Below are 81,188 nucleotides of genomic sequence, written 5' to 3' on the forward strand. Positions count from 1 at the left end.
GAGGGCGGCGGGGGCGTGGTGGCGGCCGCAGGGGCCGGAGCCGCCGCGCGCGTGGTGATGTCCGCGGCGACCGCGCCGGGCAGCCACTCCTCGGGGCGGCGCAGGGCCGTCTGGTCGTTGGCGGCCTGGCACAGGGCCAGGATGTCGGCGACGGACGGGCGGGCGTCGGGGTCCTTGGTCAGGCAGCGGGTCACGAGTTCCCGGAGCCGCTCGGGGAGGCCGGACAGGTCCGGTTCCTCGTGCACGATCCGGTACAGCACGCCGTGCGAGGTGCCCTCGCCGAACGCGGGGCTGCCCATCGCCGCGTACGCGGCGACCTGGCCCAGCGCGAAGATGTCGGTGGCCGCCGTGACCTTGCGGCCCGCCGCCTGTTCCGGCGACATGAAGGACGGGGTGCCGATGGTGACGCCGCTGCCGGTGAGCGAGGTGGCGTCGGCGGCGCGCGCGATGCCGAAGTCGATGACGCGCGGCCCGTCCGCGGCGAGCAGGACGTTCGCGGGCTTGAGGTCGCGGTGCACGATGCCCGCGGCGTGGATGACCTGGAGCGCCTCGGCGATCCCCGCGACCAGCAGCAGGATGGTGTCGACGGGCAGCGAGCCGTGCTTCTGCACCGCGTCCGCGAGCGAGGGGCCCGGGACGTACGCCGTGGCGAGCCACGGCTGGCGCGCGTCGGTGTCGGCGTCGATCACCGGGGCGGTGTAGAGGCCCTGGACGCGCTGGGCGGCCTGCACCTCCTGCGCGAAACGGCGCCGGAACTCGGCGTCCTCGGCGAAGTCGGGCCGGATCACCTTGATGGCGACGGGCCTGCCGCCCGGGGTGTACGAGAGGTACACCTTGCCCATGCCGCCGGCTCCCAGCCGAGCGGCCAGCCGGTAACCGGCCACGGAACGAGGATCGTCGTCCTCAAGCGGCTGGAAGACCGTTCCCCCACGCGGGCCACCACTCATCAATCCATGTCTCCTGAACAGGAATTCGCACTGCACACGTCAATGCCGGAAAGCCGCACCCTATCCAAGCCGGGGCATGAGGTATGCACTCCCCATGGCAGAAACCACGCGTACGAGTCCGGAAGAACCCTTCATCGCAGGTCTTCTGCTGGCGGCGGGCGGCGGACGGCGGCTCGGCGGCCGCCCCAAGGCGCTGCTGGAACACCGCGGGCGCCCGCTGGTGGAGCACGCGGTGCGGGTGCTGCGCGAGGGGGGCTGCCCGGTGGTGCACATCGTGCTGGGCGCCGCCGCCGGGGCGGTACGGGAGCGGGCGTCGCTGGCCGGCTGCGTGCTGGTGGACAACCCGGACTGGGAGCGGGGCATGGGCTCGTCGCTGCGGGCGGGGCTGGCGTCGCTGGCCGGCTCGGGCGCGGACGCGGTGGTCGTGTCGCTGGTGGACCAGCCGGGGATCGGCGCGGAGGCGGTGGCGCGGGTGGTGGGCGCGTACCGCTCCCGGGAGTCGCTGGTGGCGGCCGCGTACGACGGGAAGCGGGGGCATCCGGTGCTCTTCGGGGCGGACCGCTGGGCGGGCGTGATGGCGAGTGCGGAAGGTGACCGCGGGGCACGTGCCTATCTGAAGGCGCACGAGGCGGCCGTCGCGCTGGTCGAGTGCGGCGACGTGGCGGAGCCGTACGACATCGACACGGAAGCGGATCTCGCGCGCCTGGAGTGAAACGCCGCGTGCATGGGGTGGCACTCAGCGCCACGTTGTGTCGACCCGGAGAATCTCGACATCAACAGACCGTTGAACTTCCACCATAAGGAAATTAGTATCCACTGATCAGAAGCACTCGATCGTCAGAAGGCGCCCGTGACCGTATCTCGGCTCCCACGGCACCCGGTGCCGCGCGCGTACGCCCGGCGGCCACGGCACGGCGCCGCGCCAAAGCCCCCGCTGAAGGAAGTGACAGCTCATGTCCGCACCAGCGCCGTCTCCGCTGGCCATCGTCGAAGCCGAGCCCCTGCCCCGGCAGGACGAGGTCCTGACCGACGCGGCCCTGGCCTTCGTGGCCGAGCTGGACCGCCGGTTCACGCCGCGGCGTGACGAGCTCCTCGCCCGACGGGCGGAGCGCCGCGCCGAGATCGCCCGCACCAGCACCCTGGACTTCCTCCCGGAGACCGCACAGCTCCGCGAGGACGACAGCTGGAAGGTCGCGCCGGCCCCGGCCGCGCTGGACGACCGCCGGGTCGAGATCACCGGTCCGACCGACCGCAAGATGACCATCAACGCCCTGAACTCGGGCGCGAGGGTCTGGCTCGCCGACTTCGAGGACGCCTCGGCCCCCACCTGGGAGAACGTGATCCTCGGCCAGCTCAACCTGATCGACGCCTACGAGCGCAGGATCGACTTCACCGACCCGCGCACGGGCAAGTCGTACGCGCTGCGGCCCGCCGAGGAGCTGGCGACGGTCGTCATGCGTCCCCGCGGCTGGCACCTGGAGGAGCGCCACCTGCGCCTCGACGGCCGCCCCGTCCCCGGCGCGCTGGTCGACTTCGGCCTGTACTTCTTCCACAACGCCCAGCGCCTCATCGACCTGGGCAAGGGGCCGTACTTCTACCTGCCCAAGACGGAGTCGCACCTGGAGGCCCGCCTCTGGAACGACATCTTCGTCTTCGCGCAGGACTACGTCGGCATCCCGCAGGGCACCGTCCGCGCGACCGTCCTGATCGAGACGATCACGGCCGCGTACGAGATGGAGGAGATCCTCTACGAGCTGCGCGACCACGCCTCGGGCCTGAACGCCGGCCGCTGGGACTACCTCTTCTCGATCGTCAAGAACTTCCGCGACGGCGGCGCCAAGTTCGTCCTCCCCGACCGCAACGCGGTGACCATGACCGCGCCCTTCATGCGGGCGTACACCGAACTCCTCGTCCGCACCTGCCACAAGCGCGGTGCGCACGCGATCGGCGGCATGGCGGCCTTCATCCCGTCCCGCAAGGACCCCGAGGTCAACAAGGTCGCCTTCGAGAAGGTCAAGGCGGACAAGGACCGCGAGGCGGGCGACGGCTTCGACGGCTCCTGGGTCGCCCACCCCGACCTGGTACCCATCGCGATGGCCTCGTTCGACGCGGTGCTGGGCGACAGGCCGAACCAGAAGGACCGCCTGCGCGAGGACGTCTCGGTGGCACCGGGCGACCTGATCGCCATCGACTCGCTCGACGCGAAGCCGACGTACGAGGGGCTGCGCAATGCCGTCCAGGTCGGGATCCGCTACATCGAGGCGTGGCTGCGCGGCCTCGGCGCCGTCGCCATCTTCAACCTGATGGAGGACGCGGCGACGGCCGAGATCTCGCGCTCGCAGATCTGGCAGTGGATCAACGCCGGTGTCGTCCTCGAGCGCGACGGCGCGCCGGTGACGGCAACCGCCGAGCTCGCCCGCGAGGTGGCGGCGGAGGAACTCGCCGCGATCCGGGCGGAGATCGGCGAGGAGGCCTTCACCTCCGGCCGGTGGCAGCAGGCCCACGACCTGCTGCTGAAGGTCGCGCTCGACGAGGACTACGCGGACTTCCTCACCCTCCCCGCGTACGAGCAGCTCGTCGGCTGACACCCGGCGACCCCGCACGGCTCCGCCCCCGGCACCGCACGGTGCCGGGGGCGGAGCCCGTTCAGCGGACGACGACCGTGCGCTGCGCGGAGAAGTCGCCCCACGTGCCGTCCGGGAGCCTGGCGCGGAGCTTGACGCTGTAGCGGGTGCCGGGCGGGTCCGTGACGGTGAAGGTGTACGTGGCCGTCCCGGCGGGCGGTGCGGTGCCCCAGACGATGGTCGTGGCGAACTTCCCGTCGAGGTACAGCTGGTGCTCCCGGACCGGTGCGCCGCCGCCGGTCCGTGGCGGGATCCAGGTCAGCCGGATGCCGCCCTTCAGGGCGGTGGCCTTCAGGCCGGTCGGGGCGGTGACGGGCCCGGCGCCCGGTGCGGGGGCGGTGGTGAGGTCCACCGCGTTGCTGTCGGGCGAGGAGTTCTCGGCCGCGTCGCGCGCCCGGACCGTGAAGGTGTAGACCGTGCCGGGGCGCAGGCCGGTGAGGCGGGCGGTGGTTCCGGTGCCGGCGACGCTGTGGATGCGGGAGTCCTCCTGGTAGACGTCGTACGCCGTGACCGCCCGGTCGTCCGTGGCGGCCCGCCAGCGCAGCGTGGCCGCGCGGCTGCCGTCGGCGGTCACGCGCAGGGCGGTGGGACGGCCCGGGGCGATGCGGTCGTCCGGGGTGGGCGCGGGGGTGGTGACGGGGATCGCGGCACCGGGCGCCGAGAGGTTCCCCGCGGCGTCGCGGGCGCGGACGGTGAAGCGGTACGCGGTCGAGGGCGTGAGCCGGTCGATGTCGGTCATGGTCCTGCCGGCGGGCAGGCTCTTGACCTTCCGGCCGCCCTGGAAGACCTCGTACGCGACGACCTCCGTGTTGTCGGAGGAGGGCTGCCACATCACATGCACGGAGGTGGCGCTGCCGGCCTGCGCCGTCACCCCGGTGGGCGCCGAGGGAGGTTCGGTGTCCTGGTCGGCGGCCGCCGTGCAGGCGCCCAGGAGGAGGGCGGCCGCACAGACGACGACCGGGGCGGCGGCGAGGTGAGGGGGGCGTCGCACGGTCGTGCCTCCAGGTCCGTCCGGAATATTGGTCCAGACCTATATGGCACAGGTACGGCCGGGCATCAAGACCCCGGCACCGCCGCCTCCTCGGCGTGCGCGGGCCTGAGGGGCGTGACCCGCGTGAAGATGGTCGAGGCGGAGTTGGCCCGCAGCGCGGCGTAGGCCCGTTCGACCTCCTCGGCCCGCACGGGCCGGGCCTCGGCGACCTCGGTCAGGTCGCCGGCGCACTGGAGCTCCCACCGGGGGAAGCGCCGGCGTACGCGTGCCGCCCGCGCGCTGGGCGCGAAGTACATCATGGTGGTGTTCTCGTGGGGGTTGTGCGCCGACCCCTCGTACACCATCTCCCCGACCGTCTCCAGCCGGTCGGCCAGGGCCGCGAGGGCTTCGGGCCGCGGCCGGTCCAGGAAGAGCCCGACGTGGTTCTCGAAGCCGTGGGCCCGCTCCTCGTCCGCGACCTCCGGGTGGTATCCGGGACTCGTCCGCGGAAAGAGGAATATTTCGACCTGGGGCGCGGGATTCTGCGTCGTCTCCAGACGCGTCACGAGTATTCGGGCGTCATCCGGCAGATCATGGCGCTCGACGAGCCGGCGCTTCACCAGAACACTCGGAATTGCTTCCGCCGCCTGCCAGCCATTTGCACGGAAGTACTCCATGGCCGATTCCTCGGAGGCGGGGAACAGCAGGGTCGCACAGTGCCCTACAATGCACTGGCTCTTGATTTCCCGTTTCAGTGCGCCGGGCATCCAGGACGGGAGGAGGGTCTCCACCGAGCTCCTGGACGCGTGGTGTGCGTAGTCAACAGCATGCTGGAGGCGCTGGATGTCGCACGCGTCGAATGCCACGTGATTCATGTCGCAGCCTTTCTGTTGCCGACTCTCAATTACAAGCACGTAACCCGTTAGGCGGCACTCGGGTATGGTCCGTTCGGGTGAACGCGACCGAATCTACGGCGATGCTCCGGCGCTTCCCGCGGCCTGCGTTTGTGTCTTTTCCGATCCGGCGGCATTTTTGTCGAGGGACGTCTCGGAAGGCTGTTGAAAATGACGCCAATTACGACGCCGTACAGCGGAAAGAATGCCCCTCGGATTCTGATCGCGGGAGCCGGTGTCGGCGGACTGACGACCGCGCTCAGCCTCCATGCCGCGGGCCTGGACGACGTCCTGGTCATGGAGTCCTGTCCACGGTTGCGGGCCGTCGGCGCGGGCATCAACCTCCAGCCCGCCGCCGTGCGCGAGCTGACCGAGCTGGGCCTGGGCGACGACCTCGCCGCCCACGCCGTGGCCACCGCCCGGCTGGAGTACCACCACCGGTACGGCGGGCTGATCTGGTCGGAGCCGCGCGGCCGGGCGGCCGGCTACCACTGGCCGCAGTACTCGGTGCACCGCGCCCGCCTCCAGGAGGTGCTGCTGCGGGAGGTCAACCGACGCCTGGGCCCCGGTACGGTCCGCACGGGCCGGCGCATCACCGGGTACGAGCAGGACCGGTCCGGGGACGGGCCGCGGCGCGTGCGGGCGTACGCGGCCGGCGATCCGGCCCCGTACACGTGCGACCTGCTCATCGGCGCCGACGGCATCAACTCGGCCGTACGGTCCGTGATGCACCCGGGCGAGGGGCCGCCGCTCTGGAACGGCATCTGCATGTGGCGCGGGGTGAGCCACGCGCCGCCGTTCCTGGACGGGCGCACGATGGTGATCGTGGGCTGCAACTCCCGCGTGAAGGCGGTCGTCTATCCCGTCTCCCCGCCGGACGCGTCCGGCCGCTGCACGCTGAACTGGGTCGTGGAGACCCGTACCGGCGCGGACGGCACCCCGGTGCCGCCCGCCGACTGGGACGCCGCCGTGGCCGCGGACGCCGTCCTGCCGCACCTGGCGGGCTGGCGGGTGCCGTTCCTGGACCTGCACGGGACGGTCGCGGCGGCGCCGCGCGTGCTGCGGTACCCGATGATCGACCGCGATCCACTGCCGAGCTGGACCGACGGCCGCGTCGTCCTCCTCGGTGACGCCGCCCATCCGCTCTACCCGACCGGCTCCAACGGCGCGTCGCAGGCCATCGTCGACGCCCGCGTGCTCGCGTACCTGGTCGCCCGCCACGACGACCTGGACGAGGCGCTGTCGCGGTACGACCGGATGCGCCGGCCGGAGACGGCGGTGCTGCTGGACGCGCACCGGCGGCTGGAGCCGGACCCGTTGCTCCATCAGGTGGAGTTGCTTGCCCCGGACGGCTTCTCCGACATTCGCGACGTCCTGCCCGAACACAAGCTGGCGGACATCAGGTCCTGCACGCGGAAGGTCACCGGCGTGGACGCGGCAGGGCTCAACGCACGCTCCTCGTGGAGCGTCCCGGCACGATCGGCTCCCGCATGCGCCTGGTCCACTCCCTCGGGCTGACGTCGGCCGCCCTGCTGCTGCTCACCCTCCTCCCCGCGGCGGGGGCGGCCACCCGTCCGGGCACGGGCCCCGCCCCGGACACGGGGACGGGCCCCGGCAGGGCGGCCGCCGCGGGGTCCGGCACGGGCGCGGTGGCGCGGGGCGTCTCGTACGGTCCGGCGGCGCGGCTCGGGAACGGCCGGATCCGCGTCTTCACGGATCACGCGGACGGCCGGCCGCGCTCGCTGGGCGTCGTCCTCACCGCGTCCGCCCTCACCGGCCTGCCCACCGCGCCGACGGACGGGGAGCACTGTGCGGACGCGGACGGCGACGGGCGCGTCCACCCGTCCCGCGAATGCGTCGGCGGTCACGGCCTGGAGCTGCCCCTGCCGGACGGGGCCGGCTCCGGGCTGCCCTTCCGCTGGGTCCTGTTCAACTGGAACCCCGAGGGGCACAAGCCCCACGGCCGGTACGACGTGCCCCACTTCGACGTGCACTTCTACCTCGTACCGCGCGAGACCCGCGACAGCATCCGCGTCGGCCGCTGCGCGCTGCTCATCGACTGCGCCCAGCTGCCGGCGGCCGCCGCGCCGGTCCCCGCGGCGCACCTGCCCGCCGGCTACCCGGCCTCCAGCCCGGAGACCTCGGAGGGCGCCATGGGCGAGCACCTCGACAGCCGCCCCCCGACCGCGGGCACCCTCGCCGGACACACCTTCATCTACGGCGCCTACGCGGGCGACATCATCTTCATGGAGCCGATGCTCACGAAGACGTTCCTGGAGCACCACCGCACCACTCCCCCGCACCGCACCTGCGCCCCGGTCCCCCAGCCCCGCAGCTGGCGCACGCCGGGCTGGTACCCGACCCGCTACTGCATGGCCTACCGGCCGGACCACGACGACTACACCGTCACGCTGACGGACTTCAGGCGCTGACGGGCGTCGGGCGGGCCCCAGATGCCGACCGGGTTCGGGCGGCCCTCGGGTGCCGACGGGCTTCGGGCGCAAACGGGCTCAGGCACCGACCGCCTCAGGCGCGGACGCGGGACGCGCCGCCGGCGCCGTGCCCGCCGCCCGTGCTCCTGGCCGCCCGGGCGGCCAGCCGGGCGACACGGCTGTCGGGGTGGCGGGCGCGCAGGTCGTCGAGGATGCCGTGGGCCCCGGGCCCGGTGGCGGCGAGGGCCTCGAGGAGGGCGGCCGGGCCGCCGGGCCAGGTGGCGGCGGCCCGGTCGAAGGCGTCGGTGAGCGCGGTGGGTGCCGGCTCGTCCTCGCGGTGGTCGGCCACGGCGGTGACGAAGGCGCGCATGTCCTCGCTCCAGTGCGCGTGCAGCTCGTCGACGATCAGGAACGCGCGGGCGCTCAGGGGCACCGCCTCCGGTGGGGCGTCCTCGCCGCGGTCGGACAGGAGGCGCTGGGCATGGGCGCCGACGACCGGGTCGGTGAGGGCGGCGCGCAGCGGGGCGGCCGGGATCTCGGCGAGGGCGAGGCGGGAGAAGATCCCGGCAGTGGGGTGGCCGGCCGCGGCGACGGCGGTGAGCAGCTCGCTCCAGGCCGCGTCGGTGCCGCCGCGGCCCGCGGTCCACGAGGTGAGCGCCGCGGCCGCGACGGCAGGGGGCCAGATCTCCGCGGCCTCGGCCATCTCGCCGGCGCTCCACGCCAGGACCGCCGCCCGGTCGGGCGCGGCGACATGGGCGACGGTCAGGACGTGGCGGACGACCGCCTCGCCGAGCGGAGTGAGGCCGTAGGCGTCGCCGGTGCGGAAGACGCAACCCGTGGCTGCCAGGCGGTCCACCACGGCGGCCAGGGCCTGGGCGTGGCTGTCCAGCGCCTCCCGGTCCGGGCCGGTGAGACCCGGGAGGCCGAGGAGGGACGACAGCTCCTGCGGTGACGGGGTGGTGTACGCGGGCGGTGCCGTGTCCGGGACGAGCACCGGGGCGTCCTCCAGTTCCGGGGGGAGCGTCCAGCCGGTGACATCGGCCGCCTTGCGCGCGACGGAATCGGGGGTGCCGCCGCGTTCGTAGAGCGAGTACAGGACGTGAGCCGCGTCGAGTGCGTACTCGTCCTCGTCCTCGTCGCTGTCACCGCCCTCCTCGTGGCGGTCCTCGTCGCTGTCCTCGCCACGGCGCTCGTGGCGGTCATCGCCCTGGTCCTCGTCGCGCACGCCGACGGCGGGAGCGGTGTCGGATGCGATGCGCTCCACCGTGGCGGCGAGGATGTCGGCGGCCAGCTCGGTGAGCTGCTGCGGGGTGCCCTCCGTCCACACGGAGGTGGCGGGGCCGGGGAAGCCGCACCGCTCGGCGAGTTCGCGCAGTTCGCCGTCGGCGCCCGCGGCGAGGGCGGCGGGCAGCGGCGCGGCATGCAGCAGGCCCCGGATGTCCTCGGGGGCGGGCAGCGCCGGTGGTGGGGGCAGCGGCAGGGCCGAGTTGCCGTAGTAGTCCAGGTGCTCGTCGAGGAACCGGTCCGCGAGGGCGATGTGCGGCAGGGCCTCGGGCCCCGGTGCGAGGTCCGCGTGCGGACCGGCGAGCGCCTCGCCGAGACCATCGGCCGTCCAGCGGTCGGACAGCTCGGTGGCGAGCCGCTCCAGTTCGTCGGGACCGGCCGTGAGAAGGGGCGGTCCGGGCAGCAGCGGGCCGGCCGCCGACGCGTGTCCGGCGTCGGAGGTCGAGGCCCCGAGGAGGGCTTCGGTGAGGAGTGCCCGGGCGGCGAAGGTGCGGCCGGCCACGTCGGCGCGCGTCACCGCCGCCGGCAGGGCGGGCCGCTCGGCGGGCGGTGCGCCCGCGAGGGCGTCCAGCCACCTGCGGACGGCCCCGGGGTCGCCCGGGTCGACGCCGTCCGCGCGGAGCAGCGAGGCGTACCAGCGCGGCCAGGTCAGGTTGTACGGGTCGTTCATGGCCCGCTCGAACTCCGGCAGGGCGTCCTGCACGGCGTCGAGCAGGCGCGCGTGGCGCTTGGCGTTCAGGCGGTTGACCGCGCGGACCCGGTCGGCCAGGGCGATGACCACGCGGGGCACCGCGGCGAGCTCGTCCGGGCTCGCCGGGAGCAGCACGGGCAGGTCCTCGTGCAGCACCTGTCGCACGAGCTGCGGCGTCGGTTCGGGCACGCCGGAGCGGCGGTCGGCGCCGCGGAGGGCCAGCAGCGTGAGGACGGCGTCGGCCGGGCGTAGAGGCAGGGTGACGCCCTGCTCCGTCTCCGCCCAGCTGAGGAAGTCGTCACGTCCGGTGTTCAGGGCAGTGGTACGGGTCACTCCGGGAGCGTATGGGGGCCCGGCGGGCCGGAGCGGCGTGCCACGAGTTCTTGGCACGAATGGGCGATGGGGGCCGCGCGCGCGAGGGGCGCCGGGGGCCGCCCCGTTCGTTCCGGACGTTTGTCAGTGGCGTGCGCTTCACTGGGTTCATCACTCTCCGTGACGATGGATGGGGGAAATCGTGCCGGACCGAATGACGTATGTGACCCACGCCGGACTGCGGCAGCGCGGCTGGACGGACGCGATGGTGCGGGAGCTGCTGGGCGAGCCGGACGTGCAGGGCCGCGACCCGCGCCGCTGGACGCCGGCGCCGGTGCGGCTCTACCTGCTGGCGCGGGTGGAGGCGGTCGAGCGGGCGCCGGAGTTCGCGGCGTACGCGGCGGCGGGCGGACGCGGCGCGGTGGCCGCGCGGGCGGCGGCGGAGAAGCGGCACCGGGCGGTTCTCGCGGCGATCCGTGCCGAGCCCATCCGGGTTCCGGTGCTCCCGCGGGCCGAGCTGGAGTTGCGGGCGGCGCGCCACCGGCGCCCGGGGGGCGGAGGCTCGCCGCCCGGCGCGGCGGCCCCCTCCCCGGCGGGTGCCGCACCCCGCGGGGCGTCCGGGGCGGGGCGGCGGGCTGTGCCCGGGCCTGCGGGGGCGCTGGTGCGGTGGCAGGTGGACTACCTGCGCCAGGCGCTGGGGCGGTACGACGCGCTGCTGGACGGACTGTTCGCGGCGACCGGGCGGTCCGAGGCCGAGCGCCTGCTGCGGCGGCGCGTGTACGAGGCGATCGCGCAGGCGTACCCGTGGCTGGCGGACGAGTGCCGGCGGCGGATCGGATGCGGGGAGTGACGGTGAGGGGGATGACGGTGAGGGGGATGACGGCGGGAGAGGGTGTCGATCACGGAGGGGCGGCGAGGGAGGTGCCGACAGGCCGAGCCGGACCCCCGGAGCCTCACGTGCCCACGGCGGCGAACGGATCCCGGAGCCGCACGGACCGGCGGCGCCGAACGGATCCCCGGCGCCGATCGTCCCCACGGCGCCGGACGGACCCGCGCAGCGGATGGAGTCCACGGCGCCGCGATGAGTTCCGGTGCCCGCGCCGGTCTGCCCTCACATGGACCCACACACGGAGAAGACCATGCTCGACCTCGCACCAGCGGCCCAGCGGGTGGCCGCGTTGCTGGACGCCGTCGGAGACGACCTCCTGGACGCGCCGACGCCCTGCCCCGACTACGCCGTGCAGCATCTGCTGGGTCACCTCTCGGGGCTCGCGCTCGCTTTCCGGGACGCCGCGAGGAAGGACTTCGGACCGACCACCGACACCGACCCGGGCGAAGCCCTGCCGGAACTCGAAGAGGACTGGCGCACCGTTCTGCCCCGCCGGCTCGGCGACCTGGCCGCCGCCTGGCGCGCCCCCGAGGCGTGGGAGGGCACTACGCGGGCGGGCGGCGTCACACTGCCGGGCGAGGTGGCGGGGCTCGTGGCCCTGAACGAAGTGCTGATCCACGGCTGGGACCTGGCCCGTGCGACCGGCCAGGAGTACACGGCGGACGAGGCCTCCCTCCAGGCGTCGTACGCCATGCTCGCGCCCACCGCCTTCAGCGCGCAGGACAGGGGCCCGTTCGGGCCGCCGGTGCCGGTGCCGGACGGAGCATCGCTGCTGGACCGGGTGATCGGGCTGAGCGGACGGCGGCCCGACTGGCGGCCCGGAAAGTGAGAGGCGCGGGCGGCGGGCGGTGTGCCATGCTCCCGGGCCATGACCCGCCGCCCGCGCCCCAGCCTGTACATCTCCGTCGACGTCGAGGCCGACGGGCCGATCCCGGGGCCGTACTCGATGCTGAGCATCGGCGCCGCGGTGGCGGGGCGTCAGGACGCCGGCGGGTACACCGCGGCGGACCCGGAGGCGCAGACCTTCTACCGCGAACTGCGTCCGATCAGCGACGCCTTCGTGCCGGAGGCGCTGGCCGTCAGCGGTCTCGACCGGGACCGGCTGGCGGTGGAGGGCGGTGAACCGGCCGCGGTGATGGGCGAGTTCGCGGCGTGGGCGGCGGAGGTCGCCGACGGCGCGCAACCGGTGATGTGCGGCTATCCCGCCTCGTACGACTGGACGTTCCTGTACTGGTACCTGGTGCGGTTCACGGGCGCGAGCCCGTTCGGCCACTCGGGATGCATGGACATGAAGACCCTGTACGCGACGAAGGCCCGCCTGCCGCTGCGGGCCGTGGCCAAGGGCACGATGCCGCGCGAGCTGCTGTCGCGGCGGCGGCACACGCACCACGCCCTGGACGACGCCATCGAGCAGGCGGAGCTGTTCAGCAACCTGATGGCGTGGCCGGGGGTGTGATGCCGGGGGCGCCCCGGAGCGCTCGGGGCTGTGCGGGCCGGCGCCGGGGACGCCGGGGTTGCGACCGTGCGCCGGCGACGCGTGCGGCACGAGGGGGAGCTGCCGTACGCGCCGCCGGGCGGCACGGGGTCAGTGCACCGGGGCCGTCCTGGGGGTGGCGCGGGTACCGGATATCTCCTCACCCGGTTCCATCGGGGCGGTGACCTCGTCGTCGTCGCGGTGCCGGCCCAGGTGGTTGAAGACCAGGTTCAGCAGGACGGCGGCGACACAGCCGGTGGAGATGCCGGAGTCCAGGATGATCTTCGCGGTCTCCGGGAAGGCGTGGTAGAACTCCGGCGCCGTGATCGGGATGATGCCGACGGCCAGGGAGACGGCCACGATCAGGACGTTGTTGTCCTTCTCCAGGCGGGCCTTGACCAGCGTCTGGATACCGCTCGCGGCGACCGAGCCGAACAGCACCACACCGGCACCGCCCAGCACCGGGCGGGGGACGACCGAGATGAGCGAGGCGGCGACCGGGGACAGACCCATCAGCAGCAGGAAGCCGCCACCGGCCGCGACCACGAAGCGGCTGCGGATGCGGGTCATCGCCACCAGGCCGATGTTCTGCGCGAAGGCGCTGCACATGAAGCCGTTGAACAAGGGGCTGATCGCCGAGCCGAGCGTGTCGGCGCGCAGGCCGGCGGCGATGGTCCTCTCGTCGGCGGGCTTCTCGACGATCTCCCCGAGCGCCAGCATGTCGGCGGTCGACTCGGTCATCGACACCAGCATCACCACGCACATGGAGACGATCGCGGCGAGGGCGAACTGCGGGGCGCCGAAGTGGAAGGGGGTGGGGAAGCCGACGATGTCGGCCTCGGTGACGGGGCTGAAGTCGGTGACGCCGAAGGGTATGGCGATGAGCGTGCCCAGCACGAGACCGATGAGCACGGCGATCTGTTTGACGAAGCCGTGGGTGAACCGGCGCAGTACCAGCACCAGGACGAGTGTGATCGCGGCGAGGGTGAGGTAGGTGGTCGAGCCGTAGTCGTCCGCCCGCGGGTCGGGTCCCTGGGCCCAGCCGAAGGCGACCGGGAGCAGGGAGACGCCTATCAGGGTGATCACGGTGCCGGTGACGACCGGCGGGAAGAAGCGGACGAGCTTGCTGAAGAAGGGCGCCGCGATGAAGCCGAGCAGTCCGGCGACGATGATCGCGCCGAAGATGACGGGGAGCGCGTCGGCCTTGTCGTCGGTGGTGTCGACGATCGCGAGCATCGGCGCGACACCGGCGAAGGTGACGCCGTTGACGAAGGGCAGCCGGGCGCCGATCTTCCAGACGCCGAGCGTCTGCAGGAAGGTGGCGAGGCCGGCGGTGAAGAGACTGGCGCCGGTGAGGAAGGTGAGTTCGGTGCCGGAGAGCCCGACGGCCGCTCCGACGATCAGGGGCGGGGCCACCACACCCGCGTACATGGCGGCCACGTGCTGCAGGCCGCTGGTGAACATCTTCAGGGGCGGGAGCGTCTCGTCGACCGGATGCTTCCGGTCGACGGTTCCCTCCGGGTCGGTGTCATCCGTGTCGGTGACAGCTGCTTCGTTGCGAAACCTGGGCTTTGCGGCCACGGGGGTTCCTCCGGTCGGTTACACATCGCGCGGACGTGGATTTCAGGGAGGTGGTGCGGTGTTGCAGGTGGTGCGCCCGGAAGCGTGTCGTGTGGGGAGGCCGACACGGATCACCGTTCCGGGGGGTGCGGTACCTCATTGCGGTGCGCACCCCCCGGCCCGGCTGCCATGAACCCCGCTCGGGTCCACGGCGACCGGCCGAGGGCCGTCCCCCTCGGCCGGACTTCGTGGATCGCCCCGCCCGGCGCCGGTGCGGCCGGAGGGCGATGTCCGCCCGGGTGTCAGGCCCCCGGGCGGCGATGTGCCAGGGGGTCAGCCCTGGGCGGCGATACGGGCGAGGCGCTGGGCCTCGTCCCGGGTGGTGCGCGCGACGGCGTCCTCGTCGACGGTCAGCAGACGGCTGTTCTCGACGATCTGCCTGCCGTTGACGAACGACGCGGTGACCGGGGCCGCCGCGCCGAAGACGAGGGCCGTGACCGGGTCGGCGATGGAGGCGTGCGCGAGGGTGTCCAGCTTCCACAGCACGAGGTCGGCGAGCTTGCCGGCCTCCAGGGAGCCGATCTGCGAGGCACGCCCGAGGACCTGGGCACCGCCGTACGTGCCGAGGCGCAGCGCCTGGCGGGCGTTGAGGGCGGCCTCGCGGTGCACGGTGCTGAGGCGGTTGATGAGGAGCGCGTTGCGCAGCTCGGTGTGGAGCTCCCCGGACTCGTTGGAGGCGGTGCCGTCGACGCCGAGGCCGACCGGGACGCCGGCCTTGAGCATGTCGGGTACGCGGGCGATGCCTGCGGCGAGGCGGGCGTTGGACGACGGGCAGTGCGCCACGCCGGTCTTCGTACGGGCGAAGGCCTCGATGTCGGAGTCGTTCATGTGGACGCAGTGCGCCATCCACACGTCCTCGCCGAGCCAGCCGGTGGACTCGAAGTAGTCGGTGGGTCCCATGCCGAACAGTTCCTTGCAGAACTGCTGCTCCTCGACGGTCTCCGAGCCGTGGGTGTGCAGGCGCACTCCGAGCCGGCGGGCCAGCTCGGCGCCCTGCTTGAGCAGTTCGGTGGAGACGGAGAAGGGGGAGCACGGCGCGACCGCGACCTGCGTCATGGCGTCGAACGAGGAGTCGTGGTGCTGCTTGACGGTCTCCTCGGTGGCGGCGAGGGCGCCTTCGAGGGTCTCGACGGCGAAGTCCGGCGGCAGGCCGCCGTCCTTCTCGCTGCGGTCCATGGAGCCGCGGGCGAGGGTGAAGCGGACGCCCATCTCGGCGGCGGCCCTGATGATGGCGCCGGACAGGTCGCCCGAGCCCCGCGGGTAGACGTAGTGGTGGTCCATGGCGGTGGTGACGCCGCCGCGGGCCATCATGGCGAGGGAGCCCTGGGCCGCCGTGTACCCCATCTGCTCGTCGATGCGCGCCCACGTCGGGTAGAGGGCGACGAGCCAGTTGAAGAGGTTGTGGTCGGTGGCCAGACCGCGGGTGATCCACTGGTAGAAGTGGTGGTGCGTGTTGATCAGACCCGGGGTGACGAGGTGGCCGGTGGCGTCGATGCGCCGGACCACGTCCTCCAGGCCCTCGGGGGCCTTGCCCGCCCCGAGCGACTCGATCCTGTTGTCCGCGATGACGAGGTGACCCGAGGCGTACTCGGTGTCGTTGGCGTCGACGGTCGCGATCGCGCAGTTCTCGATCACGATGCGCTGGGCTGCCGAAGGTGCCATGGTGCTTCCTTCTCGTTCTGGTGGCTGGGGGTCCCCCGGGCGGGAGTCCGGGGGGGTGGGCACGGCAGGACCCTAGGAGGATTTGAGTGCCGGGACCGTGTGAAGGCTCCGGGTGCCGAGATGGTGGAAGAACAGGATGAGCAGGACGGCGACGAGCCCGCCCGCGCTGATTCCGGAGCCGAGCACGGTCTGCGCCCAGGCGGGGAATCCGGCGTAGAAGGTGGGTGCGGCGAGCGGGATGATGCCCGCTCCGAGCGCGACGGCCACCAGGATGATGTGGGAGCTGTCGTCGAGCCCGGCCTCGGAGAGGGTACGGATGCCGCTGACCGCCATCGAACCGGACAGGACGATACCGGCGCCGCCGAGGAGAACGGTGGACGCGGAGCCGGTCGCCGCGGCGTGCTGCCGGGCCGGGGCTGCGGGGCCCGCGGCGGGGCGGGAAGCCGCGGGGGCGAGGTGCGGCGCGGGGACGGGGTGCGGCGCGGGGACGGGGTGCGGCGCGGCGGGGGTGTCCGGTGGGGTGGAGCACGGGCCTTCCGGTGCCGGGCCCGTTGCAGGCTGTGCCATGTGGTGGTCCCTCCGGTCCGGTGCCGCCCCGCCCGGTTCCGGGCGGTGGGCGGGGCGGTTCGGACTGGCGTCAGAGGTTGGTCATGTCGACCGGGATCCGCGGCTCGACGCCGTCCCGCAGGATGGTGGCCTCGATCAGGCCGTACGGACGGTCCGCGGCGAAGTAGACCTCGTTGTCGTTCTTGAGCCCGAACGGCTCGAGGTCGACCAGGAAGTGGTGCTTGTTCGGCAGGGAGAAGCGCACCTCGTCGATCTCCGACCGGTTGTTGATGATGCGCGCGCCCATCTGGTAGAGCGTCTGCTGCAGCGACAGCGAGTACGTCTCGGCGAAGGCCTGGAGCATGTGCTTCTTGACCTGCTCGTAGGACTTCTCCCAGTTGGGCATCCGCTGCTCGTCGTCGGTCCAGTTGAACCGCCAGCGGCTGGAGACCTGGGTGGCGAGGATGCGGTCGTACGCTTCCTTGAGGGTCGTGTACTTGTCCTTGACGTAGCCCCAGAACTCCGAGTTGGTGGAGTTCATGACGACCAGGTCCTTCAGACCGGATATGACCTGCCAGTTCTCACCGTCGTAGGTGATCTCCGTGACGCGGGTCTCCTGGCCCTTGCGGACGAAGGAGTGCTTGACCTCGTCCGCGCCGATGAACTTGGAGTTGGCGTCGGAGGTCTCGATGCGCTCCCAGGCGTACTCCTCGATGCGGATGCGCGCCTGGTGGATCGGCTCCTGCGACGTCACGAAGTGACGGGCGAGGTGGATGCCGAACTGCTCGGCGGACTCGATGCCGTACTCCTTGGCGAACGCGTACACCGTGTTCTTGGTGGTGTCGGTCGGCAGGACGTTGGCGTTCGAGCCGGAGTAGTGGACCTCGTCCATGTCGCCGGAGAGGGCGACCGAGACGTTCAGGTCCTTGATGTGGTGGGTGTCGCCGTCCCGCGTGATCTTGACGACGCGGTTCTCTGCTTTGCCGTACTGGTTCTGGCCGAGAATCGTGGGCATGTGTCTGCTAGCTCCCTCGGTAAACGGAGTAGCCGAACGGGTTGAGCAGCAGCGGTACGTGGTAGTGCTCGCCCGGTACGACGGCGAACGTGATCGCCACCTCCGGGAAGAACGCGCCGCTGTCCCTTACGCGGGGGGCGTCCTGCTGCGCCTCGGCTTGCTGATCGACGAACTTCGCGAAGTACGCCTCGGTCTCGAAGTCGAGACGTACGTGGGTGGTGCCTTCCGGCAGGGCCGGCAGGTCCTTGCAGCGCCCGTCCGCATCGGTCTTCGAGCCGCCGAGCGCCACCCACTCCGCGTCGCCGCCCGCGCGGGCGGCGAGGGAGATGGCGACGCCCTCGGCGGGCCGTCCGATGCTGGTGTCCAGGATGTGCGTGGACACCGAGGCGGTGGTTTCCGTGCTCATGCGGCGCTCTCTTCCTCGACGAGGCGGGTCAGGCGGATGCGGTTGATCCTGCCCAGTTCGGTGCGGACGATCTCCCGCTCCTCCTCGGGCGAGTGGTCGATCCGCTCGCGGACCGCGTCGCGCATCTGCTCGCCGGTCCTGCCGGTGGCGCAGATCAGGAAGACGTGTCCGAACTTCTCCTGGTAGGCCAGGTTCAGTTCGAGCATCTCCGCCTTGAGCGCCTCGGAGGCGCCGGCCATCCCGCTCTGCTCCCGGGAGGAGGTGGGGTCCCCGGGCTTGGGGCGGCCGATCGGCGGGTGCCCGGCCATCGCCTCGGCGAGGTCCTCCGCGGTCAGCTCGGCCATGGCGGCGTCACTGGCGAGGAGGAGGGCTTCGGTGGTGGCGTACGGGCGCTGGGCCAGCAGCTTGCCGCCCCAGGCCGAGCTGGCGCACACCTCGTGCAGGGCGGCGAGCGCGTCGCCCTCCGCGGAGGTGTTGAACCGGGTGAGGCCCGCGGGGGCTTCGGGGGACCGCTCCTCCGAAAGGCGCTGTGAACTCGACGTCACGGGAGCCTCCGTGGCTGTTTTTCGCTGTGCTTTGACGGGCTGCGGATAGCTAACGCCCTCCGTCGACGCCTCGTCAACACTTTGTTGAAACTTCGGTGGCACAAAGGCCGCCGTCCCGGCATCCGGACAGCGGCCTTCCACGCAGAGTGCTCAGTCACTCACCCTTCGCGGCATTCTCCCTGTTCAGGTAGTTGTAGACGGTGAAGCGGCTGACACCGAGCGCGCTCGCCACCGTCTCCACGCCGTGGCGTACCGAGAAGGCCCCGCGCGCCTCCAGGGTACGTACGACGGACTGCTTCACCTTGCGGTCCAGCGCGGACAGCGGCATTCCGTGGTGCCGCTCCATGGCGGCCAGGATGCGCTCCAGGGAGTCGGCGAGCTGCGGAAGCCGTACGGCGAGGACGTCCTCGCCCTCCCAGGCGAGCACGACATCGTCGGCCGCTGCCTCCTCGGGCCGCAGGATCTCTGCACCCATCGCGTCCACCAGCGGTTTCACCGCGGTGACCAGGGGGTGGTCTCCCGGCTCGGTCACTTGTCGTCCTCCCCGGTCTCCGGGGCTCCCCCGGGCTCGGTCTCGCCGATTACGTTGACCTGCAGCGATACCCGAGTGGCGCCCGCGCCCAGAGCCCGGCGGAGCAGCGCGTCGACCGCGGTGAGCACCGCGTCCGCGCCGCCCTCGGCGGTGTTGCCGAACGGCCCCACGTCCACGGCGTCGAGATCGGCCGCCTCGATGACCTCACGGGCCACCACCGCGTGCTCCGGGGCCTCCTCCAGGTCGAAGGGCTCTGTCGTGAACTCCACTCTCAGTCGCTGCATGCCCCCACGGTAAGGCGGGCCCTCCGCGGCCCGCCGCCCGGCCCGGAAAATGCCGCGACGGACGGCGGCCACCGCCCCGTAGAGCCGGTGACAGGGCCGTACGGAGCGGGAGGAGCGCGGCACATGGCAGGGAAGAGGGGCAGGACCGTCAGGGGAACGGCGCTCGCGGCGGCGGCGATGGCGGCGCTGTCCGCCTCGCAGGCGCCGGGGGCGGTGGCGTCGGCCCCGGCCGGTCCGGAGCGGGGTGCGTCCGCGGCCGGGCCGGGCGTGACGGGCGGCTCGCCGTATCGCACGGAACTCCCTCCGCTGAGGGTACGCGACGGAGTACCGGAGGGCGGCGGCACGGCACCGGCGGGACACGGGATGCGCGGGGCGCTGCCGGCCGCCGTTCTGGCCGCGTACCGGCAGGCGGAGACGGAGCTCGCGGGCAGCGCCCCGGGCTGCGGTCTGCGCTGGGAGCTGCTGGCGGCGATCGGCCAGGTGGAGTCGGGGCATGCGCGCGGAGGGCGGCTGACGGCGGACGGGACGACCGTGCGCCCCATCCTCGGGCCACGGCTGGACGGCAACGGCTTCGCGCTGATCAGGGACACGGACGGCGGGGCCCATGACGGGGACGCGGTGTACGACCGCGCCGTGGGCCCGATGCAGTTCATCCCGTCGACATGGGCGGCGTGGGGCGCCGACGGCAATGGCGACGGGCGGGCCGACCCCGGCAACATCCACGACGCGGCGACGGCCGCCGGGCGCTACCTGTGCGCGGGCGGGCGCGATCTGTCGGACCCGTACGACCTGGACCGGGCGATCCTGGGCTACAACCACTCCGCCGCGTACGTGCGAACGGTCAGGGCCTGGTACGGGTACTTCCTGGGCGGCGACCCCGTGGTGACGCCGGGGCCGGCTCCGGCCGGGGACACGGACGCCGCCTCCGGCGGGGGGCGGGATGCGGGGCCGGGCGGCGCACCCGCGCGTGCGGCTTCTCCGCACGGCACCGCCTCGGCGCGGCCCTCGCGGCCCCGGGACGACGAGCCGGCGCCGGCTCCGCCGGGGACGCGGGAGCCGGCGGAGCCGACCGGCCCACGAGCGACGGACGAGGCGCTCCCCCGCCCATCGGAGTCCAGTCTTCCGGTTCCGGATGCAAGCGTTGTCCTGCCGCGTCCGCCGCTCGGCAACGGTCAGGACTCAATGCCCGCGGCCCCCTCCACAATTCCGGATACCGGGCGGTAATGTCGCGCCCCGCCGGGCGGCAGGGACCGGCGGGCGAGCGCGAGGGGGCCCTCATGGCTACGGACAGGTCCGATGACCGCTGGCAGCGGGCGTGGAGCCACCGCGAGCAGCTGCTCAAGGTGGCCCGGCGCAGGTCCATGAGTCCGGAGGACGCCGAGGACGCCGTGCACGAGGCGATGCTCCGGGCCGCCGAGCGGCCGGACCTCGACGACGAGAGACTCGGCGCCTGGCTCACGACGGTCACCATCCGGCTGTGCGTCGACCGGTACCGCCAGGTCCACCGTGAGGCCGAGGTGCGCCGCAGCCCCACACTGCACGCACCCGGCCCCGCGCCGGTCGACGAGCAGGTGTGCGACCGGGCCGAGGCGACCTGGCTGGCCCGGCGGAGCGGGGAGCTGCCCGCGCGCCAGGCGGAGGCGCTGTGGCTGAAGTCCGCGGACCTGGACGTCGGGCAGGTCGCCCGCACGATGGGCCTGAGCTACCGCACGGTCGAATCGCTCCTGGCACGTGCCCGCCGGACGCTGCGCGACTCGCTGGCCGGCACGCTGGCCCTGGTGCTGTGGCTGTGCGGGCGGGGGCGCCCGCGCGGGGCGGGCAACGCCCATGCGGTGGTCGCGGCCTCCACGGCGGCCACCCTGGCGGTGGCCGGGTTCGTGGTGCCGTACGTCCACGACGGGACCCAGGGCCGGCCCTCCTCCACACCGGCCACCTCCCGGACGACGGAGGTCCGAACCGGGGAGGCGGGCTCGCGGATGCTGCCGCCGTCTCCGGAGCCGGCCGGGGCCGGGGAGCGCCCGGCCCCGGCCACGCGCCGGGCACCGGCTGCCGCTCCGCCGGCGCGTCCGCTGTTGCCGGAGCTGCCGGCGCCGGCCCCGGCACTCCCCCAGGTGCCGAAGGTGCCGGAGGTGCCCGCCGTGCCGGAGGTGGCCGTTCCCTCCGTACCGTCCCTGCCGTCGGGGAACCTCACCACGCTGAGCGTCCCGTCCGTGCCCGTCCCCGGCCCCCCGGTCCCCGGGGCGCTCCCCACGCCGTCGCCGTCGCTGCCCGCGGCGGGCGCACCGCACCCGGGGGAAGCCTCCGTCGCACTGCCGGCCGGCGGTCGCTGACCCCGGAGGAGCGGAGCAGCCGCGCGCCGCTCGATCGAATCGAACCGCCCGGGGACCAGCGGAAAAAAATTCGGTTTCCTCGCGACGGACGGTTCCCCCTTCCCCGTAGAGCAGGTGTCGGAGCTGCTCACGGGCTGAAGGGTGAACCGGATGGGTGTCGAGATCTGCGTGGAAGGGCTGACGAAGTCCTTCGGTCGCCAGGTCATCTGGCAGGACGTCTCGCTGACACTGCCCGCCGGGGAGATCTCGGTCATGCTCGGGCCCTCGGGCACGGGCAAGTCGGTCTTCCTCAAGACGCTCGTCGGGCTGCTCAAGCCCGACCGCGGGTCGATCCGGATCGGCGGCCAGGACATCACCACGCTCCGCGAGCACGATCTCTACGAGGTGCGCAAGCTCTTCGGGGTCCTGTTCCAGGACGGCGCCCTGTTCGGGTCGATGAACCTCTACGACAACATCGCCTTCCCCCTCCGGGAGCACACCCGCAAGGGGGAGAGCGAGATCAGGGCGATCGTCCTGGAGAAGATGGACATGGTCGGCCTGATCGGCGCGGAGGACAAGCTGCCCGGCGAGATATCCGGTGGCATGCGCAAACGCGCCGGGCTGGCCCGGGCCCTGGTCCTCGACCCGGAGATCATCCTCTTCGACGAGCCGGACTCCGGCCTCGACCCCGTCCGCGTGGCCTACCTCAACCAGCTGATCGTCGACCTCAACGCCCAGATCGACGCCACGTTCCTGATCGTCACGCACGACATCGCCTCGGCCCGCCAGGTTCCCGACAACATCGGCCTGCTGTTCCGGCGCGAGCTGGTCATGTTCGGCCCCCGCGACAAACTGCTGACCAGTGACGAACCGGTCGTACGGCAGTTCCTCAACGGCCGGATGCAGGGGCCGATCGGCATGGCGGAGGAGAAGGACGCCGCGCAGGTCGAGCAGGAGCTGGCCCAGATCGACGACGCGGCCGCCCTCCCCACCCCGATGACGCCCCGGCTGCTGCCGGGCGCCGGGATCACGCGGCCGCCCCGCTGGGAAGCCATCGCGCAGCGCGAGAAGCCCGAGAAGGGCGAGAAGAGCGAGAAGGGCGAGAAGCAGGCGACGGAGGCGACCGCCCAGTGAGCCTCTCCCCCATCGGCGCGCTGCGCCACTCCGGCAGTCTCTTCGCGATGGCGCTGGACGTCCTGCGGACGCTCCCGCGCCGCCCCTTCCAGGTACGGGAGTTCATCCAGCAGGCGTGGTTCATCGCGAGCGTGACGATCCTGCCCACCGCCCTGGTCTCGATCCCGTTCGGCGCGGTCATCGCCCTGCAGATCGGCAGTCTCACCCGCCAGCTGGGCGCCCAGTCGTTCTCGGGCGCCGCCTCCGTCCTCGCCGTCCTGCGCGAGGCGTCGCCGATCGTCACCGCGCTGCTGATCGCGGGCGCGGGCGGCACGGCGATCTGCGCGGACCTCGGGGCGCGGAAGATCCGGGAGGAGATCGACGCGATGCAGGTCCTGGGCATCGACCCGATCCACCGGCTGGTCGTCCCCCGCGTCCTGGCCTCCATGGTGGTGGCGGTCCTCCTCAACGGCCTGGTCTCCGTGGTAGGCGTCGCCGGCGGCTACTTCTTCAACGTCGTGCTGCAGAACGGCACACCGGGCGCGTATCTCGCCTCCTTCACTTCCCTCGCCCAGCTGTCCGACCTGTGGGCGGCCGAGCTCAAGGCGCTGGTCTTCGGCGCGATCTCGGCGATCGTCGCCTCGTACAAGGGGCTGACGGCCAAGGGCGGCCCGAAGGGCGTCGGCGACGCCGTGAACCAGTCCGTCGTGATCACTTTCATGTTGCTGTTCGTGACGAACTTCGTGCTGACCGCCGTGTACTTCCAGATCGTGCCGCAGAAGGGATGAGGACGACCATGGCGCTCATCACCCGCTTCTTCGCCCGCCCGTTGCCGCGCCCCCTGTCGCGCCCCCTCCTCGCCTTGGAGGAACTGGGCACCCAACTGGCCTTCTACGGACGCTCGCTGGCCTGGACCGGCCGTACCCTGCGCCGCTACAAGAAGGAGATCCTGCGGCTGCTGGCCGAGGTGACCTTCGGCCGCGGCGCGCTCGCCGTGGTCGGCGGCACCGTCGGCGTCATCGCGTTCCTCTCGTTCTTCACCGGCACCGAGGTGGGCCTTCAGGGGTACGCGGCGCTCAACCAGCTCGGCACCTCCAACTTCGTGGCGTTCCTCTCCGCCTACTTCAACACCCGTGAGATCGCGCCGCTGGTCGCCGGGCTCGCGCTCTCCGCGACCGTCGGCGCCGGGTTCACCGCGCAGCTCGGCGCGATGCGGATCAGCGAGGAGACGGACGCCCTGGAGGTGATGGGCGTCCCGTCGCTCCCCTTCCTCGTGACGACGCGCATGATCGCCGGGTTCATCGCCGTGATCCCGCTGTACGTGGTCGGGCTGCTGTCCTCGTACTTCGCCGCCCGCACCATCACCACCGGCTACTACGGCCAGTCGGCGGGCACGTACGACCACTACTTCCAGCAGTACCTGCCCCCGGTCGACGTGCTGTGGTCCTTCGGCAAGGTGATCGTCTTCGCTGTCGTGATCATCCTGGTGCACTGCTACTACGGCTACTACGCGCGCGGCGGCCCGGCGGGCGTCGGCGTCGCGGTCGGCCGCGCGGTCCGCACCTCGATCGTCGCGATCAACGTCCTGGACTTCTTCCTCAGCCTGGCGATCTGGGGCGCCAGCACCACCGTACGGATTGCGGGGTAAGGCCACGATGCGCACCCACGTCAAGCTCCGCCTCTACGGCGTCGTCTTCCTCACCGTCCTCGCCCTCCTCCTCTCCCTCTCCGTCGCCGTCTACCAGCAGGTGTTCACCCCGGTCGTGCGGATCACGCTGGAAGCCGGCACCCTCGGCAACCAGCTGGAACCGCGTGCCGACGTCAAGCTGCGCGGACTGCTGGTCGGCGAGGTGCGGGAGGTACGGGCCGACGGTGAGAAGGCCACGCTCGGCATCGCGCTGAAGCCCGAGCACACACCGCGCATCCCGGCGAACGTGCACGCCCGGCTGCTGCCCAAGACGCTGTTCGGCGAGAAGTACGTCGACCTCGTCGCGCCCCCCGGCGGGCCGGCGGACCGGCCCATCCGCGCGGGGGACGTCATCACGCAGGACCGCACCAGGGTGGGCATCGAGGTGCAGCAGCTGATGAACGACCTGCTGCCGCTGCTGCGCACCGTGCGGCCCGCCGAGCTCAACGCGACGCTCTCCGCGTTCGCGACCGCGCTCGAAGGCCGCGGCGACCGGATCGGCGACAACCTGGTCCGCGTCGAGGACTACCTGAGCCGGCTCAACCCGCACATGCCGTCCATCAAGGAGAACATCTCGCGGTTCGCCGACGTGGCCGAGGTCTACGGGGACGCCGCACCCGACCTGATGCGGATCCTGCGCAACACCATCACCACCAGCCGCACCCTCGTCGACAAGCAGGACCAGCTGGCCGCCCTGTTCACCTCCACGGCCACCGTGGCCCGCAGCGCCGACGGCTTCCTGGACGAGAACGGCGAACGGTTCATCACCCTGGGCCGCGTCTCCCGCCCCACCCTGGCGCTCTTCGCCCGTTACGCGCCGGAGTACCCCTGCCTCCTCGAGGGCCTGGTGAGGCAGGAGGCCGCGGCGGAAGAGACCTTCAGAGGCGGAGAGATGCGCATCACCCTGGAAATCGTCCGCCCCCGCCCGGGATACGAGCCGGGGGAGGAGCCGCGCTACCGCGAGCGGTCCGGCCCGGACTGCCGGGGGCTTCCCCGCCCCGAGGTCCCGGCCGGTCACACCAAGCTCGACGACGGCACCCGCGACGCCCATGCCGCCCCCGGCGGGTCCGGCACCCGGCAGTCGTCCGCCACGGCTGCCGAGCAGCGTGCCATCGGCGCGCTCGTCGCGCCCGTCATGGGCGTACCGGCCGACGAGGTGCCCGCGGTGGCGACGCTGCTGTTCGGCCCGATGGCCCGCGGAACGGCGGTGAGCGTCGCATGAGCCGGGTGCAGAACGCCAGGAGCACCGCAGCACCGCTGATCAAGTTCAGCCTCTTCGCAACCGTCACGATCCTCGCGACCACGCTCCTCGCGGCGACCATCGTCAGCATTTCCTTCACGCCCGAGCACACGTACAAGGCCGTGTTCAGCGATGTCACCAGCCTGGAGGAGGGCGACGACATCCGGGTGGCCGGCGTGCGCGTCGGTGAGGTCGAGTCCATAAGGATCAAACACAGCCGGATCAAGGACCGGACGCTCGCCGAGGTGACCTTCACGGTCACCGAGGACCGTCCGCTGCTCACCGGCACCGGTGCGGTCATCCGTTACCGCAGCCTGGTCGGCCAGCGGTACATCGCGCTGACGGAGGGCGCGGGCGACGGCACGAGGCTGCCGCCCGGCTCCACGATCCCGCTGCAGCGCACCCAGCCGGCGCTGGACCTCAACGCGCTCCTGAACGGCTTCAAGCCGCTCTTCGCGGCGCTCAGCCCGAAGGACGTCAACCAGCTCGCCACCGAGATCATCAAGACGCTCCAGGGCGAGGGCGGCACGGTGAACAGCCTGCTCGCGCACACGGCCTCGCTGACCACCACGCTCGCCGACCGCGACCAGCTGATCGGCTCGGTGATCGACAACCTCAACACCGTCCTGGCGACGCTGGACAAGCGCGGGGCCCGCTTCTCCGGACTGATCCAGCAGCTCCAGCGGGTGATCTCCGGCCTGTCCGCCGACCGCAAGCCCATCGGCGAGTCGCTGGTGAACATCGGCAACCTGACAGCGGCCACGTCCGGGCTGCTGGCGGACGCCCGGCCGCCGCTGAAGGACGACATCGCCGAGCTGACCGAGCTCACCGGAACGCTGAACAAGAACGAGAAGACCGTGGAGGGCGTGCTGAAGCGGCTGCCGAACAAGCTCGACAAGCTGACGAGGACCGCCTCGTACGGCTCATGGTTCAACTTCTACCTCTGTGACTTCGACGGCCGGATCGTGCTGCCGAGGACCGGGGAAGTCATCACCCCGGAGTTCCACGTGGCCCGTGCGAGGTGCGCATGAAGCTCCGGATACCGAGGCGCAGGCCCCGCACGGGCATGGTCCCGTTCCGCGACCGGAACCCGGTGACCATCGGCGCGGCCGGACTCACGGCCCTCGCGCTGCTGACCGTCGCCGCGTTCAACGCCGACGGCCTGCCGCTGATCGGCGACGGCGACACGTACAGCGCGGCCTTCTCCGAGGCGGGCGGTCTGAAGCCCGGTGACGAGGTGCGGATCGCCGGGGTGAAGGTGGGCAAGGTCGACGAGGTGGATCTGGACGGCGACCACGTGAAGGTGGTCTTCCGGGTCAAGGGCGACCCCGCCCTCGGTACCCGGACGGGCGCCGCCATCCGCATCAAGACGATCCTGGGCGCCAAGTACCTCGCCCTGGAGCCGAAGGGCCCCGGGCAGCTCGAGCCGGGCAGCGAGATCCCGCTGAACCGCACGACTCCGGCGTACGACGTGGTCACGGCTTTCAGCGAGCTCACCACGACCGCGGAGGAGGTGGACACCGAGCGGCTGGCGACGGCCCTGGACACCATCTCCACGACGTTCGAGGATTCGCCCGCCGAGGTGCGGGCCTCCATCCAGGGGCTGTCGAGGATCTCCCGGACGGTCGCCTCCCGCGACCAGGCGCTGCGCGAGCTGCTGCAGCACGCCAACGGGGTGAGCGGGGTGCTCGCCGAGCGCTCCGGCGAGTTCTCGAAGCTGGTCGAGGACGGCGACAAGCTGTTCACGGAGATCGCCGACCGGCGGGCCGCGATCCATGCGCTGCTCAAGACCTCGGCCGCCCTCGGCATACAGCTGTCCGGGCTGGTCCGGGACAACAAGAAGGAGATCGGTCCGGCGCTGAAGGGCCTCAACACGGTGGTGGCGATGCTCGAACGCAACCAGGCGAGCCTCGACCGCGCCATCAAGCTGATGGCGCCCTACGTCCGGGTCTTCACCAACACCCTCGGCAACGGCCGCTGGTTCGACAGCTACATCCAGAACATGGTCGCCGCTCCGGTGGTCCCGCGCTCGGGAGGTACCTCATGAAAGCGACCCGGCTGAAAGCGCCCCGGCTGAACCTGCGCAGGGTGAGCCTGCGCCGGGTGAACCCGCGCCGCGCGGTGACCCTGATCGTCGCGCTCGCGGTCGTCGCCGCGGCCGGCGTGGTGCTGTGGCCGCGGGCGGACCCGGTCCGGGTCACCGCGTACTTCCCGCGCACCGTCGGCATCCATCCGGGCTCCGACGTACGGGTGCTGGGCGTGCGGATCGGCGAGGTCGGGGACATCACCCCGCAGGGCGAGCGGGTGCGGGTGACGCTGGAGTACGACCCCGGGCGCAAGGTCCCGGCGGACGCCCGGGCGGCCATCATCAACTCCTCGGTGGTCAGCGACCGTTACGTACAGCTTCTGCCGGTGTACCGGGGCGGGCCGCAGATGCGTGACGGTGACGTCATCCCGGAGCAGCGCACGGCGGTGCCCGTGGAGCTGGACCGGGTCTTCGACAGCCTGCACACGACGGCGGAGGCGCTCGGCCCGCGCGGCGCCAACAAGGACGGCTCGCTGTCCCGGCTGCTGGGTGTGAGCGCGGACAACCTCGAAGGGCAGGGCGCCCAGCTGCACCGGACGGTGGAGGACCTGTCCCTGGCGGTGACGACACTGTCCGACGGCCGGCAGGACCTGTTCTCCACGGTCCGCAACCTCCAGGTGTTCACAGCGGCGCTGGCCGCCGACGACAAGAGCGTGCGGTCCTTCAACGACAGCCTGGCGACGGTCGCCGGCCAGCTCGCGGCCGAGCGCAAGGACCTCGCGGCCGCGCTGCGGCACCTGGGGGTGGCGCTGGCCGACGTGTCCGAGTTCGTACGGAACAACAAGAAGGCGCTGACGTCGAACGTGGAGGGTCTGAGCAAGGTCACCAAGGTGCTGGTCACGCAGCGTGCCGCGCTGGCGGAGCTGCTGGAGGTGGCTCCGACCGGGCTGTCGAACCTGCAGAACGCCTACAACCCGTCCTCAGGGACTCTCGACACCCGCAACAACCCCGACCACCCGCAGGACCCGGCCTCGCTGCTGTGCTCCCTGCTCAGCACGACGGGCGAGGCGAAGGCGGCGGACTGCAAGGAGCTGAAGGAGCTGTTCGACTCGCTGCCGGAGCCGGTGCCGTCCGCGGCGCCGGTCGCCGGGACCGGCTCGATCGACCGGACGCTGGGCGGAATCCTGGGGGCGGACGCATGAGCGGCGGACGCACGAGGGGCCTGCGGGTGACCGCGGTGGTGTGGTCGGCCGCCGGCTCGCTGCTGCTGTCGGGCTGCGAGTTCGACGGCCTGTACGACGTCGGGCTGCCGGGCGGCGCGGCCGCCGACGGCAACGCCTACCGGGTGACGGTCGAGTTCCGGGACGTGCTCGACCTGGTGCCGCAGTCCGCGGTGAAGGTGAACAACGTGACCGTGGGCGCGGTCGAGAAGGTGGAGCTGGACGGCTGGCACGCGCGGGTGCGGCTGCGGATCGCGGATTCGGTGAAGCTGCCGGGCAACGCGGTCGCCGAACTGCGCCAGACCAGCATGCTCGGCGAGAAGTACGTGGCGCTGTCGGCGCCGGTGAACGTGGCGCCGGCCGGACGGCTGGCGGACGGCGCGCGGATCCCGCTGTCGCGCTCCGGCCGCAACCCGGAGATCGAGGAGGTGCTCTCCGCCCTCTCCGCACTGCTCAACGGCGGAGGCGTCGCCCAGCTCAGGACGATCAGCACGGAACTCAACAAGGCCCTGGAAGGGCGGGAGAACCGGGTCAAGTCGCTGTTGAAGGAGCTGGACGTCTTCATCGGCGGGCTCGACTCGCAGCGCACGGAGATCGTCCGCGCCCTGAACGGCATCGACCGGCTCTCCAAGCGGCTCGCGGCGGAGAAGAAGACGATCGCGGCGGCCGTCGACACCATGCCGCCCGCGCTGAAGGTCCTGGCGGACCAGCGGCGCAAGCTGACGGCGATGCTCACGTCCCTGTCGGCGCTCAGCACCACGGGGACGAAGGTGATCAACGCGTCGCGCGCCGACGTGGTGGCCAATCTGCGAAGCCTGCGGCCGGTCCTGGAGCAGCTGAACAAGGCGGGCGACGACCTGCCGAACGCCCTGGAGCTGATGACGACGTATCCCTTCCCGCGCAATGCCGTGGACGCGATCAAGGGCGACTACGTCAATCTCAGGATCACCGCCGATCTGGATCTGGCGAGCATCTACGGAAACCTCGACGACGAGAAGCCGGCCGAGCCCGGCGTGCCGGGGGTGCCCGGGCTCCCCGACGCACCCGGCCTGCCCGGGGTGCCGGAGGTGCCCGGCGTGCCGGACGTACCGGGGGTGCCCGGTGCGCCGACGCCCACGGCGGCGCCACGGCCGCCCGGCGTCCCGGCTCCCTCGGCGCCCCCGGGGGGCGGGGAGGGGCTCTGCCCGCCGGTGTGCGCCGGTACGCAGGTGTCCCACGCGGGCCACGAGGGCGGGGACGGCGGCGGCTTCCCCGCCGGGATCGACATCGCGCTCGCGGAACTGATGCTGAAGGGGATGCAACCGTGATCACACGTACGGTCAAGGCCCAGCTCCTCGCCTTCGCCCTGGTGACCGCCGTCGGCGTCTCGTACGTCGGCGCCCGGTACACCGGGATCGTCGACGCCCTCCTCGACCGCGGCTACACCGTGCGTGCCGACTTCGCCGACTCCGGGGGCGTCTTCGCGGGCGCCGAGGTCACCTATCGCGGTGTGCCGGTGGGCCGGGTCGGCGAGCTGCGGCTGACCGGGGGCGACGGGGTGCAGGTCGTCCTGGACATCGAGGACGGGGCGCGGATCCCGGCGGACACCGTCGCGGTGGTGGCGAACCGTTCCGCGGTGGGCGAGCAGTACGTCGACCTCCAGCCGCGCGGCCCGGGCGGCCCGTACCTGCGGGAGGGCAGCACCATCCCCCGCCGGGACACGCGCGTACCGCTGCCGGCCACGGACCTCGTCCTCAGCCTGGACCGGCTGGTGAACTCCGTCGGCAAGGAGGACCTGCGGATCACGGTGGACGAACTGGGCAAGGCGTTCGCGGGCACCGGGCCGGAGCTGAGCAGGCTGGTGGACTCCGGCAACCGGCTGGTGGAGTCCGCGTCCGAATCGCTTCCGCAGACGGTCTCCCTGATCGAGGACTCGCGGACGGTCCTGAGGACCCAGGCCGACCAGGGCTCGGCCATCAAGGCCTTCTCCAGGGACCTGGCCGCGCTGACCGCGGAGCTGAAGTCGAGTGACGGTGACATCCGCCGGCTGATCGGCGCGGGCGCGCCCGCCGCGCAGGAGGTCGACTCGCTGCTGACGTCCACCCGGCCCCATGTGCCGGTCCTGCTCGGCAATCTCATCAGCGGCGGACAGGTCACGGTGGCGCGGCTGCCCGGTGTCGAGCAGGCGCTGGTCACCTTCCCCGTGGTGGTGGCCGGCAGCCACACCGTGATCCCCGGTGACGGCACCACCCACTTCGGGCTGGTCGTCGGCGCCGACGGTCCCCCCGCGTGCCGCCAGGGGTACGACACGCAGCGGCGCGACCCGTCCGACACGAGCGAGCGCCCGGCGAACACGGGCGCGCACTGCTCGGCGCCGCGTGGCGCGCAGACGTCCGTGCGCGGTGCGCAGAACGCGCCGGGGCCCTCGGGCCGTGCCCGTGCCGGCGGCGCGGGCACGGCCGCATTCGTCACCCCGTACGACCCCGCGACCGGCACGGCCGCCGGTCCGGGCGGATCGCTCGTCGAGATCGGCTCGACGGGCGGCGAACAGAGCGTGTTCGGAAAGGACTCTTGGCAATGGCTGCTGGTCGGACCGATGGCATGACAGGGGCAGGCGGCGGGCCGTTCGGGGACGCCCGGCGGTGGCTCGGCGGGGCCCGGGCCCTGCTGCGGGAGGCCGCGCGGCGCGGCAGGGCGCTGCCGGCCACGCTCGCGGTGGCGACGGTCGCGGTGACGGCCGCGTCCGGCTGGCTGACTTTTCAGGTGCACGAGCAGCGGACGGAGGAGCAGCGGCGCCACGACATCCTGGCCGCGGCGCGGCAGTCGGCGCTGAACTTCACCTCGCTCGACCACCGGCACTACAAGCGGGACAGCGACAACGTCCTGAAGGGCGCCACGGGCGAGTTCAAGGAGCAGTTCGCCGCGCAGACGGCGCAGCTGACGAAGCTGGTCGCCGCCAACAAGTCGGTGTCGGAAGGACAGGTGCTGGAGGCGGGCATCGTCCGCGCCGACGAGCGTTCGGCGCGCGTGCTGGTGGTCGCCGACAGCAAGGTGACCAACACCGCCGCCCCGCAGGGCCAGGCCCGTACGTACCGGCTCCAGCTCGATCTCGTACGCGAGGAGGGGCGCTGGCTGACGTCCGGCGTCGAGTTCGTCGGCTGACATGCGTCGGCCGGCACGCCGGCCGGTCCACCCCCTCGAAAGGAGAGATCCGTGGTGAACACCACCATCCGGGGCCGCGGTGCCGGCTCCCCCGCCCGCCGCTCCCTGTCCGCGGCCGCCCGGGCGGCGGCCAGGCGCGCCGACCGGGCCGAGAGCGCCGCGCCACGCCCGGACGAGGCGACAGCGGTGTCCGGGCGCACCTTGCGGGTCCAGGACGAGCCGGCGGCGGCCGAGGCGCCTTCTCCGGATCCGGACTGGGAGGCGCCGGGCCCGGACGATCCCGACGAGGCGGCGGCGTCCGGGGCGGCGGCCCCCGCCGGCAGGGCCCCGAGGGTGCGGCTGCGCACCCTGTGGCTCACCGCGCTGGCCGTGCTGCTCGTGGCGGGGCTGGTCGCTCTCGCCCTGCTGGTGCGGGCCCACGGCGACGGGCAGGGCGCCGAGCGGGCGCGGGTGCAGGCGGCGGAGGCGGCGCGCAAGGCGGCGCCCGTGGTCCTGTCGTACGACTACCGCCGCCTGGACCGGGACTTCACGGCGGCGCGGGCGCATCTGACCGGCACCTTCCGTGACGAGTACCGCAGGACCACCACGACCGTCGTGGCTCCGACGGCGAAGAAGTACCGGGGCGTGGTCAAGGCGTCGGTGGTGGAGCCGCCGGACGGCGGCGCTCCGGCGGTGTCGGTGGTCTCGGCCTCGCCGGAGCGGGCCGTCGTGCTGCTCTTCGTCAACCAGGTCACCACGAGCACCCAGGTGCCGGGTCCGCGGGTGGACCTGAACCGGGTGCGGATGACGCTGACGCTCACGCCGGGGGGCTGGAAGGTGAGCGCCGTCGACGCACTGTGACGGGTCGGTCCCGTAGGACCGCACAGGGATCCCAGGCGCCTTCCGGGCCATCGTCCGGAAGGCGCCCTTTTGTGTGCCCGTATCGCGAGCCGGTCTTGACAGCCCACCACCACCCCGGGCAATCTTCCGTTAAGCAGAAATGAACTTCCGCAATACGGAAGGAGCGCCGAACCCCTCATGGGATACACGGACCAGCGCTTCGATGTGAACCTGTCGATCCTCTTCACGGAACTCCCGCTCCTGGAGCGCCCCGCGGCCGCCGCCGCGGCGGGCTTCACCGCGGTCGAGCTGTGGTGGCCCTGGATCGAGACGCCCACGCCCGACCAGAGCGAGCTCGACGCCCTGAAGAAGGCGCTGGACGACGCCGGCACCCGGCTGGTGGGCCTGAACTTCTACGCCGGCGCCCTTCCGGGACCGGACCGCGGCGCCCTCTCCGTACCTGGTGAGGAGTCGGACCGCTTCCGCGCCAACATCGACGTGGCCGCGGACTTCGCCGCCTCGGTCGGCTGCAAGGCGCTCAACGCGCTGTACGGCAACCGCGTCGAGGGCGTCGACCCGGCCGCCCAGGACGAGCTCGCCCTGGCGAACCTGGTCACCGCGGCCCGCGCCGCCGACCGGGTCGGCGCCATCCTCCTGATCGAGACGCTGAACAAGCCGGAGTCGCCGCTCTACCCGCTGGTGAGCGCCCCGGCCGCGATCGAGGTCGTGGACAAGGTGAACGCGGCGACCGGCCTCGGGAACGCCAAGTTCCTCCTCGACATCTACCACCTGTCGATGAACGGCGAGGACGTCACCCAGGTCATCGAGGCGTACGCGGCGAAGACCGGCCACGTCCAGATCGCCGACAACCCGGGCCGCGGCGCGCCCGGCACCGGCTCGCTGCCGCTGGAGGAGCTGCTCGACCAGCTCGCGAAGGCCGGCTACGACGGCTGGGTCGGCCTGGAGTACAAGGCCGGCGACCGCCCGAGCGCCGAGTCCTTCGACTGGCTCCCCGCCGAGGCCCGCGCCGCCCGCTGACCTCCTTCCGCACCACCAGTTCTGAGAGGCACCCTCATGAGCAAGCTCGCTGATTCCTCCCGGTCCACCCGCCCGGCGATCGCGTGGATCGGCCTCGGCATCATGGGCTCCCCCATGTCCGAGAACCTGATCAAGGCCGGCTACAGCGTCACCGGCTTCACCCTGGAGCAGGACAAGCTGGACCGCCTGGCCGCGGCCGGCGGCACCGCCGCCGCCTCGATCGCCGAGGCCGTCGGGGGCGCCGACGTGATCATCACGATGGTGCCCGCCTCCCCGCAGGTCGAGGCCATCGCGTACGGCCCCGACGGCATCCTGGAGAACGCCAGGTCCGGCGCCCTGCTGATCGACATGTCGTCGATCACCCCGCAGACCTCCGTCGACCTGGCCAAGGCCGCCCGGGAGAAGGGGATCCGCGTTCTGGACGCCCCCGTCTCCGGCGGCGAGGCCGGCGCCATCGAGGCGGTGCTGTCGATCATGGTCGGTGGCGAGCAGGCCGACTTCGAGACGGCCAGGCCGATCCTCGAGGCCCTCGGCAAGACGATCGTGCTGTGCGGCCCGCACGGCTCCGGCCAGACGGTGAAGGCCGCCAACCAGCTCATCGTGGCGGTCAACATCCAGGCGTGCGCCGAGGCCGTGGTCTTCCTGGAGAAGTCCGGCGTGGACCTCACCGCCGCCCTGGACGTCCTCAACGGCGGCCTGGCCGGCTCCACGGTGCTGACCCGCAAGAAGGACAACTTCCTGAACCGCGACTTCAGGCCGGGCTTCCGCATCGACCTTCACCACAAGGACATGGGCATCGTCACCGACGCCGCCCGCAACGTGGGTGCGGCCCTTCCCGTCGGCGCCGTGGTCGCCCAGCTGGTCGCCTCCCTGCGCGCCCAGGGCGACGGCGGCCTGGACCACTCGGCCCTGCTGCGCGCCGTCGAGCGTCTCTCCGGCCGGCAGGTCGCCTGACCGGGCGGGTCCCCGCGGCTCACCCCGAGGGCCCGACGGCACCCGTGAGGACCTGACCCTCCGCCTCCCGACGGCTCTCCCCTCTGCATCCGGGCCGTGGCTGCGCCGACACCTGTCCTGTCGCGCCCAGGCGCAGCCGCGGCCCGGATCCCTCACCTACATTTCAACAAACTGTTGACGTTTGAATCGGAGCCAACCTACGCTCCTGACACCGCTCAGCAGCTCCCGCACGGAAGGTCACCATGTCGAAGCGCGTGCTTACGACCGAGTCCGGCGCCCCCGTCGCCGACAACCAGAACTCCGCCACCGCCGGCGTCGGTGGCCCGCTCCTCCTCCAGGACCAGCACCTGCTGGAGAAGCTCGCCCGCTTCAACCGGGAGCGCATCCCGGAGCGCGTGGTGCACGCCCGCGGCTCCGGCGCGTACGGCTACTTCGAGGTGACCGACGACGTCACCGCGTACACCAAGGCGGACTTCCTCTCCGAGGTCGGCAAGCGCACGGACCTGTTCATCCGCTTCTCGACCGTCGCCGACTCGCTGGGCGGTGCCGACGCGGTCCGCGACCCGCGCGGCTTCGCGGTGAAGTTCTACACCGAGGAGGGCAACTACGACCTCGTCGGCAACAACACCCCGGTGTTCTTCATCAAGGACCCGATCAAGTTCCCCGACTTCATCCACTCGCAGAAGCGCGACCCGTTCACGGGCAAGCAGGAGCCGGACAACGTCTGGGACTTCTGGGCACACGCCCCCGAGGCGACGCACCAGATCACCTGGCTCATGGGCGACCGCGGCATCCCGGCCTCGTACCGCCACATGAACGGCTACGGCTCGCACACCTACCAGTGGACGAACGCCGGGGGCGAGGCCTTCTTCGTCAAGTACCACTTCAAGACGAACCAGGGCATCCGCTGCCTGTCGTCCGAGCAGGCCGCCGAAGTGGTCGGCAAGGACGCCAACTCGCACCAGACCGACCTGCTCCAGGCCATCGAGCGCGGCGTGAACCCCTCCTGGACCCTGTACGTGCAGATCATGCCGGCGGCCGAGGCGGCGGACTACCGCTTCAACCCGTTCGACCTCACCAAGGTGTGGCCGCACGCCGACTACCCGCTGCAGCGGGTCGGCCGGATGGTCCTGGACCGCAACCCGGACAACGTCTTCGCCGAGGTCGAGCAGGCCGCGTTCTCGCCGAACAACTTCGTTCCCGGCATCGGCCCGTCCCCGGACAAGATGCTCCAGGGCCGCCTCTTCGCCTACGCGGACGCCCACCGCTACCGCCTCGGCGTCAACCACACCCAGCTGCCGGTCAACGCCCCGAAGGCGACCGTGGCCGACAACTACGGCCGCGACGGCTTCATGGCCACCCGCAACGGCTCGCGCCACGACAAGAACTACGAGCCCAACTCGTACTCGGGTCCGGCCCAGACCGACACCCCGCTCTCGGCCCCGCTGGCCGTCCACGGCCACACCGGCACGCACGCCGCGCCGCTGCACACCAAGGACGACGACTTCTTCCAGGCCGGTGAGCTCTACCGCCTGATGTCGGAGGAGGAGAAGCGGCGCCTCGTGGCGAACATCGCCGGCGGCCTGTCGCAGGTCTCCCGCGAGGACGTCATCGAGAAGAACCTCGCCCACTTCCACGCCGCGGACCCGGACTACGGCACGCGCGTCGAGGAGGCGGTCCGCGCCCTGCGCGAGGACTGAGCACCCGCGAGACGGCGTACGGCAACCGACGGGAGGTCTGCTGCCGTACGCGGTCCGGACCACCGGCCCGGATGAGGGGTGGTCGGTGGTACGGACAGGTCGTGGACCGTGGCGGCGCGCGAGCCAGTGCGGTGGTGGGGAAGCGCCGTCCCCCTTCTTGACCTGAAGGGAGGGCGGACGGCACTCCCGTCGCCCGCCGCCACGGTCCCGGCACCTCCCCCATGGATTCCGTCCGGCGGCGCGAACGTCCTGTCGCGCCAGCCTCGCACCGTCGGACGGTCACCAGCATCACCGCACAGGAAGAGCCAGGGCGCGGAGCCGGGGTTTACGGTCCCCCGGCTCCGCGCCCTTCCTCATGCCGCCGGCCAGGGCTTCGAGCCGCTCCAGGCAACGCCCGTCGCGATTGCGGGAACACGGCGGGAACCGATGGTGGAGATTCCGGCTGAAGCAGCGGACAACACGGTCGAGAGATCGTCACGCCCACATGTCCGGGCCGCCGCCCCGCCACTCGACCAGGCCCGTCGCCTCGACGTCCACCTCGTCGATGTTCTGCCGCCCAGGACCCACGCGCCGAACTGCGCGGCCCGGCCGCCGGCCACGTGTTCGCGGTGGTGGAGCAGGCTGCGGACGCCTTCGCCGAAGGACACGAACGGGCGCCGCAGCCATCCGTGGTCCTGGCGTGTGGTGGCCTTCGTACGGCCGCCCCGGCCCAGCAGCCGAGCCGCCATCGCCGGGGCCAGGTCGGGGAAGAGCTGCGCCGGCATCACCGGCTCCGGCACGCTCGGCTCGCGGTGGTCGAGGAGGATGTGGGCCGGCTCGTGGGCCGTCACGTCCGCCGGGGTCGAAGTGATCGGGGTCTCCGTGGCGCGGGACCGATGCGCCCGGTACCCCCCGGCCGGCGCCGGTGCGTCCACCAGGACCGGGGGCACCTCCGTCCCCGACGTCACCCGCCGGCGGCCAGCCGCTCGCGCCACCAGTCCACCGTCGCCGCGATCTGCTCGTCGACGGGCGTGGCGCGTACCGCGAGAGCGGTCGCGTAAGCGCTCGAATCGACGACGAAAGGCCGCTCGAACTGGTAACGGACCTCCTTGAGTTCGCGGATCAGTGGGGAGAAGAGCGACGCGACTCCCAGCACGGCCGGCGGCAGTGCTCGCACCGCGACCGGGCCGGTTCCCGCCCGGGCGGCGAGGCGGTCCACCATCTGCCGTGCGGACAGCGCGGGTTCCGTGGGAACGTGCCAGGCGCGCCCCCAGGCCCGTTCCTCCGCCGCAACCTCGGCCAGGGCCCGGGCCACGTCGGGGAGGTAGGTCCAGCTGTGCGGGGTGTCGGGATCACCGAGCATGGAGACCGGCTTGCCGCGCAGCAGCCGCGGCATCACCCGCGCGGCCAGGTGGCCGCCGTCGGTCACGCCGGGCCCGAAGAAGTCCGAGGCCCGGACCTCGACCGCCCTGATGCGGCCCTGCTCGTGGAGGGTCCGCGCCCGCTCCCAGACGGCGGCGCGCACCCGCCCCTTTGGGCCGGTCGCCGCGAGCGGCAGCTCCTCGGTCAGGGGACCGTCCACCGGCCCGTAGCCGTAGAGGTTGCCCAGCAGGACCAGGACGGCCCCGGTCGCCTCGGCGGCGGCACAAAGGGAAGCGGCCAGCGGCGGCCATGCACTCACCCACCGGTGGTAGGGCGGCGCGGCGCAACCGTGGATCGCGGCCGCGCCCCGCGCGGCGTCGATGAGCCGCGCGCTGTCCGCGGCGTCCAGCGCGATGTGCTCGATGCCGGGCTCGGGGCCGCGGCCCGACGTCGTGATGACGCGTACTGAATGTCCCTGGCCGGCCAGCAGCCGAGCAGTGGCCGCTCCGGCGGGCCCGAATCCTACGACGACATGAAGGCTCACCCATGCAGACTAACGCGGGCGCTTCCTGATGAAACGTCAACTCCGCGCGCCGGGGGCATGGAAGGGGCCCGACCGCATAGGACGCCGATTCCTTGGCGTGATCGGTCCCGAGCCTTGCATGGCGGATCCGGACAGGTCGCCCGCCCGTCCGGACGGCATCCGGATCCGGATGCGTCCGGCGGCGATGCGACCACCGGGATCGCGCGTCTCGAACGCGAGCCGACCGCCGCGCGGCATGAGACCGGTGCGGTTCGTGTGGAGCCGGGCCGCCAGGAGATCCGGGCGGCCCGGCTCACGCCGTCGGGCAAGCCTTCCTCATGCCCCTCGGTCTACGCCTTGCATGCGAGGAGCTGGACCTCCTGGAACTGCCGCCGGTCGGTGGGGACCGGCTCGATCACCAGGCGGGCCGACTCCGTCAATCCGTGATCGCGCAGGAGCCCGGCGAGGTGGTCGGGGCACCAGCGGTAGGCCGTCACCACCGTGTGGTCGTAGGCCTGTGTCTCGTGCCGGGGGCCGTCGGTGGCAGGGAACTCGATCAGAAGGTGCCCGCCGGGAGTCAGGACCCGGGCGATCTCGGCCAGGATCGCGGGCAGGTCCCGCGGCGGGGTGTGGATGACGGACCACCGCGAGAGCACGCCGCCCAGCGTGCCGTCCCCGATGTCCAGCGCGGCCATCGAGCCGACCTCGAACCGCAGCCCGGGATTGGCTGCGCGAGCGAGCTCGACCATCGCGGGGGAGGCGTCGACGCCGAAGGCGTCCAGGCCCAGCTCATGGAGGTGAGCCGTGATGTGGCCCGGTCCGCAGCCGAGGTCCGCGACCATGCCCCCGCCGTTCGTCCGCACCAGCTCCGCAAAGGCACTCAGGAGGGCGCGCTCCAGCGGGCGGTCGCGCAAGGAATCGTGGAACTGCTCCGCGTAGGTGGACGCGACGGCGTCGTACGCCTCGCGGGTGGCGTGCAAGGTGTCGAGTTCGGTCATCCGGAGACCGTAGCGGGAGGAGAGGATCCGTCCTGCCGCGACAGCGGCACCGGCCCACCGACCCACCGACCGCCCGCGCCCCTGCCCAGGGGCAGCAGCCACCCCGCTCCCGCAAGAGGTCCGCAATGGAGCGCCGGCCCGCACGACCGCGCGCCTCAAGGGCGCACGGCGGCACGGCGGTACGGCGGTACGGCCGCAAGCGATCTACGCTCCTGCGGCCGCACCACCGTGTACGCGCCGCTCAGTGGTGGGACGGGTCCACGATCACATCCAGGACCTCACGCACTACGCGGTACGTCTCCGCCGTGCCGTCGTCCGTCTTGCGTTCCTCCTGCTGTCGCGCCCAGTCCCGGGCGAGCCGGATCCTGCGGAGCAGTTCGTCCGAGTCCACAACACCATCGGTCATGGCCTCCGGGTACCCCGAATCCGCGGAAACGGGCCTCCCCGGGCCGACGAATCGGTATGCCGGGAAGTGCATGCCGTTACGACAGGGAGCGGGCCACCACCGAGGCGGCCTGCGCGATCAGCCGGTTGTCGTGCTCGGCGTCCTTCTCGCCGCGGTTCGACATGATCGCCATGACGATCGGGGCGCCGTCGGGGGGCCACACCACCGCGATGTCGTTGCGCGCGCCGTACCAGCTGCCCGTTCCCGTCTTGTCGCCGACGACCCAGCCCTTCGGCACCCCGGCCCGGATGAGCTCGTCCCCGGTGACGTTGGTCTTCAGCCACTCGGTCAGCCGTGCGCGCTCCGCCGGTCCGAGGACGTCGCCGAGGACGAAGGCACGCAGGTCCCGGGCCAGGGCCCGAGGGGTGGTCGTGTCGCGCGTGTCCCCCGGCACCCACCGGCTCAGCTCGGGCTCACGGCGCTCCATCCGGGTGACGTCGTCGCCGATGCCTTCGAGGACGGCGTCCAGGCCCTTCGGCCCGTCCAGCCGGTCCAGGAGCAGGTTGGCCGCGGTGTTGTCGCTGAAGCGGACGGCGGCCTCGCACAGCGCATCCAGTGTCATCCCGGTCGCCACATGCTTCTCCGTCACCGGAGACGGCTCGACCAGCTCGTCCCGGGAGTAGGTGACCCTCTCCCCCATCCCGCCCACGGTGTACTTCCGCAGCACCGCACCCGCGGCGAGCGCCTTGAACGTGGAGGCGTACGGGAAGCGCAGGCCGTCGTTGTAGGCCACCTCGCGTCCGGTGCCGGTGTCGACGGCGTGGACGCCGAGCCGGGCGCCGAACCTCCGCTCCAGTTCCCGGAGTTCGCGGACGTACGGCTCGGTCCGTGCGGCCGGGTCCGGGCGCGCCGCCATGGGGGACGCGGCCGGCGCGGCCGGGGCGTCACCCCGGCCGCAGGCCATGAGCGGGACGAGGGTCAGCGTGGCGAGGGCACCGGCCAGGGCGCGCCGGACGCGGGCGTGGTGCATGGTCCAAACCTCCGGATCCGCCCGCACCGAGAGGTACGGGCGCGGGGATCGTCAGTGTCGTGCCACCTTGGTCCTCCTGCCGCCATGCGGTCCAATACGGTTCCGCGCGGTTTCATGCGGAACTGGCATAGAGTCGGGGCCGTGGATCTCGTGGGGGCGTGTCGCGCGTTCGTCAGCGTCGGTGAACGCGGCAGTTTCACCGTCGGAGCCGCCGCCGCGCGGATGTCCCAGCCGGTGGCCAGCCGTCGCGTGGCCGCCCTGGAGGAGCGCTTCGGCGAGCAGCTCTTCGAGCGCACGTCGCGCCGGGCCGTGCTCACCCCCTTCGGGCGGGACATGCTCCCGGTGGCCCGGCACCTCGTGCAGGCGGCCGATGTGCTGCTGCACGAGGCGGAGGCCGCCCGGCGCAAGCCGTGGCGGCTGGCCGTGCCCGGCATCTGCTCCACCGCCGCGCTCGCCCGGCTCGTCGCCGAGGCGCGAGGGCTCGGCGTGACCCTCGACCTCCGCGTCGCGGAGCCCGCGCGGCGCACGGAGTTCGTCCAGGCGCAGCAGGTACGGGCCGCCCTCCTCGCGGTGCCGGCGGACGAGGCGAGGTGGTCCGTGCCGCTGGGCGTCGCCGCGGCCCGGGACCCCGGCGTGAAGCGCGTCTACCTGGAGACGCTGCGGGTGGGCCGGGCCTCGTCCGGCCCGGCCCGCCGTCTGTGGCTCCAGCCCGAGGACGACGTACCGCACGTCCGGGACCCGCTGACGCGGCTGCGTGACGCGCTCGGCCTGCGGCCCGCACAGCTCGTCGTCGCGGCGGACCTGACCACGGCGGCCGCGGAGGTGCTGTCCTCCCGCGACCTGCTGGTGTGCTCCCCCGCCCAGGCGGAGGAGCTCGGCCTGCACTGGCGACCCCTCGGCGAGGCCACGCTGCACCGCGGTTTCGCCCTCGTGGCCGCGGCGGACGGCAACGCACAGCGCCTCGAGGCGCGTCTGGGTGACGCCATCGCGCGCTGCCTGGGAACGGTCACGGTCACGGCGCAGGACGCGGGGGCCCGGGCCGGGCGCGCACCCGCACGGGGTGGCGTCCCACCGACCGCAGCCGGACTCCGGGCGCGCGGCGCGGAGGGCGGCGGAGCATGACCACCGAGGCGCTGCTGCGCGACCTGCGCCGGGAGCTGCACGACGGCGGCCTGCGGGGCTGCCTGCTCGTGCGGGATCTGCACACCGGCGAGGAGCTGGGGATCGACCCGGAGACCCCACTGCCGGCCGCGTCCCTGGTCAAGGTCCCGCTCGCGCTGGCGACGGCGGAGCGCATCCGCCGGGGCGAACTCGACGGGGGCACGGTGCTCGACGTGGAACCGGGACGGATCACCACGCCCGGGCCCACCGGGCTGAGCCGGTTCCGCCACCCCGCCCGGATCGCGATCGACGACCTGCTCTACCTGAGCACCTGCGTGAGCGACGGCACGGCCGCCGACGCGCTCTTCGACGTGACGCCACCGGCCCGGGTCGCCGCCGTCCTGCAGGAGTTGGGGCTCCGCGGGATGACCGTCCGGCACGGCATGCGGGAGTTGTCCGACACCCCCGTGGAGCGCTTCGACACCGACCAGGCCCACCTGGCCCACGCCCTGGCGATCGACGCCGGCACCAGTGGCCGCGGACACCGCGTCCCCCAGCTCGACACCACGCGCGCCAACACCGGCAGCGCACGCGCCTGGGTCGAACTGCTGCAGGCGCTGTGGACCCCCTCGGCGATCCACCCGGAGGTGGCCGGACGGGTGCGCGACCTCATGGCGCACAACATGCTGCGCCACCGGCTCGCGCCGGACTTCAGCTCGGACGCCACCACCTGGTCCTCCAAGACGGGCACCCTCCTCAACCTCCGCCACGAGATCGGGGTCGTCGAGCACTCCGACGGCCGGGCCTTCGCCGTCGCCGTCCTCACGGAGTCGCTCGTCCCGGCGGCCGTCCAGCCCGGCGCCGAGGCCCTCATGGCCGCGTGCGCGCGCAGGCTGCACGACCACCTCCGGCAGCTCTGAGGAGTGTCTCGTCCGGCGCGGGTGACGGCTACGCGGAGTGGGTAAACCACCACTGAGCATCACTCACCGTGCACCCGTCCGGTGCCCGCTCCCGCAGGGAAGGGGGCCGCCCCATGGCGTGGTATCCCGCCGCCACCCGCATGGAGTTACAGCCCGAGTCGGACGCCCAGCCGGCGATCCGGCCCACCCAGTTCATCCTCCACAGCATCGCCGCCCCGTGGACCGCGCGCCGCATGTACGAGTACTGGCGCGACAGCGTAGGCGGCGCCTTGAACAGCTACCGGGAGGCGTGCCGTTCGAGATACGCCGCTGCGGCGCGCAGGAGTTCCGGGCTGTCACGGAATTTCCCGAGCCCGTGGTTGCAGGCGGCGCACACCAGGCCGCGGACGCATGCCCCACAGATCCCGGCAGAATTCGGGCAGCAGCCATGATCGTGGTCAACGCACAGAGCGAACCCATTGTCGTCGACCTGCTTGCAGATGGCGCAAACGCCTCCTTGGCTCGCCAGCATCTCCGCGTAGCGGTCGGGAGACAGCCGGCACAGCGCCTTGCGCTGCGCGCCCGGTCCGCAGCTTCGGCAGTTCCCCTGCAACTTGTCCTTGGCCTTGCCGTTCCGGTTGAACCCATCCGGGTGAAGCCAGAGGAGGCAGGTACGGCACTGCTTCTCGCCCCGTGGGTTTCGGTCATGCGGCTTGGCATGCCGCCGGTCCGGCAGCGGAGTCAGTTCGCGTCCCACGGTGCGCTGCCAATTGTGGCTGGCGCACAACCCCTTGCTGATGTGCTTCCGTGTGCAGCCGGGAAACTCGCATCGCCGGGTCTCCATCGCCGTACTGCCGTGCACGCGATGCGCGGTCCCGGAGCCTGTGTCCCCGTGGCGCTGCCACCGCTGGTAGTGCATGGCGCACCACCCTCGAGAGAGCACACGGACGGGGCGGCTGCAGCCCTCGACAGTGCAAGTGAGCTCCTCCACGCCGACGTCCCCCCACAAAACGTTCCCGAGCCAGAAGGAGGCACCTGATGGCATGGTGCCCGTTCGCGAAGAAACTGGAGCTCCAGCCAGAGAGTGATCAGCAACCCGCCATCAGGCCTACGCAGTTCATCCTGCACAGCCTTGCCGCGCCGTGGAGTGCGCAGCGGCTGTACGAGTACTGGAAGTCCAGCTCGCTCGAGTCCCATTTCGGGCTGGGTTACCAGGGTGACCTCGCCCAGTACATCGGTACCGAGACCCGCGCCGACGCCAACTACCAGGCGAACCGGCGGCCCGACGGGACCGGTGCCGTGTCCATCGAGACCGCGTCGAACCTCCAGCACACCGACCCGTGGACGGACAAGCAGGTCGAGCAGCTGATCCGGCTCGGGGTGTGGCTGCACCAGCGCCACGGCATTCCGCTGCGGGTCTGCCGCACCGCCTCGGACCCCGGCTACGGCTACCACCGGCTGCACGGCGCCTGGGCCGTGTCCGGCACGGCCTGCCCCGGCGACGCGCGTGTGCGCCAGTTCAAGAACGTCGTCTTCCCCGGGATCGTCGCCCGGGCCAACGGCGAGCTCCCGCCACCGTCAGAGGAGGACCCCATGCCGAGCGTCATCACCGAGTCGGAGGCCGGCGGACCGGCCCTGGAGGCGGGGAAGTACGAACTGCTGCGGATGGCCGACGACACGGCGCTGCTCCAGGGCCCGTGCACGTACACCGTCACCGCGTACGTCACGGTCCGCGGGCGGACCGGCACGCGCGTCACCGTGCGCTTCCACGACCTGCCGCTGGCCACCCGCAGGCCGTCGCTCGACCTGCCGATCGACTGCGGTGTGATCGGCGCGGACGGCCTGCTGCACGTCGCTGCGACCCGCAACGGCGTGTTGGCCGCCAATGAACAACTCAAGGTCGAGATACGGGCGGACGACGCCGCCCGCGTGGAGCGCCGCGTCCTGCGCGCCCTGCGCTGGCCGGCCTGATCACCCGCCCCACGGCCCGGCCGGGTGCCCGCGGACCGCGCCCGGCGCCCGCGGACCGCGCCCGGCGCGGGACGGCCCCCGCCCCGGGAATCGCCGGGGCGGGGGCCGTCTTCCCCCGGGAGCCGCGCGGGTGGGTCGGACCAGCGGGCGGGCGGTGGGTCAGACCAGCGGGCGGATGGCGGTCGGGGCGTGGCCCGGCTCGGTCGCGAGCTCCTCGAACTCGGTGACGTCGCTCATGTCGACCGTCTTGCTCATCGCGATGTTGGTGATGCGCTCCAGGATCGCCTCGACGACGACCGGGACCTGGTGCTCGACGGCCAGCTTCTTGGCCTCCTCGAACGCCTCACCCAGCTTCTCCGGGTCGGTGACGCGGATCGCCTTGACGCCCAGGCCCTCGGCGACCTTGACGTGGTCGACGCCGTAGACGCCGATCTCCGGGGTGTTGATGTTCTCGAACTCGAGGTTGACCTCGAAGTTGATGCCCAGTCCGCCCTGCGCCTGACGGATCAGGCCCAGGTAGGCGTTGTTCACCAGGACGTGGACGTAGGGGACCTTGTGCTGGGCGGCGACGGCCAGCTCCTCGATCATGAACTGGAAGTCGTAGTCGCCGGAGAGCGCGACGATCGGGGTCTCCGGGTCCGCGGTGGCGGCGCCGATGGCGGCCGGGATGGTCCAGCCGAGCGGGCCGGCCTGGCCGCAGTTGATCCAGCGGCGCGGCTTGTAGACGTGCAGGAACTGCGCGGCGGCGATCTGCGAGAGGCCGATGGTGGTGACGTAGCGCGTCTCCGGGCCGAAGGCCTTGTTCATCTCCTCGTAGACGCGCTGCGGCTTCATGGGGATGTTCTCGAAGTGCGTGCGGCGCTGCAGGGTGGCCTTGCGCTCCTGCGCGGAGGCGGCCCAGGCACTGAAGTCGGGCAGCTCGCCGGCGGCCTCGAGCTCCTTGGCGATCTCGATGAAGAGCTCCAGCGCGGCCCTGGCGTCGGAGGCGATGCCGTAGTCGGGGGCGAAGATCTTGCCGAGCTGGGTGGGGTCGATGTCGACGTGGACGAACTTCCGGCCCTTGGTGTAGGCGTCGAGGTTGTAGCCGGTGTGGCGGTTGGCCCAGCGGTTGCCGATGCCGAGGACGAAGTCGGACTCCAGGAAGGTCGCGTTGCCGTAGCGGTGCGAGGTCTGGACGCCGACCATGCCGGCGCTCAGCTCGTGGTCGTCGGGGATGGTGCCCCAGCCCATCAGGGTGGAGATGACCGGGACGCCGGTCAGTTCGGCGAACTCGACCAGCAGGTCGGAGGCGTCGGCGTTGATGATGCCGCCGCCGGCGACGATCAGCGGGCGCTCGGACTCCAGCAGGAACCGGATGGCCTTCTCGGCCTGGGCGCGGGTGGCCTGCGGCTTGTAGACCGGGAGCGGCTCGTACGTCTCCGGGTCGAAGTCGATCTCGGTCTGCTGGACGTCGATCGGCAGGTCGATGAGGACCGGGCCGGGACGGCCGGAGCGCATCAGGTGGAACGCCTGCTGGAAGACGCCCGGGACCTGTGCGGCTTCCAGGACGGTGGTCGCCGCCTTGGTGACCGGCTTGGCGATCGAGGCGATGTCGACGGCCTGGAAGTCCTCCTTGTGGAGCTTCGAGACCGGCGCCTGGCCGGTGATGCAGAGGATCGGGATCGAGTCCGCGATGGCGGAGTACAGGCCGGTGATCATGTCGGTGCCGGCGGGCCCGGACGTGCCGATGCAGACACCGATGTTGCCGGCCTTGGCCCGGGTGTAGCCCTCGGCCATGTGGGACGCGCCCTCGACGTGGCGGGCGAGCGTGTGGCTGATGCCACCGCCCTCCTTGAGCGCCTTGTAGAAGGGGTTGATGGCCGCGCCCGGGACCCCGAACGCGTTGGTGATGCCCTCACGCTTGAGGATCTCAACTGCCGCTCGGGCAGCGGTCATACGAGGCATGGAGTGCTCCTGCTTCAGCCAGGCGGATCGGGCTCTGTCGCGCCACCTGAGAGCTTCGATTCCGTAATGCGGAAGTGTACTTCTGTTATACGGAAGCAATGTAGGTCGCCGACGCAACGGCCGTCAAGGCTCGGCCGCCGCCGCACGGCTCCCACGCCGGCCCTCACGAGGGGCGCGGGGCGGCCGTCGCAGGGGATGTGAGGGCGCAGGAGGGGCCGGGAGCGCGGGGAGGGGCTCCGTTCCGCCACGGAGTGGCCGAAGACCTCCCCAAGGGGGGCACGCTTGGTGGACGATGGGTGACGGAACGAAGGGGGCCGTCGTGGGAGAGAACGTGCCGGTACGCTGCCCGGCCTGTCGGCGAGCGCACGCGTATGCGCCACCCGTCTACCCGTGCGCCTGCGGCGCCCCGGTGGCCCCGCCCCTGCTGAAGGGCGCTCCGGCCGAGCCGATCACCCATCGGACCTGGACCGACGAGTGGGTCACGGTGCGCTGCGCGGCCTGCGGGCGCCAGGGCCAGTGGCCGCAGCCCGAGCTCGGCTGCCCGTGCGGCACGGTCCTGCGCATCCCGGTGCGGCCGGTGACCTCCGCGGTACCGCCCTCTGGCGGCGCGGCCGGAGCCCCGTCCGGGCCGGCCGCCGCCACGGCCGCCACCACCGGGGTCTCGACGGCGCCGGCACCGGCGCACATCCCGCTGCCGCGGACCGCGGCGGTTCCGCGCCCCTCCTTCAACCCGGTCACCATCCGCACGGCGCGGGACGCGGTCACCGCGGCGGCGCTCTACCTGCGCTGGCTCGGCTTCCGGGACGTCGTCCAGCCCGACGAGCACCCGGCGTCGTCCGGTATCGACCTGCGGGGGCCGGGCCTGGTGGCCCAGGTCGATCCGACGACCAGGCCCGTGTCCCTGCGCGCGGTCGAACTGCTGTGGCTCAACGGCCTCGCGGTCCCGGCCGTGAGCGTCTACTTCTCCCTGGCGGGGTACGAGGAGGCGGCCCGCTCACGCGCCGAGGACCTGCGGCTGCCGCTGTTCGTCATGGACCTCACCGGCACGCCGCAGCCCGTCAACAGCCCGGCGGACGAACTCGTCGTGCGCGGCGCCTGAATCCGCGGCGCCTGAACCGCGGCACCGCAACCCGCGGCGCCCGTGGTCCGGCGTGCCGCGCACCCGGCACCCAGGCCGCCCGCCGCGCACCGCGTGCTCACGCCGACCCGTACCGCTCGCGCAGTTCCACCTTCCGGACTTTTCCGCTGACCGTCATCGGGAAGGTGTCCAGGACCGCGACGCGCCGCGGGATCTTGTAGTGCGCGAGGCGCTCGCGGCAGTACGCGGTGACGTCGTCGAGCGTCGGCGGATCGGCCGGGTCGCGCGGGATCACGCACGCCAGGATCTCCTCCCCGTACCGCTCGTCCGGCACGCCCACCACCTGCACGTCGGCGATCTTGGGATGGCCGTACAGGAACTCCTCGATCTCGCGCGGGTAGACGTTCTCGCCACCCCGGATGATCATGTCCTTGATGCGGCCGGCGATCCGGACGTAGCCGTCGTCCCCCATCACCGCCAGGTCGCCCGTGTGCATCCAGCGCCCCGCGTCGATCGCCTCCGCCGTCTTCTCCGGTTCGTCCCAGTAGCCGAGCATCACGCTGTAGCCGCGGGTGCAGAGCTCGCCCGCCTCGCCGCGCGGCAGCGTCACACCGGTCGCCGGATCGACCACCTTCACCTCGACGTGCGGCATGACCCGGCCGACCGTGCCCGTACGGCGCTCCAGGTCGTCGTCGCGCCGCGTCTGCGTGGAGACCGGAGAGGTCTCCGTCATGCCGTAGCAGATCGACACCTCCGCCATGTGCATCTCCGCGACGACCCGCTTCATCACCTCCACCGGGCACGGCGACCCGGCCATGATCCCGGTGCGCAGCGAGGAGAGGTCGTACGCCGCGAAATCGGGCAGGTTCAGCTCGGCGATGAACATCGTGGGCACGCCGTACAGGGAGGTGCAGCGCTCCTGCTGGACGGCGCGCAGGGTGGCGGCCGGTTCGAAGGAGGGCGCCGGGACGACGATCGTCGCGCCGTGCGCGGTGGCGGCGAGATTGCCCATGACCATGCCGAAGCAGTGGTAGAAGGGCACGGGGACGCAGATCCGGTCGTGCTCGGTGTAGCCGAGCAGTTCGCCGACGAAGTACCCGTTGTTGAGGATGTTGTGGTGGGTGAGCGTGGCGCCCTTGGGGAAACCGGTGGTGCCGGAGGTGTACTGGATGTTGACCGGGTCGTCGCAGGACAGCTCCCGCTCCCGGGCGGCGAGTTCCTCCTCCGTCGCGGTACGGGCCGTCAATGCGTCCCAGGACGCGTCGCCGATGTGGTGCACGGCCCGCAGCGCCGGGCAGTCGGCGCGGACCTGTTCCACCAGGGCCCGGTAGTCACTGCCCTTGTGGGCGAGTGAGGCGATCAGCAGCGAGATCCCGGCCTGCCGCAGGACGTAGGCCACTTCGTGCGCCCGGTAGGCCGGGTTGATGTTCACCATGACGGCGCCGATCCGGGCCGTGGCGTACTGCACCAGCACCCACTCGGGGCAGTTCACCGCCCAGATGCCGACCCGGTCGCCCTTGCCGACCCCGGCCGCCAGCAGCCCGCGCGCCAGTTCCCCCACTTCCGCGTCGAACGCCGCGTACGTCCAGCGCCGCCCCGACGGCACGTCGACGAGTGCCTCGCGATCGGGGTGGCGCGCCACCGTCCGCGCCAGGTTCGCACCGATCGTGTCACCGAGCAGCGGGGTGCCGCTCGTTCCGTGCGCGTAGGAGAGGCTCATGCGAGGTCCCCCTCGGCGTACTCGGCGGCCGAGCCGGCCGCGGTGCGCTCGCGCAGCTCGATCCGGCGGATCTTCCCGGACACCGTCTTCGGCAGCTCGGCGAACTCGATGCGGCGGATGCGCTTGTACGGGGCGAGGACGGCGCGCGAGTGCGCGAAGAGCACCTTCGCCGTCTCCGGGCCCGGTTCCCATCCGGCGGCCAGGACCACGTACGCCTTGGGCACGGCGAGCCGGACCGGATCGGGGGCCGGGACGACCGCGGCCTCCGCGACCGCTTCGTGCTCCAGCAGCGCGCTCTCCAGCTCGAACGGCGAGATCTTGTAGTCCGAGGCCTTGAACACCTCGTCCCGCCGGCCCGTGTAGGTGAGGTACCCGTCCTCGTCGCGCGAGGCGATGTCACCGGTGCGGTAGTAGCCGTCCGCCATGGCCTCGGCCGTACGCTCCGGATCGCCGTGGTAGCCGGTCATCACACCGACCGGGGAGGCGGACAGGTCCAGCGCGATCTCACCCTCCACCGCGCCCGGCCGGCCGGTCACCGGGTCCAGCAGTTCGACGCGGAAGCCGGGGCTCGGCCGCCCCATGGAGCCGGCCTTCAGGAGCTGGCCCGGGCTGTTGGAGACCTGGACGGCGGTCTCGGTCTGGCCGAAGCCGTCGCGGATCGTCACCCCCCACGCGCGCCGTACCGTCTCGATGACCTCGGGGTTGAGCGGCTCGCCGGCCGCCACGACTTCCCTGGGCGGGGTGCGCAGGGCGCCGAGGTCCGCCTGGATGAGCATCCGCCAGACCGTGGGCGGGGCACAGAAGCTGGTGACGCCGTGCCGGTCCATCTCGGCCATCAGGCGGCCGGCGTCGAAGCGGGTGTAGTTGTGGATGAAGACCGTCGCCTCCGCGTTCCAGGGCGCGAAGAGGTTGGACCAGGCGTGCTTGGCCCACCCGGGTGAGGAGATGTTCAGATGCACGTCGCCGGGTTTCAGCCCGATCCAGTACATCGTCGCCAAGTGGCCGATGGGGTACGAGGTGTGCGTGTGCTCGACGAGCTTGGGTCGGGCGGTGGTGCCCGAGGTGAAGTACAGCATCAGGGTGTCGTCGGCGTACGTGTCCCCGCTGGGCACGAACGGCGCACAGGCCCCGTAGGCGTCCTCGTAGGCGATCCAGTCCGGTACGGGCCCGCCGACGGCGATCGGCGTCCAGTCGCCGGGGACGTCCGCGAACTTGCCGGTGTCCTCGGCCCGTACGACCACATGACGGGCCCGGCCGCGTTCGACGCGGTCGGCGAGGTCGGCGGGCCCCAGCAGGGGTGTCGCGGGGATGACGACGGCCCGGAGCTTCATCGCGGCGAGTGCCGTCTCCCACAGCTCGACCTGGTTGCCGAGCATGACGAGGATCCGGTCGCCGGGCCGCACCCCGAGTCCGCGCAGCCAGTTCGCCACCCGGTCGGAGCGCTCCGACATCGACGCGAAGGACACGCGGGCCTCGGTGCCGTCCTCCTCGACGATGTGCAGCGCGGTGCCGTCGTTGCCGGCGGCGACGACGTCGAACCAGTCCAGCGCCCAGTTGAACCGCTCCGGCCGGGGCCAGACGAACCCCTTGTACGCGGTCTCCCAGTCCTCCCGGTGCCGCAGCAGGAAGTCCCGCGCCGCGCGGAACTCCCCGGTCGCTTCCGTCGCCCTGCTCTGCGCCATACGGCCTCCTCCGTGGTGGTGACGCATCCTCACTACCCGGTGGGCGGGGCGGTGACCATGCCGAGGAGGGATCGTTTCCCCGCGCGGGTGGCGGCCGGGCCCGGCCCGCGACGGCGGGCGCCCGGGGACTACGGGGCGAACGTGCCGAACCGGACGTCGTGCGCCTGCGTGGCGGTGGGCGTCACCGGCATGCGCCCGGCCTCCTCCGCGACGGCGGCGCGCTGCTCGCGCGTGAGGGGGCCGAAGGGCTGAACGGTCAGCACCGCTGCTCCGCCCTTGGTCTCCTCCAGCCGCCAGACGCCCGCGAGGAAGCCGTCGACGAGGAAGGTGCGGTACGCCTGGTTGCCCTTCCAGGTGCGGTCCTTGTACTGCGCCGGCACGACTCGGGTGCGGTCGGCGTGCGAGAGCAGCAGGTTGTCGAACTCGGGCAGGAAGCGCGGCGGGGCGGGCGTGTCCGGGTCGGGCCGGGGCGCGTCGGGCAGGTCGAACAGCTCGGTCCCGGACTCGTCCCGGAAGGTCAGCAGGCGGGGCCGCAGCCGCTCGAACGCCTCGCGCAGCCGGGTCAGCCCCGACCAGGTCTGCATGTCCTTGACGGAGGCCGGCCCGAACGCCGCGAGGTAGCGCAGCACGGTCGCGTCGGCCGTCGCCGGGGGCTCCGCCTCCCGGCCCAGCCACGCCTCGGCGGTGGTGAGGACCACCTGACCGCTGCGGTCCCACAGGCCGCGCGGGGTGACCTGGACGAGGGGCAGCAGACAGCGGGCGGCGACCGTCAGGGCGAGCGGGTCGGAGTGCGGCCACCGCTCCAGCAGGGCGTCGCGGATCTCCTTGGGCGTACGGGGCCGCTCCTCCACCAGGGAGCGCGTCAGGGCGGCCAGCCGCTCCAGGTCGACGCCGGTGAGGCCGCTGCGGAACAGTTTCACCTCGCGGTCGCGGGCGGGCTGGACGAGGGGCCGCAGCCGCAGCACGTCGTCGGCGGTGTGCGTGTGGATGGTGGACCGTACGGTGACGATCCGGGCCACCGCACGGGACTCCATGAGCCCGGAGAGCTCCTCGGGCCGGAAGCCGTCGAGGCGGGCGGCCAGCGCGTAGTACGGCGGCCGGGTGTTCTGCGCCTGGAGCCCGACGAGGTGTCCGACGGCGTGTTCCGCGGACATCGGGGTACGCCGGAGCAGGAGCTGTCGTGCGAGGGTGGCGCGGTTCAGGGCGCGGGTGGAGAGCACCGGGCTCGTCGTGTGGGCCATGCTCCGCACGCTACGCCGCCTTGCGGACACCTTCTGTCCGCGATCAGGAGACGGTCCGGCCAGGCCGGAACAAACCCGGGCATATATTCTGCGACTGCCCGGGAGGCGAGGAGGTGAGACGGCGATGACCCTGCCCTCGAAGAGGTACGCCCGGCGCCGGCGCCCGGCCCCGGCGGCAGCGCCGACGGTGACGGCCGCGGCGGACGGGCTTCCCGAGTCCGGCGGGAAGCGGGGCAGCGTCGTCCAGGCCTCCCTCTACCGCGACGGCCACAAGGTGGCCTCCCCCGGCACCCTCGCCGAGACGTTCCACCGGTTGCGCGACGAGCCGGAGGGCATGGCGTGGATCGGCCTGCACCGCCCGTCGGAGGCCGAACTGCTCTCGCTGGCGGCCGAGTTCGACCTGCACGAGCTCGCCGTCGAGGACGCGATGGAGGCCCACCAGCGGCCCAAGCTGGAGCGGTACGGCGACACGCTTTTCGTCGTCCTGCGCGCCGCGCGCTACCTCGACGCCCCCGAGGAGGTCGACTTCGGCGAGCTGCACATCTTCATCGGCACCGACTTCCTGATCACGGTGCGCCACGGCGCGGCGCCGGACCTGTCCGCCGTGCGCCGCCGGATGGAGGAGACCCCGGAGCTGCTGGCCCTGGGCCCGGAGGCGGTCCTGTACGCCATCCTCGACGCGGTCGTCGACGGGTACGCCCCGGTGGTGGCGGGCGTCCAGAACGACATCGACGAGATCGAGACCGAGGTCTTCCGCGGCGACCCGGAGGTGTCGCGCCGCATCTACGAACTCTCCCGCGAAATGGTGGAGTTCCAGCGGGCCACGCGCCCGCTGGTGGGCATGCTGCACTCCTTGATGGCGGGCTTCGCCAAGTACGGCACCGATGAGGAACTCCAGCGCCGCCTGCGCGACGTCGCGGACCACGTGACCCACACGAGCGAGCGCGTGGACGGCTTCCGCCAGGCTTTGTCGGAGATCCTCACGGTCAACGCGACCCTGGTCACCCAGCAGCAGAACGCGGAGATGCGGGCGCTGGCGGAGGCGGGCTTCGAGCAGAACGAGGAGATCAAGAAGATCTCGTCGTGGGCAGCCATCCTCTTCGCACCCACACTCGTGGGAACGATCTACGGCATGAACTTCGACCACATGCCGGAACTTCACTGGGTGTACGGCTACCCGTTCGCGATCCTGCTGATGGCGGTGGTGTGTTCGAGCCTGTACGTGATCTTCAAGAGGCGGGACTGGCTGTAGAAGTCGGACGGCCTCCTTCTTCGTCAGCAGGGTGGATACCGGGATCGACAGCCGACCGGCCAGGATCGGCACGCCGGAAGCACGGGAGTTTGCGAGGACGGGCCGCGGTCGCCGACGCACGCCCGGCCTGCCAGCGTTTCGAGCGGGCCCGGGCACCGGACCGATGGAGGTCCCTGGAGGCGGCCGGGGCCTGACAGGTCGCCATGGTCGCGCTCAGCGGTTTCACTCTGCCGATCCGCCCCCGCGCGCCGTCGACCGTCAGACGGTCGGCGGCGTCCGCAGGGGTCCCGCCGGTGCCGGACCACCACGGCCGGACCGGCTCGGGACGGCTCCACCAGGCAGGCGTCCAACACATCACGACGCCCTTGGTCATGTATGCGATGAGGTTCTCGCATGCGCGCCGATCGGCTGGTCCCGCTGTTGCGTCAGCGTGGTGCTGACCAGGGGACACGTCGGCCCACGAGCTGGAGTTGACCGGTTTCCACGCCGAGCTCACCGGACAAGCGGTGTGCTTCCCTCCCCCATGGGTTCACTGGTCGACGTGCTCGGCCGCGGCCTTGGGGAGCGCGAGCATCACGAGTGCCGCCACGAGGTAGAGCACCGCGGTGGCGACGAGGACGATGCTGAGCGCGTGACCGTAGTCGGCCGGTCCTGGTGCATCGGTCGTCGATCCGGTGACGGCGCCGAAGAAGATCGTTCCGAGAACGGCGATGCCGATGGATCCGCCGATCTGGTTGACGGTGGAGAGGACGCCGCCCGCCGCGCCCGCATTGCGTCCGGGGATACCGGCGAGCACGACGTTGACGAGAATGGGTGCGGCGAGGCCGAGTCCGAGGCCGCCGATGAACAGGCCGAGCGCGAGTGGCCAGAATCCGGGGTCGCTGCCGTTGCTGATGACGGCCAGGAGCACGAGCTGAGATGCCGCGATGGTGAGCGAGCCGGTGATCAGCAGGGTCCTGCCCGCCTTGGCGGCGAGCGCGACGCCGAGTCCTGAGGTGATGATCGAGCCGAGGGCATAGGGCAGGATCACCAAGCCGGTCTCCCACGCGGTCCGGTCGGTGCCGAGCTGAAGGTAGACCGACAGGGTGAGGAAGAACGATCCGATACCGCCGAAGAAGAGCACGGATGCGCTCAGGCCGACGGCGAAAGCGCGATTCCTGAGCAGGGCCGGGTCGAAGACGGGTTCGCCCCCGCGGCCGGCGAGGCTGCGCTCGTATGCGAGGAAGATCGTGAGCAGAGTGATTCCGGCCGCCAGGAGGGCGTAGCCGGCCCCGGTCCATCCCCATGTCCCGGTCTGGATGATCGGCAGCAGGAGGAGCAGGATGCCCGAGGCCGCCAGCAGGGCACCCACGAGGTCCAGTCGCGCGGTGGAGGCGGAACGGGACTCCGGCAGGACCCTCGCCCCGACGACGAGAGCGAGGATCGAGATGGGGACGTTGATCCAGAAGATGGTGCGCCACCCCAGACCGAACAGGTCGGCCTCGACGAGGAGTCCGCCCAGCAGTGGGCCTGCGACGGAGGCGAGCCCTTGGACGGCCCCGTAGGCGCCGAATGCCTTGGCGCGCTCTGCCGGGGCGAACGATGCCCGGATCACGCCGAACACCTGCGGGACCATGATTCCCGCGGTCAGTCCTTGCGCGGCGCGCATGCCGATGAGCATTCCCGGCGTGACGGCGAGCGCACAGAGCGCGGAGGTGACCATGAACCCGGCCAGGCCGATCAGGAACAGGCGCTTGCGGCCGAACTGGTCACCGAGCCGTCCGCCAGTGATCAGTCCCGCGCCCAGGGCGAGGGTGTAGGCGGCGATCGTCCACTGGATCTGAGCGTCGCCGGCTCCCATGTCACGGGCTATCGCCGGGGCCGCGACGGTGACGATCGTCGCGTCGACGAGGTCCATGAAGGAGCTGAACAGCACCACCAGGAGCGCCATGTTCGCGCCTGCGCCGGAGACGGGTGCTGGGGGAGCGTCGGGGGCGCGTGTGCCCTCTCGGGATGTCTTTGGAGTGGTCATGCCGGCCAGGGTCACAGTTATAGTTGCCGTCGAATGACCGCTTTCCCGGGGGGCGGGATCATGGCTGTGACCTCCGCGCGGACGCTCAGGCTGCTGTCGATCCTCGGTATCGGCGCCACCCTGACCGCCGAGGAGCTCGCCGGAAGGCTCGGAGTCTCTCTTCGGACCGTGCGACGCGACATCGACACGCTCAGAGAGCTCGGGTACGAGATCGAGGCCGTGCGCGGGGTGGGGGGAGGCTACCGGCTCGGCCGCGCCACCCGCTTGCCGCCGGTCGTCTTCGACGAGGACCAAGCAGTAGCCGCGGCCGTGGCGCTCCAGACGGTCCCCACGATCCTTTCCGGCATCCGCGAGAACTCGGCACGTGCCCTCGCCACGTTGCAGCAGGCGATGCCCGCCCGCAGCCGCATCCGCACCGAGTCGTTCAGCGTCTCCGCAGCGCGCAACTACTGGGAATTCCCCGCAGCACCCATCGATGGCGAGATCATCCGCGTCATCGGCGGCGCGATCAACCGACAGCACGTCGTTTGCGTGGACTGCACCGGCGAGGACGAACCGGCGACGCTCACGCTGGAACCCCACGACCTCGTCGTGTGGGCGGCACGGTGGTACCTCGTCGCGTTCGAACCGGACGCGGACCGATGGCGCGCGATGCGCGTCGACCGTCTCGAACCACGCATGCCCACGGGGAGAAGCTTCGACCGCCGCGAGGTCCCGCACGACGATCCGGTCGCATTCGTCATGAGCACGCACGACCGCGGCGACACCCTGGCGGAATGGCCATGTCGCGGGTCGGCGCTCGTCGCGCTGCCTGCGCCCACCGTCGCCCGGTTCGCCCCCGGCGGGTCGACGGTCGCGTACGACACCGACTCCAGCTGCCGACTCACGCTCGGCGCGTGGTCATGGGCAGGGCTGGCAGGACTGCTCCTGACTTTCGACGCTGACCTCACAGACATCGAACCGGCAGAGCTCAGGCAGGCGCTGCGTTCCCTGCGCACCCGCATCGACGAAGGACTCGGGTGTGCCACGTGAGTTCACCGGTGCGGCTCCTGCCCGGACGCCGCTCGGCTTCACCGTTCACTGCCAGTCTCGGGCCCGCCGCCGGTCGTCGCGGATCCGCTCCTGCCTGTCCCGGCGGCGGACGAAGTCACCCGGTTCGAGATCACCCTCCATCAACCGCCCGACCACGAGGCCGACGAACCCGAGCCCCAGCACCAGCAGGAAACCCCAGAAGTCACCGAAATACGCGGCGAAACCCAGCGCCATTCCGGCGATCAAACCCACCATGGCCCTGCTCATCAGGTACTCCTTCACCTCAAGGAGCAGCTTCGCCCCCGACTACTGGACTCGCTGCCACTCCTGCCCTTCGTCCTCCTCGTCGGGGAGCTTCACATCACTGACCATGATGTTGACTTCCACGACTTCCCGACCCGCCATCCGCTCCACTGCGGAGATCACGCTCTCCCGGACCGCCCCCGCCACGTCCGTGATCGAGACGCCGTAGTCGACGACGATCTCCAGGTCGATGGCCGCCTGCACCTCTCCGACCTCGACACTGACGCCGCGCGTGACGGATTTGCCGGCACCGGCGCCGGGCATCCGCTCCCGCATGGATCCCATCGAGCGGGCGAATCCGCCGCCCATGGCGTAGACGCCGGGCACGTCCCGCACCGCCATTCCGGCGATCTTCGCCACCACCACATCGGCGACGGTCGTCCGGCCGCGAGAACCGGGCGCACCGCCACGTCTGACGCCGGCGTTCTCAGTCATCGGGGAATTCCTCCCTGAAGAAAACCCTTGCACCCTTTGTCTGATTATATTCGCTTTGGGTGAGCATTCCCGCCCGGATCCCTCATGGTCACTCCGGGCTTCCGCCAGTGATCACGTCCCCGAAGGACGGTGGACGCCGGAGCGTGGACCTTCGGGTGCGCGGCCGCCGGGCGGGACGGCCGCCGTGTCCCGGCCGCCCCTGGGATTCCCGGGGCCGGGGCATCAGCCCGGCCGGGGGCCGGACTCGGAGTCGTTGGGGTCGACACCGGTGAACGCGGTGTCGTCCTTCGTGCCCGAGGGGCGTCCGGAGCGGCCCTTGCGGCCGGTGTCCCGCATGCCCTTCTCCGACTCCTCCCCGTACTCCTCACCCCGCTTGGTGCCGGACTCGGCCTTGTCGCCGGGCACGGAGGTGCGCTCCTCGCGGGACGTCTCGCGGCCCGGACCGGGCGGCGGCGCGTCCTGCGCGCGGAAGGAGCGGCGGGCGCTGGGGTTCTCCTGCTGCCGGGTCTCGTCGACATCGGGGGACCAACCGTGGTGCTCGGTCCCCTGGTGCCGACTCACCCCCTGGCCGCGTGATGGCTTCGATGGCTTGTGTTCCTTGGGCATGCGTCGACCTGCCTGTCCGCTGCGGTGGAGGCACGTCTCCCGTGCCGGGGCATTAGAAATTCTTCCACTCCCCCACAAAATCGGCATATCGGGCGGACCCGCAGGTGTGCGGTCGCACGGGGCCGTCCATGCCGACCATGTGGCACGAACCGCGACCCGTACGAGTGATGCGCGGGATTCGTGTCGACGGCCGCGTGAGCCCGTACCCGACCATCGCAGGCAGCCGGTTCGCCTCACCACCGACCGCCGCACCCTGGGAGGGGTCGCCATGCGCATCCTGCTCGTCGCCAGCGCCTACAACAGCCTCAGCCAGCGCGTGCACGCCGAGCTGCGCGAGCGGGGGCACACCGTCGCCGTCGAGGTGACGCCCCGGGGCGACGACGTGCGGGCCGCCGTCGGCCGGCACGCTCCCGAGCTGGTGGTGGCGCCCATGCTGAAGGCAGTCGTACCCCGTGACGTGTGGACGGCCCGCACGTGCCTGATCGTGCACCCGGGGCCCGTGGGCGACCGGGGCCCGTCGTCCCTGGACTGGGCCGTCCGCGAGGGGGCCGGCGAGTGGGGCGTCACCGTGCTGCAGGCGGAGGAGGAGATGGACGCCGGGCCCGTCTGGGCGACGGCGACGTTCCCGGTCCCGCAGGTGGCCAAGAGCGATCTGTACCGCAACGAGCTGGCCGACGCCGCCGTCGAAGCGGTGCTCCTGGCGGTCGAACGCTTCGCCTCCGGCCGGTACACGCCTCTCGACCAGGACATGCTCCCCGCGGCGGCGGGCGCGCGCACCAGGCCGCCGATGCGCCAGGCGGCCCGCCGTATCGCATGGGCCGACGACACCACCGACACGGTGCTGCGCACGCTGCGCGCCGCCGACTCGCAGCCCGGCGTCCTGGACGACCTCCTCGGCGGGGAGTGGTTCCTCCACGGCGGCCACCCCGAGCGCGGGCTGCGCGGCCGCCCCGGCGAGCTGCTGGCCACCCGGGCGGGCGCGATCTGCCGGGCCACGACCGACGGGGCGGTGTGGATTCCCGAGCTGCGGGCGCGTACCGGACCCGGCGCTCCGCGCGCCTGCAAACTGCCCGCCACCCTCGCGCTGAGCGGGTGCCCGGACCTGCCGGACCTGCCCGAGCTGCCCTCCCCGGCGCTCCCGCCCGCCGACGACGACAGCACCTGGTCGGACATCCGGTACCGCGAGGACGGCCCGGTGGGTGTGCTCTCGTTCTCGTTCCCGGGCGGCGCGATGTCCACCGGGCACTGCCGGCGCCTGCTGGACGCCTACCGGGCGGCGTGCGCCCGGCCCACCACCGTGCTGGTCCTGGGCGGCGGACGGGACTTCTTCTCCAACGGCATCCACCTGGGGGTCATCGAGGCCGCACCCGATCCGGCGGCCGAGTCGTGGGCCAACATCAACGCCATGGACGACCTGGTGGAGGCGGTCCTGACCACCACCGACCGCCTTGTGGTCAGCGCGATCGGCGGCAACGCCGCCGCCGGGGGCGTCATGCTGGCCCTGGCCGCCGACGAGGTGTGGTGCCGCTCCGGCTCCGTGCTCAACCCGCACTACCGGCGCATGGGGCTGTACGGCTCGGAGTACTGGACCTACAGCCTGCCGCGCCGGGTGGGCGCCGCCATGGCCGAGCAGCTCACCGGGGAGGCGCTCCCGGTCACCGCCGCCCGTGCCCGGGACATCGGCCTGGTCGACCGGGTGGTCGAGTGCTCCCCGTCCCGCTTCACCGCCGAAGTCACCGTGCTGGCCGTACACCTCGCCGCCTCTCCGCGGGCCCAGACGCGCCTCGCCGCGAAGAAGGCGGAGAGCGAGCACCGGGAGGCGGTCACCCCCTTGGCGGACGTCCGGAAGCGGGAACTGGCGCGCATGCGGGACATCTTCCAGGACCCCGGCGCCCCCTACCACGCGCTGCGCAGGGCGTTCGCCCGCAAGGAACCGGGTGCCGCCGATCGCGCCGCCGCGGGTGCGCGGAGCGCCCGGCTGGCGGACTCTTAGCCCGGTAAAGGATTTCTCGTGCGGTTTTGCCGTTTTCCTCCCCGAGGAGGGCTTCGATGAACACAGCGTCGCCGACCACGGTCGGACAAACCGATACCTCCGGCTCGCCCGGTGCCGAGGAGAAACCGATCCACATCCTCTGGATCAATGCCGGGCTGAGCTGCGACGGCGACTCGGTCGCCCTCACGGCCGCCATGCAGCCCAGCATCGAGGAGATCGCCCTCGGGGCGCTGCCCGGCCTGCCGAAGATCGCCGTGCACTGGCCTCTGATCGACTTCGAGTGCGGGCCGGTGGACGGCGCGGACACGTTCATCGAGTGGTTCTTCAAGGGCGAGCGGGGCGAGATCGACCCGTTCGTCCTGGTGATCGAGGGGTCCATCCCCAACGAGGCGATCAAGCAGGAGGGCTACTGGTGCGGATTCGGAGACGATCCGGACACCGGCCAGCCCATCACCACCAGCGAGTGGATCGACCGGCTGGCGCCCAAGGCCCTGGCCGTGGTGGCAATCGGCACCTGCGCCACCTACGGCGGCATCCACGCCATGGCCGGGAACCCCACCGGCGCGATGGGCGTGCCCGACTACCTGGGCTGGGACTGGACGTCGAAGGCGGGCATCCCGATCGTCTGCGTGCCGGGCTGCCCGATCCAGCCGGACAACTTCGCCGAGACCCTGACCTACCTGCTCTACCAGGCGGCGGGATCGGCGCCGATGATCCCGCTGGACGACAAGCTCCGCCCCACCTGGCTGTTCGGCGCCACGGTCCACGAGGGCTGCGACCGGGCCGGCTACTACGAACAGGGCCAGTTCGCGATGCAGTACGACTCGCCCACGTGCCTGGTGAAGCTCGGCTGCTGGGGTCCGGTCGTCAAGTGCAACGTGCCCAAGCGCGGCTGGATGAACGGCATCGGCGGCTGCCCGAACGTCGGCGGCATCTGCATCGCGTGCACCATGCCCGGCTTCCCCGACAAGTTCATGCCGTTCATGGACGAACCTCCTGGCGCAAAGCTCTCCAGCACCGCCAGCGGAGCGTACGGCGCGGTGTTCCGCCGCCTGCGGACGATCACGGCCCGGACCGTGGACAAGGAACCCAAGTGGCGGCACACGGGCCGGAAGATCACCACCGGCTACCGGCCGCCGTGGTGACCACGGCGGCATCCGCCCCGGACCCCCGCCCCTGTTCGAGGGCCCGCTCGAAGACCCGCTCCACACCCCGCTCGAAGACCTGACCGAAGGGCATCACAGACACCATGGCGACCTCGACGACGTCCGGTGACGGCACCGGCCTGGTGGAGATGGCGTGGGACCCGATCACACGGATCGTGGGCAGCCTCGGCATCCACACGAAAATCGACTTCAAGCAGAAGCGGGTCGCCGAGTGCTACAGCACCTCGTCGGTCTTCCGCGGCTACAGCGTCTTCATGCGGGGCAAGGACCCGCGCGACGCGCACTTCATCACCAGCCGCATCTGCGGCATCTGCGGCGACAACCACGCCACCTGCTCGGTGTACACGCAGAACATGGCGTACGGCGTGAAGCCGCCGCACCTCGGCGAGTGGATCATCAACTGCGGCGAGTCCGCCGAGTTCATGTTCGACCACAACATCTTCCAGGAGAACCTGGTCGGGGTCGACTACTGCGAGAAGATGGTCCGCGAGACCAATCCGGGGGTGCTCGAACTCGCCGAGCGCACCGAGGCGCCGCACGCCGCCGAGCACGGCTACCGCACCATCGCCGACATCATGCGCTCGCTCAACCCGCTGGAGGGCGAGTTCTACCGCGAGGCGCTCTCGGTCAGCCGCTACACCCGGGAGATGTTCTGCCTGATGGAGGGCCGCCATGTGCACCCCTCCACCCTGTACCCGGGCGGCGTCGGCACCATCGGCTCCGTACAGCTCTTCACGGACTACATGACCCGGCTCATGCGGTACGTGGAGTTCATGAAGCGGGTCGTACCGCTGCACGACGACCTCTTCGACTTCTTCTACGAGGCCTTGCCGGGCTACGAGGAGGTCGGGCGGCGGCGCGTGCTGCTCGGCTGCTGGGGAGCGTTCAACGACCCCGAGTACTGCGACTTCACGTACGCCAACATGTCGGACTGGGGCCGGCGCATGTTCGTCACCCCCGGTGTGATCGTGGACGGCAAGCTGGTCACCAACGACCTCACCGAGATCAACCTCGGCATCCGGATCCTGCTGGGCAGCTCCTACTACGAGGACTGGGCGGGCCAGGAGCAGTTCGTCACCCACGACCCGCTCGGCAACCCGGTCGATCCCCGCCACCCCTGGAACCAGCACACCATCCCGGCCCCGCAGAAGCGGGACTTCAACGACAAGTACAGCTGGGTGATGTCGCCGCGCTGGTACGACGGCAAGGACTACCTGCCGCTGGACACGGGCGGCGGCCCCCTCGCCCGCCTGTGGTCGACCGCTCTGTCCGGGCTCGTCGACATCGGGTACGTGAAGGCCACCGGCCACAGCGTCGTCATCAACCTGCCCCGCACGCTCACCAAGCCGGAGACCACCTTCGAGTGGAAGATCCCCCGCTGGAGCAACGCGCTGGAACGCAACCGCGCCCGCACCTACTTCCAGGCGTACGCCGCCGCCGTGGCGCTGCACTCGGCGGAGATGGGCCTCGCGGAGGTGCGCGCCGGACGTACCCGGACCTGGGAGAAGTTCGAGGTGCCGGACGAGTCCATCGGGGTCGGTTTCACCGAGGCGGTCCGCGGTGTCCTGTCGCACCACATGGTCATCCGGGACGGCAAGATCGCCAACTACCACCCGTACCCGCCGACCCCCTGGAACGCCTCCACCCGCGACACCTACGGGACGCCTGGGCCGTACGAGGACGCCGTGCAGAACACGCCCATCTTCGAGGAGAACCCGCCGGAGAACTTCAAGGGCATCGACATCATGCGCGCCGTGCGCAGCTTCGACCCGTGTCTGCCCTGCGGTGTGCACATGTACGTCGGTGACGGCAGGACCGTGAAGTCCCTGCACGTCCCCACCGGCCTGAGCGGTCTGTCCGGATGAGCGGCGGCACCGGCACGGGCGTCGCGCCCGGCGCACCCCCCGCGTCCGGCGCGATGACCGCGGAGACGGCCGGCCGGCTGGTCGAGGAGATCCTCGACCGGCTGACGGGCTCCGGCGACCGCGCGGCGTGCGAGGCCGCCGAGGAACTCGTACGGGTCCTGATGGACTTCTACGGGGCCGGGCTCGCCCGCGCGGTCGAGCTGATCGGACGTCACCCCGGCGCCACGGCCCGCGACATCCTCGCCGCGCTGCTCGGCGACGAGCTCGTCGCGGGCCTGCTGGTCCTGCACGGGCTGCACCCGGACGACGTGTCCCGGCGCGTCGACCGGGCCCTGGACCGCCTCCCCCACCCGGTCGAGAGCGCCGGCTTCGACGCCGCGACCGGCGTGCTGCGCCTGCGGCTCACCGGGTCGGCGGGCTGCGGCTGCGCCGGCACCCGGGAGGGCATCGAGCAGGCGGCACAGGACGCCCTCGCGTGCTTCGCACCCGAGGTGACGGCGGTGGTGCTCCAGGAGGCCGCCCGGGAGCCGGCCCTCCTCCAGATCGGGGCCGGCCCGCCGCGTGCCGCCGACGGCGGCCGCTCGCCGGCCGCGGCGCCGTGAGCGCGCCCGGAGCCGGCACGGCCCGTACGGGGCCGCCCCGGCCGGACCCGGCGGCCCGCGCGGGCGCGGCCGACGCAAGCACGGCCGCCCACCCGGGCGTGTCCCCGCTCGGCGCGGCCCGCCCGGCGCCCGGCACCGAACCGCGGGGCCTGCGCCGTTTCACGGCCCCGCGCCGGCCGCGCGAGGAGCGCTGCGAGCTGTGCGCCGCGCCTCTGGCCGGCGAGCACCGCCACCTCGTCGACACCGAGAAGCGGGCGCTGGTCTGTGCCTGTGCGCCCTGCGCCCAGGTGCTGGACGGCCCCGGCGCGGCCCGGGGCCGCTTCCGCACGGTTCCGGGCCGCTACCTGAGCGACCCCGGGCACGGCATCGACGAACAGGCCTGGGAGCAGCTGCGCATCCCCGTGGGTGTCGCGTTCTTCTTCCGCAACTCCGCGCTCGACCGGCTCGTCGCGCTCTACCCGAGCCCGGCCGGGGCGACCGAGAGCGAACTGGACCCGGCCGCCTGGCAGGCCGTCCTCGCCGGCTCGCCGCTGGCGGGGCTCCTCGAACCCGACGTGGAGGCGCTGCTGCTGCGCCGCCACGAGGGTGCGGTCGAGTGCTTCCTGGTGCCCGTCGACATCTGTTACGAACTGGTGGGCCGGATGCGCCTGCGGTGGCAGGGCTTCGACGGGGGCGCGGAGGCCCGCGCCGACCTGGACGCCTTCTTCGCCCATGTACGCGACCGTGCCCGTGACGTCCGAGGGAGCGGGTCGTGACCGACTTCGCCTTCGTCTGCACCGGGGTGCGCGCCGATCCGTACGCGGCGGGCCCCACCCTGGTGTTCCGGCTGCGCATCAGCGCCTCCGAGCAGGCCCGCGTGCACGCGATGGCCCTGCGCTGCCAGATCCGCATCGAGCCCGTCCGGCGCGGCTACGCCGACGCCGAGGCCGCGCGGCTCACCGACCTCTTCGGTGAGCGGTCACGCTGGGGCAGCACCCTCCACCCGGTGCAGTTCGCCCAGGTCTCGGTGATGGTGCCCGGCTTCACCGGCGAGGTGGAGACCGACCTGGTGGTGCCGTGCACCTACGACATGGACATCGCGTCCACCCGTTACTTCCACGCCCTGGAGGAAGGGGAGGTGCCGCTGCTGATGTTGTTCTCCGGCACCGCCTTCACCGGTGCCGGCGGCTTCCGTGTGGAGCCCGTCCCCTGGGACAAGGAGGCCGCCTTCCGCATGCCCGTGAAGACCTGGCGGGAGATGGTCGACCAGCACTTCCCGGGCTCCGGCTGGATCCGGCTGCCCCGGGACACCATGGACGCGCTGCTCGCCCACCGGTCGCGGCACGCCCTGCCCTCCTGGGAGGCGGCCGTCCAGGCGCTCCTCGACGCGGCCGGGGAGAGGACGCCATGACGACGGTCACGACCACGCCGACGTTCGCCCCCGGCACCGAGGCCCGGCTCGCCGTCGCACGCCAGGTCGCCGACGCCGTGCTCTTCGAGGGGTACGTGCTCTATCCGTACCGCGCGTCGGCCACCAAGAACCGGCTGCGCTGGCAGTTCGGGGTGCTCGTCCCGCCGGCCTGGACGGCGAGGGCCGAGGAGCACGACTTCCAGCACACCGAACTGCTGATGGAACCCAAGCGGGGGGCCACCCTCGCCGTCGAGGTCCGCTTCCTTCACACGCAGCGGCGCACCGTGCAACGGGCGTGTCCGGACGGCACCTTCGAGCCGGTGGGCGAACTGCGTCTGGACGACCAGGTGATCGTCCCGTGGGACGAGGGGCAGGAACAGGCCGTCCGGCTCACCGTCCCCGTGGACGCCCTGGAGGGCGAGGGCGTCGTCGTCCCGTTCACCCGCCCGTCGGCCGAGGAGACCGAACCGGTCCGGGACTCCGCCGGGCTCGTGGTGGGCCGGCTCGTGCGCCGCCGGGAGGAGGTCAGGGGTGCGCTGCGGTTGTCGGCCGGCGAGCTGGACGGCCCGTACCGCACGCATCGTCTGAGCCTGGTCGTGGAGAACACCAGCGACTGGACGCCGGACAGCGGCGCCGACCGCGACGCCGCCCTGCCCCGGTCCCTGGTCGCCTCTCATGCCCTGCTGTGCCTGGACTCCGGGAGGTTCCTGTCGATGACGGACCCGCCGGAGTGGGCGCGGGGAGCCACCGCCGCGTGCCGCAACCTGCACACCTGGCCCGTACTGGCCGGCGCGCCGGGCCGCGACGACCTGGTGCTCTCCTCGCCGATCATCCTGGAGGACCACCCGGCGATCGCGCCCGAGAGCCCCGGCGCGCTGTACGACGCGACGGAGATCGACGAGATCCTGGCGCTGCGCACCGCCGCCCTGACCGACGAGGAGAAGCGCGAGGCCCGGGGCACGGACGCACGGGCGGCGGCCGTCATCGAGCTCGCCGACACCATGCCGCCGGAGGTCCTGGAGCGCCTTCACGGCGCCGTGCGCGGCCTGCGCGAGGTGACCGCGCCGGCCGTCGCGGCGAACGCCCCTCCACCGTCCGACCCCTTCCGGCAGAGCGGGGTCGCACGGCCGGACACCCCCTGGTGGGACCCGGGCGCGGACGCGTCCGTGGACCCGGCCACCGACCACGTCCTGGTCGGCGGACGGCCGGTACGGGCCGGCAGCCGCGTCGTGCTGCGTCCCCGGCTGCGCCGCACCGACGCCCAGGACCTGTTCCTCAGTGGCCGGCTCGCCCTGGTGGAGGCGGTCCTGCACGACGTGGACGGCGGCGTGCACATCGCGGTCACCGTCGAGGACGACCCGGGCGCCGACATCCGTCGCGAGCAGGGCCGTTTCCTCTACTTCCAGCCCGACGAGGTCGACGTCCCGGAGGAGGCGTGATGGCCCCCTCGCAGACCCGTCCGCGCACGCTGGTCGCCGGGGCGGGGAACATCTTCCTCGGCGACGACGGCTTCGGCGTCGAGGCGGCACGCGTGCTGGCCCGTCAGGACCTGCCCGCCGGTGTCGAGGTCGCCGACATCGGCATCCGCGGCGTCCACCTGGCGTACCAGCTCCTCGACGGGTACAACACCCTCGTCCTCCTGGACGCCACGGCGCGGGGCGGTGAGCCGGGCACGCTGTACGTGATCGACGCGGCGGAGCCGGGCTCCCGGCAGCCCGCCGAGGGCGTCCCTCTCGACGGCCACCGACTGTCCCCCGACGCCGTACTGGCGCTGCTGGACACCCTGTGCGCGGGCACCGGCGCCGAGCCGCCGGGACGCACCCTGGTCGTGGGCTGCGAGCCCGCCACCGTCGAGGAGGGCATCGGGCTCAGCCCGCCCGTGGCCGCCGCCGTCCCGGAGGCGGTGCGCCTGGTGACCGAACTGGTCACCGAACAGCCCCACGGCGAAGCCGTCGTCGGAGACGGACCCGCCCGCACGACACCCCCACACCGACCTTCACGGAGAGCACCATGAACAAGCGCCTCATCGGCGGTGCGGCCGCCGCCACCGCCGCCGCCACCGCACTCGCGGCCCTCGTCGCGAACGTCCTGCCCGACGTCCGGCGCTACCTGCGCATCCGCCGGATGTGAACCCACGGCCGTCACCGGACGCCGCCCCGCGGGACCCGAACGGCCTACGCAGGCGTGTGACCCCGGCGCGCCGGTCGGCGCGCCGCCGGGCCACGGCCGTGTAATGGGCGCCGGAGAGACGAGACCGGGCCCGGACGGAGACCGATGCACGAGATGTCCGTCGCCCTGTCCGTGGTGGACCAGGTCGAGCAGGCGGCACGGTCCCGCGGCGCGCGGGGCGTCGAGCACGTGCACCTCGCCATCGGCGAGCTGGCCGGAGTGGTCCCCGACTCGCTCCGCTTCTGCTTCGGACTCGCCTGCGCCGGGACCGCCCTGGAGGGCGCCGAGCTCGTCATCCGTTCCGTCCCCGGCAGCGCGCGGTGCGCACCGTGCGGGCGGACCTGGGACACCGGGATGCCGCCGGACATGCTCTGCCCGGACTGCCGCGCGGCCGCCACCGAGCTGGTGGCGGGCCGCGATCTGCGCATCACCGAGGTGCGCTGGACCGCGGAAACCGCCGCTCCCGGCTCCCCCGGAGCAACCCCCGCAACAATCCTCGAGGAGAGCTGACGATGTGCCGTGTGGTCGACCTCCAGCAGGCGGTGCTCGCCAGGAACACGATGGCGGCGGGCGTCCTGCGCAGTGAACTGACGGCCAGGGGCACGACCGTGGTGAACCTCCTGTCCAGCCCCGGCAGCGGCAAGACCGCCCTGCTGGAACGGGAGCTGACGATCGCCCGGGAACGCGGCGTCCCGGCCGCCGCACTGACGGCGGACCTCGCGACGGAGAACGACGCGGTACGCCTGGGCCGTTCCGGGGTGCCGGTCAAACAGGTGCTCACCGACGGGCTGTGCCATCTGGAGGCGGACATGCTCGCCGGGCACCTGCACAACTGGCTCCCGGAGGGCACCCGTCTGCTGTTCGTGGAGAACGTGGGCAACCTCGTGTGCCCGGCGTCGTACGACCTCGGCGAGACCCTGCGGGTCGTCCTCGCCTCGGTCACCGAGGGTGAGGACAAGCCCCTCAAGTACCCCACCGCGTTCGGCCTCGCGCACCTGGTGATGGTCACCAAGGCCGATCTGGCCGGTCCCGCCGAGTTCGACGAGGCCGCCTTCCGGGCCAACGTGCAGCAGGTCAACCCCGGCGTGGAGGTCGTCCTCGGCTCCGTACGGAGTGGGCAGGGCGCCGGTCTGCTGGTGGAGCGGGCACTGGCGGCGGCCGAGGGGGCGAAGGTGCACGCCCCGGTGATGGCACGGGCCCGGGCGTGAACGCGACGCCCGAGGTGGCCGCGCCACGGCAGCCGGCGGTGCGGCGCGTGCGGGCCGTCGTGCGCGGGGTGGTGCAGGGGGTCGGGTTCCGGCCGTACCTGTACGGCCTGGCGTCGGAGCTGCGGCTCGCCGGCCACGTCACCAACACCGGCGAGGGTGTGGTCGTGGAGGTCGAGGGCGAGGCGGCGGCCGTCGACCGGTTCTGCGCGCGCATCGCGCCCGAGGTCCCGCCGCTGGCCGTCGTGGAGTCGGTGGAGACCACCGACCTGCCCCCCACCGGCGGCAGCGGTTTCGCCATCGTCCCCTCCCGCACGTCCGGTCCCGTGCGCACGCTGGTCGCCCCCGACACCGCCACCTGCGGCGACTGCCTGGCCGAACTCGCCGACCCCGCGGACCGCCGCCACCGCCACCCCTTCATCACCTGCACGCACTGCGGGCCGCGGTTCACCATCGTCACCGGCCTGCCGTACGACCGCGAGCACACCACGATGGCGGGTTTCCCGCTGTGCCCCGCGTGCGACCGCGAGTACCACGATCCGGCCGACCGCCGCTTCCACGCGCAGCCCGTGGCGTGCCCCGCGTGCGGCCCGCGCCTGCGGCTGGTCACGGCCACCCCGGGTGTGCGGCCGGAGGGCGAGGACCCCGTCGACGGGGCGCGCGCACTGCTCGCCGCGGGGGCGATCGTCGCCGTCAAGGGCATCGGCGGGTACCACCTGGCCTGTGACGCCACCGACGACCGGGCGGTGGGCGAACTGCGCCGCCGCAAGGCGCGCGGTGGCAAGCCCTTCGCGCTGATGGCCCGGGACGTGGCCGATGTGGCGCACCTCGTGCACATCGGCCCGGCCGAGCGGGAGTTGCTCACCGGCCGGGTCCGCCCCGTCGTGCTGCTGCGGCGGCGGCGCACCGGCGCCACGGACGCGCCGGGGGCCCCGGTGCCGGCGGGCGCGGTCGCGCCCGGCAGTGCCGACCTCGGGGTGATGCTGCCGTACACACCGGTGCACCACCTGCTGTTCGGCGCGGGCGGGCCCCGGCTGCTCGTGATGACCAGCGGCAATCTCTCCGGCGAGCCCATCGTCACCGACGACGACGAGGCACTGGACCGGCTGTCCGGCCTGGCCGACGCCTGGCTCACGCACGACCGGCCCGTCCACGTACCGTGCGACGACTCGGTGGTGCGCGTGTGCGACGGCGAGCCGCTGGTGCTGCGCCGCTCCCGCGGCTACGCCCCGCTGCCGCTCACGCTGCCGGTGCCGGTGGCGCCCGCCCTCGCGGTCGGCGGCGATCTGAAGAACGTCTTCTGCCTCGCGGAGGGCGACAGGGCCTGGCTGTCCGCCCACGTGGGGGACATGGACGACCTCGCCACCCAGCGCGCGTTCGACCGCGCCGAGCGGCAGCTGGAGTCCATCACGGGCGTGCGCCCCGAGCTGCTCGTCACCGACGCCCACCCGGCGTACCGCTCGGGCGCCTGGGCCCGTCGGCACGCCGGGGGACGCCCGGTCGTGCGGGTCCAGCACCATCACGCGCACATCGCCGCCGTCATGGCCGAACACGGCGTGGTCGCGGGCCGACGGGTGATCGGGGTCGCGTTCGACGGCACGGGCCACGGGGCCGACGGCGCGGTGTGGGGCGGGGAGTTCCTGCTCGCGGACTACGACGGCTACGACCGGTTCGCGCACCTGGCCCGCGTACCGCTTCCCGGTGGTGACGCGGCCGTCCGGCGGCCGTACCGCATGGCCCTGGCGCATCTGTGGGCGGCGGGCATCGCGCCGGAAGCGGACCTGCCGTGCGTGGCCGCCTGTCCCCCCGAGGAGCGGGCGGTGCTGGGGCGGCAGCTGGAGCGGGGGCTGAACTGCGTGCCCACGTCCAGTATGGGGCGGCTCTTCGACGCGGTCTCGTCCCTCGCGGGCGTCTGCCACCACGCCGAGTACGAGGCGAGGGCCGCGATCGAGCTGGAGGCGGCCGCGGTGGCCGCCGGGACCGTCGCCGAGGACCCGCGTTACGTCTTCCGCCTGACCGGACCGGACCCGGGCGGTGCGTCACCGGTGTCCGCCGATCCGGCGCCCTTGCTGGCCGCGGCCGTCGAGGACGTACGGCTGGGCGTTCCCGCACCGGTCGTCGCGGCCCGCTTCCACGCGGCGGTGGCCCGGCTGGTGCGCACCGTCTGCGGGCTGGCCCGCGCGTCGTCCGGCCTGGAGACCGTCGCCCTGTCCGGCGGCGTGTTCGCCAACGCGCTGCTGTCGTCGGCCTGTGCACGGGGTCTGCGCGCGGACGGTTTCACCGTGCTGCGCCACCACAGGGTCCCGCCCAACGACGGGGGCCTGGCCCTCGGCCAGCTCGTCGTGGCCGCCCGCGCCACGACCCCGGCCGGATCGGCGGACACGGACCGCGCGGCGCGAGAGTGAGGAGACACCTATGTGTTTGGCGGTACCGGGGAAGGTACTGGAGGTCGAGGAACGCAACGGCACCCGCATGGCCAGCGTCGACTTCGGCGGTGTGGTCAAGGAGGTGTGCCTGGAGTACCTGCCGGACCTCCGGGTCGGTGAGTACGCGATCGTCCACGTCGGCTTCGCCCTGCAGCGGCTGGACGAGGAGTCGGCGCGCCGGACGCTGGAGCTGTTCGAGCAACTCGGCGTGCTCCAGGAGGAGTTCGGCGACCCATGGGAGCAGGCCGCCGCGGAGGCGGGCATGAACGGACACGGGCCGGACGGCGCCGCCGCGGCCGGGGAGGTGCTGCGGTGAAGTACATCGACGAATTCCAGAACCCGGAGCTCGCGGCGCGGCTGCTCGACGAGATCAGGGCCACCGTGACCAGGCCCTGGGCGCTGATGGAGGTGTGCGGCGGCCAGACGCACACCATCATCCGCCACGGCATCGACCAACTCCTCCCCGAGGAGGTGGAGTTGATCCACGGGCCCGGCTGTCCGGTGTGCGTGACCCCGCTCGAGGTGATCGACAAGGCGCTGGAGATCGCGTCGCGTCCGGAGGTCATCTTCTGCTCCTTCGGCGACATGCTGCGGGTGCCGGGCACCGGCCGTGACCTCTTCCAGGTACGCGGGGAGGGCGGCGACGTCCGGGTGGTGTACTCGCCGCTGGACGCGCTGCGGATCGCGGAGGAGAACCCGGACCGGGAGGTCGTCTTCTTCGGCATCGGCTTCGAGACCACCGCCCCGCCCAACGCGATGGCGGTCCACCAGGCGCGCCAGCGCGGCATCGGCAACTTCAGCCTGCTGGTGTCGCACGTCCGGGTCCCGCCCGCGATCGAGGCGATCATGCGGTCGCCGGACTGCCGCGTCCAGGGGTTCCTCGCGGCCGGCCACGTGTGCAGCGTGATGGGGACGGAGGAGTACCCCGGGCTCGCCGAACGGTTCGGGGTGCCCATCGTCGTCACCGGCTTCGAACCGCTCGACATCCTCGAAGGCGTACGACGCACGGTGCGCCAGCTGGAGCGGGGCGAGCACACGGTGGAGAACGCCTACGAGCGCGCCGTCCGGCCGGAGGGCAACCCCGTCGCGCGGGCGATGCTGGACGACGTCTTCGAGGTGACCGACCGGGCCTGGCGCGGCATCGGCGTCATCCCGGCCAGTGGGTGGCGGCTGTCCGCGCGCTACCGGGACCACGACGCCGAGCACCGCTTCCAGGTGGGTGACATCACGACCCTGGAGCCGGCCGAGTGCCGCAGCGGAGAGGTGCTCCAGGGGCTGCTGAAGCCGCACGAGTGCGAGGCGTTCGGCACCACGTGCACCCCGCGCACCCCGCTCGGGGCCACCATGGTCTCCAGCGAGGGCGCGTGCGCCGCCTACTACCTGTACCGGCGGCTCGACCTGCCGGCCCGCGCGGTGCCGGTCACGGCCCCCGCGACCACCGCCCACGCTCTGGAGGGCAGCCCCGTTGTCTGACACGTACACAGGGCCGGATGTCCTGTCCTGGACCTGCCCCGCCCCGCTGCGGGACCGGCCACGGGTGGTGATGGGCCACGGCGGGGGCGGCGCGATGTCCGCCGAGCTCGTGGAGCAGATCTTCCTTCCCGCCCTGGCCGGATCCTCGCCCGCTGCGCCGACCGACGCGGCCGCGGTCGAGCTCGGCGGGGCACGGCTCGCCTTCTCCACCGACTCGTTCGTCGTGCGGCCCCTGTTCTTCCCCGGCGGGAGCATCGGTGACCTCGCCGTCAACGGCACGGTCAACGACCTCGCGATGAGCGGGGCCCGGGCCGCCTACCTGTCGTGCGGCGTCATCCTGGAGGAGGGCGTGGAGATCGCCACCGTGGGCCGGGTGGCCGAGGCGCTGGGCGCCGCCGCCCGCAGCGCCGGTGTGCGGGTGGTGACGGGCGACACCAAGGTCGTGGAGGCCGGTCACGGCGACGGCGTCTACATCAACACCTCGGGCATCGGTCTGATCCCTCCCGGGGTCGACCTGCGTCCGGAGCGGGTCGTGCCCGGTGACGTCGTCATCGTCAGCGGGGCCATCGGCCTCCACGGCGTGGCCATCCTGAGCAAGCGCGAGAACCTGCGGTTCGAGGCAGAGATCGAGAGCGACTGCGCGGCGCTCGGCGGCCTGGTCGAGACGATGCTCGCCGTCACCCCGGACGTCCATGTGCTGCGCGACCCCACCCGGGGAGGTCTGGCCGCCTCGCTCAACGAGATCGCGGCGGCCTCGGGGACCGGGATCGTCGTCCAGGAGCGCGCCGTCCCCGTACCGCCGCCGGTGGCCAGCGCCTGCGCGGTCCTCGGTCTCGACCCGATGTACGTGGCCAACGAGGGCAAGCTCGTGGCGTTCGTGCCCCCGGACCACGCCGACGCGGTCCTCGCCGCGATGCGGGCGCACCCCCTGGGCGCGGAGGCGGTGGTCATCGGTGAGGCGGTGGCCGAGCACCCGGGGATGGTCGTGGCCCGGACGGGCCTGGGTGGGACGCGTGTGGTGGACATGCCGCTCGGGGAGCAGCTCCCGCGGATCTGCTGACCGGTGCCGCCTGAACCCGCGTCCGTGGGTTCAGGCGGTCGGGCCCCGTCTGCCGGGGCGGGTGTCCAGGGTCCAGGTGTGGGTGCAGCCGGGGCACTGGAGGTGGACCCGTGCGCCCTCGTTGGCTATGAGGTAGCGCCAGTGGTCGGGGCAGTTGCGCCGTTCCGCGCAGGTCACGCAGTCCCGGGCGTCGTCGCATCCCGGGCACGGGACCCAGGCGCGGCGGGCCCGGTCCGCCTGCGGGTCAATGGGAAGCCGCATCGCCCGCGTCCCCTCCGGGCAGCACGCCGGCCTCCACGAGCATGGCGTACGTCCGCTCCTGCTCGGCGTCCAGGCCCGAGTACAGCAGGCGGTGCGCCTCGTCCTCCGAGCGGAGCACGGCCGGGGGATCCCAGTCGTCACCGAGGGCGGCCACCACCGCGGCGCGCCGGCGGGATTCCTCCAGGGTGAGGTCGAGCGAGAAGGCCACGGAGTCGTGGCCGGGGCTGTCGTTCATGCGCGGAGCACCTTCGCACGGGATGTCACTGGTCCCGGCCACCTGTACCAGCGTGGGTCTCCGTACCGGAAGGCATTGTGACGGACCTCATCGGGGTGGTGGGGCACGCGCGGGCGTGCTGCCGTCCGCCGGCCGTGTTCCCGGCCGTGGTATCGGCCGGGCGCCGTTGCCCCGGGAGCACGCCGGTGCGGACGGGCCCGGCCCGGCGGTGCGCAGCGGTGCGCGTCAGGCCGTGCGGACGGCGTCGGCCTTCTCGGCCTCGGGGGCCGGGGCGGGCACCGGGGCGGCGGGGCGGCGGGTGAGGCGGCGGGCCAGGGGCTCGGTCCAGCGGGCGGCGAGCGGGCCGATGATCACGAGGATCAGCACATACGCGGTCGCCAGCGGGCCGATGCGGGGCTCGACGCCCACCGCGAGGCCCGCGATGACGATGGAGAACTCACCGCGCGCGACGAGGGTGCCTCCCGCGCGCCAGCGGCCGCGGGTTCCGATCCCGGCGCGGCGGGCCGCGTACCAGCCGGTGGCGATCTTCGTCAGCGCGGTGGCGACGGCGAGGAGCAGCGCGGGCACGAGCACGGGCGGGATGTCCGCGGGGTCGGTGGACAGGCCGAAGAAGACGAAGAAGACGGCGGCGAACAGGTCCCGGAGCGGCGTGAGGAGGTTGCTGGCGCCCTCGGCGACCTCTCCGGACAGCGCGATGCCGACGAGGAACGCTCCGACGGCGGCGGAGACCTGGAGTTTCTGGGCGATGCCGGCGACCAGCAGGGTCAGGCCGAGGACGACCAGGAGCAGCATCTCGGCGTTGTCGGAGGAGACGGCCTTGCTGATGAGGCGGCCGTGCCGGAGGGCGACGTACAGCACGGCACCGACGGTGCCCAGGGAGATCAGCAGGGTGACGCTGCCGCCGGCCAGGCTCACTCCGGCCAGCATGGCGGTGAGGATCGGCAGGTAGACCGCCATGGCCAGGTCCTCGATGACGAGGATGCCGAGGATGACGGGGGTCTCGCGGTTGCCGAGCCGGCCGAGGTCGCCGAGCACCTTGGCGATGACGCCGGAGGACGAGATCCAGGTGACACCGGCGAGCGCGACGGCCGCGACCGGGCCCCAGCCGAGGATCAGGGCGGCGACGGCGCCCGGTGCGGCGTTGAGGACGACGTCGACGGCGCCGGAGGGGTACTGGGTCTTGAGGTTGGTGACGAGCTCCGAGGCGCTGTACTCCAGGCCGAGGAGCAGGAGGAGCAGGATGACGCCTATCTCGGCGCCGGTGGCGATGAACTCCTCGCTGGCCTGGAGGGGGACGATGCCGCCGTGGCCGAAGGCCAGGCCGGCGAGCAGGTAGAGGGGTATGGGCGAGAAGCCGACCCGGCCGGCGAGGCGTCCCAGGACCCCCAGGCCCAGGATGACGGTCCCGAGTTCGATGAGCATGGCGGTCGTGTCGTGCACGGGCGTCTATCCTCCGGTGATCAGTTCGGCGACGGCGTCGACGCCTTCTCGGGTACCGACGACGACGAGGGTGTCGCCGATCGCGAAGCGGAAGTCGGGGGCGGGTGAGGGGACGGCCGCGGTACGGCGCAGCACGGCGACGATGGAGGCGCCGGTGCGGCTGCGGGCCCGGGTCGAGCCGAGGGTGCGTCCCGCGTACGGGGAGCGCTTGGTGACCTCGATGTTCTCGGTCACCAGGTCGATCTCCATGTGCTGGTGCAGATGGGCGACCGGGTCGGGGATCAGCAGCTTGCCGAGGGCCGTCGACTCGTGCGGCTCGAGAGCGGCGGACTCCCGGCAGTTGTCGTCGTCCTCGGGGTCGTGGAAGGCGAGGATGCGGCGCCCGTCCTGGTGGACGACCACCGAGAGGTGACGGCCGGCTTCGGTCTCCAGGTCGTACCGGGTGCCGACCCCGGGGAGGATGGTTTTACGGGTGTGAGCCGTGGGCTCCATGGCATGCTCCAGAGAGAACGCGGGTGCGGGCGTGCGGGTTTCTCGCCGGTCGCTCGGGTACGGCCTGTCGGCACGTGCACGAGTGCCCCTTCGGCGCGATTCTGCATCGCGCGCCACGACCGGCCGTGGCCGCGCCCCGGCACGGTGGGTCGGCCGCACTGCGCGGCGGGGGTGCCTTCGGACGCCGGGTGTCAGTTGCGGAGGCCGGTGCCGCTGGTATCCGGCACGCCGTCGCGAGCGGCGTTGTCGACCCGCGCCGAGCGGGAGGCGGAGGGCGCGAGGGGGCGGCAGGCCGTCCCGGTGACGGGACGGTTCACGTCGCGTTTGCTGCGAGCCATTGTCGCGTCTCCCCTCACTTCGACGGATGAAATCCGGTTCCCGGCCATGGAATGAGCGTCCACGCGTTCAAGGGAGCGTAATGGCTCGGTAAAGGATTGTACCGCAGGAGAAATACCGGAAAGCGCCTCCCAGCGGAGCATAGAGCCGAATAACGGGTGACAAGAGGTGGCGTTCGGGGCGCGCGCTGCGCCCGCCGGCGTTGCCCGGCCGAATGCCGGCAGCGGCGGCCGGGGGCGGCGGGGCCGCGACGGTGTTCGCCTTTCGCGGCACGGGGCATGCGCGTGCGGACCCGACCGCATTGCGGCATGCGCGTGCGGACCCGACCGCATTGCGGCATGCGCGTGCGGACCCGACCGCATTGCGGCATGCGCGTGCGGACCCGACCGCATTCCGCCTTGGCGATCCCCTCCCGACGACGGACGATCTCCTCATGGTGTTTCGCCGTCCTCTTCTGTTCTGGTTTCTCCCCAATGCCGTATTGCTCGCCACCCTGGTCGTCTGGGGCGCGATCCGGTACCCGCACCTGCCCGACCGGATACCGGACCACATCGGCGTCGACGGCGTGGACGCCTGGACGGGCCGGTCGATCGGCAACGCGTTCGTCCTGGTCTTCCTGTACGCCGGGGTGACCGCGCTGATCACCGCATGCGCGGAGATGACGCTGCGGAGGGCGCCGCGCGACGAGCTGCCCGGGGAAGCGGGACCGCATCCCGGACGAGTGCCGTCCTCACCGGCCGACCGGCCCGCCGGCCGCGCCTCGGCCCGCAGGAGCGCCCGCGCCCTGCTGGTGCTCAACGCGTGCATCGGCGCCTCGTTCCTCTTCGGCTGCGGAGTGCTGTGGCGCTCCACGCCCGACCCGGAGGTGCCGGCATGGCTGTTCGCCGCCCTGCTCCTGCCGCCCCTGGCCGGGACCGTGCTGACGGTGGCGGCGGCCATGAGCGGCCGGAAGTGCTGAACCGGGGCCGGCCGCCGGTTCAGCCGTGCCCCCGCGGGCGGCGCTCCCCGGAGGGGCGTGCTCCCCGTCCATAGGAGCTTTCTCCGACGTGATGGGCAGCGGTTCGGCATCTGCGACGGAAGAGCGCGTACAGGATTGCAGATGCCAGCCTCAGACCTCTAGCGTGGCGCGTATGCAGTCCTACACCATCGGACAGGCGGCCCGCCTGCTCGGCGTCAGCCCCGACACCGCGCGCCGCTGGGCGGACGCCGGACGGGTCGCGACCCATCGCGACGAGACGGGGCGCCGCCTCATCGACGGCCGGGACCTGGCCGCCTTCTCCATCGAGGTCGCCCAGGGCGGCGGCGAGGACGAGACCCCCTACACCACGGCCCGCAACGCCTTCCCCGGCATCGTCACCGCCGTCAAGCTCGGCGACGTGGCCGCCCAGGTCGAGATCCAGGCGGGCCCGCACCGGATCGTCTCGCTCCTGACCCGGGAGGCCGTGGAGGAACTGGGGCTCGAAGTCGGCATGCGGGCCACCGCCCGCGTGAAGTCGACCAGCGTGCACATCGACCGCGGCTGAACCCGGCCTCGCACGACCGAGCGGCGTCGCCCGTCACCGGCGCCGCTCCTCACCCTTCCGCCCGGACGGCACACGGCCGGCCCGCCCCCAAGGAGCACCACCTCATGGCCCTGACCCTCGCCGGACGCCGCGCCGCCGCGGCGCTGACGGCCGCTCTCCTCGTTCCGCTCGCCGCCTGCGGCGACGACGGCTCCCGGGAGGAGAGCGGGGCCGGGAAGGCGACCGGTGCGCCCCCGGCCCGGCTGACCGTGCTGGCGGCCGCGTCCCTGACCGACGTCTTCAAGGCCGCGGGCGCGGCGTACGAGAAGGCGCACCCGGGCACGAGGATCACCTTCTCCTTCGCCGGGTCGCAGGAGCTGGTCGCCCAGGTCAGGCAGGGAGCCCCCGCGGACGCCCTGGTGACCGCCGACACCCGGAGCATGGACAGCGTGAAGGCGGACACCGGTACCCCGGCCGTCATCGCCAGGAACCGTCTCGTCATCGCCACCGCCGAGGGCAATCCCCACGAGGTCGACGCGCTGGAGGACCTCGGCGACCCCAAGCTGAAGGTCGTCCTCGCCGCACCCGAGGTACCGGCCGGCAAGTACAGCAGGAAGATCCTCGACGCCCGGAGGATCACCGTGCGGCCGGTCTCCCAGGAGCCCAGCGTCCGCGCCGTGCTGAGCAAGGTGGAGCTCGGCGAGGCCGACGCGGGACTCGTCTACCGGACCGACGCCGACAGCGCGCCCGGCAAGGTCGACGCCGTCGACATCCCCGACGCGCAGAACGCCATCGCGCAGTACCCCGCCGCCACGCTGAAGCAGTCCCGGAACGCCGAGGCCGCCGCCGCCTTCGTGGCCTGGCTGTCCTCGCCCGAGGCACAGAAGATCCTGCGGGACGCCGGCTTCCAGAAGCCGTGACCCGCGACCGGCCGTGATGGGCTGCCGTTCCGGGGGCGGGCAGCCCATCCCTCCCTTCACCGCTCCACGCCCGAGGAATCCCTGATGAAGCTCATCCGCGGCCGCGAACCGGGCCCCCGCACCCCCGTCGCGCTGGCCGTTCCCGCGCTGCTGGCCGTCGCGTTCCTGCTGCTGCCGCTGCTCGGCGTCCTGGTCCGCACGTCCTGGAGCGACCTCGCGGCCCACCTCTCCACTCCCGGGACCGTCGAGGCCCTGCGGCTCTCGCTCGTGGTGTCGTTCTGGGCGCTCGGCCTGTCCCTGGCCCTGGGCGTGCCGCTGGCGTGGCTCCTGGCCCGGGTGCGCTTCCCCGGCAAGGCGTTCGTGCGCTCCCTCGTACTGCTGCCGATGGTGCTGCCGCCGACGGTCGGCGGTGTGGCGCTGCTGCTCGGGTTCGGGCGCCGGGGGCTGCTCGGCCCGTGGCTGGAGGGCACCTTCGGCATCACCCTGCCGTTCCACACCTCCGGCGCCGTCCTCGCCGCGACGTTCGTCGCCATGCCGTTCCTCGTCATCAGCCTGGAAGGCGCGCTGGGCGGACTGCGTCCCCGTTACGAGGAGACGGCCGCCTCCCTCGGGGCCTCGCCGCTCCGGGTGTTCCTGACGGTCACGATGCCGATGGTGGCGCCCGGGCTGATCGCGGGGGCCGCGCTCACCTGGGCGCGGGCGCTGGGCGAGTTCGGTGCCACCATCACCTTCGCCGGCAACCTGCCCGGCACCACCCAGACCCTGCCGCTCCAGGTGTACCTGCTGCTCCAGGAGCAGCCGGAGGCGGCGACCTCGGTCTCCCTGCTGCTGCTCGCCATCGCCATGCTGGTCCTCGTCGCCCTGCGCGGCCGCTGGACCGGGGCGCCCCCCGCCCGCTCCCCCGGGCCCGGCCCCCGGACGGACGAAGCCGACCCGGACGCGGCCCCCGCACCCGCCGCGGCGGTGCCCGCCGCTCCCGGGGAGCGCTGGTCCCTGCATGCCGAGGTGACGGGCTTCGACGAGCTGGTCCTGGACGCCGCACCGGGCACCACCATCGCCGTCGTGGGCCCCAACGGCGCGGGCAAGACCACCCTCCTGCGGGCGCTCCTCGGCCTCACGCCCCGCGCCCACGCCGGGCTCCGGCTCGGGGACACCGACGTCACCGCCATGCCCCCGCACCGCCGGGGCGTCGCCTGGGTCCCCCAGGACGGCGCGCTGTTCCCGCGCATGAGCGCCCTGGCCAACACCGCGTACGGGCTGCGCGCCCAGCACGTGCCCCGGGCCGAGGCCCGGCGCGCCGCCCAGGAGTGGCTGGACCGCCTCGGGGTCGGGCACCTCGCCCACCGCAGGCCCGCGCAGCTCTCCGGCGGCCAGGCCCAGCGCGTCGCGCTCGCCCGCGCACTGGCCGCGCGCCCCCGGCTGCTGCTGCTCGACGAACCGCTCGCCGCTCTCGACCAGACCACTCGTGCCCGGGTACGCCACACCCTGCGCACCCACCTCGACGGCTTCGGCGGCGTCTGCCTGATCGTCACGCACGATCCCGTGGAGGCGGTCGCGCTCGCCGACCGGGTCCTCGTCCTGCACGAGGGACGCGCCCTGCAGGACGCGCCGCCCGCCGAGGTCTCCCGGCACCCGCGCTCGCCCTGGGTGGCGCGCATGCTCGGACGCAACGCCTGGCCCGGCACCACGACCGCCGAAGGTGTCCGGCTCGCCGGTGGCGGCACGCTGACCGTCGCCGAGCCGCTCCCCGAGGGCGCCGACGCCCTCGCGATCTTCGCGCCCGAAGCCGTCGCCCTGCACCGCGACAAGCCGACCGGAAGCCCGCGCAACGTGTGGCACGGCACCGTGCGGGAGATCACCGCCGCCGGGAGCCGGCTGCGCGTCCTCATCACCTCCGGGCAGGTCCCGGAACTCGTCGCCGAGATCACCCCGGAGGCCGCCGCCGAACTCGGCCTCGGCGACGGAACTCCCGTCTGGACCAGCGTCAAGGCCACCGAGACGACCCTGATCGCCCTCTGAACGAGCGGGCCGGTCCCACCGGCGCGGCGACCGCGGCGTGCCGGGCGGTTCCGACGCCCCGATACGGCTCCGGCCGGCGGGAGAAGCACGACGGTGGCCGTGTCGAGGGTGAGGAGACCGCAGGAGCGGGCGAACGCGGCGCTGGCGACGGCCGCGGACCCGCCCGCGGCCGCCCGTCGGTCACCGGGTGACGAGAACGGTGAGCACGGTGCCCACACACACCGAGACGGAGGTGAGGAGCGCGCCGACGCTCATGCAGAGGAGGCGACGGCGGAGGTCGGCGTAGCGTGCGGTGTACTCGTCGCGGAGCTCCTGGCAGCGGCCGGCGAGGGCCCGCAGGACCTTTTCGGACAGTTCCATGCGGTGCTGCGCGTACAGGCGGACGACCTCCTCCCGCTGGGCGGTGGTCAGCCACGGCATGCGGTCGGCGAACGCCTCCCCCTCCACCCCGGCCGTGCGCAGCTCCGCCTGGCAGAGCAGGTAGCCCTCGATCTCGTTGACGGCCACGGCCGCCTCCCGCGTGATCGAGGGCCGCGGCTGCCTCACGTCTCCTCCTCGCCCCGCAGCGGGGCCACGCCCATGCCGGGCTCCACGACGTCCCTGCGGCCGTGGCCGACCGCGCTGTCGAAGGCACTGATGGCCGGGTGGTGCAGGTCGAACGCCGGGGATTCGGAGCGGATCCTGGGCAGCGTGAGGAAGTTGTGCCGCG

The 81,188-nt window shown here is 72.5% G+C and carries 78 protein-coding genes and 1 pseudogene; 48 read left to right on the forward strand and 31 right to left on the reverse strand.

All coding sequences use genetic code 11. From position 1 onward, the window contains the following. Positions 1-947, reverse strand: a 947-nt coding sequence (locus IH00_RS0118265; protein WP_031074872.1) for a serine/threonine-protein kinase, incomplete at its 3' end; no start/stop codon positions are given. 94 nt (positions 948-1,041) lie between these two features. Here IH00_RS0118265 and IH00_RS0118270 point away from each other — a divergent pair. Together IH00_RS0118270 and aceB are read left to right on the forward strand one after the other, a co-directional pair. Beyond that, entirely contained in the window at positions 1,042-1,659 is a 618-nt protein-coding gene (locus IH00_RS0118270) for a nucleotidyltransferase family protein (RefSeq protein WP_234334882.1), read from the forward strand. Between the two features lie 241 nt (positions 1,660-1,900). Then, complete coding sequence (aceB, locus tag IH00_RS0118275) at positions 1,901-3,532, forward strand: malate synthase A (RefSeq protein ID WP_031074876.1); 1,632 nt, start codon at positions 1,901-1,903, stop codon at positions 3,530-3,532. Positions 3,533-3,593: 61 nt separating this feature from the next. Here aceB and IH00_RS0118280 read toward each other — a convergent pair whose 3' ends face one another. Further along, the gene (locus IH00_RS0118280) at positions 3,594-4,562 is read right to left on the reverse strand and encodes a fibronectin type III domain-containing protein (RefSeq protein ID WP_031074878.1); all 969 of its coding nucleotides are present in this window, start codon (positions 4,560-4,562) and stop codon (positions 3,594-3,596) included. A gap of 65 nt (positions 4,563-4,627) precedes the next feature. Further along, the gene (locus tag IH00_RS0118285) at positions 4,628-5,416 is read right to left on the reverse strand and encodes a hypothetical protein (protein ID WP_158827852.1); all 789 of its coding nucleotides are present in this window, start codon (positions 5,414-5,416) and stop codon (positions 4,628-4,630) included. Between the two features lie 189 nt (positions 5,417-5,605). Here IH00_RS0118285 and IH00_RS0118290 point away from each other — a divergent pair, with 189 nt between their 5' ends. Further along, positions 5,606-6,952 carry an FAD-dependent monooxygenase gene (locus IH00_RS0118290; protein WP_052411470.1) on the forward strand — a complete coding sequence of 449 codons (1,347 nt, stop codon included), beginning with the start codon at positions 5,606-5,608 and terminating at the stop codon, positions 6,950-6,952. Next, the gene (locus IH00_RS0118295) at positions 6,925-7,866 is read left to right on the forward strand and encodes a hypothetical protein (protein WP_158827854.1); all 942 of its coding nucleotides are present in this window, start codon (positions 6,925-6,927) and stop codon (positions 7,864-7,866) included. Before IH00_RS0118290 ends, IH00_RS0118295 begins: the two co-directional genes overlap by 28 nt. A 94-nt stretch (positions 7,867-7,960) precedes the next feature. Here the strand turns inward: IH00_RS0118295 and IH00_RS0118300 are convergent, their stop codons facing one another. Next, positions 7,961-10,174, reverse strand: a complete 2,214-nt coding sequence (locus tag IH00_RS0118300; RefSeq protein WP_052411472.1) for a hypothetical protein — start codon at positions 10,172-10,174, stop codon at positions 7,961-7,963. A 193-nt stretch (positions 10,175-10,367) separates the two neighbouring features. Here IH00_RS0118300 and IH00_RS0118305 point away from each other — a divergent pair, with 193 nt between their 5' ends. From IH00_RS0118305 to IH00_RS0118315, 3 genes are all read left to right on the forward strand, one after another. After that, positions 10,368-11,003, forward strand: a complete 636-nt coding sequence (locus tag IH00_RS0118305; protein ID WP_234334883.1) for a hypothetical protein — start codon at positions 10,368-10,370, stop codon at positions 11,001-11,003. Between the two features lie 265 nt (positions 11,004-11,268). After that, on the forward strand, positions 11,269-11,871 hold the full coding sequence (locus IH00_RS0118310) for a TIGR03086 family metal-binding protein (protein ID WP_031074890.1): 603 nt from the start codon (positions 11,269-11,271) through the stop codon (positions 11,869-11,871). Between the two features lie 39 nt (positions 11,872-11,910). Next, a complete protein-coding gene (locus IH00_RS0118315; RefSeq protein WP_031074891.1) occupies positions 11,911-12,498 on the forward strand; it encodes a 3'-5' exonuclease in 588 nt (195 codons plus the stop codon). Positions 12,499-12,627: 129 nt separating this feature from the next. Here the strand turns inward: IH00_RS0118315 and IH00_RS0118320 are convergent, their stop codons facing one another. The 8 genes and pseudogenes from IH00_RS0118320 to IH00_RS37450 all read right to left on the reverse strand — a co-directional run bounded on the left by IH00_RS0118320 (position 12,628) and on the right by IH00_RS37450 (position 19,126). Next, positions 12,628-14,097, reverse strand: coding sequence for a nucleobase:cation symporter-2 family protein (locus IH00_RS0118320; RefSeq protein WP_031074893.1), 1,470 nt, complete (start codon positions 14,095-14,097; stop codon positions 12,628-12,630). Between the two features lie 312 nt (positions 14,098-14,409). After that, entirely contained in the window at positions 14,410-15,798 is a 1,389-nt protein-coding gene (locus IH00_RS0118325; protein ID WP_031074895.1) for an 8-oxoguanine deaminase, read from the reverse strand. Positions 15,799-15,870: 72 nt separating this feature from the next. Beyond that, positions 15,871-16,167: pseudogene (locus IH00_RS40300) on the reverse strand (purine permease); the annotation flags it as partial. A gap of 268 nt (positions 16,168-16,435) precedes the next feature. Then, on the reverse strand, positions 16,436-17,359 hold the full coding sequence (gene pucL, locus IH00_RS0118335; RefSeq protein WP_031074900.1) for a factor-independent urate hydroxylase: 924 nt from the start codon (positions 17,357-17,359) through the stop codon (positions 16,436-16,438). A gap of 7 nt (positions 17,360-17,366) precedes the next feature. Continuing rightward, positions 17,367-17,765 (reverse strand): hydroxyisourate hydrolase, encoded by a 399-nt coding sequence (uraH, locus tag IH00_RS0118340; protein ID WP_031074902.1) that lies wholly within the window; start codon positions 17,763-17,765, stop codon positions 17,367-17,369. Next, on the reverse strand, positions 17,762-18,310 hold the full coding sequence (gene uraD / locus IH00_RS0118345; RefSeq protein ID WP_039947171.1) for a 2-oxo-4-hydroxy-4-carboxy-5-ureidoimidazoline decarboxylase: 549 nt from the start codon (positions 18,308-18,310) through the stop codon (positions 17,762-17,764). The genes uraH and uraD overlap by 4 nt, the downstream gene beginning before the upstream one ends. Before the next feature lie 154 nt (positions 18,311-18,464). After that, entirely contained in the window at positions 18,465-18,842 is a 378-nt protein-coding gene (locus IH00_RS0118350) for a helix-turn-helix domain-containing protein (protein ID WP_031074906.1), read from the reverse strand. Further along, positions 18,839-19,126: a YkoF family thiamine-binding protein gene (locus IH00_RS37450; RefSeq protein ID WP_052411473.1), complete on the reverse strand. Its 288-nt coding sequence runs from the start codon at positions 19,124-19,126 to the stop codon at positions 18,839-18,841. Before IH00_RS37450 ends, IH00_RS0118350 begins: the two co-directional genes overlap by 4 nt. A gap of 123 nt (positions 19,127-19,249) precedes the next feature. Between IH00_RS37450 and IH00_RS0118360 the strand changes: the two genes are divergently transcribed. The 16 genes from IH00_RS0118360 to IH00_RS0118435 all read left to right on the forward strand — a co-directional run bounded on the left by IH00_RS0118360 (position 19,250) and on the right by IH00_RS0118435 (position 36,373). Next, positions 19,250-20,350: a lytic transglycosylase domain-containing protein gene (locus IH00_RS0118360; RefSeq protein ID WP_031074909.1), complete on the forward strand. Its 1,101-nt coding sequence runs from the start codon at positions 19,250-19,252 to the stop codon at positions 20,348-20,350. Between the two features lie 53 nt (positions 20,351-20,403). After that, on the forward strand, positions 20,404-21,456 hold the full coding sequence (locus IH00_RS37455) for an RNA polymerase sigma factor (protein WP_052411503.1): 1,053 nt from the start codon (positions 20,404-20,406) through the stop codon (positions 21,454-21,456). A gap of 150 nt (positions 21,457-21,606) precedes the next feature. Continuing rightward, positions 21,607-22,569 (forward strand): ABC transporter ATP-binding protein, encoded by a 963-nt coding sequence (locus IH00_RS0118370; RefSeq protein WP_039947173.1) that lies wholly within the window; start codon positions 21,607-21,609, stop codon positions 22,567-22,569. After that, positions 22,566-23,336 carry an MlaE family ABC transporter permease gene (locus IH00_RS0118375; RefSeq protein ID WP_031074915.1) on the forward strand — a complete coding sequence of 257 codons (771 nt, stop codon included), beginning with the start codon at positions 22,566-22,568 and terminating at the stop codon, positions 23,334-23,336. The genes IH00_RS0118370 and IH00_RS0118375 overlap by 4 nt, the downstream gene beginning before the upstream one ends. Before the next feature lie 8 nt (positions 23,337-23,344). Continuing rightward, complete coding sequence (locus IH00_RS0118380) at positions 23,345-24,196, forward strand: MlaE family ABC transporter permease (RefSeq protein ID WP_031074916.1); 852 nt, start codon at positions 23,345-23,347, stop codon at positions 24,194-24,196. A gap of 7 nt (positions 24,197-24,203) precedes the next feature. Continuing rightward, complete coding sequence (locus IH00_RS0118385) at positions 24,204-25,457, forward strand: MCE family protein (RefSeq protein WP_031074918.1); 1,254 nt, start codon at positions 24,204-24,206, stop codon at positions 25,455-25,457. After that, positions 25,454-26,506, forward strand: a complete 1,053-nt coding sequence (locus IH00_RS0118390; protein ID WP_031074919.1) for an MCE family protein — start codon at positions 25,454-25,456, stop codon at positions 26,504-26,506. Before IH00_RS0118385 ends, IH00_RS0118390 begins: the two co-directional genes overlap by 4 nt. 35 nt (positions 26,507-26,541) lie before the next feature. After that, complete coding sequence (locus tag IH00_RS0118395) at positions 26,542-27,522, forward strand: MCE family protein (RefSeq protein ID WP_031074922.1); 981 nt, start codon at positions 26,542-26,544, stop codon at positions 27,520-27,522. Between the two features lie 74 nt (positions 27,523-27,596). Further along, on the forward strand, positions 27,597-28,703 hold the full coding sequence (locus IH00_RS0118400) for an MCE family protein (protein WP_031074923.1): 1,107 nt from the start codon (positions 27,597-27,599) through the stop codon (positions 28,701-28,703). Beyond that, complete coding sequence (locus tag IH00_RS0118405) at positions 28,700-30,028, forward strand: MCE family protein (RefSeq protein WP_031074925.1); 1,329 nt, start codon at positions 28,700-28,702, stop codon at positions 30,026-30,028. The genes IH00_RS0118400 and IH00_RS0118405 overlap by 4 nt, the downstream gene beginning before the upstream one ends. After that, the gene (locus tag IH00_RS0118410) at positions 30,025-31,305 is read left to right on the forward strand and encodes an MCE family protein (protein ID WP_031074927.1); all 1,281 of its coding nucleotides are present in this window, start codon (positions 30,025-30,027) and stop codon (positions 31,303-31,305) included. The genes IH00_RS0118405 and IH00_RS0118410 overlap by 4 nt, the downstream gene beginning before the upstream one ends. Then, positions 31,302-31,862 carry a hypothetical protein gene (locus IH00_RS0118415; RefSeq protein WP_078887823.1) on the forward strand — a complete coding sequence of 187 codons (561 nt, stop codon included), beginning with the start codon at positions 31,302-31,304 and terminating at the stop codon, positions 31,860-31,862. The genes IH00_RS0118410 and IH00_RS0118415 overlap by 4 nt, the downstream gene beginning before the upstream one ends. Before the next feature lie 51 nt (positions 31,863-31,913). Further along, positions 31,914-32,702 (forward strand): hypothetical protein, encoded by a 789-nt coding sequence (locus IH00_RS0118420; protein WP_031074930.1) that lies wholly within the window; start codon positions 31,914-31,916, stop codon positions 32,700-32,702. Between the two features lie 177 nt (positions 32,703-32,879). Next, positions 32,880-33,719, forward strand: coding sequence for a TIM barrel protein (locus tag IH00_RS0118425; RefSeq protein WP_031074931.1), 840 nt, complete (start codon positions 32,880-32,882; stop codon positions 33,717-33,719). 36 nt (positions 33,720-33,755) lie between these two features. Next, positions 33,756-34,673, forward strand: a complete 918-nt coding sequence (locus IH00_RS0118430) for a 2-hydroxy-3-oxopropionate reductase (RefSeq protein ID WP_031074932.1) — start codon at positions 33,756-33,758, stop codon at positions 34,671-34,673. A gap of 242 nt (positions 34,674-34,915) precedes the next feature. After that, a complete protein-coding gene (locus tag IH00_RS0118435; RefSeq protein WP_031074934.1) occupies positions 34,916-36,373 on the forward strand; it encodes a catalase in 1,458 nt (485 codons plus the stop codon). 943 nt (positions 36,374-37,316) lie between these two features. Here IH00_RS0118435 and IH00_RS0118445 read toward each other — a convergent pair. The 4 genes from IH00_RS0118445 to bla form a co-directional block, all read right to left on the reverse strand. Further along, positions 37,317-38,258, reverse strand: coding sequence for an NAD-dependent epimerase/dehydratase family protein (locus IH00_RS0118445; protein ID WP_031074938.1), 942 nt, complete (start codon positions 38,256-38,258; stop codon positions 37,317-37,319). A gap of 329 nt (positions 38,259-38,587) precedes the next feature. Then, a complete protein-coding gene (locus tag IH00_RS0118450; protein ID WP_031074940.1) occupies positions 38,588-39,235 on the reverse strand; it encodes a class I SAM-dependent DNA methyltransferase in 648 nt (215 codons plus the stop codon). 241 nt (positions 39,236-39,476) lie between these two features. Next, positions 39,477-39,641, reverse strand: a complete 165-nt coding sequence (locus IH00_RS43380) for a hypothetical protein (RefSeq protein ID WP_199819772.1) — start codon at positions 39,639-39,641, stop codon at positions 39,477-39,479. Positions 39,642-39,717: 76 nt separating this feature from the next. Next, positions 39,718-40,650 carry a class A beta-lactamase gene (bla, locus tag IH00_RS0118460; protein ID WP_031074941.1) on the reverse strand — a complete coding sequence of 311 codons (933 nt, stop codon included), beginning with the start codon at positions 40,648-40,650 and terminating at the stop codon, positions 39,718-39,720. 141 nt (positions 40,651-40,791) lie between these two features. On the opposite strand from bla, the gene IH00_RS0118465 reads away from it, so the two are divergent. Both IH00_RS0118465 and IH00_RS0118470 read left to right on the forward strand, forming a co-directional pair. After that, on the forward strand, positions 40,792-41,772 hold the full coding sequence (locus IH00_RS0118465) for a LysR family transcriptional regulator (protein WP_234334884.1): 981 nt from the start codon (positions 40,792-40,794) through the stop codon (positions 41,770-41,772). After that, positions 41,769-42,671 carry a serine hydrolase gene (locus IH00_RS0118470; protein WP_031074944.1) on the forward strand — a complete coding sequence of 301 codons (903 nt, stop codon included), beginning with the start codon at positions 41,769-41,771 and terminating at the stop codon, positions 42,669-42,671. The genes IH00_RS0118465 and IH00_RS0118470 overlap by 4 nt, the downstream gene beginning before the upstream one ends. Before the next feature lie 277 nt (positions 42,672-42,948). Here IH00_RS0118470 and IH00_RS40315 read toward each other — a convergent pair whose 3' ends face one another. Continuing rightward, the gene (locus IH00_RS40315) at positions 42,949-43,407 is read right to left on the reverse strand and encodes an endonuclease VII domain-containing protein (protein ID WP_234334885.1); all 459 of its coding nucleotides are present in this window, start codon (positions 43,405-43,407) and stop codon (positions 42,949-42,951) included. Positions 43,408-43,688: 281 nt separating this feature from the next. On the opposite strand from IH00_RS40315, the gene IH00_RS0118485 reads away from it, so the two are divergent. Next, positions 43,689-44,621, forward strand: coding sequence for a peptidoglycan recognition protein family protein (locus IH00_RS0118485; RefSeq protein ID WP_078887826.1), 933 nt, complete (start codon positions 43,689-43,691; stop codon positions 44,619-44,621). Between the two features lie 159 nt (positions 44,622-44,780). On the opposite strand, the gene gcl is transcribed toward IH00_RS0118485, so the two are convergent. After that, positions 44,781-46,565 (reverse strand): glyoxylate carboligase, encoded by a 1,785-nt coding sequence (gene gcl, locus IH00_RS0118490; protein ID WP_078887827.1) that lies wholly within the window; start codon positions 46,563-46,565, stop codon positions 44,781-44,783. Positions 46,566-46,857: 292 nt separating this feature from the next. Here gcl and IH00_RS0118495 point away from each other — a divergent pair, with 292 nt between their 5' ends. Next, on the forward strand, positions 46,858-47,664 hold the full coding sequence (locus IH00_RS0118495; protein WP_031074952.1) for a hypothetical protein: 807 nt from the start codon (positions 46,858-46,860) through the stop codon (positions 47,662-47,664). 97 nt (positions 47,665-47,761) lie between these two features. On the opposite strand, the gene IH00_RS0118500 is transcribed toward IH00_RS0118495, so the two are convergent. The 3 genes from IH00_RS0118500 to IH00_RS0118510 form a co-directional block, all read right to left on the reverse strand. Beyond that, the gene (locus IH00_RS0118500; RefSeq protein WP_031074954.1) at positions 47,762-49,363 is read right to left on the reverse strand and encodes an AMP-binding protein; all 1,602 of its coding nucleotides are present in this window, start codon (positions 49,361-49,363) and stop codon (positions 47,762-47,764) included. Beyond that, positions 49,360-51,045 carry an AMP-binding protein gene (locus IH00_RS0118505; RefSeq protein WP_031074955.1) on the reverse strand — a complete coding sequence of 562 codons (1,686 nt, stop codon included), beginning with the start codon at positions 51,043-51,045 and terminating at the stop codon, positions 49,360-49,362. The genes IH00_RS0118500 and IH00_RS0118505 overlap by 4 nt, the downstream gene beginning before the upstream one ends. Before the next feature lie 128 nt (positions 51,046-51,173). Further along, complete coding sequence (locus IH00_RS0118510; protein WP_039947178.1) at positions 51,174-52,286, reverse strand: winged helix DNA-binding domain-containing protein; 1,113 nt, start codon at positions 52,284-52,286, stop codon at positions 51,174-51,176. A gap of 124 nt (positions 52,287-52,410) precedes the next feature. On the opposite strand from IH00_RS0118510, the gene IH00_RS0118515 reads away from it, so the two are divergent. Continuing rightward, positions 52,411-53,538, forward strand: coding sequence for a magnesium and cobalt transport protein CorA (locus IH00_RS0118515; RefSeq protein ID WP_031074960.1), 1,128 nt, complete (start codon positions 52,411-52,413; stop codon positions 53,536-53,538). Between the two features lie 529 nt (positions 53,539-54,067). Here the strand turns inward: IH00_RS0118515 and IH00_RS0118520 are convergent. Further along, the gene (locus IH00_RS0118520) at positions 54,068-55,468 is read right to left on the reverse strand and encodes an MFS transporter (protein WP_199819773.1); all 1,401 of its coding nucleotides are present in this window, start codon (positions 55,466-55,468) and stop codon (positions 54,068-54,070) included. Between the two features lie 114 nt (positions 55,469-55,582). On the opposite strand from IH00_RS0118520, the gene IH00_RS0118525 reads away from it, so the two are divergent. After that, positions 55,583-56,581 carry a helix-turn-helix transcriptional regulator gene (locus IH00_RS0118525; protein WP_234334886.1) on the forward strand — a complete coding sequence of 333 codons (999 nt, stop codon included), beginning with the start codon at positions 55,583-55,585 and terminating at the stop codon, positions 56,579-56,581. Between the two features lie 45 nt (positions 56,582-56,626). Here IH00_RS0118525 and IH00_RS0118530 read toward each other — a convergent pair whose 3' ends face one another. The 3 genes from IH00_RS0118530 to IH00_RS0118540 form a co-directional block, all read right to left on the reverse strand. Further along, positions 56,627-56,848: a hypothetical protein gene (locus IH00_RS0118530; protein ID WP_031074967.1), complete on the reverse strand. Its 222-nt coding sequence runs from the start codon at positions 56,846-56,848 to the stop codon at positions 56,627-56,629. A gap of 39 nt (positions 56,849-56,887) precedes the next feature. Then, positions 56,888-57,319, reverse strand: a complete 432-nt coding sequence (locus IH00_RS0118535) for an Asp23/Gls24 family envelope stress response protein (RefSeq protein WP_031074969.1) — start codon at positions 57,317-57,319, stop codon at positions 56,888-56,890. Between the two features lie 222 nt (positions 57,320-57,541). Beyond that, positions 57,542-57,880 carry a hypothetical protein gene (locus IH00_RS0118540; RefSeq protein ID WP_324615788.1) on the reverse strand — a complete coding sequence of 113 codons (339 nt, stop codon included), beginning with the start codon at positions 57,878-57,880 and terminating at the stop codon, positions 57,542-57,544. 313 nt (positions 57,881-58,193) lie between these two features. Here IH00_RS0118540 and IH00_RS0118545 point away from each other — a divergent pair, with 313 nt between their 5' ends. From IH00_RS0118545 to hypE, 15 genes are all read left to right on the forward strand, one after another. Further along, on the forward strand, positions 58,194-59,918 hold the full coding sequence (locus IH00_RS0118545; RefSeq protein WP_039947180.1) for a hydrogenase maturation protein: 1,725 nt from the start codon (positions 58,194-58,196) through the stop codon (positions 59,916-59,918). A gap of 56 nt (positions 59,919-59,974) precedes the next feature. Continuing rightward, on the forward strand, positions 59,975-61,063 hold the full coding sequence (locus tag IH00_RS0118550; protein ID WP_031074975.1) for an NADH-quinone oxidoreductase subunit B family protein: 1,089 nt from the start codon (positions 59,975-59,977) through the stop codon (positions 61,061-61,063). Between the two features lie 104 nt (positions 61,064-61,167). Beyond that, positions 61,168-62,949 (forward strand): nickel-dependent hydrogenase large subunit, encoded by a 1,782-nt coding sequence (locus tag IH00_RS0118560; RefSeq protein WP_031074977.1) that lies wholly within the window; start codon positions 61,168-61,170, stop codon positions 62,947-62,949. Then, positions 62,946-63,551, forward strand: coding sequence for a hypothetical protein (locus tag IH00_RS0118565; RefSeq protein ID WP_052411475.1), 606 nt, complete (start codon positions 62,946-62,948; stop codon positions 63,549-63,551). Before IH00_RS0118560 ends, IH00_RS0118565 begins: the two co-directional genes overlap by 4 nt. A gap of 98 nt (positions 63,552-63,649) precedes the next feature. Continuing rightward, positions 63,650-64,306, forward strand: coding sequence for a DUF5947 family protein (locus tag IH00_RS0118570; protein WP_052411504.1), 657 nt, complete (start codon positions 63,650-63,652; stop codon positions 64,304-64,306). Beyond that, positions 64,303-64,941 carry a DUF6084 family protein gene (locus IH00_RS0118575; protein ID WP_031074982.1) on the forward strand — a complete coding sequence of 213 codons (639 nt, stop codon included), beginning with the start codon at positions 64,303-64,305 and terminating at the stop codon, positions 64,939-64,941. Before IH00_RS0118570 ends, IH00_RS0118575 begins: the two co-directional genes overlap by 4 nt. Beyond that, the gene (locus IH00_RS0118580; protein WP_031074985.1) at positions 64,938-66,380 is read left to right on the forward strand and encodes a hypothetical protein; all 1,443 of its coding nucleotides are present in this window, start codon (positions 64,938-64,940) and stop codon (positions 66,378-66,380) included. The genes IH00_RS0118575 and IH00_RS0118580 overlap by 4 nt, the downstream gene beginning before the upstream one ends. Beyond that, a complete protein-coding gene (locus IH00_RS0118585; RefSeq protein ID WP_052411476.1) occupies positions 66,380-66,955 on the forward strand; it encodes a hydrogenase maturation protease in 576 nt (191 codons plus the stop codon). Before IH00_RS0118580 ends, IH00_RS0118585 begins: the two co-directional genes overlap by 1 nt. Further along, complete coding sequence (locus tag IH00_RS45445; RefSeq protein WP_391814118.1) at positions 66,952-67,071, forward strand: DUF6893 family small protein; 120 nt, start codon at positions 66,952-66,954, stop codon at positions 67,069-67,071. The genes IH00_RS0118585 and IH00_RS45445 overlap by 4 nt, the downstream gene beginning before the upstream one ends. Before the next feature lie 144 nt (positions 67,072-67,215). Further along, entirely contained in the window at positions 67,216-67,620 is a 405-nt protein-coding gene (hypA, locus tag IH00_RS0118595; protein WP_031074989.1) for a hydrogenase maturation nickel metallochaperone HypA, read from the forward strand. 2 nt (positions 67,621-67,622) lie between these two features. Continuing rightward, positions 67,623-68,318 carry a hydrogenase nickel incorporation protein HypB gene (hypB, locus tag IH00_RS0118600; protein ID WP_031074991.1) on the forward strand — a complete coding sequence of 232 codons (696 nt, stop codon included), beginning with the start codon at positions 67,623-67,625 and terminating at the stop codon, positions 68,316-68,318. Continuing rightward, positions 68,315-70,720: a carbamoyltransferase HypF gene (hypF, locus tag IH00_RS0118605; RefSeq protein WP_031074992.1), complete on the forward strand. Its 2,406-nt coding sequence runs from the start codon at positions 68,315-68,317 to the stop codon at positions 70,718-70,720. The genes hypB and hypF overlap by 4 nt, the downstream gene beginning before the upstream one ends. A 10-nt stretch (positions 70,721-70,730) precedes the next feature. Continuing rightward, positions 70,731-71,057, forward strand: coding sequence for a HypC/HybG/HupF family hydrogenase formation chaperone (locus IH00_RS0118610; protein ID WP_031074994.1), 327 nt, complete (start codon positions 70,731-70,733; stop codon positions 71,055-71,057). Continuing rightward, entirely contained in the window at positions 71,054-72,214 is a 1,161-nt protein-coding gene (gene hypD / locus IH00_RS0118615; protein WP_031074996.1) for a hydrogenase formation protein HypD, read from the forward strand. The genes IH00_RS0118610 and hypD overlap by 4 nt, the downstream gene beginning before the upstream one ends. Before the next feature lie 70 nt (positions 72,215-72,284). Next, a complete protein-coding gene (gene hypE / locus IH00_RS0118620) occupies positions 72,285-73,274 on the forward strand; it encodes a hydrogenase expression/formation protein HypE (protein WP_107064492.1) in 990 nt (329 codons plus the stop codon). Positions 73,275-73,304: 30 nt separating this feature from the next. Here the strand turns inward: hypE and IH00_RS40320 are convergent, their stop codons facing one another. The 5 genes from IH00_RS40320 to IH00_RS42780 form a co-directional block, all read right to left on the reverse strand. After that, the gene (locus IH00_RS40320; protein ID WP_078887829.1) at positions 73,305-73,535 is read right to left on the reverse strand and encodes a hypothetical protein; all 231 of its coding nucleotides are present in this window, start codon (positions 73,533-73,535) and stop codon (positions 73,305-73,307) included. Beyond that, the gene (locus tag IH00_RS0118625; RefSeq protein WP_031074999.1) at positions 73,519-73,770 is read right to left on the reverse strand and encodes a DUF6400 family protein; all 252 of its coding nucleotides are present in this window, start codon (positions 73,768-73,770) and stop codon (positions 73,519-73,521) included. Before IH00_RS0118625 ends, IH00_RS40320 begins: the two co-directional genes overlap by 17 nt. Before the next feature lie 225 nt (positions 73,771-73,995). Further along, positions 73,996-75,210, reverse strand: coding sequence for a cation:proton antiporter (locus IH00_RS0118630; protein ID WP_031075001.1), 1,215 nt, complete (start codon positions 75,208-75,210; stop codon positions 73,996-73,998). A gap of 6 nt (positions 75,211-75,216) precedes the next feature. Next, complete coding sequence (locus IH00_RS0118635) at positions 75,217-75,702, reverse strand: cation:proton antiporter regulatory subunit (RefSeq protein WP_031075003.1); 486 nt, start codon at positions 75,700-75,702, stop codon at positions 75,217-75,219. A gap of 191 nt (positions 75,703-75,893) precedes the next feature. Further along, positions 75,894-76,040: a hypothetical protein gene (locus IH00_RS42780; RefSeq protein WP_158827856.1), complete on the reverse strand. Its 147-nt coding sequence runs from the start codon at positions 76,038-76,040 to the stop codon at positions 75,894-75,896. A 431-nt stretch (positions 76,041-76,471) separates the two neighbouring features. On the opposite strand from IH00_RS42780, the gene IH00_RS0118645 reads away from it, so the two are divergent. The 4 genes from IH00_RS0118645 (at position 76,472) to IH00_RS0118660 (ending at position 80,479) form a co-directional block, all read left to right on the forward strand. Continuing rightward, a complete protein-coding gene (locus tag IH00_RS0118645) occupies positions 76,472-76,996 on the forward strand; it encodes a DUF1648 domain-containing protein (RefSeq protein WP_031075004.1) in 525 nt (174 codons plus the stop codon). A 172-nt stretch (positions 76,997-77,168) separates the two neighbouring features. After that, positions 77,169-77,561 carry a TOBE domain-containing protein gene (locus IH00_RS0118650; protein WP_031075006.1) on the forward strand — a complete coding sequence of 131 codons (393 nt, stop codon included), beginning with the start codon at positions 77,169-77,171 and terminating at the stop codon, positions 77,559-77,561. 104 nt (positions 77,562-77,665) lie between these two features. After that, a complete protein-coding gene (gene modA, locus IH00_RS0118655) occupies positions 77,666-78,460 on the forward strand; it encodes a molybdate ABC transporter substrate-binding protein (protein ID WP_031075009.1) in 795 nt (264 codons plus the stop codon). Between the two features lie 84 nt (positions 78,461-78,544). Further along, positions 78,545-80,479, forward strand: coding sequence for an ABC transporter permease (locus IH00_RS0118660; RefSeq protein WP_031075011.1), 1,935 nt, complete (start codon positions 78,545-78,547; stop codon positions 80,477-80,479). 180 nt (positions 80,480-80,659) lie between these two features. Here the strand turns inward: IH00_RS0118660 and IH00_RS0118665 are convergent, their stop codons facing one another. Beyond that, complete coding sequence (locus IH00_RS0118665; protein ID WP_039947181.1) at positions 80,660-81,025, reverse strand: hypothetical protein; 366 nt, start codon at positions 81,023-81,025, stop codon at positions 80,660-80,662. Positions 81,026-81,188: the final 163 nt, after the last annotated feature.

The sequence above is a fragment of the Streptomyces sp. NRRL S-118 genome (assembly GCF_000716335.1).
Lineage (GTDB): Bacteria > Actinomycetota > Actinomycetes > Streptomycetales > Streptomycetaceae > Streptomyces.

Excerpts from the sequence above, each read along its gene's own strand:
- IH00_RS0118610 (WP_031074994.1), top strand. The coding sequence starts at position 70,731 with ATGTGTTTGGCGGTACCGGGGAAGGTACTGGAGGTCGAGGAACGCAAC.
- bla (WP_031074941.1), bottom strand. The coding sequence starts at position 40,650 with ATGCACCACGCCCGCGTCCGGCGCGCCCTGGCCGGTGCCCTCGCCACG.
- hypE (WP_107064492.1), top strand. The coding sequence starts at position 72,285 with ATGGGCCACGGCGGGGGCGGCGCGATGTCCGCCGAGCTCGTGGAGCAG.
- IH00_RS0118560 (WP_031074977.1), top strand. The coding sequence starts at position 61,168 with ATGGCGACCTCGACGACGTCCGGTGACGGCACCGGCCTGGTGGAGATG.
- IH00_RS0118645 (WP_031075004.1), top strand. The coding sequence starts at position 76,472 with ATGGTGTTTCGCCGTCCTCTTCTGTTCTGGTTTCTCCCCAATGCCGTA.
- IH00_RS0118270 (WP_234334882.1), top strand. The coding sequence starts at position 1,042 with ATGGCAGAAACCACGCGTACGAGTCCGGAAGAACCCTTCATCGCAGGT.
- IH00_RS40320 (WP_078887829.1), bottom strand. The coding sequence starts at position 73,535 with ATGCGGCTTCCCATTGACCCGCAGGCGGACCGGGCCCGCCGCGCCTGG.
- IH00_RS0118535 (WP_031074969.1), bottom strand. The coding sequence starts at position 57,319 with ATGACTGAGAACGCCGGCGTCAGACGTGGCGGTGCGCCCGGTTCTCGC.
- IH00_RS0118285 (WP_158827852.1), bottom strand. The coding sequence starts at position 5,416 with ATGAATCACGTGGCATTCGACGCGTGCGACATCCAGCGCCTCCAGCAT.
- IH00_RS0118370 (WP_039947173.1), top strand. The coding sequence starts at position 21,607 with ATGGGTGTCGAGATCTGCGTGGAAGGGCTGACGAAGTCCTTCGGTCGC.
- IH00_RS0118550 (WP_031074975.1), top strand. The coding sequence starts at position 59,975 with ATGAACACAGCGTCGCCGACCACGGTCGGACAAACCGATACCTCCGGC.
- hypB (WP_031074991.1), top strand. The coding sequence starts at position 67,623 with ATGTGCCGTGTGGTCGACCTCCAGCAGGCGGTGCTCGCCAGGAACACG.
- IH00_RS0118390 (WP_031074919.1), top strand. The coding sequence starts at position 25,454 with ATGAGCCGGGTGCAGAACGCCAGGAGCACCGCAGCACCGCTGATCAAG.
- IH00_RS0118510 (WP_039947178.1), bottom strand. The coding sequence starts at position 52,286 with ATGGCCCACACGACGAGCCCGGTGCTCTCCACCCGCGCCCTGAACCGC.
- IH00_RS0118545 (WP_039947180.1), top strand. The coding sequence starts at position 58,194 with ATGCGCATCCTGCTCGTCGCCAGCGCCTACAACAGCCTCAGCCAGCGC.
- IH00_RS0118485 (WP_078887826.1), top strand. The coding sequence starts at position 43,689 with ATGGCATGGTGCCCGTTCGCGAAGAAACTGGAGCTCCAGCCAGAGAGT.
- aceB (WP_031074876.1), top strand. The coding sequence starts at position 1,901 with ATGTCCGCACCAGCGCCGTCTCCGCTGGCCATCGTCGAAGCCGAGCCC.
- IH00_RS0118650 (WP_031075006.1), top strand. The coding sequence starts at position 77,169 with ATGCAGTCCTACACCATCGGACAGGCGGCCCGCCTGCTCGGCGTCAGC.
- IH00_RS0118565 (WP_052411475.1), top strand. The coding sequence starts at position 62,946 with ATGAGCGGCGGCACCGGCACGGGCGTCGCGCCCGGCGCACCCCCCGCG.
- IH00_RS0118520 (WP_199819773.1), bottom strand. The coding sequence starts at position 55,468 with ATGGCGCTCCTGGTGGTGCTGTTCAGCTCCTTCATGGACCTCGTCGAC.
- IH00_RS0118500 (WP_031074954.1), bottom strand. The coding sequence starts at position 49,363 with ATGAGCCTCTCCTACGCGCACGGAACGAGCGGCACCCCGCTGCTCGGT.
- IH00_RS43380 (WP_199819772.1), bottom strand. The coding sequence starts at position 39,641 with ATGACCGATGGTGTTGTGGACTCGGACGAACTGCTCCGCAGGATCCGG.
- modA (WP_031075009.1), top strand. The coding sequence starts at position 77,666 with ATGGCCCTGACCCTCGCCGGACGCCGCGCCGCCGCGGCGCTGACGGCC.
- IH00_RS0118430 (WP_031074932.1), top strand. The coding sequence starts at position 33,756 with ATGAGCAAGCTCGCTGATTCCTCCCGGTCCACCCGCCCGGCGATCGCG.
- IH00_RS0118450 (WP_031074940.1), bottom strand. The coding sequence starts at position 39,235 with ATGACCGAACTCGACACCTTGCACGCCACCCGCGAGGCGTACGACGCC.
- IH00_RS42780 (WP_158827856.1), bottom strand. The coding sequence starts at position 76,040 with ATGGCTCGCAGCAAACGCGACGTGAACCGTCCCGTCACCGGGACGGCC.
- IH00_RS37450 (WP_052411473.1), bottom strand. The coding sequence starts at position 19,126 with ATGCAGCGACTGAGAGTGGAGTTCACGACAGAGCCCTTCGACCTGGAG.
- uraH (WP_031074902.1), bottom strand. The coding sequence starts at position 17,765 with ATGAGCACGGAAACCACCGCCTCGGTGTCCACGCACATCCTGGACACC.
- pucL (WP_031074900.1), bottom strand. The coding sequence starts at position 17,359 with ATGCCCACGATTCTCGGCCAGAACCAGTACGGCAAAGCAGAGAACCGC.
- IH00_RS0118325 (WP_031074895.1), bottom strand. The coding sequence starts at position 15,798 with ATGGCACCTTCGGCAGCCCAGCGCATCGTGATCGAGAACTGCGCGATC.
- IH00_RS0118425 (WP_031074931.1), top strand. The coding sequence starts at position 32,880 with ATGGGATACACGGACCAGCGCTTCGATGTGAACCTGTCGATCCTCTTC.
- gcl (WP_078887827.1), bottom strand. The coding sequence starts at position 46,565 with ATGCCTCGTATGACCGCTGCCCGAGCGGCAGTTGAGATCCTCAAGCGT.
- IH00_RS0118635 (WP_031075003.1), bottom strand. The coding sequence starts at position 75,702 with ATGGAGCCCACGGCTCACACCCGTAAAACCATCCTCCCCGGGGTCGGC.
- IH00_RS0118435 (WP_031074934.1), top strand. The coding sequence starts at position 34,916 with ATGTCGAAGCGCGTGCTTACGACCGAGTCCGGCGCCCCCGTCGCCGAC.
- IH00_RS0118660 (WP_031075011.1), top strand. The coding sequence starts at position 78,545 with ATGAAGCTCATCCGCGGCCGCGAACCGGGCCCCCGCACCCCCGTCGCG.
- IH00_RS37455 (WP_052411503.1), top strand. The coding sequence starts at position 20,404 with ATGGCTACGGACAGGTCCGATGACCGCTGGCAGCGGGCGTGGAGCCAC.
- IH00_RS0118310 (WP_031074890.1), top strand. The coding sequence starts at position 11,269 with ATGGACCCACACACGGAGAAGACCATGCTCGACCTCGCACCAGCGGCC.
- IH00_RS0118470 (WP_031074944.1), top strand. The coding sequence starts at position 41,769 with ATGACCACCGAGGCGCTGCTGCGCGACCTGCGCCGGGAGCTGCACGAC.
- IH00_RS0118295 (WP_158827854.1), top strand. The coding sequence starts at position 6,925 with ATGCGCCTGGTCCACTCCCTCGGGCTGACGTCGGCCGCCCTGCTGCTG.
- IH00_RS0118505 (WP_031074955.1), bottom strand. The coding sequence starts at position 51,045 with ATGGCGCAGAGCAGGGCGACGGAAGCGACCGGGGAGTTCCGCGCGGCG.
- IH00_RS0118495 (WP_031074952.1), top strand. The coding sequence starts at position 46,858 with ATGGGTGACGGAACGAAGGGGGCCGTCGTGGGAGAGAACGTGCCGGTA.
- IH00_RS0118305 (WP_234334883.1), top strand. The coding sequence starts at position 10,368 with ATGACGTATGTGACCCACGCCGGACTGCGGCAGCGCGGCTGGACGGAC.
- IH00_RS0118360 (WP_031074909.1), top strand. The coding sequence starts at position 19,250 with ATGGCAGGGAAGAGGGGCAGGACCGTCAGGGGAACGGCGCTCGCGGCG.
- IH00_RS0118415 (WP_078887823.1), top strand. The coding sequence starts at position 31,302 with ATGACAGGGGCAGGCGGCGGGCCGTTCGGGGACGCCCGGCGGTGGCTC.
- IH00_RS0118385 (WP_031074918.1), top strand. The coding sequence starts at position 24,204 with ATGCGCACCCACGTCAAGCTCCGCCTCTACGGCGTCGTCTTCCTCACC.
- IH00_RS0118290 (WP_052411470.1), top strand. The coding sequence starts at position 5,606 with ATGACGCCAATTACGACGCCGTACAGCGGAAAGAATGCCCCTCGGATT.
- IH00_RS0118625 (WP_031074999.1), bottom strand. The coding sequence starts at position 73,770 with ATGAACGACAGCCCCGGCCACGACTCCGTGGCCTTCTCGCTCGACCTC.
- IH00_RS0118515 (WP_031074960.1), top strand. The coding sequence starts at position 52,411 with ATGACCCTGCCCTCGAAGAGGTACGCCCGGCGCCGGCGCCCGGCCCCG.
- IH00_RS0118530 (WP_031074967.1), bottom strand. The coding sequence starts at position 56,848 with ATGAGCAGGGCCATGGTGGGTTTGATCGCCGGAATGGCGCTGGGTTTC.
- IH00_RS0118315 (WP_031074891.1), top strand. The coding sequence starts at position 11,911 with ATGACCCGCCGCCCGCGCCCCAGCCTGTACATCTCCGTCGACGTCGAG.
- IH00_RS0118580 (WP_031074985.1), top strand. The coding sequence starts at position 64,938 with ATGACGACGGTCACGACCACGCCGACGTTCGCCCCCGGCACCGAGGCC.
- IH00_RS0118405 (WP_031074925.1), top strand. The coding sequence starts at position 28,700 with ATGAGCGGCGGACGCACGAGGGGCCTGCGGGTGACCGCGGTGGTGTGG.
- IH00_RS0118525 (WP_234334886.1), top strand. The coding sequence starts at position 55,583 with ATGACCGCTTTCCCGGGGGGCGGGATCATGGCTGTGACCTCCGCGCGG.
- hypA (WP_031074989.1), top strand. The coding sequence starts at position 67,216 with ATGCACGAGATGTCCGTCGCCCTGTCCGTGGTGGACCAGGTCGAGCAG.
- IH00_RS0118380 (WP_031074916.1), top strand. The coding sequence starts at position 23,345 with ATGGCGCTCATCACCCGCTTCTTCGCCCGCCCGTTGCCGCGCCCCCTG.
- IH00_RS0118395 (WP_031074922.1), top strand. The coding sequence starts at position 26,542 with ATGGTCCCGTTCCGCGACCGGAACCCGGTGACCATCGGCGCGGCCGGA.
- IH00_RS0118585 (WP_052411476.1), top strand. The coding sequence starts at position 66,380 with ATGGCCCCCTCGCAGACCCGTCCGCGCACGCTGGTCGCCGGGGCGGGG.
- IH00_RS45445 (WP_391814118.1), top strand. The coding sequence starts at position 66,952 with ATGAACAAGCGCCTCATCGGCGGTGCGGCCGCCGCCACCGCCGCCGCC.